Here is a 113,156-nt window from a genome sequence, read left to right on the forward strand (position 1 = left end):
GCCGACCGGCAGGGTCCGGGTGTACTCCCTGAGCCACTCGCACAGCTCGGGCCCGAGGTCCTCGCGCTCCGAGGCCAGGATGATGTTGGCCTTGAGGTAGCTGAGCTTGTCGCCGGTGTCGTAGCGACGGCCCTTGAAGACCACCCCGTACACCCCGCCGCCCTCGCCCTCGCGCTGGGCGAGGGTCTGCAGCGCGTCGGTGAGCTGGATCTCGTTGCCGCGCCCGGGGGCGGTGTTCTCCAGCACCTCGAACACCTCCGGCACCAGCACGTAGCGCCCGATCACGGCCAGGTTGGACGGAGCGTCCTCCGGGGCCGGCTTCTCCACCAGCCCGTTGATCCGCACGTAGTCCTCCCCCTCCACCGCGGTGACGTCCGCGCAGCCGTAGGCGCTGATCTGCTCGGCCGGGACCTCCATCAGCGCGACCACGGAGCCGCCGGTGCGCTCCTGCACGGCGATCATCTCGGTGAGCAGCTCGTCCCGGGCGTCGATCAGGTCGTCGCCCAGCAGCACCGCGAAGGGCTCGTCACCGATGTGGATCTTCGCCCGCAGCACCGCGTGCCCCAGTCCCTTGGGGTCCGCCTGGCGCAGGTAGTGGATCTCGCCGAGCTCGGAGGCGTGCTCCACCGCCCGCAGCAGATCGGTCTTGCCCGACTCCTCGAGCTGGTGCTCCAGGGCCGGGACCCGGTCGAAGTGGTCCTCCAGCGCCCGCTTCGAGCGCCCGGTGATCATCAGGACGTCCTGGAGGCCGGCGTCGACCGCCTCCTGGACCACGTACTGGATGGCCGGCCGGTCCACGACCGGCAGCATCTCCTTGGGCATGGCCTTCGTCGCGGGGAGGAACCGGGTGCCGAGCCCGGCGGCAGGAATGACGGCCTTCCGGACCGTCCGGGGGTTGCTGTTTCCACTCATGCGCTCAGGCTAACGGATCGGGGGCTCCCACCAGCGGATTCCCGCCCGGGCACGCTTGCCCGCCGCGGTGGTGCGCGGCTAGCCTCGCACCACCGGCCCGCCAGGGCCGGCGCGTCCGGGCGCCTCCCGGGCCGAGCGTCGGACGAGGAGCGGACACGACGATGACCGACCCCCGCGGTCCCGCCGAGGCCAAGACCCGGTTGCGCCGGCAGCTCGTGGCGGCCCGCGCGCGGCGCTCCCGGGCCGCCCGCGAGCACGCCGCCGTGGCCTTCGACCGGCACCTGACCGAGCTGCTGGCCGACCGCCCGCACCTCGACGTCGCCGCGTACCTGCCGCTGGCCACAGAGCCGCCCCTCGAGCCCGCTCTCGTCACGGCTCACCACCGCGGCCACCGGATCTGGGTGCCCGTGTGCGAGCCCGGGCGCCGGCTCTCGTGGGCGCGGTGGACGCCGGACACCCCCGAGCGGTCCGGCGGCGCGGGCGGACTGCGCGAGCCCGTGGGCGCCCGCCACGGCGCGGAGGTGATGCACGCGGTGGGTCTGCTGCTGGTGCCCGCGCTCGCCGTGGCGCCCGGCGGCGCGCGGCTGGGCTTCGGCGGCGGCTACTACGACCGCTTCCTCGCCACGCTGCCGCGCACGGCGCACCCGGAGCTGCGCACCGTGGTGTGCGTCTTCGCCGACGAGGTCCTCCCGGCCGGGTCCGTGCCGGTCGAGGAGCTCGACGCCCCCGTGCCGCTGGCCCTCACGGAGAACGGGACCGTGCGGCTGGAGGGGCCCGCCGGTCCGGCGCGGGGAACACGGTAGAATCGGCAGTCGACCCCTTCGAGTGCCAACGAGCGCGCTCGTCGACCCTTCCCAGGAGGACCCATGCCCGTCTACGCCTACGCCTGCAAGGACTGCGGCCACGCGTTCGACATCCGCCAGTCGTTCAGCGAGGACGCCCTGACCGTCTGCCCGGAGTGCGACGGGGGCCTGCGCAAGAAGTTCAACACGGTGGGCGTGGTGTTCAAGGGCTCCGGCTTCTACCGCAACGACTCGCGCTCCGGCGGCGCGGACTCGGGCGCCTCCACGTCCTCCGCGTCCTCCACCGCCGAGCCGGCGGCGCCGGCGAAGACCGCGACCCCGGCGACCGCCGGCGCGGGCGCGTCGTCCTCGTCCGCCTCCGCGACCGCGGGCGGGTCCTCCGACTGAGCCGGTCCGCGGACGCCGCCCCGGCGTCCGCACTGCACGGGAGGCACCTCCCGGGCGGCGCTGCCCGCCCCTCCCCAGGCGGCCCCGGAACGGCGGGGTCCCGGGCACCCGGCCCGTAGCGTGCCCGGCATGAGCCGCCGCCCCCGGACCGTCCGACGCCGCTACCCGCTGTCCCTGCACCTGCGCTCGGCACTGTCCCGGCGCCGCCGGCTGGTGGCCGCGCTGCTCCTCGGGCTCGCGGCGGCCCTGGTGGTCCTGCGGCTCGGCCCGCCCCAGACCAGGACGGTGCCGGTGGTCACCGCCGCCGAGGCGCTGCCCGCGGGCACGGTGGTCACCCCGGAGCGGCTCGCGGTGGCCGCCTATCCCCACGGGCTGGCGCCGGAGGGTGCCGTGGCCGACCCCGCGGAGCTGTCCGGGCGCGTCCTGGCGGGCGCCGCGGGCCCCGGGCAGCCGCTGACGGAGACCGCGCTCGTGGGCCCGGGACTGCTGACGGGACAGGACGGGGGCGTCACGGCGGTGACGCTGCGCATCGACGACCCCGGTGTGCTGCGGCACGTGCGCGCAGGCGACCACGTGGACGTCGTCCACCTGCCCGACGGCGCCGCGCCGGGCGGGCGTCAGGTCCTGGGCAGGGGCCTGCCCGTGCTGTGGGTCTCCTCCGCGGCCCCCGGTGGGGACGGCGGTCTGCTCGCCGGGCCCGGCACCTCCGAGGAGGAGGGACTGCTGGTGGTGGGGGCCCCGCACGAGGGCGCCGCGCAGCTCGCGGGCGCGGGCGGCACCGGGCGCACCACCGTGGTCCTCGTCCCGGCGCCGGTCAGTCCCAGTGCGGAGGCCGCTGGGCCCTGAGCCAGTCCTCGTGGGCCCGATCGGAGGCCTCGTCCGCCCGGTCCGCGTCCGCCGCGGACGCCCGCCCGTCCAGGCCGGGCAGGTGCGGCTCCGCCCCGGTGGACGTGCCGTCGGTGAACGTGCCCCCGGTGGCACGCCTCGGCCCGCGCCGGCGGGGGCGCGGGGCGGCGGGCACGTCCCGCCGGGGGGCGCGGTCCGGCTCGGCGGGCCCGGGGTCCCCGCCGGACGCCGGGCCCGGCTCAGCCGGCACGGTCACCCCGCTGCGGGGCGGCGGGCAGGCCGAGATAGCGCCGGATCAGCTCGGCGACGGTGTCCGGGTCGGTGAAGACCTCGATGGTCCACAGCGTGAGGTAGTTCCAGCCGGTGCGCTCGAGCTGCTGGGGCCGCAGCCGCGAGCGCTCCCGCACGGACAGGGCGGCGTTCTCCGGCGAGCCGTCGGACTGCCCGGCCACGGGGATCCGCAGCGGCCGGCCCTCGGCACGGGTGCGGCCAGGGACCACGGCCCCCGCGGACAGCGACTCCGTGCCGGCCCAGGCGACCAGGTCGAGGACGCCCGCGTAGTCCAGCCGCACCGAGGCACCGCGCTCCACCAGCCGGCGGGCGAGGTCGACCACCAGGGCGTCGTCGTGGGTGTCCCGGGCCTCCTCCTCCCCCGGCGACAGGCCGCCGAGGTGCGCGGCGAGCACACGGGCGAAGTCCCGCGCGCCGTGCTGGAGGCCCTTTCCCTCCATCTCCCCCGGGTGCAGGGAGGTCACGATGCGGGTGCTGTGGCGGGCCCGGGTCATGCCGAGAACGAAGTGCTGGCGGCCGTGCCGCTCCGACAGCGCCCCGAGGTACGGCACGGTGCGCCCGTTGGCCGTCTTGCCGAAGCCCAGCGAGAAGATGACGGTGTCCCGCACGATGCCCGCCGCCCGGTGCAGGTCGACCACCCGGAAGGACTCGGGGCCCGGGGCGAAGAAGGCCGCGGCGGCGGGCTCCTCGCGCATCCGCTGCCGGACGGCCTGCGCGATCCGCGCGGCGTGCACCGCGCTGGCCGTGACCACGGCCAGGGACCGGCGCGGGTGGCGCGCGGCGTGCTCGAAGACGAGCTCCACGACGCGCCGCACCTCGGCGGCGGGCGCCTGGATGCCCTCGATCCCGGCGGTCAGGGCGCCCACGCCGTCCGGGACGTACTCGACGTCGAGGACGGGGGTGGCCCCGGTGACGGACTCACCGTGCGGGAGCCTGCTCAGGCGCCCGCCGTAGAACTGCTCGTTGAGGTGGCGGAAGACCTGCTCGTCCATGGACCGGTACACGGTCCGCAGCGTCCGTTCCGGCACCACGCGGGAGAGGGCGTCGAAGGCGCTGTCCACCTCGACCACCGGCTGGGCGCCCGGGGCGGGCACCGCGGTGGGCGCCACCGTGAACGGCTGAGGGCGGCCCAGGTGCGGGTCCCCGAACGCGATGACCTGCCCGCACCGGGTCAGCGCCGGCAGCACCGCCGCGAGCGGGGAGCTCTCGGCGTCCAGCACCACCACGGCGTCGAAGTCGTGGTCGTCGGGCAGCGCCGCGGAGAGCACCAGGGGGCTGGCCGTCCAGACGGGCACCAGCGAGCCGATCAGCTCGCCCGCCGAGGCGCTGACCTCCTCGAGCGGGGCGGCCCCCGCCCGGAGCATGCGGCGCAGGGCGGCCGCCGCGCGCGGGGAGCGCCGGACGGTGCGCTGCCAGCGATCGGCGAGCTCCCAGAGGAGCCGGCCGGCCCCGGAGGCCACGTGCGCCGCGTCGGCGCGGCGGAACACGGACTCCACCTTGCGCAGGGTGTGCCCCTCCGGCATCGCCAGGAAGTCGTCGCCGGTGATCATGGCCTCGAGCGTGGACTGCCACCACGCGAGGTCGAACTCCCCGGAGACCTCAGCGCGGGGCACGGTGCGCCGCACGAGGTCGTCCACGAGCTCGCCGAGGCCCTGGCCGCGCAGCTCGTCGAGCAGGACGGTGCGCTCGGGCAGCACGGCGAGGTTCTCCTCGTCGTTGATGAGCCCGTCCAGGGTCTCGCGCAGCCGGTCGATCGGCAGCCCCAGGAGGTCGGCGCCGGTGGACGAGCCCTCGAGGGCGATGGCCAGGCCCTCGAGGTCTTCCACGAAGCGGGCCTGCACGGCCGCGAGCTCCTCGACCCGCTCGGAGACGACCGGGTGCGTGGACGAGGTGGCCCACTCCCGCCACCGCTCCCGCTCCGACTGCACGCGCAGCAGGGCGGCGTGCAGGTCCGAGAGGTGCACCCCGTGCCGGATGTACTCCTTCGCGGCCTTGCGCAGCCGTGAGCGCTGCAGCCCGGTCATCTCGATCCCGTGCTCCCGCCGCCAGCCCGACCCGGCGGTCGCGGCGACCAGGTCCGTCACGGGCCGGTCGTAGATGTCGGGCGTGAAGCGGGTCAGGGAGTCCTGGACCTCCTGCAGCAGCCGCAGCTGCCGGCCCCACTCGGGCACGGTCGTGCCGCCGCGCAGCCCGCTGGTGGCCAGGACGTGCCGCATCCCGGTCTCGAGGGTGGTGAGCTCCAGGAGCAGGGACTGGGCCAGCCGGTGCGCCTGCCGGGCCTCGTCCTCGTTGACCAGGCGCGCCCCGGTCCAGGGCCCGGCCAGGGTCCCGGCGTCGAAGGCCCCGAGCTCGGCGGCGCGCTCGAGCCGGGCGACGGCGTCGCCGCGCTCCGTGACCGCGTCGAGCACGGAGCGCGGGAACCGCACGGCCGTGGCGGGCGCCGGCCGGCGGGAGGTCAGCTCGGCGAGCGCCTGCACGGCCCGGTACGGGGAGACGGACCACCGGGGCCGCACGGTGTGCAGGGACCGCACGTGCTCGGCGAGCTGGTCCCGGCTGGTGCGCAGCGTCTCGTGCAGCTCGGCGAGGTCCGGTCGCTCGGCGCGCTCGTTGCGGGCCACCGCCCGGACGAGCTGCTGGGCCACGTCGGCGTCGCTGAGCTGGGAGGACAGCGGCAGGACGGCGGTGCCCAGGCCCAGCCCGTCCATCCGCCGCCCGAACGCGGCGAGCGTGGTGCGCCGCTCGCCCAGGACCAGGACGGTCCGGCCGGCGGCCACGAGGGTGCCCACCGTGTTGACGGCGGTGTCGAGCTGCCCGGTGCCGGGGGCCGCGGTCACCACGAAGGAGTGGCCCTGGGCGGCGAGGTCGAGGACCTCCTGCTGGGGGCCGTCGGCGTCGAGCAGGAGGAGCTCGTCGGCGGGGTCGCGCTGGTCCAGCGGGGGCGCGTCGTCCGTGATCTCCTCGACCTGGGGGATCCGTCCGACCGCGGAGTCCTTGAGCCGGGCGAGGTCCCGGACCACCGCGGTGCGGGCCACGACCGACAGGTCGGCGGGCCGGTCGTGCAGATCGGCGAACGTGGAGACGAGCAGCTTGTGCTCGACGTGCATCCCGGGCACCGCCCCGGCGAGGGTGCGCAGGGTCTCGAGGGCGGGGGCCGGGTCGAGCCGGCGGGTGCCGTAGGCGAGGCGGGCGAGCTCGCCGGAGGTCAGGTCCACGCCGTGGTCCGCGGCCAGCCGGCGGACCATGGCGGGGTTGAGCCGGGCGGGGCCGACGAGCTGGAGCTCGAAGTCGTCGAGGTCCGGGCGCGGCTTCAGGGCGAGGGGCGCGAGCAGGACGGGGGCGATCCAGCGGCGCTGTCCGGCGCCGGTCGGGTCGGAGCCCCGGGGCCGGGCGAGCCAGGACGCGGTGCCGGCGGCGAGGTACGCGGCGTCCAGCCCGTGGTTGACCGACAGCTCGTGGGTCTTGGTGCGCAGGGACCGGGCCGCGCGCACGGCGTGCCCGTAGGCCTCGGGGTCGTGCACGATCGTGGACAGGCGGGTGGGGCGGCCCATGAGCAGCTGGGCCTGCCCCGAGGAGTTCGCCTCGGTGAGGTCGATGCAGACGTTGTCGACCTGGTTGAAGTCCAGCAGCGTGTCCGGGCCGGTGTAGGCGTCCATCTGGCGGGTCCAGGGCTGCAGCGAGACGCGCGGGGGCTGCGCCCGGGAGGTGTCCGACTCCTGGGGGGTGCGGTCGGCTCCGATCGACATGGTTCTCCTCCTGCGCCTCGGCCCGGGGGCCGGGCACCGCTCACGCACGGGTCGAGCGGTCCGTGCGGACCGCTCGACCCCGGCTGCTCGTGTACCGCCCGTGCGGGGCGGGCCCTGGGCCCGCCCCCGGGCCTACTCCCACTCGATGGTGCTCGGGGGCTTGGACGTGACGTCCAGGACCACCCGGTTGACCTCTTCGACCTCGTTGGTGATGCGGTTGGAGACGCGGGCCAGCAGGTCGTAGGGCAGGCGCGACCAGTCGGCGGTCATCGCGTCCTCGCTGGACACGGGACGCAGCACGATGGGGTGCCCGTACGTGCGGCCGTCGCCCTGCACGCCCACCGAGCGCACGTCCGCCAGGAGCACGACCGGCATCTGCCACACCTCGTCGTCGAGCCCGGCGCGGGTCAGCTCCTCGCGGGCGATGGCGTCGGCGCGGCGCAGGACCGCGAGGTTGGCCTCCGTGATCTCCCCGATGATGCGGATGCCCAGCCCGGGGCCGGGGAACGGCTGGCGGCCCACGATCTCGTGGGGCAGGCCGAGCTCGCGCCCCACGGCGCGGACCTCGTCCTTGAACAGCGTGCGCAGCGGCTCCACGAGCTCGAACTGCAGGTCCTCGGGCAGCCCGCCCACGTTGTGGTGGCTCTTGATGTTGGCGGCGCCCTCCCCGCCGCCGGACTCCACCACGTCGGGGTAGAGGGTGCCCTGGACGAGGAAGCGCACGGGCTCGCCCTCCTGGGCGGCGGTCTTGGCGACCTCCTCCGCGGCGGCCTCGAAGGAGCGGATGAACTCCCGGCCGATGATCTTGCGCTTCTGCTCGGGGTCGGTGACGCCGGCGAGCGCGGTGAGGAAGCGCTCCTTCTCCTCGGCCACGTAGAGGTTGACGCCGGTCGCGGCCACGAAGTCCTGCTCGACCTGCTCGGCCTCGCCCTCGCGCAGCAGCCCGTGGTCCACGAACACGCAGGTGAGCTGGTCGCCCACGGCCCGCTGGACCAGGGCGGCGGCCACGGCGGAGTCCACGCCGCCGGAGAGACCGCAGATCACGGACGCAGAGCCGACCTGCGCGCGGATCCGCTGGACGTGCTCCTCGATGATGTTGCCGGTCGACCAGGTGGGCTCGACCCGGGCGCCGTCGAAGAGGAAGTGCTCGAGCACCTGCTGCCCGTGCACGGAGTGCTTGACCTCCGGGTGCCACTGCACGCCGTAGAGCCGGCGGGCGTCGTCGGCGAACGCGGCCACCGGGGTGGTCTCCGTGGAGGCGAGCACCTCGAAGCCGGCGGGGGCCTCGACGACCGAGTCGCCGTGGCTCATCCACACGGTCTGGGTGCCCGGGGAGCCCTCCAGGATGGAGGCCGTGGGGCCGCCGACGGCGGTGGCGGTGGTGGCCCCGTACTCGCGGGCGCCGGTGTGCGCGACGGTCCCGCCGAGGGCCTGCGCCATGGCCTGGAAGCCGTAGCAGATGCCCAGGACGGGCACCCCGGCCTCGAAGAGCGCCGCGTCCTGCTGCGGTGCGTCCTCGGCGTAGACGGAGGAGGGGCCGCCCGAGAGGATGATCGCCGCCGGGTTCTTGGCGAGGATCTGCTCGGTCGACCAGGTGTGGGGGACGATCTCGGAATAGACACTGGCCTCGCGGACCCGGCGGGCGATCAGCTGCGCGTACTGCGCGCCGTAGTCGACCACCAGGACCGGGCGCTGCTCCAGATCGGTGCGGGTCTCAGCTGTTTCGGTCACGCCCTCCATCCTAGGCCAGGCGCGGGGAGGGCTCAGTACCGCTTCGCGGCCTTCGGGTTGGCGCGCAGCTCGGCGGTGGTGGAGGCGTGGATCTTGCGCTCCACCACGAAGGACAGGAACGGCACCACGCCGCCCAGGGCCATCACCACGAGCTGCGGGAAGGGCCAGCGCATGAGCGTCCAGATCCGGAAGCAGGAGATGAGGTAGACCACGTAGAACCAGCCGTGCACGATGAGGATCCACGTGGAGATGTTGACCCCGCCCGCGAGGTTCTCGAGCTCGAGGTCCTGCCAGCCGAGGGCCACGGTCTCCCCCGTGGCCCGGTCGGTGCCGCCCGCGACGAGGTCGTAGCCCAGTCCGTAGCGGGTGATCATCTCGGCCACGAGCAGGAGCAGGAAGGTCCCGGAGATCCACGCACAGACCATGTAGAAGCCCAGGGCCCCGCGGATCTGGGCCTCGGTGCCCCCGAAGCGGCGGCGCGGCTGCAGGGCGGCCGCCCGGCGCGGGACGCGGCCCGGGGACGCCGCCTCCGCGGGGCGGGCGTCCGGCGGGAGGGAGACCCGCACCCCGTCGGTGCGGTCCTTCGGGGCGGGGGTCGGCTGCGTGGGTTCAGTCATGGTGGGCTCCGGTCCTGTCCTGGGTCCTGTCGTGGGTGCTGGGCTCGCCCGCCCGGGCGCCGGGCTGGTCGTCGAACCAGTAGTACTCCCCCGCCTCGGGGTCGTAGTAGTAGTAGCGCCCGGCCGCCTCGTCGTAGTAGTACTCGCCCTCGAAGTAGAAGTACTCCTCGGGGTTCTGCTCGCGCTGCCACTCGTCGCGCACGAACCGCCACCAGATGTAGAGGGCGAACCCGGCGAAGACCACCCACTCGACCGCGTAGAAGAGGTTGAGCAGGTTCACGGACTCGTCCGTGGGCTGCTGGTCGATGTCGAGCCGGGACAGCCCCGGGCTCAGCAGCGCGGCGTCCGGGGCGAGGGTCCCATCCCCGGCGAGCTGGAAGGGCGCGGACGCGGGGTTCTCGGCGAAGGCGGCCAGGTACCCGGACCACAGCGGGGCGTCCCAGCGGTTGGTGAGCTGCGCCGGGGACACCGTGCCCACCTGCCCCGCGGGCAGGTCGGCGCCGGGCACCGGGCCCTCGGCGGGCAGGTACCGGCCGACGACGTCGACGGCGCCCGCCGGCTCCTCCGGCACGGCGGCGGGATCGGCGGTCCAGCCGCGGGCCACCGCGAGGGTGAGCTCCCCGCCGGCGTCCGGCCACAGCTGCCCGGTGTCCGGGACGTCGAGGGCGGTGACGGCCCACCAGCCCTCCGTCCCGTCCTGCAGCCGGCCCGGGACCAGGACGGTGGACCCGTCCCGGTAGTCGCCGGTGACGGTGACGAGCTGGTCGGCCTGCGCGGCGGTCACGGGGGCGCCGGCCTCAGCGGCCTCGGTGAGCGGGACGGCCACGTCCTTCGCGGGGTCCGCGACCGTGCGGGACTGCTCGCTGGACTCCAGCTGCCACTGGCTCAGCAGCACGAAGCCCACGGCCAGCCCGAGGCTCACGATCATGGCGAGGATCGAGCGGGGGCGCAGGGCGGTCGTGAGCACCCGTCAAGGCTAGTGCGCCTTCCTGGGCGTTCGCCAGTTGCGGCGGGGGCCCGTGCCGGGCCGGCGGGGCGCGGCACTGGCCCCCGCGGGGCGGTCGCGGGTCAGCCGCGGATGACCACCTCGGCGCGCTGGAACTCCTTGAGCTCCAGGTACCCGGTGGTGGCCATCGAGCGGCGCAGCGCGCCCACGAGGTTGGAGGTGCCGTCCACGTGGCGGGACGGCCCGAAGAGCACCTCCTCGAGGGGGCCCACGGTGCCCACGCGGGTGCGGAGCCCGCGCGGCAGCTGCCCGTGGTGGGCCTCCGCGCCCCAGTGCCAGCCCTGCCCGGGCGCCTCCTCCGTGCGGGCCAGCGCGGTGCCGAGCATCACGGCGTCCGCGCCCATGGCGAGCGCCTTCACGATGTCCCCGGAGACCCCCACGCCGCCGTCGGCGATGACGTGGACGTAGCGCCCGCCGGACTCGTCGAGGTAGTCCCGGCGGGCGGCCGCGACGTCGGAGATCGCCGTGGCCATGGCCGCGTGGATCCCCAGGGTGTTCTGGATGCGCATGGACGCGCCGCCGCCGAAGCCCACGAGCACGCCGGCCGCGCCCGTGCGCATGAGGTGCAGCGCCGGCGTGTAGCCCGCGGCGCCGCCCACGATGACCGGGACGTCGAGGTCGTAGATGAACTTCTTGAGGTCCAGCGGCTCCTGGTTGCGGGAGACGTGCTCCGCGGAGACCGTGGTCCCGCGGATCACGAAGACGTCCACGCCGGCGTCCAGGACGGTGCGGTAGTGCTCCACCGTGCGCTGCGGCGTCAGGGACCCGGCGACGATGACGCCCGCCTCGCGGATCTGCGCCAGCCGGGCCGTGATCAGCTCCGGCTGGACGGGCGCCTCGTAGAGCTCCTGCATCCGGCGCGTGGACGCCGGGGCGTCCTCGCCGGAGAGCGCCGCGATCTCGTCGAGCACCGGCTGCGGGTCCTCGTAGCGGGTCCACAGCCCCTCGAGGTCCAGCACGCCCAGTCCCCCGGCGCGGCCGAGGGCGATGGCCGTCTCCGGGGACGTCGCCGAGTCCATCGGGGCGCCCAGGAACGGGATGGAGAACCGGTAGGCGTCGATCTGCCAGTCCGTGGACACGTCCCGGGGGTCGCGGGTGCGGCGGGAAGGGACGAGGGCGATCTCGTCCAGGGAGAAGGTGCGGCGGGCGCGTTTGGAGCGGCCGATCTCGATGTCGTAGCTCATGGTGTCCTTTCCGAACGGTGCTGCGGACGGTCGCTCAGCGCTGGTAGTTGGGGGCCTCGACGGTCATCGTGATGTCGTGCGGGTGGGACTCCTTGAGCCCGGCCGGCGTGATCCGCACGAACCGGCCCTCGTGCTTGAGCTCCTCGACGGTGTGGGCGCCCACGTAGAACATCGTCTGGCGCAGGCCGCCGTCGAGCTGGTGGACCACGGCCGAGAGCGGGCCGCGGTACGGGACCTGGCCCTCGATGCCCTCGGGGATGAGCTTCTCGTCACTGGCGACGTCTGCCTGGAAGTAGCGGTCCTTGGAGTAGGAGGTGTTCTTGCCGCGGGACTGCATGGCCCCCAGCGAGCCCATCCCCCGGTAGGTCTTGAACTGCTTGCCGTTGACGAAGATCAGCTCGCCCGGGGACTCGTCGCAGCCCGCGAGCAGGGACCCGACCATCACGGAGTCCGCGCCGGCCACGAGCGCCTTGCCGATGTCGCCGGAGTACTGCAGGCCGCCGTCGGCGATCAGGGGCACGCCCGCCGGGATCGCCGCCTTCGCCGCCTCGTTGACGGCGGTGATCTGGGGGACGCCCACGCCGGCGATGATGCGGGTGGTGCAGATCGAGCCGGGGCCCACGCCCACCTTCACGGCGTCCGCCCCGGCGTCCACGATGGCCTGCGCGCCGTGGCGGGTGGCCGCCTGCCCGCCGATGACGTCCACGTGCGCGGCGGCGGTCTCCGCCTTGAGCCGGGCGATCATGTCCAGCACGCCCTGGGAGTGCCCGTTGGCGGTGTCGATGAACAGGGCGTCCACGCCGGCCTCGACGAGGGTCATGGCCCGTTCGAAGCCGTCGCCGAAGAAGCCGACGGCGGCGCCGACGCGCAGCCGGCCCTCGTCGTCCTTGGTGGCGTGGGGGTACTGCTCGGCCTTGGTGAAGTCCTTGATCGTGATCAGGCCGGTGAGCCGGCCGGCGTCGTCGACGAGCGGCAGCTTCTCGATCTTGTTGGTCGCCAGGAGCCGGTGCGCGTCGTCCTTCGCCATCCCGACCTTGCCGGTGATCAGCGGCATGGGCGTCATGATCTCGTGCACCCGGCGCCGCGGGAACTCACTCTCCGGCAGGTACCGGGTGTCGCGGTTGGTGATGATCCCCAGCAGCTTCTGCTCGGCGTCCACGACGGGCAGCCCGGAGACCCGGTAGTAGCCGCAGAGCCGGTCCAGCTCCTCGAGGGTCGCCGCCGGGGAGATGGTGACGGGGTCGGTGATCATCCCGGACTCGCTGCGCTTCACCCGGTCCACGTGCTCGGCCTGGTCCTGGATCGAGAGGTTGCGGTGGATCACGCCGATGCCGCCCTGGCGGGCCATCGCGATCGCCATCGAGGACTCGGTGACGGTGTCCATGGCGGCGGACAGCAGCGGCACCTCCAGGTCGATTCGCCGGGACAGGCGGGTGCGCGTCGACGCCTCGGACGGGATGACGTCCGTGTTGCCGGGCAGCAGCAGCACGTCGTCGTAGGTCAGCCCGGTGAACCCGAACGGGTCCTCGGACAGGGCGGTGGGGACGGCGGTATCCGACACGGTGGGGCCTTTCAGCTTCGAGGGAGTCGCGATCATTCTACGGGCCGGGTCCCGGCCGGCGGACGGCTGTGGCCGCGCTCACGACCCCGCGGGGAACCCGGCCCCGTCCGCGCGCAGGGCCTCCTCGACGCGCTCCGCGAACAGGGGCGCCAGGCTCCGCACGTACTCGACGGTGAGGTGGTTGTTGTCCCAGTACGTGAACACGTTGCCGATGACCGGGACGCAGGTGCCGTCCGGGCAGATGAGGTCCCCCATGTCGACCATCGTGACCCGCGGCAGCTCGGCCACCGGGGCCAGCGGGCTGTCCGGGCCCAGGATGACGTGGGAGGCGGCGCACTCGGGGGCGTCGGCCCCGTGGTCCGCGGCGCAGCGCGCGGGGACGAAGTCGAACCGGGCGTTGTCGCGCAGGCCGAGGACCTGGATGCCGCGCTCCGCCAGCCCGCGGATGCGCTGCTCCATCCCGTGGGTGAACTGCTCCTGGTCCTCGTCCGTGCTGCGGGTGCCCTGCACCAGCACCAGGTCCGGGTCCACGGCCTCCACCACGGGGTCGGCGCCCTCGAGCCAGCGCGCGCACGCCTCGTGGTCGGCCACCTGCTCCTCGGGCAGGGCGTACAGGCAGTTGCCGCGGATGTAGGTGACCACCCGCCAGTCGTTGCGCTCGGCCAGGAGCTCGACGGCGGGGATCCACTGGTGCACGTGGCTGTTGCCGATCACCAGCATCGTGGCGGCGGGCTCGGGGTTCGGGACGGTGTCGAAGCACCACTGCCGGAAGCGCTCGCCGACCCCCGTGCCGGGCGGGCAGGGCTCGCCGAGCGACGGCTTGGCGTACGGCTCCCCGGTGATCACGGGGACGGTCTCGGCGTCCGGGTCGCCCTCGTACCGGAAGCCCGGCAGCAGGGCCGCCGCCCCGGGGTTGTTGCGGTCGGCCGACGCCGCGATCTCCACCGCCCGCCGCTCCTCGGCCACCCGGGCCGCGGTCACCGGGACCGCGACCGCCGCCAGGCACACCACGATCACCGCGGCCAGCCGCAGCCGGGACCGCTCGGGCCAGGCCCAGCGCTTGAGCGGGTCCTCGACCAGCCGGGTGGCCAGCACCGCGAGCACCAGGCAGACCAGCACGATCGCGACCCCCGACCGCGGCCCGGCCATGGGCCGGTCCCGCAGCACGAGGTAGGTGACCAGCACGGGCCAGTGGATCAGGTAGAGCGCGTAGGCGGAGTCCCCCAGCCGCACCAGCGGCGCCGAGGCGAGGATCCGGTCCAGCCCGAAGCGCGACCCGGACTGCCCGGCCACGATGATCGCCGCGGCCGAGAGCAGCGGCCACAGCGCGATCCACCCGGGGAACGCCCCCTGCACGTCGACCAGCACCCCCACCGAGACCATGCTCACCAGACCGGCCCAGCCCAGGACCACGCGCGCCCTGCGGCCGGGCCGCAGCCAGGGCACCGCGAGGGCCAGCAGGGACCCGAGGGCGAACTCCCACAGCCGGGTGCGGGTGTCGAAGTAGGCGAACTCCTGCTGGACGGCCGTGCTGTGCACCGACCACGCCAGGGAGGCCGCGAAGACCACCCCGAAGACGACCGCCAGCACCGGCACGGGGCTCCACCGGGTCCGCCGGGAGATCAGCCAGGCCGCGGCGAAGACCAGCGGCCACAGCAGGAACACCTGTCCCTGCACCGACAGGGACCAGAAGTGCTGGAACGGCGAGGCGGTCGAGTGGTCGGCGGCGTAGTAGTCCACCGCGTTGAGCGCCAGCGCCCAGTTCTCCGCGTAGAACACCGAGGCCAGCGCCTCGGCGCGCCACTGCCCGGCGTCGTAGCCCGGGTAGAACAGCTCCACCAGCACCAGGGCGCCCAGGATCGTGAGCACCGCCAGCGGCAGCAGCCGCTTGAACACGTGCAGCCAGTACCGCCCCAGCGCCAGCGGCCTCCCCGCCTCGAGCTTGCGCACGAAGGACAGGGTCAGGAAGAAGGCGGAGATCAGCAGGAAGATGTCCACTCCCCCGGAGACCCGCCCGAGGAACACGTGGTAGACCACCACGAGCAGCACCGCCACCGCGCGCAGGCCCTGCACCTCGGGGCGGAAGCCCGAGTACCGTCCTGCCCGCCGCCGGGCCGCGTCCCCACGGTCGGCGGTCCCGGCGGACGGTTGCGGGGCGGCGGCGTGCACGGTGGCCACGGGGGCACCTCCAGGAGGGAGCGTCCCGGACGCGGCCGCGGAGCGGCGCCGGGAGGGGGAGCGGGGGGATGCGGAGCGAGGGGGCGGGGCCGGGGGCGCCCGTCGCGACCCTATCGCACGACCGGCGCCGCGCGGGGCACCCGGCGCTCCGTCACCGGGCGGCGCCGGGGGCCGGCGGCCGGGGACGGGCGGTCGTCAGGGGCGGAGGCCGTCGGTGGCGAGGGCCTCCCGGAACCGCTCGCCGAAGACCGGGGCGGCGCTCTCGGAGTAGACCCGGCTGAGGTGGTCGTCGTCCCAGTACACGTAGACGTTGCCGACGACCGGCGGGCACCGCCCGTCCGGGCAGATCAGGTCGGTGAGGTCCAGGGTCGAGTAGAGCGGCAGCTCGCGGGCGAGCGGGAGCGCGGGATCGGGCGTGCCCACCATGGGGTGCGCGAAGGTGCACCGGGGGTCGTCCTCCCCGTTCGCCACCGCGCACTCGGCCGGCGCCTCCGGGAAGCGGGGGGTGTCGCGGATCCCGACCACGGGGATCCCGCGGTCGGTGAGCTCGCGGACCCGCTGCTCCAGTCCGGGCCGGAGGACCTCCCCCTCCAGGTCGGTGAAGGTCGACTGGACGACGACGAGGTCGGGGTCGGCGGTGCCGATCATCTGCTCGGCGCCCTCGAACCACGCCCGGCAGCTCTCCGAGCCCGGCTGGTCCTCGGCGGCGGCGTAGAAGCAGCCCGGCTGGATCCAGGTCAGCACCCGCCACCGCTCGGCCTCCGCCAGGGGCCGCAGCGCGGGGAGCCAGTGCTGCAGGTGGCTGTTGCCGAGCACGAGCACCGTCCGTTCGGGGGCCTCCTGCGCCACGCTCTCGTGGCAGAAGCGGAGGAGCTCCTCCGGCAGGTCGAGGTCCTCGGGGCAGGCCTCGCCGAGGGAGGCCGGTTGCCTCGGCAGGTCCTCCGGCAGGGGCAGGGTCGGGGCGTCCGGGTCGCCGCGGAACTCGAAGCCGGGCTCGAGGACGGCGGCCCCGGGGTTGTTCCGGACGGCCTCGGCCTGGATCCGCTCGGCACGCCGGTCCTCGACCTGTTGCCAGGCGAGCACGGGGGCGGTGACCAGGGCGAGGCAGAGCACCACGACCCCGGCGAGGCGCCGCTTGTTCTGCTCGGGCCAGGCCCACTTCTTGAACCGGTCCTCGACCAGCCGGGTGGCCAGCACGGCGAGCACCAGGGAGACGACGATGATCACCACCCCCGACCGCGGCCCGGCCATGGGCCGGTCCCGCAGCACGAGGTAGGTGATCAGCACGGGCCAGTGGATCAGGTACAGCGCGTAGGCGGAGTCCCCCAGCCGCACCAGGGGCCGCGAGGCGAGGATCCGGTCCAGTCCGAACGGGGACCCGGAGCGGCCGGCCACGATGATCGCGGCCGCCGAGAGCAGCGGCCACAGGGCGATCCACCCGGGGAACGCCCCCTGCACGTCGACCAGCACCCCCACCGAGACCATGCTGAGCAGCCCGGCCCAGCCCAGGGCCACGCGCGCGGTCCGCGGCGGCTTCAGGTAGGGCAGGGCGAGGGCGAGCAGCGACCCGAGGGCGAACTCCCACAGCCGGGTGCGGGTGTCGAAGTAGGCGAACTCCTGCTGGACGGCGGTGCTGTGCACCGACCACGCCAGGGAGGCCAGGAACACGGTGCCGAACATCGCGACCAGGACGGGGACCGGCCGGAGGCTCCCCCGCCGCGTGAGCAGCCAGGCGGCGGCGAAGATCAACGGCCACAGCAGGAACACCTGCCCCTGGACCGACAGGGACCAGAAGTGCTGGAACGGCGAGGCGGTGGAGTGGTCGGCGGCGTAGTAGTCGACGGAGCTCAGCGCGAGCGCCCAGTTCTCCGCGTAGAACACCGAGGCCAGCGCCTCGGTGCGCCACTGCCCGGCGTCGGAGCCGGGGTAGACGGCGGCCACCAGGACGAGGGTGCCGAGGATGGTGAGCACCGCCAGCGGCAGCAGCCGCTTGAACACGTGCAGCCAGTACCGTCCCAGGGCCAGGGGCCTTCCCGCCTCGAGCTTGCGCACGAAGGACAGGGTCAGGAAGAACGCGGAGATCAGCAGGAACACGTCCACGCCCCCGGAGACCCGGCCGAGGAACACGTGGTAGACCACCACGAGCAGCACCGCGACGAAGCGCAGCCCCTGCACCTCGGGGCGGAACCCGGAGTACCGGGCCACCCGCCGGGCCGTGTCCGGCTCGACGCCCCCGGGGGCCGCCCGGGGAGGCGGCCCCCGGGTCCGGGCGCGGGGCGCCGGCCTGCACCGTGCTCACGAGGACACCTCCTGGAGGAGCGTGCCGGGGAGCCGGGTCTCGAGGGCCGGCGCCATCGTCCGCGCGTAGGTCCACGTGAGGTGGTGCGGGTCGAAGAAGACGTGCACGTTGCCCACCACGGGACGGCACAGCCCCTCCGGGCAGATGAGGTCGGTGAGGTCGAGCGAGGCGAAGCCGTTCCGGTCCCGGAGGGCGTCGGCCGGGTTGACGGGCGCCAGGACCTGCTCGACGGGCACGCGGCACCGGTCGGCGTCCTGGCCGTGGCGCACGGCGCACTCGTAGGGGTTGAAGTCGAACCGGGGGTTGTCCCGGAAGCCGACGACGTCGATGCCCTGGCCCGTGAGGCGGTCGACCAGCTCCGGGAACCCCCCGACGAGGGCCTCGGCGGGACCGTCCATCCGGGCGGCGTAGGTCGAGGTCGTCATGACCGCGTCCGGGGCGAGCCGCTCCACGTACTCGATCGCCGCGTCGTTGCCCTCGTGGCACGCGTCCCCCTCCGGGCGCACCGCGAAGGCGCAGCCCGGCTGCAGCACAGCGACGAGCTGCCAGTTGCGCTCCTCCGCGAGGGGGATCACCGCGCCCATGAACTGCTCCATGTGGGAGTTGCCGACCACCGCGATCGTCCGCTCGGGGTCCGGCAGGGCCGGGGTCTGGCGGCAGTACTGCTCGAGGACCTCCTGCTCGGGGGCGAACGCCCCGGAGCAGGGCTCGGGCAGCCCGACCCACTCGTCGCCCAGCGCGGAGGCGAGGGGCAGGGTGGGGGCGTCCGGGTCGCCCCGGAACTCGAAGCCCGGGTCCAGCACCGCGGCCCCGGGGTTGTTGCGGGCGGCGTCCTCCGCCAGCGCGGCCGCCCGCCGTGCGTCGGCCTGCTGCCACACCAGCACCGGCACCGCCACGAGCGCCAGGCTCACCGCCACCGACGCGGCCAGCCGCCGCTTGTCCCGCTCCGGCCACGCCCACCGCTGGAACGGGCGCTCCACCAGCTTCGTGGCGGCCACCGCCAGCAGCAGGGAGACCAGGATGATCGCGACCCCCGACCGCGGCCCGGCCACGGGCCGGTCCCGCAGCACCAGGTAGGTGATCAGCAGCGGCCAGTGTACCAGGTACAGCGCGTAGGAGGCGTCCCCGAGCCGCACCAGGGGCCGGGAGGCGAGGATCCGGTCCAGGCCGAGGGGCGAGCCGGACTGCCCGGCCACGATGATCGCCGCCGCCGAGAGCAGCGGCCACAGGGCGATCCAGCCGGGGAAGGCGCCCTGCACGTCGATCAGCACCCCGACCGAGACCATGCTGAGCATCCCGGCCCAGCCCAGCACCACCCGCGCCGCCCGCGGCGGGTGCAGGTACGGCACCGCGAGGGCCAGCAGGGACCCGAGGGCGAACTCCCACAGCCGGGCCCGGGTGTCGAAGTAGGCGAACGCCTGGTCCGTGGCGGTCGTGTGCACCGACCAGGCGAGGGAGACCGCGAGGACCAACCCGAAGAGCACCGCCAGCACCGGCACCGGCCGCCGCCGCCCGCCCCGGCACACGAGCCACGCCGCCCCGAACACCAGCGGCCACAGCAGGAACACCTGGCCCTGCACCGACAGGGACCAGAAGTGCTGGAACGGGGACGCCGTGGAGTCGTCGGCGGCGTAGTAGTCCACCTCGGCCAGCGCCAGCGCCCAGTTCTCCACGTAGAGAACCGAGGCCAGCGCCTCCGTGCGCACCCGGTCGATCCGCGCCTCCGGGAAGAACCACCACGCCAGCACCAGGGTGCCCAGGATGGTGAGCACCGCCAGCGGCAGCAGCCGCTTGAACACGTGCAGCCAGTACCGCCCCAGCGCCAGCGGCCTCCCCGCCTCGAGCTTGCGCACGAAGGACAGGGTCAGGAAGAACGCCGAAATCAGCAGGAAGATGTCCACTCCCCCGGACACCCGGTCCAGGAACACGTGGTAGACCACCACGAGCAGCACCGCGACGAAGCGCAGCCCCTGCACCTCCGGGCGGAACCCGGCGTAGCGGGCCACCCGCCGGGCCGTGTCCGGCTCGACGCCGGTGGGCGTGCTCTGCGCGCCGAGGGTCGTCATGGGCATCTCCTGGGAACACCGTGCCGCCGGGGGCGCGGCAGTGGTCGTGCGGACCCCCGCACTCTACCGGAGGCGCCGGGGCGGCCCCCGGAGACGGCGACGGACCCGCCCCACCGGTGGTGGGACGGGTCCGCGGGGCGGGCCGGCTCGGCGCCGGCCGTCAGTGCCGGCCGTCAGTGCTGGTGGCCGTGGCCGTGCCCCTCGTCCTCGGCGGGCTTGTCCGTCACGAGCGTCTCGGTGGTCAGCACGAGCGCCGCGATGGACGCGGCGTTCTGCAGCGCCGAGCGGGTGACCTTGACGGGGTCGATGATGCCGGCGCCGACCATCTCGACGTACTCGCCGGTGGCGGCGTCGTAGCCGTGCCCGGCCTCGAGCTCGGCGACGCGGGAGGCGACCACGGCCCCGTCCTGACCGGCGTTCTGGGCGATCCAGTACAGCGGCTGCCGCAGCGCGCGGCGGACGATGCCGAGCGCGGTCGCGGCGTCCCCGGTGAGCCCGAGGTCGGACTCGTCGAGGACCTTCGCGGCCTGCACGAGGGCGGTGCCGCCGCCGGCGACGATGCCCTCCTCGAGGGCCGCGCGGGTCGCGGAGACGGCGTCCTCGATGCGGTGCTTGCGCTCCTTGGCCTCGACCTCGGTGGCGGCGCCGACCTTGATCACGGAGACCCCGCCGGCCAGGCGGGCGAGCCGCTCCTGGAGCTTCTCGCGGTCCCACTCGGAGTCGGTGCGCTCCACCTCGGCGCGGATCGTGGCGACCCGGTCCTGGATCTCGGCCGGGGTGCCCCCGCCGTCGACCAGGGTGGTGGTGTTCTTGGTGACCGTGACGCGCCGGGCGGTGCCCAGCTGCTCCAGGGTGACCTGGTCGAGGCTGATGCCCAGCTCGCTGGTGATGAGCTGGCCGCCGGTGAGGACGGCGAGGTCCTGCATGATCGCCTTGCGGCGGTCGCCGAAGCCGGGGGCCTTGAGGGCCACGACGTCGAGGGTGCCGCGCAGCCGGTTGACCACGAGGGTGGACAGGGCCTCGCCCTCGACGTCCTCCGCGATGATGGTCAGCGGCTTCTTGGCCTGGAGGACCTTCTCCAGCACGGGCATGAGCTCGGGCACCGAGGAGATCTTGCCCTGGTACAGCAGCACCAGGGAGTTCTCCATGACCGCTTCCTGGCGCTCGGCGTCGGTCACGAAGGACGGGGACAGGTAGCCCTTGTCGAACTGCATGCCCTCGGTGACGTCGAGCTCCACCTCGGTGCTCGAGCCGTCCTCGATCGTGATGACGCCGTCCTTGCCGACGGTCTCGAAGGCCCGGGCGATGAGCTCGCCGATCGCCGGGTCCTGCGCGGAGATGGTCGCCACGTGGGCGACGTTGGTGCCCTCCACCGGGCGGGCGTTCTCGAGCAGGCGCTCGGAGACGGCCTCGACGGCCTTCTCGATGCCGCGCTTGAGGCTCAGCGGGTCGGCGCCGGCGGCCACGTTGCGCAGGCCCTCCTTGACGAGCGCCTGGGCGAGCACGGTGGCGGTGGTGGTGCCGTCGCCGGCGACGTCGTTGGTCTTGGTCGCCACCTCCTTGGCGAGCTGGGCACCGAGGTTCTCGTACGGGTCGTCGAGCTCGACCTCGCGGGCGATGGTCACGCCGTCGTTGGTGATCGTGGGGGCGCCCCACTTCTTGTCGAGCACCACGTTGCGCCCGCGCGGGCCGAGGGTGACCTTGACGGTGTCGGCGAGCTTGTTGACGCCGTTCTCGAGGGACTTGCGGGCGGCGTCGTCGAACGCCAGCTGCTTGGCCATGGGCGAAGAGCTCCTTCTGGGGTGGCTGGGGTCGCCAGCGGGTTTCGGGGTCTGGATCGGCGAAGGGTGCCCGCTGCGGGCCCGCCGGAACAGCGGGGCGTGCGGCGGGCACCCTTCGTCAGGACTGCGCGGTCTGCGCCGGGTCGGTGCGGCCCGGTCTACTTGACGACGACGGCGAGCACGTCGCGGGCCGGGAGGACCAGGTACTCCTCGCCGTTGTACTTGACCTCGGTGCCGCCGTACTTCGAGAAGATCACGACGTCGCCCTCCTGGACGTCGACCGGGATGCGGTTGCCGGAGTCGTCGACACGACCGGGGCCGACCGCCAGGACCTTGCCCTCCTGGGGCTTCTCCTTGGCGGTGTCCGGGATGACGAGACCGGATGCGGTGGTCTGCTCAGCGGCGAGCGGCTGGACGACGATGCGATCCTCGAGAGGCTTGATGGAGACCGACACGATCTCTCCTTGTCTGTAGGGGTGGAAAACGGTGGGCGACCGCGGGCGGAGCCCGCCGTCGAGCTTCGGGCCGATCGGCGCACCGACCGTCGTCGCGGTGCCGGTCGATCGCCTGGCCCTTAGCACCCTCACCCGGAGAGTGCCAAGGCCAACTGTAGGAGCGGGCTGGCAGTCGGTCAAGGCGAGTGCCAGCGCGCCGACCCCCGCGGGCACGTCCGGCAGGAATTAGGTCACGCCCGTGTTCGCCAATGATTTGCCTCACGCCCGCCCGACCCTCTAGGTTGAGCGGTAAGGCAACCCTTACCTCGGCCGAGCAGCGGTGCCCTCCTCGACGTCCCGGCGCATCCGTGCGCAGATTCGTCGCGCCCATCGGATCCCGCCGGCGTCCTCCACCCCGGAGCACGCCGGCGTCCTCTGCACGAAGGAAGACCATGAACCGCACCCAGCACCCGGCTGCCCTCCTGGCCGTCGCCGGTGTCCTCGCCCTCACCGCCTGCGGCACGGCCCAGGGCGACGAGGCCGCCTCCGCGGAGTCGTCCGCCCCCTCCGCCGCCACGGTCGAGGTCGAGGACAACTACGGCACGCAGACGGTCGAGGCCCCGCCGGCGTCCGTCGTCGCCACCGACAACCGCACCTTCGAGACGCTCGCCGAGTGGGGCGTCGAACTGGCGGCGGCCCCGCGCGCCCTCATGCCGGACACCATCGCCTACGCCGACGACGAGTCCGTCGTCGACCTCGGCAACCACCGCGAGCCCGACCTCGAGGCCGTCGTCGCCGCGGACCCCGACCTCATCGTCAACGGCCAGCGCTTCGCCGACTACCGCGAGGACTTCGCCGACCTGGTGCCGGAGGCCACCATCGTCGAGCTCGACCCGCGGGAGGACGAGCCCTTCGACGAGGAGCTGAAGCGGCAGACCTCCGTCCTGGGCCAGGTCTTCGACCGCGAGGACGAGGCCGAGCAGATCAACGGCGACTTCGACGCGGCGATGCAGCGCGTCGTCGACGGCTACCGGCCCGGCGACACGGTCATGGCCGTCACCGTCTCCGGCGGCGAGATCGGCTTCATCGCCCCGGGCAACGGACGCACCCTGGGCCCGCTGTTCGAGATCTTCGACTTCGCACCGGCCCTCGAGGTCGAGGGCGCCAGCGACGACCACCAGGGCGACGACATCTCCGTGGAGGCGATCGCCGACTCGAACCCCGACTGGATCCTCGTGCTGGACCGCGACGCCGCGATCTCCGCCGAGGACCCGGAGTACACCCCGGCGCAGGAGGTCATCGAGAACGCCGCGGCCCTGCAGAACGTCACCGCGGTGCAGGAGGGCCAGGTCGTCTACATGCCCCGGGACACCTACACCAACGAGGGCATCCAGACCTACACCGAGTTCTTCGACACCCTGGCCGACGCCATGGGCGCGCAGGACTGACCCATCGTCCGGACGGCGGTGGCGGGGTCCGCCCCACCACCGCCGTCCGCCGGGCACGAGGCCGGAGGAAGGACTGACCCCATGTCGACGATCGTGTCGAGACCCCCCGCGGCGAGCAAGGGCTCGCTGTTCGACTGGAAGCTGCTGCTCGGTGCGCTCGGCGTCCTCGCGCTGCTGGCCGCGTCCCTCCTCACGGGGGTCTACGACGTCTTCGGCGCCGAGGACGGCGACGAGATGTTCGCGATCACGCGGATCCCCCGCACCATCGCCCTGGTGCTCGCCGGCGCCGCCATGTCCATGTCCGGCCTGGTGATGCAGCTACTCACGCAGAACCGCTTCGTGGAGCCCACCACCACGGGCACCACCGAGTGGGCGGGGCTCGGGCTGCTGCTCGTCATGCTCCTGGTGCCGACCGCCACTGTCCTCACCCGGATGCTCGGCGCCGTGACCGCGGCCTTCATCGGGACCATGGTGTTCTTCCTCTTCCTGCGCCGCGTCTCCCTGCGCTCCTCCCTCATCGTGCCCATCGTCGGCATCATGCTGGGCGCGGTGGTCGGGTCCGTCTCGACGTTCCTGGCGCTGCAGACGGACATGCTGCAGAACCTCGGGGTCTGGTTCGCCGGCAGCTTCACCTCGGTGCTGCGCGGTCAGTACGAGGTGCTGTGGATCGTGCTCCTGGTCGGGATCGCGGTGTTCCTCGTGGCGGACCGGCTCACCGTCGCCGGGCTCGGCGAGGACGTCGCCACCAACGTCGGGCTGAACTACCACCGCACCGTCCTGCTCGGGACCGGGCTGATCGCGGTGGCCACCGGCGTCGTCACCGTCGTCGTCGGCAACCTGCCCTTCCTGGGCCTCATCGTGCCGAACATCGTCTCGATGGTCCGCGGCGACGACCTGCGCAGCAACCTGCCGTGGGTGTGCCTGCTCGGCATCGCCATCGTGACGCTGTGCGACCTCATCGGAAGGATCATCATCATGCCGTTCGAGATCCCCGTGTCCGTGATCCTCGGGATCGTCGGCGCCGTGGTGTTCGTCTGCCTGCTCCTGAGGCAGCGTCGTCGTGTCTGAGGCCGTGCTCAGCACTCCCGCACCCGCACCGGCCGCGGCGCCGGCGGCCCCCGCCGCACGGGGCCGCGCCGGGGCGTTCCCCACCCCGCGGGCCCGGCGGCGGTACTGGACGGTCGTCGCCGTGCTGGCCCTCGCCTCCGCGGGCTTCGCCTTCGGCCTGCTGGCCTGGGACAACCCGATGCCGGTCGGCTCGGACGGCTTCTGGCGGATCGCGGACCGCCGGGTGACGAGCGTGGTCATCATGGCGGTCGTGGCCTTCTGCCAGGCGATCGCGACCGTGAGCTTCCAGACGGCCACGAACAACCGGATCATCACCCCGTCGATCATGGGCTTCGAGTCCCTCTACGTGGCGATCCAGACGTCCACGGTGTACTTCCTGGGCGCCGCGGGGATCCTCGTCCTGCAGGGCGTGCCGCAGTTCCTGCTGCAGGTCGCCCTCATGGTCGCGCTCTCCCTCGCGCTCTACGGCTGGCTGCTCTCCGGCCGGTACGGGAACCTGCAGGTGATGCTGCTCGTGGGCATCATCATCGGCGGGGGCCTCGGCTCCGTCTCGACCTTCATGCAGCGCCTGCTGTCCCCCAGCGAGTTCGACGTGCTCTCCGCCCGGCTGTTCGGCTCCGTGACGAACGCCCAGGCCGACTACCTGCCGGTGGCCGTCCCGCTGTGCCTGCTGGCCGGGGGCGCCCTGTGGCTGAGGTCCTCGCGCCTGAACGTGGTCGCCCTCGGACGGGACGTGAGCCTGAACCTCGGCCTGCGGCACCGCGCCGAGATCATGGGCACCCTCTTCCTCGTCTCCGTCCTGATGGCCGTCTCCACCGCCCTGGTGGGCCCCATGACGTTCCTCGGCTTCCTGGTGGCGACGCTCGCCTACCAGTTCGCCGACACGTACGACCACCGCCACCTCTTCCCCGTGGCGGTCCTCACCGGGTTCCTCGTCCTGACGGGCGCCTACTTCGTCCTGAACCACGTGTTCTACGCCCAGGGCGTCGTCTCGATCATCATCGAGCTCGTCGGCGGCTCCGTCTTCCTCTACGTCATCCTCCGAAAGGGCCGGCTGTGATCACCCTGACCAACGTGCGCAAGGACTACGGCGGGGAGGTCACGGTCGGGCCCGTCGACCTCGAGATCCCGTCGGCCGGGATGACCGCCCTGGTCGGCCCCAACGGGGCGGGCAAGTCCACGCTGCTGACGATGATCGGGCGCCTGCTCGGCCTCGACGACGGCAGCATCGACATCGCCGGCTACGACGTGGCCCGGACCCGGTCCAAGGACCTCGCCCGGATCGTCTCCGTCCTGCGCCAGGAGAACCACTACATCACCCGGCTCACCGTGCGGCAGCTGGTGGGCTTCGGCCGCTTCCCCCACAGCCGCGGCCGGCTCACCGCCGTGGACGACGAGATCATCGGCAGGTACATCGACTTCCTCGGCCTGGCGCCGCTGGAGCACCGCTATCTCGACCAGCTGTCGGGCGGCCAGCGCCAGCGCGCGTACGTCGCCATGGTCCTCGCCCAGGAGACCGACCACGTGCTGCTGGACGAGCCCCTCAACAACCTCGACATGCGGCACGCCGTGTCGATGATGCAGCACCTGCGGCGGGCCTGCGACGAGATGGGGCGCACCATCGTCATCGTGCTCCACGACATCAACTTCGCCAGCCACTACGCGGACCGGATCTGCGCCGTCAAGGACGGCCGGGTCGCCGAGTTCGGCGAGCCGCACGAGATCATGGACGGCGCGGTCCTCACCCGGGTCTTCGAGACCCCGGTGACCGTCATCGACGGCCCCCGGGGCCGTCTCGCCGCGTTCTACTGACCGGTGCCCGCCCGGACGGGCGGGGGCGGATAGGGTGGACCGATGCAGAACGAGGCGACCGACATCGCACCCCTGCTCACCGCCGAGGGGAGTCGCCTGCTGGAGGCCGTGGGCCCCTACGACGCCGACGACGCCCTGGGGGCCGCGACCCGCCTGCGCGCCGCGGGGCACGATCCCCGGCTCGTCTCCGCGGTGCTCACCCAGGCCCGGCTCCGCGCCAGGGCGCGGGAGAAGTTCGGCGACTTCGCCGACCGCATGCTCTTCACCCGGGCCGGCCTCGAGCAGGCCACCCGGCTGCGGGTGGCCGCCCTGCACGCCCGGCGCTTCGCCGACGCGGACCTGGTGCACGTGGCCGACCTCGGCTGCGGCATCGGCGCGGACGCGCTCGCGCTGGCCTCCCTGGACCGCCGGGTCACCGCCGTGGAGCTCGACGAGACCACGGCCGCGGTGGCCACGCTCAACCTCCTCCCCTTCCCCGAGGCCACGGTGCTGCAGGCCGACGTCGAGCAGCTGGACCTCACTACCCTGCCCGGCGGACCGCCGGACGGGGTGTGGCTGGACCCGGCCCGGCGCACCACGTCGTCGTCGGGCACCCGCCGGATCTTCGACCCCGAGGCGTTCTCCCCGCCCCTGTCCTTCGTCGAGGCGCTGGCCGGGCGCGGCCTGCCCGTCGGGGTGAAGCTGGGGCCGGGCATCCCGCACGAGGCGATCCCCGCCGGGTGCGAGGCGCAGTGGGTCTCCGACCGGGGCGACGTGGTCGAGGCCGTGCTGTGGTTCAACGCGGTGGCCCGCCCCGGCGTGCGGCGGGCGGCGCTCGTGCTCTCCGAGCACGGGTCCGCGGAGCTCGCCAGCCCCGAGGACCACGACCCCGCCCACGCCGACGCCGTGGTCGGCCCCGTGGGCGCGTACCTCTACGAACCGGACGGCGCGGTGATCCGGGCGGGGCTCGTCACGGACCTCGCCCGGCAGCTGGGCGCGCGGCTGATCCACCCCCGGATCGCCTACCTCACCTCCGACGAGCTCGTGCGCACCCCGCTGGCCCGGGCGTACCGCGTCCGGGAGGTGCTGCCGCACACCGTCAAGGTGCTCAAGCGGTGGGTCCGGGAGCACGAGGTCGGCACGCTCGAGATCAAGAAGCGCGGCACGGACGTCACCCCGGAGGAGCTGCGCCGCCGGCTCGCGCCGAAGGGCCCCGGACGGGCCACGCTCGTGGTCACCCGGACGGCCCCGGGCCCCGGCCCGGGAGGCCCGGGGCGGGGCGGCGCGGGCCCCGCGGAGCAGCGCGTCGTGATCGTCGTGGAAACCGTAGACTGATGGCTCCGCGGGCCGACCGGCCCGCCCCCAGAGCACGGAGGACCTGCCGCGTGGAGATCTCGTTCGCCCGCTCCCACCAGTCGACGCTGGGCGTCGAGTGGGAGATCGCCCTCGTGGACGGCACCACCGGGGATCTCGTCCCCCGGGGCCGGGAGACGTTCGAGGCCGTCCTGGACGCCCACCCCGCCTGGGGCACGGACGGCGACCACCCGCACCTGACCGGGGAGTTCCTGCTCAACACCGTCGAGCTGGTCACCGGGGTGTGCCGGGACGTCGCCCACTCCACCGAGCAGCTGTCCACCATGCTGGACGAGATCCGCAAGGTCACCGACCCGCAGGGCCTCGAGGTCTTCGCCGCCGGCACCCACCCGTTCGCCCGCTGGCAGGACCAGCAGGTCACCGACAAGCAGCGCTACCACAAGCTCGTGGACCGCACCCAGTACTGGGGCCGGCAGATGGTCATCTACGGGGTGCACGTGCACGTGGGCCTCGACTCCCGGGCGAAGGCGCTGCCCGTGCTGGACGGGCTGCTGACCTACTACCCGCACCTGCTGGCGCTGTCCGCGAACTCGCCCTTCTGGGCGGGCGAGGACACCGGCTACGCGTCCCAGCGCTCCATGATCTTCCAGCAGCTGTCCACGGCGGGGCTGCCGTACCACTTCCCGTCCTGGGACGCCTACGAGCAGTGCATCACGGACATGATCGCCACCGGCATCATCGAGGAGATGAGCGAGGCCCGCTGGGACGTGCGCCCCGTGCCCCGGCTGGGCACCGACGAGGTGCGCTTCTGCGACGGGCTCTCGACCCTGTGGGAGGTCGGGGCGCTCACGGCGCTCACCCAGTGCCTCGCGGAGTCCATCTCCCGGGACGTGGAGGCGGGCCGGCCCCCCGCCCGCCTGAAGCCGTGGCACATCCAGGAGAACAAGTGGCGCGCCGCCCGCTACGGCCTCGACGCCGAGGTCATCACCGACCCGCGCAACGTCGAGCGGGACCTGCGCACGGACCTGACCGCGCTGCTCGACCGGCTGGAGCCCGTGGCCGCGCAGCTGGGCTGCTCCCGGGAGCTCGCCGACGTGGAGCGGATCCTGGAGCAGGGCGCCGGCTACCAGCGCCAGCGCGCGGTCGCCCGGGCCCACGACGGGGACCTGCACGCCGTCGCCCTCGACATCGTCCGCCGCACCCGGGAGAACGACTGACCCGCCCGCCCGGCACGCCCCGCTGGACGCGGGGACCTGTTCGTCCCTAGGTTGCAGGCATGACGAACACGACCGGCACCGGCCCGGACCCCTCCGCCCGCCACGCCCCGCAGGACCACGGGGTGCTGCAGCTCGGCGCCCTGCACCCCCTGCTGGAGGAGGCGCTGGCCGCCGAGTTCTCCGCCCTGCGCCTGCCCGAGGACCCCGCCGAGCAGGACCGCTTCCTCGAGCGGCACGCCGGCGACGTCAGGGTGGCGGTCGGCTCCGGGCGCACCGGCGTGGGCGCGGACCTGATGCGGCGGCTGCCCCGGCTCGAGGCCGTCGTCCACTTCGGCGTGGGCTACGACGGCACGGACGCCGCCGGGGCCGCCGCGCGCGGCATCGTGATGAGCAACACCCCCGACGTCCTGACCGACGCCGTGGCGGACACCGCGCTGGCCCTCTACCTGGACGTGCTGCGCCGCTTCTCCGCGGCGGACCGCTACGTCCGGCGCGGGCAGTGGGAGAGCACGGGGAACTTCCCGCTGGGCCGGCACGCCTCCGGACGACGGGTGGGCGTGCTGGGCCTCGGCAGGATCGGCCGGGCGGTCGCCGTCCGGCTGGAGGCGCTGGGCTGCGAGATCCACTACCACAACCGGCGCCCGGCCACCGGCAGCGGGTACGCCTACCACGGGTCCGCGGCGGAGCTGGCGGCCGCCGTCGACGTGCTCGTGGTCGCCGTCCCCGGCGGCCCGGACTCCGCCGGGACGGTCGGCGCGGAGGTGCTGGACGCCCTCGGCCCGGACGGGTTCCTCGTCAACGTCGCCCGCGGCTCGGTCGTCGACGAGCGGGCCCTGGTGGCGGCGCTGCAGGAGGGCCGGCTCGGCGGGGCCGGCCTGGACGTCTTCGCCGACGAGCCCCGGGTGCCGGCCGCCCTGCGCGAGCTCGACACGGTGGTGCTCCTGCCGCACGTGGGCAGCGCGACCGTGGAGACCCGGCGGGAGATGGCCGAGCTCACCCTGCGCAACCTCCGCAGCTGGCTGGCCGACGGCACCCTGGTCACCCCCGTGCCGTGAGCGGCCCCGGCCGGCTCAGACGGAGACGGTGGTGACCGGCAGCGACGAGTCGGCAGCGAAGTCCAGCCCGGAGGGCGCACGGCCCTCGGCCACGACCCGGGCGGCCAGCGCGGCGACCATCGCCCCGTTGTCCGTGCACAGCGGCAGCCGGGGGATCACCAGCTCGATCCCGTGCGCGGCGCAGCGCTCGGCGGTGAGCTCGCGCAGCCGGGAGTTCGCGGCCACTCCCCCGCCGAGCAGCAGCGTCCCGAGCCCCTGCTCCGTGCACGCGAGCACGGCCTTGCGGGTGACCACGTCGGCCACCGACTCCTGGAAGGACGCCGCGACGTCGGCGACCGGCACCGGCTCGCCCCGCGCCTCGTAGCCCTCGACGACCCGGGCCACGGCGGTCTTGAGCCCGGAGAAGGAGAAGTCGTAGCGGTGCGGGCCGGGCCGCTCGGCGGAGCCCACGTACTTGCCCGCGCTCAGCCCGCGGGGCAGGCGGAAGGCGGTGGGGTCCCCGTCCCGGGCGGCGGCGTCGATGGCCGGGCCGCCGGGGTAGTCGAGGCCCAGGACGCGGGCCACCTTGTCGTAGGCCTCACCGGCCGCATCGTCGATCGTGGCCCCGAGCAGGCGCACGTCCCGGGAGAGGTCCTCGACGGCGAGGATCTCGGTGTGCCCCCCGGAGACCAGCAGCGCCCCGAGGCCGGGCGGCAGCCCGTCGTCGAAGTCGCCCTGGAAGCCCTCGACCCCGGAGTCCTCGAGCAGGCCCACGCTGACGTGCGCCACGAGGTGGTTGATCGCGTAGAGGGGCTTGCCCGTGGCCACGGCGAGGGCCTTCGCGGCGGCCGTGCCCACCATCAGGGCCCCGGCCAGGCCGGGCCCGGAGGTCACCGCGAGCGCGTCGAGGTCCGCCAGGCCCACGCCCGCCCGGTCCAGGGCCTCGCGCAGGGCGGGGACGATCGCGTCGAGGTGGGCGCGGGAGGCGATCTCGGGGATCACGCCGCCGAAGCGCACGTGCTCGTCCATCGAGGAGGACACCACGTTGGCGAGCAGGGAGCGTCCCCGGACGATGCCCACGCCGGTCTCGTCGCACGAGGACTCGATGCCCAGCACGAGGGGTCCGTCGGTCATGGGGTCTCCTCCGTCGGGGCGGCCGGGGTGTCGGTGGCGGCCGGGGTGTCGGTTCCGGTGAGGTCGAGGCGCATGATCAGCGCGTCGGCGCCGTCCCGGTAGTAGCGGGGGCGGGTGTGGATCTGCTCGTAGCCGAAGCGGCGGTAGAGCTGCTGGGCGCGCGGGTTGTCGGCGCGGACCTCGAGCAGCACCTCGGTGGCCCCGAGCTCCCGGGCCTGCGCGTGCAGGGTGCGCAGCAGGGCGGAGCCGATCCCGCGTCCCTCGTGCTCGGGGACCACCGCGATGGTCTGCACGTCGCCCACGGGACGGAGGCACATGAGCCCCGCGTAGCCGACGATCACGCCGTCCTGCTCGGCGACCCAGTACCAGCACACGGGCTGGGCGAGCTCGGCGAAGAACATCTCGAGCGGCCAGGCGTCGACCGGGAAGAGCCGCCGCTCGAGCGCGTGCACCGCCGCGACGTCCGCGGGGTCCATCCGGCGCAGCGTCCAGGAGCCGGGGGCGGGGCTCACGCGCCCGCCCGCTTCCGGGGGCCGGGGACCTTCGCGTCGGACTCGCGCAGGTACAGCGGGGTCGTGTCCCGGGACAGCGCCTCCCCGCGGGCCGTGCGGCGCGCGGCGGCGAGGCCCAGGGACGACGCCGTGGGCTGCGCCGCGGCGAACTCCGGCACGGGCCGGGCCAGCCGGTCCGCGTAGATCCCCGCCCCGCGGCCGTAGGCGGGCAGCTCCGGGAGCTGCTCGGCGGCGGCCACGCCCGGGCCCCCGGTACGCCGCGGGCCGTCCTCGGTCGCGGCGAACCGGGCCCAGTAGACCTCCCGGCGCCGGGCGTCGGTGAGCACGAGGAACTCCTCGTGACCGGCCGCCCGGGCGGGCCCGGCCGCGTCCTGGGCGAGGGCCTCGAGGCTCATGAGACCGTGCAGCGGCACGTCCCACGCGAAGGCGAGCGCCCGCGCCGTCGCGATCCCCGCGCGCAGGCCGGTGAAGGGCCCGGGGCCGGTGCCGACGAGGACCCCGTCGAGGTCGGCGCCGGTGACGCCGCGGCCGGCCAGCAGGTCGCGGACCGCGGGGGCCAGGACCTCGGCGTGGGAGCGGGTGTCCGGGCTCGCGTAGGAGCCGAGGACCTCGCCCGCACCGGTGACGAGGGCGGCGGAGGCGACGGCGGAGGAGTCCAGGCACAGGAGGAGCACCCGACCAGTGTAGTGCCCGCCCCCGGGGGCGCCTCCCGGCTCAGTCGAGCCGCGGGGGCCCGTCCGCCCAGCGCGGGCCGATCCCCGTGAGGGTGATGCGGCGGGGCTCGTCGTCCTCGTCCGGGTCCTCGTCCCCGGCCGCGCCGGGGACGAGGGGGTCGGCGCCCACGGCGCGCTCCAGCACGATCTCGAGGCGGGAGTCGGCCAGGTGCTCGACCTTCCCGGCCCCCCACTCGACCACGGTGACGGCGGTGTCGGCCGTGTCCTCCAGGTCGATGTCGTCGACCTCCGCCGCGGAGCCCAGCCGGTAGGCGTCGACGTGCACCAGGTCCGGGCCGCCGGGCCGGGGACCGTCCGGGACGTTGGGGTGCCGGCGGACCAGCACGAACGTGGGCGAGATGATCCCCGCGCGCACCCCCAGGCCCCGGCCCAGCCCCTGGGTGAACGTGGTCTTGCCCGCGCCGAGCTCGCCGGTGAGGACCAGCAGGTCCCCGGCGCGCAGCTGGGCGCCCAGCCGCTCGGCCAGGGCCTGGGTGCGCCCGGGCCCGTCCACGGTCACGGTCCGGGTCCACTCGCTCATGCCTGCTCCTCCGCCGCGCCCGCCGGGTCCTCCGCGGCGTGCAGGTGCACCCGGGGCACGCGGGGCGAGACGCGGGTGACGATCTCGTAGTTGATGGTGCCGGCGGCGTCCGCCCAGGCGCTCGCCGAGGGGTTCTCCCCCGCCCCGAACAGCACGGCCTCCGCCCCGAGCAGCCCGTGCTCGGGGGCGGAGCGTCCCGGCGCGCCGAGGTCGACCACGATCTGGTCCATCGCGACCCGGCCGACCTCCGGGTAGGTGCGGCCCTGGATCCGCACGGGGCCGCCGGTGCCGGAGCGCGGGACGCCGTCCGCGTAGCCGAGCGGGACGAGCGCCAGGGTGGTGGGGCGGTCCGTGACGTAGCCCAGCCCGTAGGAGACGCCCTGGCCCGCCGGCACCTCCTTGACCGCGCTGACCGTGCTCCGCAGGGTCATGGCGGGCACGAGACCGAGCTGCTCCGGGGTGCGGTCCGCGAACGGGGAGAGCCCGTAGAGGGACACCCCCACCCGGACCATGTCCAGGAGCATGTCCCCGGGGCGCTCGAGCCCGGCGGCGGAGAGGAGACCGGGCGAGTTCGCCGCGTGCCGCAGCCCGGGCCGGAGCCCGGCGGCCCGCGCCGTGGCCACGGCCGCGCGGAAGCGCTCGAGCTGCTCCCGGGTCTCGGGCCGGGACGGCTCGTCGGCGACGGCGAGGTGGGTGAAGACGCCGACCACCCGCACGAGCCCCTCGGTCTCGGCCTGCGCGGCGGCCCGCACGAGCTCGGGCCAGAGGGCCTCCGGCGCGCCGTTGCGGCCCAGGCCGGTGTCGATCTTGAGGTGGATCCGGGCGGTGGTCCCGAGCGCGCGGGCGGCCGCGGTGATCGGGGCGAGCTCCCAGCCGCTGACGCCCAGCTCGACGTCGGCGGCGAGCGCCGCCCGGAAGTCGGTGTCGACGGTGTGCAGCCACGCGAGCACGGGCGCCCCGATCCCCGCGGCGCGCAGGGCGAGGGCCTCGCCGACGTGGGCGACGCCCAGGGCGTGGGCGCCGGCCTCGAGGGCCGCCCGGGCCACGGGCACCGCACCGTGGCCGTAGGCGTCGGCCTTGACCACGGCCATGAGCCGGGCGGGGGCGGCGAGGTCACGGAGCCGGCGCACGTTGGCGCGGACGGCGGCGAGGTCGACCACGGCGCTGCGCTCGCACCGGGGCGGAGGGGGGAGGGCGGATCCGGACGGGGCGGCCGGGACGGGGTCTGGACGGTTCACGGCTCCCATTGTGGCACCGCCGCCCCCGGGCCCGGACCGGGGCCCCGGGCCCGGCGGCTAGAGTTGAGCCGTGTCCGCCGCGCCCCGCCACGTCCTGCTGATCAGCCTGCACACCTGTCCCCTCGAGCAACCGGGGTCGGGGGATGCGGGCGGGATGAACGTCTACGTGCGCCACCTCGCCGAGGCCCTCGTGGACGCCGGCCACACCGTGGACATGGCCACCCTCGACCGGGGCCGCGGCGCCCCGGCCGTCGCCGGCGTGCGGCGCACCCGCATCCGCGAGGGGCTGCGGCTGCTCACCGTCTCGCTGCCGGGTGCCGCCGGGGCGAGCAAGGAGGACCTGCCCGGGTTCACCGCGGCCTTCGCGGAGGTGCTCCGCGCGGAGGCCGACCGGCCCGACGTCGTGCACGCCCACTACTGGCTCTCCGGTGCCGCGGGCCGGGAGCTCGCCGACGGCTGGGGCGTCCCCCTCGTCCTGACCCTGCACACCACGGCGCTCGGGAAGAACCTGCGCGCCCGGACCGGGGAGGGCCTCGAGCCGGCCTCCCGCGCCGAGGCCGAGGCCGGGCTGATCGCCCGGGCCGAGGCCACGGTGGTGAACACCCGGACCGAGGCGCTGCAGATGATCGAGCTCTACGACGCCGACGCGGGGCGCCTGACCGTGATCACCCCCGGAGTCGACCTCTCGGCCTTCTCCCCGGACCCCGCCCCCGGCGAGCCGCGCCGCGCCGACGAGCCGCCCCCCGGCTCACCGGGGCGCCCGCTGCGGATCCTGTTCGCCGGGCGCCTGCAGGCGCTCAAGGGCCCGCACGTCCTCGTCGACGCGCTCGCGCGGATCCGGCGGACCGACCCGGGCCTGCCCGTGGAGCTGGACGTCGTGGGGGTCGGCACCCGGGGCTTCACGGCCGCGCTCCGGGAGCGCGTGCGGGAGCTGGGGCTGGAGGACGTCGTGCGCTTCGGGCCCGCCCTGCCGGCCCCGCAGCTCGCCGCCCGGATGCGCCGGGCCGACGTCGTGGCCGTCCCCTCCTCCTCCGAGACGTTCGGCCTCGTGGCCCTGGAGGCGCAGGCCTGCGGCACGCCGGTGCTCGCCACGGACGTGGACGGGCTGCGCACCGCGGTGCTCGACGGGCTCACCGGCCGGCTCGTGCCCGACCGCGACCCCGGCTCGTGGGCGCGGGCCGTGGTCGAGCTCGCCGGCGACCCGGCCGCCCTGGAGCGCATGGGCCGGGCCGCCGCCCGGCGCGCCGAGGGCCACTCCTGGGACCGCACCGCCCTGGCCACCGCGGAGGTCTACGCCCGGGTCCGCGCCCGGGCGGGGATACGCGACGGTAGCGGCCGGCGCCTGAATACACTCGAACGGTGACGACCTCCCCCCTCTCCCCCGCAGACCTCGCCCGCCACCTCGACGACCACCGCATCACCGGAGCGGTGGCGACCTCCCGGGAGGCGAACCTGCGCAACATCCAGGGCTTCCTCGACGGCGACCAGCACCAGCACATGGGCGTGGTGCGCACCCGGGAGTGGAGCTTCGACGACGTGTTCGCGCTGATGCGCGACCGCGTCGGCATCTCCCCCGACCGGGCCCACGCCGAGGGCCAGGACACGATCTCCGCAGAGCTGGCCGTCGCCGGGCTGGAACGCTACGCGCGGGTCCTCGGCGAGGTGGTCGCCGCCGGCGGGCGCGTGCTCTTCGCCACCGGCCACCCGGCCGGCCTGTTCCCGGTCTACGCGCAGCTGGCCCGGGTGGCCCGCCGCGCCGGGGCGCACGTGGTGCAGGTCCCGGACGGCTTCCCGTTCGAGGACGGCGACGTCCGGCAGATCGAGAGCGTCGTGATGGTCGAGCAGTACGGCGGGCTGCGGCACACCCACTTCCCCGGGCCGATGTCCCTGACCCTGGAGAAGCTGCGCCGGGACGGGCAGAACCCGCCCGACCTCGTGGTCGCCGACCACGGCCTCGCCGGGGCGGCCGGGTCCCGGGGGCTGCGGACCATCGCGGTCGCCGACTGCAACGACCCGGGCGTGTTCGTGGCGGAGGCGCAGGGCCAGGTCGAGGTCGCCGTGCCGCTCGACGACAACCTCCCGCCGCGCGTCTACGAACCGGTCACGGCGTTCGTGCTCCACCGCGCCGGCCTGGCCGACTACCTCTGAGCCCCCGGAGCACGGGACCCCCGCACCGGCAACGGTGCGGGGGTCCCGTGCTCCGAGGGCGGCGGGCTCAGCGCTCGCGGTCGCCGCGGATGAAGGCCTCCAGGTCCGCCCTGGCCACGTCGTCGGGCAGCTGCTCGGCCGGGGACTTCATGAAGTACGCCGACGCGGAGGTGAGCGGGCCCCCGATCCCGCGGTCCGCCCCGATCTTCGCGGCCCGGATCGCGTCGATGATCACCCCGGCCGAGTTCGGGGAGTCCCACACCTCCAGCTTGTACTCCAGGGAGATCGGGGCGTTGCCGAAGCCGTGGCCCTCCAGGCGCACGAAGGCGAACTTGCGGTCCTCCAGCCACGGCACGTGGTCCGAGGGCCCGATGTGCACGTCGCGCGTGCCGAACTCCCGCTGGACGTTGGAGGTCACCGCCTGGGTCTTGGAGATCTTCTTGGACTCCAGCCGGGTGCGCTCGAGCATGTTCATGAAGTCCATGTTCCCGCCCACGTTGAGCTGATACGTCCGGTCCAGCACGTAGCCACGGTCCTCGAACAGCTTCGCCAGCACCCGGTGGGTGATCGTCGCCCCGATCTGGGACTTGATGTCGTCGCCCACGATCGGCACTCCGGCGTCGGTGAACTTCTGTGCCCACTCGTCGGTGGAGGCGATGAACACGGGCAGCGCGTTGACGAAGGCCACCCCGGCGTCGATCGCGGCCTGGGCGTAGAACCGGTCGGCCTGCTCCGAGCCCACGGGCAGGTAGGACACCAGCACGTCCACCTGCGCGTCCTTCAGCGCCTGCACCACGTCCACGGGCTCGGCGGCCGACTCCTGGACCACCTCCCGGTAGTAGGACCCGAGTCCGTCCAGGGTGGGCCCGCGCTGGACGGTGACCCCGGTGTGCGGGACGTCGGCGAAGACCAGGGTGTTGTTCTCCCCGGCGCCGATCGCCTCGGAGAGGTCGTACCCGACCTTGGCGGCGTCGACGTCGAAGGCGGCCACGAACTCGATGTCGGACACGTGGTAGTCGCCGAAGACCACGTGCATCAGCCCCGGCACGGTGGCGGCCGGGTCGGCGTCGGCGTAGAAGTGCACGCCCTGGATCAGTGAGGAGGCGCAGTTGCCGACACCGGCGACGGCCACGCGAATGGGATGGTGGGACACGGGACTCCTTTGTCTGGTCGTCTGGGTCCCGTCCCCGGCGCCCGGCCGGGCAGGACCCAGCGCTCCAGTCTAGTGCCCGCCGCGGGCGGGTTCGGCCCCGGGGCCGGCCGGCGGGCTCACAGCGCACTGAGCAGCAGGCCGAGGGCCAGCACGAGGAACAGCACGCCGGCGGCGAGCTCCACGGCCGCCCCGTGCCGCCGGAAGCCCGCGGCCAGCCGCTCGACCGAGCCGACCCACGCGACGGCGGTGAACCAGGCGAGGCCCACGGCCACGAGCAGCGCGAAGACCAGGGCCGCCTCCCACCACAGCGCGCCCACGGGGACCACGTTGGCGAACAGCGCCACGAAGAAGATGATGGCCTTCGCGTTCGAGAGGTTCGTCACGAGTCCGAGCACGAAGGCCCGGCCGGGGGTGACGGAGCGCCCCGGCGGGGCCTGCGGCTCCCCCGGGACGCTGCCGGGCCCTCCGCCCGCCGCGCTCGGCACCCGGTCCGGCACGGCCCGGGCGGCGAGACCCGCCCGGATCCCGCTCACGCCCAGCCAGCCGAGGAACAGCGCCCCGGCCACCTGGATCAGTCGCTGGAGCGTGTCCGCCTGGCCGATCAGGACGGTCACCCCGGTGAGGGAGAGCGTGATCCACACGAGGTTGCCGGTCATCACCCCCACCGCGGTGAGCACGCCGGCCGCCCGGGAGCCCAGCGACGCGTTGCGCAGGATCACCAGGACGTCCGGGCCGGGGGCGACGATCCCTGCGATCCACAGCCCGAGCAGGGCGAGGTACTGCGAGGCCTCCACGGCTACCGGGCCCCGCCGCTCACGCGGTCTTGGAGTCGCGGGCGCCCGCCCAGATGTTGATGTCGGAGTCCGTGGCCAGCCGGTCGATCGACTCCAGCTCCTCCGGGGTGAAGGAGAGGTGGTGCACGGCGCCCACGCTGTCCTCGAGCTGCTGCGGCGAGGACGCGCCGACGAGCGCGGTGGTGACCTGGCCGTCCGCCTGCTCGCGCAGCACCCACGCGATCGCCATCTGGGCCAGGCTCTGCCCGCGGGCGGCGGCGATCTCGTGCAGACCGCGGACCTTCTCCAGGGTCGTGCCGGTCAGCCACTCCGGGTTCAGGGACTTCTCCGCGGCGGCCCGGGAGCCCTCCGGGACGCCGTCCAGGTACCGGTCCGTGAGCATGCCCTGGGCCAGGGGGGAGAACACGATCGAGCCCATCCCCGTCTCCGTCAGGGCGCCCAGCAGGGAGGTCCCCGACGGTCCGGGAGACTCGATCCACCGGTTGAGCATCGAGTAGGACGGCTGGTGGATCAGCAGCGGCGTGCCCAGCTCCCGCATGATCTGCTGGGCGCGCAGGGTCAGCTCGGCGTTGTAGGAGGAGATCCCCACGTACAGGGCCCGCCCGGAGCGCACGATGTGGTCGAGGGCCCGCATCGTCTCCTCGAGCGGGGTGTCCGGGTCCGGGCGGTGGTGGTAGAAGATGTCCACGTGGTCCAGGCCCATCCGCTGCAGGGACTGGTCCAGGGAGGACACGAGGTACTTCCGGGAGCCGCCGAAGTGGTACGGGCCCGGGCCCATGGTCCAGCCGGCCTTGGAGGAGATCACGAGCTCGTCCCGGTACGGCGCGAGGTCCTGCGCCAGGATCCGCCCGAAGTTCAGCTCCGCGGCGCCGGCCGGCGGGCCGTAGTTGTTGGCGAGGTCGAAGTGGGTCACGCCGAGGTCGAAGGCCCGGCGCAGCGTGGCGCGCTGGGTGGCGAGCGGCTTGTCGTCGCCGAAGTTGTGCCACAGCCCGAGCGAGATCACGGGCAGCTTCAGCCCGGAGTCGCCCACGCGGCGGAAGGGCATGGTCTCGTAGCGGTCGTCGGCCGGGAGGTAGGGGACGTCGGGTCCGTAGGTGCGCACGGGGGCCTTTCGAGGGTCGGGGAGGTCGTTCGGTGGACGGCGGAGAGGGCTCAGTAGCGCACCACGGCGGCGCCGTGGGCGGGCAGCGCGGCGACGCCGCCGCCGCCGGAGCCCGCGGTCAGCGACACGTCGCCGGAGCGGTAGAGCACCTCGGCGTCCGGGCGGCCGGGGAAGGGCACCTGCGCGGGCCCGGCGCCGAAGTTCAGCAGCACCGCGACCCCGTGGTCGGAGCCCGGGGCCGTGGCACGGCGCAGCACGAACCAGCGGGCGTCCTCGTCGAGGTCGGTGCCGATCGTGTCGAAGCGCGGGTCGGTGAGCTCGGGCACGGCGCGGCGCAGGGCGATGAGCTCGCGGTAGGCGCTCAGCACCCGGGCGTGGTCGTCCCGACCGAGCTCGTCCCAGTCGAGCTTCGAGTTCGTGAACGTGCTGGGGTCCTGGGGGTCCGGGACCGTGTCCTCGTCCCAGCCCATGGACGCGAACTCCGCCTTGCGTCCCTTGGCCACGGCCTCCCCGAGCTCGGGCTCGGGGTGGGCGGTGAAGAACTGCCACGGCGTGGACGCGCCCCACTCCTCCCCCATGAACAGCATGGGGGTGAACGGCTGGGTGAGGAGCAGTGCGGCGCCCAGCACGAGCTGGTCCGGCGTGAGGCTCGCGCTGATCCGGTCCCCCGCGGCGCGGTTGCCGATCTGGTCGTGGTTCTGGATGCACGTGACGAACTGCCACGGGCGCACCCGCTGCTTGTCGACCGGCCGCCCGTGGTGGCGGCCGCGGAACACCGACATGGTGCCGTCGTGGTAGAACGCGTCCCGCATCACCTTGTCGAGGGTGCCGAGGGCGGCGAAGTCGGCGTAGTAGCCCTGCGTCTCCCCGGTGAGGGCGACGTGCGCGGCGTGGTGGAAGTCGTCGAGCCACTGCCCGGTCATGCCGAGGCCGTGGGCCGTGGTCGGCGTGATCATCCGGTGGTCGTTGAGGTCGGACTCCGCGACGGTGAACAGGGGCTTGCCGGTCTCCACGCCCACGCGCTCCACGAGCTCGGCGATCTCCTCGAGGATGTGCACGGCCCGGTGGTCCTGCAGGGCGTGCACCGCGTCGAGGCGGAACCCGTCCACGTGGTAGTCGCGCAGCCACATCTCGACGTTGTCGAGGATGTAGTCCCGCACGCCGTCCGAGCCCCAGCCGTCGAGGTTGATGAGGTCGCCCCAGGTGCTGGAGCCGGGCTTGAAGTAGTCGGCGAACAGGGGCAGGTAGTTCCCGGACGGGCCCAGGTGGTTGTAGACGACGTCCTGGATCACGCCGATCCCGCGCTGGTGGCACGCGTCCACGAAGCGCTGGTAGGCCGCGGGCCCGCCGTAGGACTCGTCCACGGTGTACCAGAGGACACCGTCGTAGCCCCAGTTGTGCTCGCCGTTGAAGCCGTTGACGGGCAGCAGCTCCACGAAGTCCACGCCGAGCTCCACGAGGTGGTCGAGCCGCTCGACCGCCGAGTCGAGGGTGCCCTCCGGGGTGAACGTGCCGGGGTGCAGCTCGTAGACGACGGACCCGGCCAGGGTCCGCCCGGTCCACGCGGCGTCCCCCCACCGGTGCGCGGAGGGCTCGAACGTGCAGGAGAGGTCGTGCACGCCCTGCGGCTGGCGGCGGGAGCGCGGGTCCGGCAGGACCTCGGAGACCTGCGAGCGCTCCTGCGCCGTGCCCTCGTCGAAGGTCTTGCCCAGGAGGTAGCCGTAGCGCACGGTGCCCTCGGGGACGTCCGCGCCGTCGGGCAGGGTCCACCAGCCGTCGCGGCGTGCCGCCGTGCCCGCCGGGGAGTCCTCGGGCAGGTCCGCGGCGGGGATCATGTCGTGGTCGTCGCCCTCGATCCGCACGGTCACCGTCCTGGCGTGCGGGGCCCAGACGTCGAAGCGGTTCAGGTGCTCGCGGGTGTTCATGGGGCTCAGGAGTCCTTCCGGCGCAGCAGCGCCACGGGGTAGTCGGCGAGCAGCCGGGACAGCGCCACGGTGCCCGAGTGCGTGCGGCGGGTCAGCAGGTCCTCGAACCCGCCCGCGGGCAGCTCGAGGGTCTCGCCGTCGAAGCCGCCCGCGGCGGCGAGGCCGAGGGGCAGGCGGGTGGCCACGGTCACGGCGCCGCCGCGGTCGAACGCGAACACGTGCCCGGCCAGCGGGCCGGACGCGGTCAGCGGGGTGTAGCCGGTGAACAGCTCGGGGTGGTCCCGGCGCAGCCGCAGGGCGCGGCTGGTGACGAGCAGCTTGGCCGCGCCGTCCGGTCCCACGGCGGGGATCCCGTCGGCGGTGCCGCCCACGGGGGTGTCCAGCCGGGCGAGCCCGGCGGCCCGGGCCCCGAAGTCGACGGGACGGCGGTTGTCCGGGTCCACGAGGGACTCCGCCCACAGCTCGGAGCCCTGGTAGACGTCCGGGACGCCGGGCATCGTGAGCTGGACGAGCTTGGCGGCGAGCCCGTTCGCCCAGCCGGCCGCGGTGACGTGCTCGGCGAAGCCCTCGACGACGGCCCGCATCTGCGGGTCGTGGTGGACGAGCTCGACGAACCGGGTGAGCCGCTGCTCGAACCCGGCGTCCCCGTCGACCCAGGCGGTGGAGTTGCCGGCCTCGCGAGCGGCCTTGAGGGCGTAGTCCAGCACGCGCTCCTGCGAGATGGGCCAGGCGCCCACCACGGCCTGGAGCACGAGGTTCACGAGCGGGCCGTCGCCCACGAGGGCCCCGGCCTGCTCGGCGAGCTTCTTGACGGTGCCGACCACGCCGGCCCACTGCTCCCCCGCCTCGGCGAGCACGGTGATCCGTGCCCGCACCGCCTCGGAGCGCTTGGTGTCGTGCGTGGACAGCGTCGTCATGGCGAGGGGCTCCTCGGCGGCCCGGCGGGCGAGCTCGGCGTGCGCCTCCTCGGGGGTCACGGCGAAGTGCGACGGGTCGCCGCCCACCTCGGTCAGCGAGGTCAGGCGGGGGAAGCGGTAGAACGCGGTGTCCTCGACGCCCTTGGCCATCACCATCCCGGAGGTCTGCTGGAAGCGGCGGGCGAGCTCCCCGAGCCCGGCCTCGTCCGTGGCGTCGACCCCGAGCAGCCCGCCCAGGGTCCCGATCGCGCCGGCGAGGTCCGGGCGCTGCTCCCGGGCGGCGTCGAGGGCAGCCCGCAGGTGCTCGGCGCCCTCGGGCAGGTAGCTGCGGTAGACGGGGAAGTTCGCGAGGATCTCCGCCAGGGCGTCCTCGGCGACGGCCCGGTCCAGGCCGGCGTCCTCGGGCACGAGGCGGGCCAGGCGCCGGACCTCGGCCAGCAGCGCGCCGTCGGCCATGGCGCGCTTGGTGCCGTGGATCATCTCGTCCCAGTGCACGGGCTCTCCGCCCCGCAGCCGGGCGTCCAGGCTGGTGAGCGCGTACTCCCCGGCCGGGTCGGTGAGCAGCCGGTCGATCACGCCGAGGGCGTCGTAGCCGGTGGTGCCCGCGGTGGCCCAGTCGCGGGGCAGCCGCTCGCCGGGCTCGAGGATCTTCTCGACGACGACGTAGGCGCCGCCCGTGAGCTCCTTCAGCTGCTCGAGGTACTGCCGCGGGTCGCGCAGCCCGTCGGGGTGGTCGATGCGCAGGCCGTCGACGAGGCCCTCGTCGATCCACCGCTTGATCTCCGCGTGGGACTCCTCGAAGACCTCCGGGTCCTCGACGCGCACGCCCGCGAGCGTGGCGACGGTGAAGAACCGGCGGTAGTTGAGCTCGGCGTCGCCGCGGCGCCAGTTCACCAGCTCGTAGTGCTGCCGGTCGTGGACGTCCTGCGGGTCGTCGCCCTCCGCCCAGGTGCCCTCGGCCAGCGGGTAGACGTTGTCGTAGTAGCGCAGCGTGCCGTCCTCGACCCGCAGCTGCGCGAGCTCGTCGTCGCCGTCGCCCAGCACGGGGATCAGCACCCGGCCGCCGCCGGACGCCCACTCGACGTCGAAGGCCTTCGCGTACGGCGAGGCCTGGCCCTGCGCGAGCAGCGACCACCACCAGGGGTTCTGCTCCGGGGCGGCGACGCCCTGGTGGTTGGGGACGATGTCCACCAGCACGCCCATGCCGCGGGCGTGGGCGGCGTCGGCGAGCGCCTTGAGCCCGGCGGCGCCGCCCCGGACGGGGTCCACCTCGGCGGGGGACGCGACGTCGTAGCCGTGGTCGGAGCCGTCGACGGCCCGGAGGATCGGCGACAGGTAGACCCAGTCCGCGCCGAGGTCGTGGAGGTAGTCCACGAGCCCCGCGGCGCGGTCGAGCGTCAGGTCGGAGGTGATCTGGAGTCGGTAGGTCGAGATAGGTGTGCGCACCGCACCAGTCTGTCGGCCCGGCCCCGGAAACGCCAGCAGGCTGTCGACCCGTGTCCGGGTCGACAGCCTGCCGGGGCCGTCAGCTCACTGGTCCTGCGGCGTCTTCGCGTACGCGGCCACGGAGGCGGCGACCGACGCGTCGGGCTCCTCCTCGGGGGCCTCGTAGGCGCGCAGCACGACCATGGACTTGCCGTCCAGGGTGATCGAGGTGCGGGCCTTGCGGATCTGGCCGTCGGCGTACTTGCCCGCGGTGTCGATGACCTCCTCCCACTGCCGGCCGTAGCGCACCGGCGGGAGCTTGACCTTCACGGGCTCCGGGTTGGAGTTGAAGTACACGATGAAGTTCACGTCCGTGATGGGCCGCCCGCGCATGTCCACGCCGGCGATGCCGTTGCCGTTGAGCCACATCCCGAAGGAGCGGGACAGGGGCTCGTCCCAGTCGGCGGGCTTCAGCGGCGCGCCGTCCGTGGTCAGCCACGCGATGTCGGGCATCGGGCGGCCGGTGTCGTCCGCGTCCATCTCGACGGGACGGCCGTCGAAGAACTCCGAGCGCCGGAAGGACGGGTGGTCGTGGCGCAGGTGGGTCACGGCGGCGACGAACTCGGTGAGCGGGCCGTCCATGGTGTCCCAGTTGATCCACGACAGCTCGTTGTCCTGGCAGTACGTGTTGTTGTTGCCGTCCTGCGTGCGGCCCAGCTCGTCGCCGTGCAGCACCATGGGCGTGCCCTGGGACAGCAGCAGCGTCGCGAGGTAGTTGCGCTGCTGGCGGGAGCGCAGGGCCAGCACCTCGGGATCGTCGGTGGGGCCCTCCACGCCGCAGTTCCAGGAGCGGTTGTGGGACTCGCCGTCGTTGTTGCCCTCGCCGTTGGCCTCGTTGTGCTTCTCGTTGTAGGAGACCAGGTCCCGCAGCGTGAAGCCGTCGTGGGCGGTGACGAAGTTGATCGAGGCGAACGGCCGGCGGCCGCTGTGCTCGTAGAGGTCCGCCGAGCCGGTGATCCGGGAGGCGAACTCGCCGAGGGTCGCGGGCTCCCCGCGCCAGAAGTCGCGCACGGTGTCCCGGTACTTCCCGTTCCACTCCGTCCACTGGGGCGGGAAGTTGCCCACCTGGTAGCCGCCGGGGCCCACGTCCCACGGCTCGGCGATGAGCTTCACCTGGGACACGACCGGGTCCTGCTGGACGAGCTCGAAGAACGTGGCCAGCTTGTCCACGTCGTAGAACTCGCGGGCCAGGGCGGAGGCGAGGTCGAAGCGGAAGCCGTCCACGTGCATCTCGGTCACCCAGTAGCGCAGGGAGTCCATGATGAGCTGCAGCGAGTGGGGGTGGCGGACGTTGAGGGTGTTGCCGGTGCCCGTGTAGTCCATGTAGAACTTCTGGTCGCCCTCCACCGTCCGGTAGTAGGCCTGGTTGTCGATGCCCTTCATGGACAGCGTGGGGCCCATGTGGTTGCCCTCGGCCGTGTGGTTGTACACCACGTCGAGGATCACCTCGATGTCGGCCTGGTGCAGGGCGCGCACCATGGCCTTGAACTCCTGGACCTGGCCGCCGAGGTCGTTGGTGGAGTGGTACTCGTTGTGCGGGGCGAAGAACCCGATGGTGTTGTAGCCCCAGTAGTTGCGCAGCCCCTGGTCGAGCAGGGTGCTGTCCTGCACGAACTGGTGCACGGGCATGAGCTCGATGGCGGTGACGCCGAGCTTTTTCAGGTGCGCGATCACCGCGGGGTGGGCCACGCCGGCGTAGGTGCCGCGCTGGTCCTCCGGCACCTCGGGGTGCTGCTGGGTGAGGCCCTTGACGTGGGCCTCGTAGATCACGGACTTGTGGTACGGCGTGCGGGGGGTGCGGTCGCCCTCCCAGTTGAAGAACGGGTTGATCACCACGCCCATCATCATGTGGGGGGCGGAGTCCTCGTCGTTGAACGAGTCCTCGTCGCCGAAGTCGTAGGAGAACAGCGCCTGGTCCCAGTCGATCTGGCCGGAGACGGCCTTGGCGTAGGGGTCGAGCAGCAGCTTGGCGGAGTTGAAGCGCTGGCCCTCGGCGGGGTTCCACGGTCCGTGCACGCGGTAGCCGTAGCGCTGCCCGGGCTGGACGGTCGGGAGGTAGCAGTGCCAGACGTAGCTGTCCTGGGCCGCGACGTCGATGCGGGTCTCGGTGCCGAGCTCGTCGAACAAGCACAGCTCGACCTTCTCGGCGCCCTCGCTGAAAAGGGCGAAGTTCGTGCCGGTCCCGTCGAAGGTGGCTCCGAGGGGATAGGGCTGACCTGGCCAGACTTCCATGGGGGATCTCCTGTCGTACCGCCGGGCAGGGGTCACCGTCAGCGGGCTGGGTGTTGGGGCAAGTGGGATCGATCTTAGCCCGGACCGGAGGCGCCCGTGTCCCCGGGGCGGTCCGCCGGGGCCGGGACCGCCGGCTCAGCGGTCCCGGCGCAGAACCGTGCGCACGTTCGCGGACAGCGCCGTGGGGGGCACGGGGCCGAGGCCCTCCAGCCGGGAGGCGTAGCCGTGCACGGCCACGGCGAGGGCGGCGGCCACCGCGCGGCGGGTGTCCCCGCGGGCCCAGTCCCCCGCGGCGGCGAACGCGTCCGGGTCCTCGGCGCTGCCGGCGAGCGCTGCGCCCATGATGCCCGCGAGGGTGTCCCCGCTGCCGGCGGTCGCCAGCCACGGGCTGCCGTCGGCCTGGGAGAACAGCGTCCCGTCGGGGGACGCCACCAGGGTGGTGGCGCCCTTGAGGACGACGACGGTGCCGGTCGCCTCCGCGGCCGCGCGCGCCCACCGGGCGGGCTCGGCCTCGATCGCCGCCCGGTCCGGCGCCTGCCCGCCGCCGCCGAGGGCGGCGAGCCAGGCGAGCACCTGCTCGAGCTCCCCGGCGTGCGGGGTGAGGACCTTGCCGGGGCCGAGGGCGCCGTCGGCGGCCGCTCGGGCCGCCGCGTCGAGGGCGCCGGCGTCGACGACGGCGGGGATCGGGCCCGCGAGCACGGCGCCGATCCGGGACTCCTGGGCCGCGTCGCCCACCGCGCCGGGGCCCACGACCCACGCCTGGACGTGGACGTCGTCGGGGTGGTCCTCGGAGGCGACCACTTCGGGGCTGGTCAGGCACACCAGGGAGCGGGTGGCGGCGTCGCCGAGGTGGCGGACCATGCCGGCGCCGGCGTCCACGGCGGCGCGCGTGCACATCAGCGCCGCCCCAGGGTAGGTCGGGGAGCCGGCCACGACGCCCACCACGCCCCGGGAGTACTTGTGGGAGGCCGCCCCCGGCCGCGGCCACAGCGCCGCGACGTCGTCGGGCTCCAGGCGCCGCAGCGCGGGGGCGGGCAGGGCGTGCTCGATCCCGAGGGGCACGGTCCGCACCTCGCCGCACCACCGGTCCCCCGGCGGCAGGAACAGCCCGGCCTTGGCCCCGCCGAACGTCACGGTGACGTCCGCGGCCAGGACCGGCCCGGCCACCGCGCCCGTGTCCGCCGAGACGCCCGAGGGGACGTCGCACGCCACGACCGCGGGGCCCCCGTCCGGGGACCACCGGTCCAGGACCGCGCGGACGAGCTCCGCCGCCGGCCCGCGCAGCCCGCCCCGGGCGCCGGTGCCCAGCACGGCGTCGAGCACGAGGTCGGCGCGGAGCACGTGCTCGGCCGCCTCCTCGAGGGCTGGCCCGCCGTCCCCGGCGCGCAGCACCCGTCCCCCCGCGGCCTCGAGGGCGGCCCCGCCCTCGGGGTGCAGCCGGTCGCCGAGCGCCACGGCGAGCACGGAGGCGCCGCGGCCCGCCAGCTCCGCCCCCGCCCACAGCCCGTCCCCGCCGTTGTTGCCGGTGCCGGCGAGAACGACCACGCGCGCTCCGGCGACCCGCCCCCGGCGTCCGCGCAGGCGCTGCGCGCCGACGAGGGCCAGGCCGTGGGCGGCGCGCCGCATCAGCGCGGGGCCCTCCCCGCGCTCGAGGAAGGGCGTCTCGGCCGCGCGCACCTGCGCCCCGGTCCAGGCGGCGATCACGCCTGCCCCCCGTCCCCGGTGCGCTCGGCGATGACCATGGCCATGGCGATCCCGCCGTCGTGCGTCATGGTGAGGTGCCACCGGTCGATGCCCTGCCGGCGCGCCTCCTCCGCCACCGTTCCCTCGGTGCACAGCAGCGGGGCACCGGAGGGGTCCTTCTCGATCCAGCAGTGCTGCCAGATCATCCCGGGCGGCGCCTTGAGCGCCTTCGCCGCCGCCTCCTTGGCGGCGAAGCGCGCGGCGAGCGAGCGCACGTGCAGGTCCCGCTCGAGCGGGGTGAACAGCCGGGCCACGAGGCCGGGGGTGCGGGCGATCTGCTCCTCGAAGCGGGCGATGTCCACCACGTCGATGCCGGTGCCGATGATCATGGTCCCCAGCCTAACGACCGCCGGCCCGCCGCCCGGGAGGAACCGGGGCGGCGGGCCGGCGCAGCGGCGGGCGCGGACTACTCGACGGTGACGGACTTCGCGAGGTTGCGGGGCTGGTCGACGTCGTAGCCCTTCGCCGTGGCCAGCTCGCACGCGAAGATCTGCAGCGGGACCGTGGTCAGCAGCGGCTGGAGCAGCACCGGGGACTGCGGCACGCGGAAGATGTGGTTCGCGTAGTCGGCGACGGCCTCGTCCCCCTCCTCCGCGATGACGATGGTCACGGCCCCGCGGGCACGGATCTCCTGGATGTTGGAGACCACCTTCGCGTGCAGCGAGTCCCGTCCGCGCGGGGAGGGGACGATGACGAACACCGGCTGGCCCTCCTCGATGAGGGCGATCGGCCCGTGCTTGAGCTCGCCGGCGGCGAAGCCCTCGGCGTGGATGTAGGCGATCTCCTTGAGCTTGAGCGCGCCCTCGAGGGCCACCGGGAAGCCGACGTGGCGGCCCAGGAAGAGCACGGACGAGGCGTCCTTCATGGACTGCGCGAGATCCTTGACCGCGGCCTGCGCGTCGATGACCTGCTGGATCTTGGCCGGCATGGCTTCCAGCTCGGCGAGGATCTCCCCGATCTCGTCCTTGTACTTGTTGCCGCGCAGCTGGGCCAGGTAGAGGCCCAGGAGGTAGGCGGCGGTGATCTGGGCCAGGAACGCCTTGGTCGAGGCGACGGCGATCTCGGGTCCGGCGTGCGTGTAGAGCGCGGCGTCGGCCTCGCGCGGGATCGTGGAGCCGTTGGTGTTGCAGATCGCCACGACCTTGGCCCCCTGCTCCTGGGCGTGCCGGACCGCCATGAGGGTGTCCATGGTCTCGCCGGACTGGGACAGGGCGACCACCAGGGTCCGCTCGTTGACGATCGGGTCCCGGTAGCGGAACTCGTGGGCGAGCTCGACCTCGGTGGGGATCCGGCACCAGTGCTCGATCGCGTACCGGGCGACCTGCCCCGCGTAGGCGGCGGTGCCGCAGGCCACGACGACGATCTTGTCCACGGCGCGGAGCACCGCCTCGTCGATCCTGAGCTCGTCGAGGACCAGGTTCCCGTCCGGGTCGGTGCGGCCCATGAGGGTCTGCTCCACGGCGGCGGGCTGCTCGTTGATCTCTTTCTCCATGAAGGACGGGAAGCCGCCCTTCTCGGCGGCGGCCGCGTCCCACAGCACCTGGAAGGGCTTGCCGTCCGCGTGGTTGCCGTGGAAGTCGGTGATCTCGTAGTCGTCGGCCGTGATGGACACGACCTGGTCCTGCCCCAGCTCCACGGCGCTGCGGGTGTAGTCGATGAACCCGGAGACGTCGGAGCCGAGGAAGTTCTCGCCCTCGCCCAGCCCGAGCACCAGCGGCGAGTTGCGGCGGGCGGCGACCACGCGGCCGGGGTGGTCCACGTGCACGGCGAGGAGCGTGAACGCGCCCTCGAGCCGGCGGCACGCGACCTGCATGGCCGCGGTCAGGTCCTGGTCGCCGAGGTCGTTGTAGGTGTCGGCCAGGAGCACGGCGGCGACCTCGGTGTCGGTCTCCGAGCGGAACTCGTGGCCCTTCTCGATCAGCTCGCGCTTGAGCTCGGCGAAGTTCTCGATGATGCCGTTGTGGATCACGGCGAGCCGGCCGCCGTCGACGACGTGCGGGTGGGCGTTGACGTCCGACGGTCCGCCGTGGGTGGCCCAGCGGGTGTGCCCGATGCCGGTGGTGGAGCGGGGCAGCGGGCTGTCGCGCAGCTCCTGCTCGAGGTTGAGCAGCTTGCCGGCCTTCTTGCGGAAGCCGACGGTGCCGTCCGCGACGACGGCCACGCCCGCGGAGTCGTAGCCGCGGTACTCGAGGCGCCGGAGGCCCTCGACGAGGACGTCAAGGGCGTCGTGCCCGGAGCCGGGCACGTCCGAGCGCTGGGAGGAGGGGCCCACATATCCAACAATTCCACACATGCGCTTCACAGTACCGCATGGATCTCGCCCGGCCGGGCGCACCGGACCCGGCGGGCCGGGCCGTGTTTCCGCCTCTTCTGGGGACACGGCCCGTCCCGCCTGTGGGCCCTTCCGTGGGGTCCGGTCAGCCCCGGCGCTCCCGGACGGCGTCGGCCACCAGCGCCTCGAGCGGCGGGAAGAGCGGGTGCCCGGCGTCCAGCCCCGTGATCTCCCGGACGGCGTCGGCCGGCTCCAGCGTGTCGAGGAGCTCGCCCAGCCGGACGGCCTCCGGGTCGTCGGCCGGGTCGAAGCGCAGGGCGGCCCCCACGGCCGCCTGCAGCCCGTCGGTGCCGAGGCCCCGTTCGGCCAGCTCGGCCGCCGGGCCCACGAACCGCTCGTGCCGGCCGAGCTTGCGCAGCGGGGCACGGCCCACGCGCTCCACGGTGTCGGGGAGGTGCTCGTTGGCGAAGCGGTCGAGGATCTTCGCGACGTAGCGTCCGTGCTCCAGCTCGTCGAACCCGTGCTTCGCCACGAGCAGCGCCTGCGTCTCCGCGAGCGCTGCCGCGACCCGCTCCCGGATCCCGGGGTCGGCGATCGCCTCCGCGATGCGGTGCCGGCCGGCCCGGTAGCCGAAGTACGCGCACGCGGCGTGGCCGGTGTTGACCGTGAACAGCTTGCGCTCGATGTAGGGCACGAGGTCGTCGACGTAGGTCGCCCCCTCGATGGCCGGCTCGCCCCCCGCGAACGGGGTGCGGTCGATGACCCACTCGTGGAACTGCTCCACGACCACGTCGAGCCCGCCGCCGTCCTGCTGGGGCACGATCCGGTCGACGGCGGTGTTGGCGAACACCGCCCGGCGGTCGAGGTCCTCGCCGCCGTACTCGGCGCGGACGGCCTCGGCGAGCAGGTCCGTGGCGGACAGGGCGTTCTCGCACGCCATGACCGCCACGGGGGATGCGCCGTCCGGGCGCGCGGCGATGCCGCGCGCCACGAGCGGCGCCACGAACTTGAGGATGTGCGCGCCCACGGCCGTGGTGACCACGTCCGCCGTGGCGATCTCGGCGACCACGGACTCCGGGGCGTCCGCCGAGTTGAGCGCCCGGTACCCCTCGACGACCGTGTCGCGGGAGCCGGCGCCGACCTCGTGGACGGTGTAGCTGGGGGTCGACGCCAGCGCGTCGATCAGCGGGGCCGCCACGTCGGCGAACACGACCTCGTAGCCCGAGCGGTGCATGAGCAGGCCGACGAAGCCGCGGCCGATGTTGCCCGCCCCGAAGTGGACGCACTTCATCAGTCGTTCACCTTCCCCAGTAGGTCGAGCACTTCGTCGGCGGTCCTCGCCTCGTCCAGCTGGCGCACCTTCTCCTTGTTGCCGAAGATCTTCGCGACCCGGGAGAGGATCGCGAGGTGCTCGTTGTCCTTGCCGGCGATGCCGATCACCCAGGTGACGGGCTTGCCGTTCCAGTCCAGGCCCTCGGGGTAGCGCACGACCGACAGGGCCGAGGAGCGGATGCTGTCCTTCGCCTGGTTGGTGCCGTGCGGGATGGCCAGGCCGTTGCCCATGAAGGTGGACACCGACTCCTCGCGCTCGTGCATGGAGGCCACGTACGCGTCGGTCACGGCACCGGCCGCCACCAGCAGGCCGCCGGCCTCGTCGATGGCCTGCGCGGCGTTGCGCGCGCCGCCGTCCATGACGATCCGGTCCCTGGTGAGGATGGTGGCGTCCCCGGACGTCCCGGCGCCCTCGCCCGGGTCCGCGGCCACGGTGTCGCCGCCGGAGGCCGCTCCCCCGCCGCCGGCCGTGGCCGCCGCCGCGCCGCCGCCCGCCGGGACGGCGGCGCCGTTGCGCTGCTGCACGGCCTCGACGATCTCGTCGTAGCGGGGGCTGCCCATGAAGTTGTCGACGGTCACCACCGCGGCGCTGGGCACCTTCGGCCGGGCCCGCGTGGCCAGGTCCTGGTGGGTGACCACGATGTCGAAGTCGTCGGTGAGGTTGGCGATCGCCGCGTTGGTGACCTTGACGTCGGCGAACCCGGCCGCCTTGACCTTGTTCCGCAGCACGGAGGCGCCCATCGCGGAGGAGCCCATGCCGGCGTCGCACGCGAACACGATGCGCTGCACCGGTCCGCCGTCGGCCAGCTCACGGGCGGGGGTCCCGCCGGTGTCCGCGCCGCCGCTGGTGCCGACGATCGCGGAGGACACGGAGCTCTTCTTGCCCTTCATCCCCTCCATCCGGGAGGTGGCCTCGGTGAGGTCTCCCTCGCCCTTGTCCTTGGAGGCCTTGAGGATGATCGAGGCCACGAAGAAGGACACGGCGGTGGCGGCCGTCACCGCGAGGGCCACGCCCACGTAGCTGTCGGTGGTGGCCTGGGCGAAGATCGCGATGATCGAGCCCGGGGCGGCCGGGGCGCGCAGGCCCGCGTCGAAGAGGGTCAGCGTGAAGATGCCCGTCATGCCTCCCGCGATCGCCGCCAGGATCAGCGCCGGCTTCATCAGCACGTACGGGAAGTAGATCTCGTGGATGCCGCCCACGAAGTGGATCAGGGCCGCGCCGGGGGCCGAGGCGCGCGCGGCGCCGCGGCCGAAGACCGTGTAGGCCAGCAGGATGCCCAGACCGGGGCCGGGGTTGGCCTCGAGCAGGAAGAGGATCGACTTGCCCTCCTCCAGGGCCTGGGCGGTGCCCAGGGGGGTGAGGATGCCGTGGTTGATCGCGTTGTTGAGGAACAGCACCTTCGCGGGCTCGATGAGGATCGAGGTCAGCGGCAGCAGCCCCCGGGTGACCAGGAAGTCCACCGCCGAGGCGGCCGCGTTGGAGAAGGCCAGCACGGCGGGGCCGATCAGGAAGAAGCCGAAGATGGCCATGGCCGCGGCCAGGATGCCGGCGGAGAAGTTGTTCACGAGCATCTCGAAGCCGGGCTTGATCTTCCCGTCCCAGATGGCGTCGACCTTCTTCATCACCCACGCGGTCAGCGGGCCCATGAGCATCGCCCCGATGAACATGGGGATGTCGGTGCCCACGATCACGCCCATCGTGGCGATCGCCCCGACCACGCCGCCGCGGACGTCGTAGACCATCCGCCCGCCCGTGTAGGCGATCAGCAGCGGCAGGAGGTAGGTGATCATCGGGCCGACCAGGCCCGTGTACGGCTCGCCCTCGGCGTTCTCGCCGAACCCGCCCAGCGGGCCGAAGGGGGTGAAGCCCGCCTCGATGAAGAACGCGGTGATCAGCCCCCAGGCGATGAACGCCCCGATGTTGGGCATGATCATCCCCGAGAGGAACGTGCCGAAGCGCTGCACGTGCGCGCGGGCCGCCGTCGACCGCCCTCCCGCCGGTGCTGTGGTCTCTGAGGTCGTTGCCGTCGCCATGGTCCTGTCCTGACTCTCGAGCGGGGTGGTCCTCCACCGGCGGAGCGCACGCGCCGTGCACTGCTGTGAGTTCTCTCACGGCGAATACCGGATCGAGACCAAATCTACACCCGGGTACGGGGCCTGTCTCCGGTACACCTCGGGCGCCGGGGTGCGGTCTAGACTGTGGTCGATGACCGCATCTACGCTGAGCGAACGCGCCTCGCCCTTCGTGGAGCTCGACCGGCAGACCTGGTCGAGACTCTCCCACGAGATCGACGTTCCCCTCACCTCTCGGGAGATCGAGAACCTGCGCGGCCTCGGCGACCGGCTCGACGTCGCGGAGGTCCGCGAGGTGTACCTCCCCATCTCGCGGCTGCTGACCCTCTACGACGAGTCGTCGAACCGGCTCAACGCCTCGACCAACGCGTTCCTCGGCGAGGAGCACGCCCGGACCCCGTTCGTGATCGGCATCGCCGGCTCCGTGGCCGCCGGCAAGTCCACCACGGCCCGCCTCCTGCGCGAGCTGCTGTCCCGGTGGCCGTCCACCCCCCACGTGCAGCTCATCACCACGGACGGGTTCCTGTACCCCAACGCCGAGCTGCAGCGCCGCGGGCTCATGGACCGCAAGGGCTTCCCGGAGTCCTACGACCGCCGCGCCCTGCTGCGCTTCGTCGCCAAGATCAAGTCGGGCGCCCCCGAGGTGCGGGCGCCCAAGTACTCGCACCACAGCTACGACATCCTGCCCGGCGAGGAGGTCGTGGTGACCCGCCCGGACGTGGTCATCATCGAGGGGCTCAACGTGCTCGCCCCCGCCAAGGTGGGCCCCGGGGACCGGGCCGCCCTCGCCCTGAGCGACTTCTTCGACTTCTCGATCTACGTGGACGCCCGGCCCGCGGACATCGAGCGCTGGTACGTGGAGCGGTTCCAGGCCCTGCGCTCCTCCGCGTTCGCCGACCCCGGCTCCTACTTCCACCGCTACGCCGACCTCTCCGACGAGAAGGCCGTGGCCACCGCCACCGGCATCTGGCGGCGGATCAACGAGCCCAACCTGATCGAGAACGTGCAGCCGACGCGCGGCCGCGCCCGGCTGATCCTCTCCAAGGACTCCGACCACTCGATCCGGCGCGTGCTGCTGCGCAAGAACTGATGGACGCCCTGCGCGCCGGCGCCCTCCTGCTCACCGCCGCGGTGCTCGTGGCCGGGTGCGCACCTGATCCCGGGGCCGCTCCCCCGGCCCCGCCGGAACCCTCCGGCACCACCGCGGCACCGGCCGCGCCCGCCCCGCCCGGGTCCGGTCCTGCGTCCGTGCCGGCTCCGGCGTCCCCGTCCGGGCCGGCGTCCGCCTCCGGCACGGCGTCGCCGGCACCGGCGCCCACCACCGGCCGGGGGCCGGGACCGCGTCCGGAGCTGGACGACCCCGCCTCGCTCGCCGTGGTGGTCAACAAGCGTCGGCCCCTGGACCCGCAGGACTGGGCACCCGCCGCCCTCGAGGACCTCGAGGGGCACCTGCTGCGCCCCGAGGCGGCCGCCGCGGCGCGCACGCTGCTGGCCGCGGCCCGGGCGGACGGCGTGCCGGTCCGGATCGTGTCGGGCTACCGCTCCTTCACCGAGCAGTCCCGCACGTACGCCGGGTGGGTGGCGCAGAAGGGCCCGGAGGCCGCCGACACGGCGTCCGCCCGCCCGGGTCACTCGGAGCACCAGACCGGGCTGGCGGTGGACGTCGGCGAGGGCTCCGGGTGCGACCTGCGCGTGTGCTTCGACGGGACGGCCACCGCCGCGTGGGTGGCCGAGCACGGGCCGGAGCACGGCTTCGTGGTCCGCTACCCCTGGGGCGAGCACGGCACCACCGGCTACTGGTACGAGCCGTGGCACCTGCGCTACCTCGGGACGGAGCGGGCCCAGGAGCTCGCGTGCTCGGGCGCCGCGACGCTCGAGGAGTTCTCCGGCCTGCCGCCGGCCCCGGACTACGGACCACCCGCGCCCGGCTAGTCTGTGGCCATGCTCAAGGGATTCCGGGAATTCATCATGAAGGGCAACGTGCTCGACCTGGCCGTCGCCGTGATCATCGGCGCGGCGTTCGCCCAGGTCGTCAACGCCATGGTCGAGGCGGTGCTCATGCCGCTCATCTCCGCGCTGGTCGGCTCGCCCAACTTCGACTCGTTCGCGGTGCTCACCGTCAACGGCAACGACATCAGGTTCGGCGTGCTGCTCACCGCGCTCGTCAACTTCCTGCTCGTGGCCGCCGCCGTGTACTTCGCCATCGTGCTGCCGATGAACAAGATGATCGAGGCCCGCAACCGCCGGCTCGGCATCGATCCCACCCAGGAGGAGGCCGACGCTCAGGTGCAGCTGCTCACCGAGATCCGCGACGCCCTGCGCCGACGCACCTGATCCCGGTCCCGCCGGTCCCGCCGGACGCCGGAGGCCCGCACCGTGCGCACGGTGCGGGCCTCCGGCGCCCGGCGGGACCGGCTCAGACGGTGAGGGCCAGCTCGCGCTCCACGACGGACGCGAGGAACTCCGTCTCGGCCCGGGCGATCTCCTCGGAGGCCGCCTCGACCATCACGCGGACCACCGGCTCGGTCCCCGAGGGGCGCAGCAGCACGCGGCCCGTCTCGCCGAGGCGCTGCTCGACCTCCGCGACGGCCGCCTGCACCCCGGGGTTGGAGCCCACCGCGGTGCGGTCCACCCCGCGCACGTTGAGCAGCACCTGCGGCAGCCGCGTCATCACGCGGGCCAGCTCCGCGAGCGGTGCGCGGGTCTGGGCCACGCGCGAGGCCAGCATCAGCCCGGTCAGCAGCCCGTCGCCGGTGGTGGCGTAGTCGGACATGATCACGTGGCCGGACTGCTCGCCGCCCAGGTTGTACCCGTGCTCGGTCATCGTCTCGAGGACGTAGCGGTCCCCCACGGCGGTCTCCCGAACGTCGATGCCCGCGTCCCGCAGGGCCAGCTTGAGGCCGAGGTTGCTCATCACGGTGGCCACGAGCGTGTCCTCGACGAGCCGGCCCGCGTCCTTGAGCGCCAGGGCGAGGATCGCCATGATCTGGTCCCCGTCGACCTCGCGGCCGGTGGCGTCCACGGCGAGGCAGCGGTCGGCGTCGCCGTCGTGGGCGATCCCGAGGTCGGCCCCGAGCTCGACGACGGCCCGCTGGAGGGGCTCCAGGTGGGTCGAGCCGCAGCCGTCGTTGATGTTCAGGCCGTCGGGCTCCGCGCCGATGACGTGCACCTCGGCGCCCGCGCCGCGGAAGGCGTCCGGCGAGACCCCGCTGGCGGCGCCGTTGGCGCAGTCCAGGACCACGCGCATCCCCTCGAGCCGGTGCGGGATGGCCCCCACCAGGTGCAGGACGTAGCGGTCCTCGGCGTCCGTGAGCAGGTGGATGCGCCCGACCCCGGCGCCGGTGGGGCGCCGGAAGTCGCCGGACTCGAAGACCTGCTGGATCTCGTCCTCCACCCGGTCCGGGAGCTTCCGCCCGCCGTGGGCCAGGAACTTGATCCCGTTGTCGGGGGCCGGGTTGTGCGAGGCGGAGATCATCACGCCGAAGTCGGCGTCGAGGTCCGCCACCAGGTAGGCCAGCGCGGGGGTCGGCAGGACCCCGGCGTCGTGGACGTCCACGCCCGAGCCGGCGAGACCCGCGGTCACGGCGGCGCTGAGGAACTCCCCGCTGGCCCGCCCGTCCCGGGCGACGACCGCCGTGGGGCGCCGCCCCTCGCGTGCGTGGCCGTGGCCGAGCACGATCGCGGCGGCCTGGGCCAGGTCCAGGGTCATGTTGGCTGTGAGGAGGTCGTTCGCGAGCCCGCGCACGCCGTCCGTTCCGAATAATCTAGACATCGCCCCCATCCTACGTTCCCCGCGGCCCGGACACCGGCAGGCGGGCAGAAACGAAGGGACCCCGTCCGACACCGGTGTGCACCGGGTCGGACGGGGTCCGTGACGCTGGGGCGGGCCGGGAGGCCCTCCGATCAGCGCTTCGAGTACTGCGGAGCCTTGCGGGCCTTCTTGAGACCGGCCTTCTTGCGCTCGATGACGCGCGGGTCGCGGGTCAGGAAGCCGGCCTTCTTGAGGGTCGGGCGGTTGTTCTCGAGGTCGATCTCGTTCAGGGCACGCGCCACGCCGTGGCGCAGGGCACCGGCCTGGCCGGAGGGGCCACCGCCGTGGATGCGGGCGATGACGTCGTAGGCGCCCTCGAGCTCCAGCACCTTGAAGGGGTCGTTGACCTCCTGCTGGTGCAGCTTGTTCGGGAAGTAGTTCTCCAGGGTGCGGCCGTTGACGGTCCACTGGCCGGAGCCGGGGACGACGCGCACGCGGGCGACGGCCTCCTTGCGGCGGCCGACGGCCTGGCCGGAGACGGTGAGGGCCGGGCGCTCGGCGGCGGCCTCGGTCTCCTCCGCGGGGGAGGACTCGGAGGTGTAGCTGCTCAGCTGCTCCTCGCCGTCCACGATGTTCTGCTCTTCAGTATTCTGAGCCACGATTTTCCTCGCTCGTTTCTGTCGTAGGCCCGGTTACTGGGCGACCTGGGTGAACTCGAAGGTCTGCGGCTGCTGGGCACCGTGGGGGTGCTCCGGGCCGGCGTAGACCTTGAGCTTGGACATCTGCTGGGCGGCCAGCTTGTTCTTCGGGAGCATGCCACGGATGGCCTTCTCCACGGCGCGGACCGGGTGCTTCTCCAGCAGCTCGGCGTAGGAGCTGGACTTGAGCCCGCCCGGGTAGCCGGAGTGGCGGTAGGCCCGCTTCTTCTCGAGCTTGGAGCCGGTCAGGGCCACCTTCTCGGCGTTGATGATGATGACGAAATCACCGGCGTCCACGTGGGGAGCAAAGGTCGGCTTGTGCTTTCCGCGCAGCAGCGTTGCGGTCTGGCTGGCAAGGCGACCCAGGACGACGTCGGTGGCATCGATGACGTGCCACTGGCGCTGGATGTCACCGGGCTTCGGGGTGTACGTACGCACGTTAGTTTGCCTTCGTTCGGGTTATCTCGGTGGCGCTAGTTGGGATCACGCCGTTTCTCGGTGTGCCGTCCGGGGCTCGGGTGAGGGCCGAGCTGCATCCGGTGCCCGAGACCCCGGTGCACCGGACCGCCAGGCGTCCTGCAACGGGACAGCGGATCCGGGTACACGTGAACCGAGGCGGGACACGCACAACAGCACCCCACGGTACCGGATGGAGCGGCCAAAGACCACTCGGGCCATACACCCGGAGGGTGCGGCGGTCAATCTCCCCGCGGGCGCCCGGGCCCGCGGAGGCTCACGCTCCGCCGTGCCGGGGCGTCCCGGGAGCGTCGCGGGGATCTCCTCGGAGCTACTCGCGGGCGGGGTCGCCGAGCGGGGCGCGCCGCGCCCGGGTGCGCTCGGCCCGCTCCCCCAGGGCGGCGTCCCCGGGATAGCGGACCTCCTCGAGCACGAGGGCGTGCGGCGGGGCCATCAGCGCCTTGGCGTCCCGGACCCGCTCCGCGAGCCGGCGGCCGAGCCAGTCGGGGTCCTCGCGGCCCGCGCCCACGCGGGCGGCCGCGCCCACGACCGAGCGGACCATGTGGTGGCAGAAGGCGTCCGCCTCGATGCCCAGCAGCACGAGCCCGTCCCGGTCCCGCTCGACGGACACGTCCAGGACCTCCCGCACCGTCGTGGCGCCCTCCCGGGGGCGGCAGAAGGACAGGAAGTCGTGCAGCCCCACCAGCTCCTGCGCCGCCCGGGCCATGACGGGGACGTCGAGCACGTCCTTCGACCACCACGTCAGGTGCCGGGTCAGCGGGTCCCGGCCCGCCGCGCCGTCGTCGATCCGGTAGCTGTAGCGCCGGGAGACGGCGGAGAAGCGGGCGTCGAAGCCGGCGGGGGCGGCGCCCGCGCGGCGGACCACCACCGCGCCCGGGCACTCGGGCAGGCCCTGCGCGCGGCGGCCGCGGCCCAGGACGTGGGCCAGGGCCCCGGTGAGGCGGCGTTCGAGCGCCCGTCCCGGGTCTTCGTCCCGGCCGCGGGCGAGACCGGTCCACTCCGCGGGGGCCAGGTCCAGGTGCGCCACCTGGCCGCGGGCGTGCACCCCGGTGTCCGTCCGGCCGGCCACCGCGACCCGCACGTCCCGGCGGACCAGCACGGCGAGGGCGTCCTCCACGGCCCCCTGCACGGTCGGCAGGCCCGGCTGACGGGCCCACCCGGCGAACGGCGCGCCGTCGTAGGCCAGGTCGATCCGCACGCGCACGGGGGAATCGGACGGGCTCATGGTCAGCTCCTGGGAGGGGGTGGTGGGGGGTGCGGCGGGCACGACGACGCCGCCGGGGACCAGGTCCCCGGCGGCGTCGCGGTGTCCGTCCGTGCGTCGTCCGGTCAGCGCAGCTTCTGCGCGGCGGCGCCGCCGGCCGGCTGGAAGCCGGCGGCCTCGGCGTTGGCCGGCGAGTCGAACCAGATCTCGGCGGTGGTGCCCGCGTACCAGCGCGAGCCGGGCACGTGGTACTTCATCGAGTTCTTGTTGCCCTTGACCTCGAAGCCCTCGGGGGCCTCGCCGGACTCGAGCGGGGCGTGCGAACCGGGGAACTCGGCGTCGGAGTTCTCGGCGGCGACCTCGGCGGCCTGCTCGGAGCCGACCTCGGGGGCCTGCTCGTCGGCGGGGATCTCCTCGGCGGCGACCTCACCGGCGGTGGTGTCCGCCGGGGTGTCGACCGGGGCGGCGGGGGCCGGGGCGGCCTTCTCGGTAGCGCGCTCGGCCTCGGCCACGGTGGCCTTGGTCGCGACGGGCTCCATCACGAGCTCGATGACGGCCATGGGGGCGTTGTCGCCCTTGCGGTTGCCGATCTTGGTGATGCGGGTGTAGCCGCCGTTGCGGTCCTCCATCGCCGAGGCGATGGTGGTGAACAGCTCGTGCACCACGGACTTGTCGGTCAGCTGCGCCAGCACGCGACGGCGGGCGGCCAGGTCACCGCGCTTGGCGAAGGTGATCAGGCGCTCGGCGTAGGGACGCATCCGCTTCGCCTTGGTCACGGTGGTGGTGATGCGCTTGTGCTCGAACAGCTGCTGCGACAGGTTCGCCAGCATCAGGCGCTCGTGCGCGGGTCCGCCTCCGAGGCGGGGTCCCTTGGTGGGAGTAGGCATGGTTGTTGATCTCCTGGAAGTGTGTCCCGGCCCGGGCGGGCACCCGTCGGGACGTCAGCGGGAAGGACTAGTGGTCGTCGTCGTCGAACGGGTTCTCGTCGTCGATCGCGGCGGCGCGAGCGGCGAGGTCGAAACCGGGGGGCGAGTCCTTGAGGGACAGCCCGAGGTCGACGAGCTTGGCCTTGACCTCGTCGATCGACTTGGCGCCGAAGTTGCGGATGTCCATCAGGTCCGCCTCGGAACGGCCCACGAGCTCACCCACGGTGTGGATGCCCTCGCGCTTGAGGCAGTTGTAGGACCGCACGGTGAGCTCGAGGTCCTCGATGGGCAGCGCCATGTCGGCGGCCATCGCGGCGTCCGTCGGCGAGGGCCCGATCTCGATGCCCTCGGCGGCCGTGTTGAGCTCCCGGGCGAGACCGAACAGCTCGACCAGGGTGGTGCCGGCGGAGGCCACGGCGTCACGCGGGGTGATGGCCTCCTTGGTCTCCACGTCCAGGACCAGCTTGTCGAAGTCGGTGCGCTGCTCCACACGGGTGGCCTCCACACGGAAGGTCACCTTCAGGACGGGCGAGTAGATCGAGTCGACCGGGATGCGGCCGATCTCCGCGTCCCCGGCCTTGTTCTGGGCGGCGGAGACGTACCCGCGCCCGCGCTCGATGGTCAGCTCGAGCTCGAGCTGGCCCTTCGCGTTGAGGGTCGCGATGTGCAGGTCCGGGTTGTGGATCTCCACACCGGCCGGGGCCGTGATGTCCGCGGCGGTGACGACGCCGGGGCCCTGCTTGCGCAGGTAGGCGACGACGGGCTCGTCCTGCTCCGAGGAGACGGCGAGCTTCTTGATGTTGAGAATGACCTCGGAGACGTCCTCCTTCACGCCCTCCACGGTGGAGAACTCGTGGAGCACCCCGTCGAGCCGGATGCTGGTCACGGCGGCACCGGGGATCGAGGACAGGAGGGTGCGGCGGAGGGAGTTGCCGAGGGTGTAGCCGAAGCCGGGCTCGAGCGGTTCGATCACGAAGCGGGACCGGTTGTCGGCCACGACCTCTTCAGAGAGGGTGGGGCGCTGTGCGATGAGCACTGATGTTTCCTTTCAGCGGGCATCCGCTATATGACGCGCGCAAATGGTGGAAAACAGTTGATGGGTGCGGACCGGTGCCCGGTCCGTTGTCGGCATGCGCACCGGGACCCCGCAGGGTCCCGGTGGGCGTGCTCACATCAGACGCGGCGGCGCTTCGGCGGGCGGCAACCGTTGTGCGCGCTCGGGGTGACGTCCGAGATGGAGCCGACCTCGAGGCCGGTGGCCTGCAGGGAGCGGATGGCGGTCTCGCGCCCGGAGCCGGGGCCCTTGACGAATACGTCGACCTTGCGCATGCCGTGCTCCTGCGCGCGCTTCGCGGCGGCCTCGGCGGCCATCTGGGCCGCGAAGGGGGTGGACTTGCGAGAGCCCTTGAAACCCATCTCTCCGGCGGACGACCAGGAGAGGACGGCGCCGGAGGGGTCGGTGATGGTGACGATGGTGTTGTTGAACGTCGACTTGATGTGGGCCTGGCCCTGGGTGACGTTCTTCTTGTCCTTGCGGCGGGGCTTGCGGGCAGCCGCTGCGCGAGTCTTCGGGGGCATGGAGATCTCCTACAAAGTTCGGGAAGAGTGGTGGTGGGCCGCTCGGGGGACCGCGGGGTCCTGGCGCACGAGCGGCAGCGGGCTACTTCTTCTTGCCGGCGACCGTGCGCTTCGGACCCTTGCGGGTGCGGGCGTTGGTCTTGGTGCGCTGACCGTGCACGGGCAGGCCGCGGCGGTGCCGGATGCCCTGGTAGCTGCCGATCTCGACCTTGCGGCGGATGTCGGCGGCCACCTCGCGGCGGAGGTCACCCTCGACCTTGTAGTTGTCCTCGATGTAGTCGCGCAGCTCCACGAGCTGGGCATCGGTGAGTTCGCGCACGCGCAGGTCGCCCGAGATGCCGGTGGCGTCCAGGGTGGCGAGCGCGCGGGTGCGACCCACGCCGTAGATGTAGGTGAGCGCAATTTCCAGCCGCTTTTCGCGGGGAAGGTCGACGCCTGCGAGACGAGCCATATCGGCGGTTCTCCTTGTGGTGTTCCAGAGGTCTGGAGCATCGCTGTCCGGTCGGGGACGTCATGTCCCCTCCGGTCCCCGGCCTCTGTACCGGGGGCGCCCGCCTGGATCTCTCCGGTCGGGAGCGGTGCCTTTGTGGATCCACTTGCGTGGGCAGCTCGGGGCGGGTCAGCCCTGACGCTGTTTGTGGCGCGGGTTCTCGCAGATCACCATGACCCGCCCGTTGCGGCGGATCACCTTGCACTTGTCGCAGATCGGCTTCACGCTCGGTTGGACCTTCATCGCATTCCTTCGCGTCGTTCTCTCGAGTGGTGTGCGGCCCGGACGGCCGCCGGTCCTACTTGTAGCGGTAGACGATACGACCGCGGGTGAGGTCGTACGGGCTCAGCTCCACCACCACGCGGTCCTCGGGGAGGATCCGGATGTAGTGCTGTCGCATCTTCCCGGAGATGTGGGCGAGGACCAGGTGACCGTTGTTCAGCTCAACGCGGAACATCGCGTTGGGCAGAGCCTCGACCACAGTGCCTTCGATCTCGATGACTCCGTCTTTCTTGGCCATATCCTCCGCTAACTTCAGGTGCCCCCCGCCGGGGCGGCGAGCAGGGTTTCGGGTGTACATCGTCGTTAAACGCCGCAGCGGACCTGTACGCGCGCACCATCACCGTTCGTGGTGCACGGTGAGGGTCGGCGTGGTCCGAAGTGTGCGGAATCGCTGGAGCACAGACAACCAACAGGACACTCTACGGGATCGGGGGCGCCTCCCGCAACGCGGGAGGCGCCCCCGGGGAACGGTGCCGGAGAACGGTGCCGGGGACGACGGCGCTCAGACGGTCGCGGCCAGCTGCCCGCAGGCCCCGTCGATGTCGGAGCCGCGGGTGTCCCGCACGGTGGTGGGGATGCCGTGGGCCCGGAGCCGCTCCACGAAGTTCTGCTCCACGCCGGGCCGGGACGCGGTCCACTTGGAGCCGGGGGTCGGGTTGAGCGGGATGGGGTTCACGTGCACCCATCCCCCGCCGCGGGCGTTGAGCTTCTCGCCGAGGAGGTCGGCCCGCCACCCGTGGTCGTTGATGTCGCGGATCAGGGCGTACTCGATCGAGACCCGCCGGCCGGTGGCCTGGTAGTAGTCGTAGGCGGCGTCGAGGGCCTCGTCGACCTTCCAGCGGGTGTTGATCGGGATGAGCTCGTCGCGCAGCTCGTCGTCCGGGGCGTGCAGGGACAGCGCCAGGGTGACCGGCAGCTTCTCCTGCGTGAACTTCCGGATCCCGGGCACCAGGCCCACCGTGGACATGGTGATGCCGCGGGCCGAGATGCCGAGGCCCTCCGGGGAGGGGTCGATGAGGCGGTGGATCGCCCCGATCGAGGCCTTGTAGTTGGCGAGGGCCTCCCCCATGCCCATGAACACGATGTTGGAGATGCGCAGCGGCTCCTGCTCGGCCCGGCCGACCCTGCCGCCGCGCAGCATCCGCGCGCCCTGCACGACCTGTTCGACCATCTCCGCGGTGGAGAGGTTGCGGGTCAGGCCCGCCTGGCCGGTCGCGCAGAAGGGGCAGTTCATCCCGCAGCCGGCCTGGGAGGAGATGCACATGGTCACCCGGTGGGTGTAGCGCATGAGCACGGACTCCACGGTGGCGCCGTCGAAGCACCGGTGCACGTTCTTGACGGTGTCCCCCTGGTCGGCCTCGAGGCTGCGCACGGTGGTCAGCAGCGTCGGCAGGGCCTGGGAGACGAGCTCCTCCCGGCCCGCCGCGGGCAGATCGGTCATGTCCTCGGGGGCCGTGGCGAACCGGTCGAAGTAGTGGCGGGAGAGCTGGCCCGCCCGGAAGGGCTGGTGCCCCAGCTCGGCGAGGAACTCCCGGCGGCCCGCCATGTCGAAGTCGGCGAGGTGGCGTGGGGGCTTGCCGCGCCGCGGCGCGGCGAAGGTCAGCTGACCGGGCCGGGGCTTCACGGTGAGCTCGACGGGTGTGCTGGTGGTGCTCTGCTGCGGCTGCTGGGCCACGGTGTTCTCCTCGCGGTGTCGCGGGTCCGGGGTGGTGGAGAGCCGGCCGGTCACGGCAGGTCCTCCGGGATCGGGACGGGGCGCACGCCGAGGGGCTCGAGCTCGGAGGCCCCGCCGTCCTCGGCGGTGAGCACCCAGACGCCGTCGGCGTGCAGGGCCACGGAGTGCTCCCACTGGCTGGAGCGGGCGCCGTCGGTGGTGACCACGGTCCACTCGTCGTCGAGCACGCGGGTGCCGATCCCGCCGCGGACGAGCATCGGCTCGATGGCCAGCGCCATGCCGGCGCGCAGGCGGGGCCCGCGGTCGGTGCTGCGGAAGTTGAGCACGTCGGGGGCCATGTGCATCTTGGACCCGATGCCGTGGCCCACGTACTCCTCGAGGATCCCGAAGCGGTGCCCGGAGGCCTTGCGCACGTAGTCCTCCACGGCCGCGCCGATGTCGCCGACGTGCGTGCCGGTGGCCGCCGCCGCGATGCCGTGCCACATGGCGTTGCGGGTGACGTCGGAGAGCTCGGCGTCCGCGGGGTCCGGGCGGCCCAGGAGCACGGTGCGCGCGGAGTCCCCGTGCCAGCCCTCGACCACGGCCCCGCCGTCCACGGAGAGGATGTCCCCCTCCTGCAGCACCTGGTCCCCCGGGATGCCGTGGACGACCACCTCGTTGACGGACACGCACACCGCGGCGGGGTAGCCGAAGTAGCCGAGGAAGTTGGAGCTCGCCCCGTGCGCGTCGAGGACGGAACGGAAGACGTCGTCGAGGGACGCGGTGGTCACGCCGGGCACGGCGGCCGCCACGGCGGCGTCGAGGGCGCGGGAGGTCACCACCCCGGCGCGCTGCATGGTGCGCAGCTGGGCGTGGGTCTTGTACTCGATCCGGCGGCGGCCGAACATGCGGTCTTCCTTCCGAGCCGCTCCCCCGGTCGGGGAGCTCGCGGCTATCGTGGGTTAAACGTGAGACCCCCGGGGGTGTCCGGGGGTGTCACGGCGTTCGCGGTGCGGGACGGTGCGTCAGGACAGCGCTGTCATGATCCGCTGGGAGACCTCGTCGACGGTCCCGAGCCCGTCGACCTCGCGGACGATGCCGCGCCGGTCGTAGACGTCGACGACCACGGCGGTCTCGGCGTCGTACACGTCGAGGCGGTGCCGGATGACCGCCTCCGTGTCGTCGGTGCGCCCCTCCTTCTGGGCCCGCCCGAGGAGCCGCTGGACGAGCTCGTCGCGGTCGGCGGTCAGCTTCAGCACCACGTCGAGCTCCTGCCCCAGCTCGTCGAGGATGGCGTCGAGCTCGTCCACCTGCGCGGCGTTGCGCGGGTAGCCGTCGAGCAGGAAGCCGTCGGCGGTGTCCGTCTCGGCGAGGCGGTCGCGGACCATCCGGTTGGTCACGGAGTCCGGGACGAGGTCGCCGGCGTCGATGTAGCTCTTGGCCTCCTGCCCCAGAGGGGTCCGGCCCTTGATGTTGGCCCGGAAGATGTCACCGGTGGAGATCGCCGGGATGCCGAGCCGCTCCGAGATGCGCACGGCCTGCGTGCCCTTGCCTGCGCCGGGGGGTCCGATGATGAGCATGCGGGTCATGAAGTCTCCTTGCGGTCGGTGGTGGCTGCGGTCACAGTCTACCGGGGCGTGCCCGCCGTCCCCGGCGGGGGACGGCGGGGTGGGGTCAGCGCAGCAGGCCCTCGTAGTTGCGCTGCTGCAGCTGGGCCTCGATCTGCTTCACCGTGTCCAGGCCCACGCCCACCATGATCAGCAGCGACGGACCGCCGAAGGGGAAGTTCTGGTTCGCGTCGATCAGCACGAGCGCCACGAGGGGGATCATGGACACGATGCCCAGGTAGAGGGCGCCCGGGAACGTGATCCGGCTGAGCACGTAGGCGAGGTACTTCTCGGTGGGCCGGCCCGCGCGGATCCCCGGGATGAAGCCGCCGTAGCGCTTCATGTTGTTGGAGACCTCCTCCGGGTTGAAGGTGATCGACACGTAGAAGTACGTGAAGAACACGATCATCAGGAAGTACATCGCCATGTACACGGGGTGGTCGCCGGTGACGAGGTAGGTGTTGATCCAGTTGACCCAGCCGGGGATGTCCGTGCCGTCGTCCGGCATGCCGAACTGGGCGAGCATGCCGGGGAGCATCAGCATCGAGGACGCGAAGATGATGGGGATGACACCGGCCATGTTGACCTTGAGCGGGATGTAGGTGGTGGTCCCGCCGATCGTGCGCCGGCCCACCATCCGCTTGGCGTACTGCACGGGCACACGGCGCTGGGACTGCTCCACGAACACCACGCACGTGATCACCACGAGCCCCACGGCCAGCACGGAGAGGAACACGCCCCAGCCCCGGGTGCGGAGGATCTCGCCCAGCGCGGAGGGGAAGGTCGCGGCGATGGACGTGAAGATGAGCAGCGACATGCCGTTGCCCACGCCCTTCTCCGTGATCCGCTCCCCCAGCCACATGATGATCGCCGTGCCGGCGGTCATCGTGATGATGATGATCAGCACGGTCAGCCAGGTGTCGTTGGGGATGATCGGCAGGGGGCAGTCCCCCAGCAGGGCGCCGGACCGGGCGAGCGAGACCACCGTGGTGGCGTTGAGCAGCGCGAGGCCGATGGTGAGGTAGCGGGTGTACTGGGTCAGCTGCGTCTGCCCCTGCGCCCCCTCCTCGTGCAGCTCCTGGAAGCGCGGGATGACCACGCGCAGCAGCTGCACGATGATGCTCGCGGTGATGTAGGGCATGACGCCCAGGGCGAAGACCGACAGCTGCAGCAGCGCGCCGCCGCTGAAGAGGTTCACCATGTCGTACACGCCGCCCGTGGTGGTCCCGAGGGCCAGGCACTGCTGCACGTTGCCGTAGTCGACGCCCGGCGCCGGGATGAACGTGCCCAGGCGGTAGAGCACGATGAGGGCGAGGGTGAACCCCAGCTTGCGTCGCAGGTCGGGGGTTCGCAACGCCCGTCCGAAAGCGCTGAGCACATGTCCTCCTAGAGACTGGGTCCGACCGGCATCCGGTGGCGGGGGGTGTGGTGGTGCGGGAGCTCGGTCCGGGGTCCCCGCGCCCGGTGGGCGCGGGCGACTCCGGCAAGTCTAGCGAACGCGGCCCGCCCGGGACTCACCGGGGGCGCGCGCCGACGGGGCGGGCTCGTGCCCGCCGACGGATCAGGCCCCGCCCACGCTGGCGTGGACGGGGCCTGATCCGTGGGTGCCGCGGGGCCGGGCGTGCGCCCGGCCCCGCGGCCCGCGCTCACAGCGCGGTGGTGCTGCCGCCGGCGGCGGCGATCTTCTCCGCGGCGGAGCCCGAGAAGGCGTGCGCCTTCACGTCGACCGCGACCGCGATGTCGCCGGAGCCCAGGACCTTGACGGGCTGGTTCTTGCGCACGGCGCCGCGGGCCACGAGCGACTCCACGGTCACCTCGCCGCCCTCCGGGAAGAGCTCGGTGAGCTTGTCCAGGTTGACGACCTGGTACTCCACGCGGAACGGGTTCTTGAACCCGCGCAGCTTGGGCAGGCGCATGTGCAGCGGAAGCTGCCCGCCCGCGAAGCCCGCCTTGACCTGGTACCGGGCACTGGTGCCCTTGGTGCCGCGGCCGGCGGTCTTGCCCTTGGAGCCCTCACCGCGACCCACGCGGGTCTTGGCGGTCTTCGCGCCCGGGGCCGGACGCAGGTGGTGCACCTTGAGCGCGTGCACCTTCTCGTTGCTCTGAGCGGTGTTCTCAGCAGTGTTCTCTGCCATGGTTACTTGGCCTCCTCGACCTTGACCAGGTGGGCGACGGTGTTGACCATGCCCGCGGTCACGCCGTCGGCCTTGCGGACCACGACGTTGCCCGGCCGCTTGAGGCCGAGGGACCGCAGGGTGTTGCGCATGTTCTGCTTCTGGCCGACCACCGACCGGACCTGCGTGATGCGCAGCTCCGTGCCGTCGGGCTGGATACGCTTGCCGGACATCAGGCACCTGCCTTCTGGATCGAGCGCAGCAACGGACCGGGGACGACCTCGTCCATCGGGAGCCCACGACGGGCCGCGACGGCCGCCGGCTCCTCGAGCTGGCGGAGCGCCTCGATGGTTGCGTGCACGATGTTGATCTGGTTCGACGAGCCGAGGGACTTCGACAGCACGTCGTGGATGCCGGCGCACTCGAGCACGGCGCGGACCGGACCACCGGCGATCACACCGGTACCCGGGGTCGCCGGGCGCAGCATGACGACGCCTGCGGCGGCCTCGCCCTGCACGCGGTGCGGGATCGTGCGGTCCTCGATGCGCGGGACGCGGAAGAAGTTCTTCTTCGCCTCCTCGACGCCCTTCGAGATCGCCGCCGGCACCTCCTTGGCCTTGCCGTAGCCGACGCCGACCATGCCGTTGCCGTCGCCGACGACGACGAGGGCGGTGAAGCTGAAGCGACGACCACCCTTGACGACCTTGGAGACACGGTTGATGGTCACGACGCGCTCGAGGAACTTGTCCTTCTCCTCGTCGCGGCCGCCGCGGCCACCGCGGCCGCCGCGCTCGCCACGGCCCCCGCGCTCACCGCGGCCGCCGCGCTCGCCGCGGCCCCCGCGGTCGCCGCGGGAGTCCTGGGAGCGGTTGGCCTCGGTGGTCTGCTGGGCCCCGGTCGCCTCCGTGGAGGCAGTGCTGGCTTCGGTCACCTGGGTTTCCTTCTCGTTGTTCTGCTCGCTCACAGTGCCAGACCTCCTTCACGGGCGCCGTCGGCGACAGCCGCCACGCGACCGTGGTACTTGTTGCCGCCGCGGTCGAACACGACGGACTCGACACCGGCGGCCTTGGCGCGCTCGGCCACGAGCTCACCCACGCGCTTGGCCTTGGCGGTCTTGTCCGCGTCGGCGCCGCGCAGGTCGGCCTCCATGGTGGAGGCCGAGGCGACGGTGACACCCTTGGTGTCGTCGACGACCTGGACGAACACGTGGCGGGCGGAGCGGTTGACGACCAGGCGCGGGCGCGCGGCCGTGCCGGCCAGGTGCTTGCGCACCCGGACGTGGCGGCGGCTGCGGGCGGCGGCCTTGGACTTGCCCTTGATCTTCAGAGCCATGGTTACTTACCAGCCTTTCCGGCCTTGCGGCGGATCTGCTCGCCGGCGTACCGCACGCCCTTGCCCTTGTAGGGCTCGGGGGCGCGGAGCTTGCGGATCTTGGCGGCGACCTCGCCGACCTGCTGCTTGTCGATGCCGTTGACCGAGAGCTTGTTGACGCCCTCGACGGCGAACGAGATGCCCTCCGGCGCCTTGAAGGTGATCGGGTGGCTGTAGCCGAGGGCGAACTCGAGGTCCTGGCCCTTGGCCTGCACGCGGTAACCGGTGCCGACGATCTCGATGCCCTTGGTGTAGCCCTGGGTGACGCCCTGGATCATGTTGGCGATCAGGGTGCGGGTGAGACCGTGCAGCGAGCGGGACTCGCGCTCGTCGTCGGGTCGGGTGACGGTGAGCGTGCTGTCGTCGAGCGCGACGGTGATCGGGCTGGCAACGGTGTGCTGCAGCTCGCCCTTGGCGCCCTTGACGGAGACGACGTTGCCGTCGATCTTGATCTCCACACCGGCCGGCACAGAGATGGGGAGACGTCCGATACGTGACATGTTCTCTTCCTTTCTGTTCCGGGTTACCAGACGTACGCGAGGACTTCGCCGCCCACGCCCTTCTTCGCGGCCTGCTTGTCGGTCAGCAGCCCGGAAGAGGTGGACAGGATGGCGATGCCCAGGCCGCCCAGGACCTTGGGGAGGTTGGTGGACTTGGCGTAGACGCGCAAACCCGGCTTGGAGATGCGCCGGACGCCCGCGATGGAGCGCTCCCGGTTGGGGCCGAACTTCAGGGAGAGCGTGAGGGTCTTGCCGACCTCCGCCGCCTCCTCCTTGTAGTCCGCGATGTAGCCCTCGGCCTTGAGGATGTCCGCAACGCGAGCCTTGAGCTTCGAGTACGGCATGCTCACGGAGTCGTGGTAGGCGGAGTTGGCGTTGCGCAGACGCGTCAGCATGTCCGCGACAGGATCTGTCATTGTCATTTTGGGGGCACGTGCCCTTCCTCGTCCCGGTTTCCGCACCTGGCGGCGCCCGTGGGCGCCCGGCCGGACCTGGAACGTAGCGAGATTAGTTGGTCTTGAAGGGGAAGCCGAGCGCCTTCAGCAGCGCGCGGCCCTCGTCGTCGGTCTTCGCGGTGGTGACCACCGTGATGTCCATGCCGCGGACCCGGTCGATGCGGTCCTGGTCGATCTCGTGGAACATGGACTGCTCGGTGAGGCCGAAGGTGTAGTTGCCGTTGCCGTCGAACTGGCGGTCGGACAGACCGCGGAAGTCGCGGATGCGCGGCAGGGCCAGGGTCACCAGGCGGTCGAGGAACTCCCACATGCGGTCGCCGCGCAGCGTGGTGTGCGCGCCGATCGGCATGCCCTCGCGGAGCTTGAACTGCGCGATGGACTTCTTCGCCCGGGTCACGAGCGGCTTCTGGCCCGTGATGGCGGTGAGGTCGCGGACGGCGCCGTCGATGAGCTTCGAGTCCTTCGCGGCGTCACCGACACCCATGTTCACGACGACCTTGACGACGCGCGGGATCTCCATGACGTTGCCGTAGCCGAACTGCTCCTGCAGCGCGGGCACGACGGTCTCCTGGTACTTGTCCTTGAAGCGCGGGGACACGCTGATCTCGGTGGTTTCGGTCATCACAGGTCCTTGCCGGTGCTCTTGGAGACGCGGACGCGGACGGTCTTCTGGCGTCCGTCACGCTCCACGGTCTCGGTGCGGTGGCCGACGCGGGTCGGCTTGTTGGTCTCCGGGTCCACGAGCGCCACGTTGGACACGTGGATCGGCGCCTCGACCTTGTCGATGCCGCCGGCTTCGCCCTGCATGGAGGCCTTGCGGTGGCGGGTGATCACGTTGATGCCCTCCACGACCACGCGGGAGGTCTCGGGGATCACGCGCAGGACCTTGCCCTGCTTGCCCTTGTTGTCCCTGCTGCCGGAGATGACCTGCACCAGGTCGCCGGTCTTGATCTTGAACTTCGCCATGGTCAGAGCACCTCCGGGGCCAGCGAGATGATCTTCATGAACTTCTTGTCGCGCAGCTCACGGCCCACGGGGCCGAAGATGCGGGTACCACGGGGGTCACCGTCGTTCTTCAGGATCACTGCGGCGTTCTCGTCGAACTTGATGTAGGAGCCGTCCGGACGACGGCGCTCCTTCTTGGTACGGACGATCACGGCCTTGACCACGTCGCCCTTCTTCACGTTCCCGCCGGGGATCGCGTCCTTGACGGTGGCGACGATGATGTCGCCGATGCCTGCGTAGCGACGTCCGGATCCACCGAGAACACGGATGGTGAGGATTTCCTTCGCACCCGTGTTGTCGGCGACCTTCAGTCGCGACTCCTGCTGAATCACTGATTACTCCTGTCGTCACGCCGGTTCCAACACCGATCGAGAGCACGGTGCGGGCCTTGCGGAACAGCTTGTCGGATGATGTGCCCTCCCCCGGCGCGCACGCCGGACCGGGCCCAGCCCTCCATGCCAGGAGCATCTGAACCCGCCACCAGGTGGCACGGGGGCGCCCTGCACGCGGTCATTATGCGCTGGCACGAAGAGCTGTGGATTGCACGGACAGAGATTTCCGCCCATACAAGCTCACCAGCCTAGCACAGGCGGGGCGCCGTCCGTGCGGGCGGTGAACGGGCGACGGCCCGCCCCCTCGAGGAGGGGGCGGGCCGTCGGGGCCGTGGCCGGCTCTAGCGAGCTCGGGTCACTTGGCCTTCTCGAGGATCTCCACGATCCGCCACCGCTTGGTCGCGGACAGCGGGCGGGTCTCGGAGATCAGGACGAGGTCGCCGACGCCGGCGGCGTTCTGCTCGTCGTGGGCCTTGACCTTCGAGGAGCGGCGCATGACCTTGCCGTACAGCGAGTGCTTGACGTTGTCCTGCAGCTGCACCACGACGGTCTTGTCCATCTTGTCGGAGACCACGTAGCCACGACGGCTCTTGCGGTCACCGCGCTCGTCGGCCTGCTCGGCCTCGTTGTTGATCTGCTCGGTCACTTGGCGTCCTCCTCGGAGGTGGTCTCGGCGGTGGTCTCGGCGGAGCCCGCCTGGGGCCGGATGCCGAGCTCGCGCTCGCGCAGCACCGTGTAGATGCGCGCGATGTCGCGCTTGACGGCCTTGAGACGGCCGTTGTTCTCGAGCTGACCGGTTGCGGACTGGAAGCGGAGGTTGAACAGCTCCTCCTTGGCCTTGCGCAGCGCCTCACCCAGAGAGTCCTTGTCGAGGGCCGCGAGGTTCTCGATGCTCAGATCCTTGGATCCAACAGCCATTCTCATTCACCACCTTCGCGACGCACGATGCGTGCCTTCATCGGGAGCTTGTGGATCGCCAGGCGCAGGGCCTCGCGGGCGACCTCTTCGGAGACACCGGAGAGCTCGAACATCACGCGCCCGGGCTTGACGTTGGCGACCCACCATTCGGGGGAGCCCTTGCCGGAGCCCATGCGGGTCTCGGCGGGCTTCTTGGTCAGGGGGCGGTCCGGGTAGATGTTGATCCAGACCTTGCCGCCACGCTTGATGTGGCGGGTCATGGCGATACGGGCGGCCTCGATCTGACGGTTCGTCACGTAGGCCGGCGTGAGCGCCTGGATGCCCCACTCGCCGAAGGCGACAGTGGTGCCGCCCTTGGCAGCGCCCGACCGCTTCGGGTGGTGCTGCTTGCGGAACTTCACACGACGTGGGATGAGCATTTACTTACCACCCTCTGCGTTGGTCGCTCCCGCGGCCGGAGCCGGGGAGGCGGCGGAGTCGTTGCGCTCACGGCGTCCGCCACGGTCGTTACGGTCGGGACGACGACGGTCGCCGCCGCCGCCTCCGCGACGCTCGCCCGGACCGCCGCGACGGTCACGGTCGCCGCCGCGGCCGCGCGAGGGAGCGGCGGCCTGCTGGGCCGCCAGTTCCTTGGCGGTGAGGTCGCCCTTGTAGATCCAGACCTTCACGCCGATGCGGCCGAAGGTGGTCTTGGCCTCGAAGAAGCCGTAGTCGATGTTCGCGCGCAGGGTGTGCAGGGGCACACGGCCTTCGCGGTAGAACTCCGAGCGGCTCATCTCGGCGCCGCCGAGGCGGCCGGCGCACTGGATGCGGATGCCCTTCGCGCCGGCGCGCTGCGCCGACTGGATGGCCTTCTTCATGGCGCGGCGGAAGGCCACGCGGGAGGCGAGCTGCTCGGCGACACCCTGGGCGACCAGCTGGGCGTCCACCTCGGGGTTCTTGACCTCGAGGATGTTCAGCTGGATCTGCTTGCCGGTGAGCTTCTCGAGCTCGCCGCGGATGCGGTCGGCCTCGGCGCCGCGGCGGCCGATGACGATGCCGGGGCGGGCGGTGTGGATGTCCACGCGCACGCGGTCCCGGGTCCGCTCGATCTCGACCTTGGAGATGCCGGCCCGCTCCATGCCCGTGGACATGAGCTTGCGGATCTTGATGTCCTCGCGGACGTAGTCCTTGTAGCGCTGGCCCTCCTTGGTGGAGTCCGCGTACCAGTGCGACACGTGGTCGGTGGTGATGCCCAGCCGGAACCCGTGCGGGTTGATCTTCTGTCCCACTTAGCGGACCTCCTCGCTGTCAGGGCTCGCCACGATCACGGTGATGTGGCTCGTGCGCTTGTTGATGCGGTAGGCGCGGCCCTGGGCCCGCGGCTGGAACCGCTTCATGGTCGGACCCTCGTCGACGAAGGCCTCGCTCACGACGAGCTCCTCCTCCTTGAACGGCAGGCCGTCGCGGTCCGCCAGCTGGCGCGCGTTGGCGACCGCCGACTGGAGGACCTTGAACACCGGTTCCGAAGCACCCTGGGGGGCGAACTTCAGAATCGCCAGAGCCTCATTCGCCTGTTGGCCACGAATCAGGTTGACGACGCGCCGGGCCTTCATAGGCGTCACGCGGATGTAGCGCGCAGATGCCTTGGCTTCCATTGCTTTCCTTCTCTCGTCTTCTCGAAGTGCTCACGCTGCGGGATCCCGGAGGATCAGCGGCGCTTGCCCTTCTTGTCGTCCTTCACATGGCCGCGGAAGGTCCGCGTGGGGGCGAACTCGCCGAGCTTGTGCCCGACCATCGACTCGGTGATGAACACGGGGATGTGCTTGCGTCCGTCGTGCACGGCGATCGTGTGCCCGAGCATGTCGGGGACGATCATCGAGCGGCGGGACCACGTCTTGATGACGTTCTTGGTGCCCTTGTCGTTCTCCTTGGCGACCTTCAGGAAAAGGTGCTGATCGACGAAAGGGCCCTTCTTCAGGCTGCGTGGCATGTGTCAGGCTCCTTAGCGCTTGTTCTTGCCGGTGCGACGACGGCGGACGATGAGCTTGTCGCTCTCCTTGTTGGGGCGGCGGGTGCGGCCCTCGGGCTTGCCGTTCGGGTTGACCGGGTGACGGCCACCGGAGGTCTTGCCCTCGCCACCACCGTGCGGGTGGTCGACGGGGTTCATGACCACACCGCGGACGGTCGGGCGGACGCCCTTCCAGCGGTTGCGGCCAGCCTTGCCCCAGTTGATGTTCGACTGCTCGGCGTTGCCGACCTCGCCGACCGTCGCGCGGCAGCGCACGTCGACGTTGCGGATCTCGCCGGAGGGCAGCCGGAGCTGGCCGTACTTGCCCTCCTTGGCGACGAGCTGCACCGACGCGCCGGCGGAGCGGGCGAGCTTGGCGCCGCCGCCCGGACGGAGCTCGACGGCGTGGATCACGGTGCCGACGGGGATGTTGCGCAGCGGCAGGTTGTTGCCGGGCTTGATGTCGGCGCCGGGGCCCGACTCGACGACGTCGCCCTGGGACAGCTTGTTCGGCGCGATGATGTAGCGCTTGGAGCCGTCCACGAAGTGCAGCAGCGCGATGCGCGCCGTGCGGTTCGGGTCGTACTCGATGTGCGCGACCTTGGCGTCGACGCCGTCCTTGTCGTGGCGACGGAAGTCAATGACGCGGTACTGGCGCTTGTGCCCGCCACCCTTGTGCCGGGTGGTGATGCGGCCGGTGTTGTTCCGCCCGCCCTTCTTGGGCAGCGGCCGGACCAGCGACTTCTCGGGGGTCGTGCGCGTGATTTCTGCGAAGTCGGCAACGGAGGAGCCGCGACGGCCCGGGGTTGTCGGCTTGTGCTTACGGATAGCCATGTGTCAGTTCCTCGTTAAAGTGGTCTCCGCTCAGGCGAGCGGACCGCCGAAGATGTCGATGGTGCCTTCCTTGAGGGTCACAACGGCACGCTTGGTGCCCTTGCGCTGACCCCAGCCGAAGCGCGTGCGCTTCCGCTTCCCGGCACGGTTGATGGTGTTCACGGACTCGACCTTGACGCCGAAGATCTGCTCGACGGCGTACTTGATCTGGGTCTTGTTCGAGTCGGGCGCCACGAAGAACGTGTAGCGGCCCTCGTCGATGAGCCCGTAGGACTTCTCGGAGACGACCGGCGCGATGATGACGTCCCGGGGGTCCTTGATGGTGGTCGCGCTCACTTGGCGTCCTCCTGCTTCTTCTTGCTGGCGGCCGCCACGAAGGACTCGAACGCGTCCTTGGTGAAGACCACGTCGTCGGAGACCAGCACGTCGTACGTGTTGAGCTGGTCCGCGTAGAGGGTGTGCACGTCGTCGAGGTTGCGCACCGACAGCGCGGCCACGTCGTCCGAGCGGTGCAGGACGACCAGCAGGTTCTTGCGGTCGGAGAGCCCGCGCAGCGTCGCCTGGGCGGCCTTCGTGTTGGGGACGGTGCCCTCGACGAGTGCCTCCACGACGTGGATGCGGTTGTTGCGCGCCCGGTCCGAGAGGGCTCCGCGCAGGGCGGCGGCCTTCATCTTCTTGGGGGTGCGCTGGCTGTAGTCGCGCGGGGTCGGGCCGTGCACCACGCCGCCGCCGGTCATGTGCGGAGCGCGGATCGAGCCCTGGCGCGCGCGGCCGGTGCCCTTCTGCTTGAAGGGCTTGCGGCCGGCGCCGGAGACCTCGGCGCGGTTCTTGGTCTTGTGCGTGCCCTGGCGGGCCGCGGCCAGCTGAGCGACGACGACCTGGTGCAGCAGGGGCACGTTGGTCTGGACGTCGAAGATCTCGGCGGGCAGGTCGACGTTGACGGTCTGAGTTGCCATGGTCTGATCAGGCTCCCTTCACTGCGGTGCGGACGAGGACGACCGAACCCTTGGGGCCCGGCAGGGCGCCCTTGATGAGCAGCAGGGAGTTCTCGGCGTCCACGGCGTGAACGGTGAGGTTCTGCGTCGTGTGACGGACGGCGCCCATGCGGCCCGCCATGCGCATGCCCTTGAACACGCGAGCGGGGTAGGACGCGCCGCCGATGGATCCCGGCTTGCGGTGGTTCTTGTGGGCACCGTGGGAGGCGCCGACGCCGGAGAAGCCGTGACGCTTCATCACACCGGCCGTGCCCTTGCCCTTGGTCTTGCCGATCACGTCGACCTTCTGGCCGGCCTCGAAGAGCTCGACGGAGAGCTCCTGGCCCAGCTCGTAGGTGTCGGCGTCGGCCGTGCGCAGCTCCACGACGTGGCGGCGCGGCGTGACGCCGGCCTTCTCGAAGTGGCCGGCCAGCGGCTGGGTGACCTTGCGGGGGTCGATCGCACCGAACCCGATCTGGACGGCCGAGTAGCCGTCACGGTCCTGGTTGCGCAGCTGGGTCACGACGTTGGAGTCCGCCTTGACGACGGTCACCGGCACGAACTTCCCGTTCTCGTCCCAGACCTGGGTCATGCCGAGCTTCGTGCCCAGCAGGCCCTTCACCTGGCGTTCGAAAGTGGTAGTCATTGGGATGCGATCCTCTTTACAGCTTGATTTCGATGTTCACGTCAGCCGGCAGGTCGAGGCGCATGAGCGAGTCGACGGCCTTCGGCGTGGGGTCGATGATGTCGATCAGCCGCTTGTGCGTGCGCATCTCGAAGTGCTCACGGCTGTCCTTGTACTTGTGCGGCGAGCGGATGACGCAGTACACGTTCTTCTCCGTGGGCAGCGGCACGGGGCCGACCACCGTGGCGCCTGCGCGCGTCACCGTCTCAACGATCTTCCGGGCCGAGACGTCGATGACCTCGTGGTCATAAGACTTCAGCCGGATGCGGATTTTCTGTCCCGCCATGGCGTCGTGACTCTCTTTCTTGAACGATCTTCCCTGTGACGGAGCCGAGGGCTCCTTGTGCATGGCGCCACCTGGTGGGCGCCCCTCCACGCAGACTGAATCCGGAAGGATCCGGGTTCCTCACCCTGCTGGAGCTCCGACCCCCGAACTCGGGCGTGTCGTACCGTGCTGGCACGGGAGCACACCGATTCCGTTTCTCGGGGCGGGCTGTATGTGGTCCGTGCGTGGCAGCTTCCAGGAGCTGCTGACCCCGGTTCTGCTTCGGAACCCGATGGTGTCCTGGGGTCTGCCGGTTCGAACCGTTGGGAGCACGCGTCGGCGCTTGAACAACGTCCTCCATCCTGCCAGAGATGGCAGACCGGTGCAAACGCACGGCCGGGGGCAGGCCGTGCGCAACCGTGCCGGAACCGTGAGCCGACCGCGACCGGCGCCGGCACCCGCGGTCGTATCCTGGCTTCGTCCGCACCCCGACGTCCCAGGAGATGGGTCCCATGCTGTCCACCGCGAGACTGGTCGCGATCGTCCCCGTCCGGGAGCTCGACCGCGCCCGCCGGTTCTACCAGGAGACGCTGGGGCTCTCCCCCGCCGACGCCCCCGAGCCGGACAGCGTCCTGTTCAGCGAGGACGGGCACACCGGCCTGCAGCTGCTGCTGCGCCCGGACGCGCCGGCGTCCGGGCTGACGCAGGTCAGCTTCGAGGTCCCCGACGTCGAGGCCGCGGTCCGGGAGCTCGAGGGCCGGGGCGTGCGCTTCGAGGACTACGACCTGCCCGGCCTGCGCACCGTCGACCACGTCCTCACCGCCGACGGGATGCGCGCGGCGTGGTTCACCGACTCCGAGGGCAACGTCCTGTGCCTGCACCAGCTCACCGGCTGAACCCCGTCGTGGTTGCCCCGGAACGCACGGAACCCCCCGCCGCTGCAGGAGCGACGGGGGGTTCTGCGCAGATCGGCAGTCCGGGGACTACTTGATGATCTTGGTGACGCGGCCGGAGCCCACGGTGCGGCCACCCTCACGGATGGCGAAGCCGAGGCCCTCCTCCATGGCGATCGGCTGGATCAGCGCGACCGTCATCTCGGTGTTGTCGCCGGGCATGACCATCTCGGTGCCCTCGGGCAGCGTGATGACGCCGGTGACGTCGGTGGTCCGGAAGTAGAACTGCGGACGGTAGTTCGAGTAGAACGGGTTGTGACGCCCGCCCTCCTCCTTGGAGAGGATGTAGACGTTGGCCTCGAAGTCGGTGTGCGGGGTGATGGAACCCGGCTTGCACACGACCTGGCCGCGCTCGACGTCGTCACGCTTGAGACCGCGCAGCAGCAGGCCGCAGTTCTCGCCCGCCATGGCCTCGTCCATCTGCTTGTGGAACATCTCGATGCCGGTGACCGTGGTCTTCTGGACCGGACGGATGCCGACGATCTCGACCTCGGAGTTGATCGGCAGCGTGCCGCGCTCGGCACGGCCGGTCACCACGGTGCCGCGACCGGTGATGGTGAAGACGTCCTCGATGGGCATGAGGAACGGCTTGTCCATCTCACGGATGGGGTCGGGCACGTTCTCGTCGACGGCCTCCATGAGCTCCTCGACCTTGGCGACCCACTCGGGGTCGCCCTCGAGGGCCTTCAGCGCCGAGACGCGGACGACCGGCGCGTTGTCGCCGTCGAAGCCCTGGTCGGAGAGGAGCTCGCGCACCTCCATCTCGACGAGGTCCAGCAGCTCCTCGTCGTCGACCATGTCGGACTTGTTCAGGGCCACCAGCAGGTAGGGCACGCCCACCTGGCGGGCGAGCAGCACGTGCTCACGGGTCTGGGCCATGGGGCCGTCCGTGGCGGCGACCACGAGGATGGCGCCGTCCATCTGCGCCGCACCGGTGATCATGTTCTTGACGTAGTCCGCGTGACCCGGGGCGTCGACGTGCGCGTAGTGGCGCTTCTCCGTCTGGTACTCGATGTGCGCGATGTTAATGGTGATGCCGCGCTGCTTCTCCTCCGGAGCGGAGTCGATGGCACCGAAGTCGCGCTGCTCGTTCAGGTCCGGGTACTTGTCGGCCAGGACCTTGGAGATGGCAGCCGTGAGCGTCGTCTTGCCGTGGTCGACGTGGCCGATGGTGCCGATGTTGACGTGCGGCTTGGTGCGCTCGAACTTGGCCTTCGCCATGGTTGTTCCTCCTAGAACATTTGTCGAAACTTGCTCAGCACTACCCCACCGCGTGTTTCCGGGGGGAGCTTGAGGCGCTCAGCAGTACTGAAACCTCTGCAAGTCTACTTTGGCTGTGCGTGATTGATGAAATTCCCGGCCGGGGCCGAGGGGTGGTGCCTACTCGCCGCGGTTCTTCTGGACGATCTCCTCGGCGACGGCCTTGGGGACCTCCGAGTAGCTGTCGAACCGCATCGAGTACACGGCGCGGCCCTGGGTCTTGGACCGGAGGTCGCCGATGTAGCCGAACATCTCGGACAGCGGGACGAGGGCGTTGACCAGCTTGATGCCGCTCACGTCCTCCATCGACTGGATCTGGCCGCGGCGGGAGTTCAGGTCGCCGATGACCTCGCCCATGTACTCCTCGGGGGTGCGCACCTCGACCGCCATGAGCGGCTCGAGGAGGACGGGCTGCGCCTTGCGGGCACCCTCCTTGAACACCATCGAGCCGGCGATCTTGAACGCCATCTCGGAGGAGTCGACGTCGTGGTAGGCGCCGTCGAGCAGAGTGGCCTTGACGCCCACGACCGGGTACCCGGCGAGGACGCCGAGACGCATGGCGTCCTGGATGCCGGCGTCCACGGAGGGGATGTACTCGCGCGGGACGCGGCCGCCGGTGACCTTGTTGTCGAACTCGTAGAGCTCCTCGGCATCCAGCGGGATCGGCTCGAACGCCATCTGCACCTTGGCGAACTGGCCGGAGCCGCCGGTCTGCTTCTTGTGCGTGTAGTCGATCTTCTCGACGGCCTTCTTGATCGTCTCGCGGTAGGCCACCTGCGGCTTGCCGACGTTCGCCTCGACCTTGAACTCGCGCTTCATGCGGTCCACCAGGATGTCCAGGTGGAGCTCGCCCATGCCGCCGATCTCGGTCTGGCCGGTCTCCTCGTTGAGGGACACGGTGAACGTGGGGTCCTCGGCGGAGAGCTTCTGGATCGCGATGGAGAGCTTCTCCTGGTCGCCCTTGGTCTTCGGCTCGATGGCCACCGAGATGACCGGGGCCGGGAAGGACATGGACTCGAGCACGATCGGCTTCTGCAGGTCGCACAGGGTGTCGCCCGTGGTGGTGTCCTTGAGCCCGATCGCGGCGTAGATGTGCCCGGCCTGGACGGTGTCGACCGGGTTCTCCTTGTTGGAGTGCATCTGGAACAGCTTGCCGATGCGCTCCTTCTTGCCCTTGGTGGAGTTGAGCACCTGGTCGCCGTTGGAGGCCTTGCCGGAGTACACGCGGATGTAGGTGAGCTGCCCGTAGAACGGGTGGTTGGCCACCTTGAAGGCGAGCGCGGAGAACGGCGCGGTCGAGTCGACCGGGCGGGAGAGGATCTCCTCCTCGTTGTTCAGCGCGTGGCCCTCGACGTTCGGGACGTCCAGCGGGGACGGCAGGAAGTCGATGACGGCGTCGAGCATCGGCTGCACGCCGCGGTTCTTGAACGCGGAGCCGCACAGCACGGGGTACGCCTGCGAGGTGATGGTGAGCTTCCGGATGCCGGCCTTGAGCTCCTCGAGGGTGAGCTCCTCGCCGCCCAGGTACTTCTCCATGAGCTCGTCGTCGGCCTCGGCGACCGACTCCACCAGCTGGTTGCGGTACTCCTCGGCCCGCTCCTGCAGGTCGGCGGGGATCTCCTCGATCTCGTACTTGGCGCCGAGGGAGACGTCGCCCTTGGAGTCGCCCGGCCAGACGAAGGCCTTCATGGTGAGCAGGTCGACCACGCCGGTGAACTCGGACTCGGAGCCGATCGGCAGCTGCATGACCAGCGGCTTCGCGCCGAGGCGGTTGATGATGGTGTCGACGGTGAAGTAGAAGTCGGCGCCCAGCTTGTCCATCTTGTTGACGAAGCAGATGCGGGGGACGTCGTACTTGTCGGCCTGGCGCCAGACCGTCTCCGACTGGGGCTCGACGCCCTCCTTGCCGTCGAAGACCGCCACGGCGCCGTCGAGCACGCGCAGGGAGCGCTCGACCTCGACCGTGAAGTCCACGTGGCCCGGGGTGTCGATGATGTTGATCTGGTTGTCGTGCCAGTAGCAGGTCGTCGCGGCGGACGTGATCGTGATGCCGCGCTCCTGCTCCTGCGCCATCCAGTCCATGGTGGAGGCACCATCGTGGGTCTCGCCGATCTTGTGGGAGATACCGGTGTAGAACAGGATGCGTTCGGTGGTGGTGGTCTTCCCGGCATCGATGTGCGCCATGATGCCGATGTTGCGGACCTTCTTGAGGTCGGTAAGCACGTCAAGTGCCACGGTGGTTCCCTTTCGGAGATGGTGCCGGCGGCCTGTCGACCCGGGTGGGGCCGACAGGCCTGGAAGATTCTACCAGCGGTAGTGGGCGAAGGCCTTGTTGGACTCCGCCATCTTGTGGGTGTCCTCCCGGCGCTTCACGGCGGCACCGAGACCGTTGGACGCGTCCAGGATCTCGTTCTGCAGACGCTCGGTCATGGTGTTCTCACGGCGGATCTTCGAGTAGCCGACGAGCCAGCGCAGGGACAGCGCCTGGGCGCGGCCCGGCTTGACCTCGACGGGCACCTGGTAGGTGGCGCCGCCGACGCGGCGGGACTTCACCTCGAGGGCCGGCTTGACGTTCTCCAGGGCCTTCTTGAGGGTGGCGACGGGGTCGGCACCGGACTTGGCGCGGACACCCTCGAGGGCACCGTAGACGATGCGCTCGGCGGTGGACTTCTTGCCGTCCTGGAGGACCTTGTTGATCAGCTGCGTGACGACCGGGGAGCTGTAGACCGGGTCGACGACGAGCGGGCGCTTGGGAGCGGGACCCTTACGAGGCATTACTTCTTCTCCTTCTTGGCGCCGTAACGGGAACGGGCCTGCTGGCGGCCCTTGACACCCTGGGTGTCGAGCGCGCCGCGGACGATCTTGTAGCGGACACCGGGGAGGTCCTTCACGCGACCGCCGCGGACGAGCACGATGGAGTGCTCCTGCAGGTTGTGGCCCTCACCGGGGATGTAGGCCGTGACCTCCACGCCGCCGTTGAGCTTCACGCGGGCGACCTTGCGCAGCGCGGAGTTCGGCTTCTTGGGGGTGGTGGTGTAGACGCGGGTGCACACGCCGCGCTTCATGGGGCTGCCCTTGAGTGCGGGCGCCTTGGTCTTGACGACCTTCGGGGTCCGGCCCTTGCGGACCAGCTGCTGGATTGTAGGCACAGTGTCTCCTGATCGGACGGGACGCGTCAGCGGCCCGCTGGGTGTTCGGCTCCCCCGCGACCGGCCGGGGCCGGGAGCGGGTGCGGCGCCTGTCGTGGGCCCGGCGGGCGGGCACCACGGTCGCCACGCCGAAGGTAGCTGGGCAGACGAAAAGGATGGCATTTCGGTACACAACGCGTACCGGAGGACCGAGTCCGTTCTGCCATGATTTCTTCGGCCTCCAGGGGCGCGGGCGCCGAGGGATGACCGTTCAATTCCTCGACAGCCTATCAGACCCCGGCCGGGGCGGGGAAGCGGGGCCGGGCCGGCCCGCTCAGCGCCCGGTCGCGGCGAGGTCGGCGGAGATCCTCCGGGCGCACTCGAGCAGGGGCGGCACGACGTCGTCCACGGGGTCACCGGCGCTGGCGCCGGGCATCCCCACGCGCATGGAGACGTTCACGGCCGCGACCACGCGCCCGGTGCCGTCGGTGACGGGGGCGGCGACCGAGCGCAGCCCGACCTCGAGCTCCTGGTCGACGAGCGCCCAGCCCTGGGCGCGGACCCGGCGCAGGTCGGCCTCGAGGGCCGCGCGGTCGGTGAGGGTGTGCTCGGTCAGGCGCTCGATCCGCGCCGTGCGGAAGTACTCGTCGAGCTCCTCCGGGTCCAGCCCGGCCAGCAGCACCCGGCCCATGGACGTGGCGTGGGCGGGGAACCGGGTGCCCACGGCGATCGCCACGGTCATGATCCGGTGCGTGGAGACGCGGGCGACGTAGACGATGTCGGCGCCGTCCAGCACCGAGGCGGACGTGGACTCCTCGACCTGCGCCGAGAGGGTCTCGAGGTGCGGGGCGGCCAGGGCGGGCAGCGGCTGCGAGGAGAGGTAGGAGTAGCCGAGCTGGAGGACCACGGGGGTGAGCTCGAAGAGCCGCCCGTCGGTCCGGACGTAGCCCAGCCCCTCGAGCGTGAGCAGGAACCGGCGCGCGGTGGCGCGGGTCAGCCCGGTGCGCCGGGCCACGTCGCTGAGGGTCATCCGGGGGTGCCGGGCGTCGAAGGCCGTGATCACGCCGAGCCCGCGCGCCAGGGACTGCACGAACTGTCCGGGGGTGCCCCGCTCCCCCGCCGGGACGGTCGGGTCCTGCTCGGTCATCGGTGGCCTCCTGCGGGCCTCGTCCGGGGTGCGGCGGCCGGTGCCGGCCCGCCGCGCCCCGTGAGCGGTGCTGGGCTCAGCGGGCGGGCCGCAGCGGGACGTCGACGATCTGCTGGAGCTCCTCGAAGCTCGTGCCGAAGGTCTCGCGCACCGTCACGCCGTCCTCCTCGAGGAGGAACACGGCCTGGTCGGTGTAGATCCGGGAGACGCAGCCGACGCCGGTGAGCGGCATGGTGCACTGCTCCACGAGCTTGGACCGGCCCTTCTTGGTCAGCAGGGACATCATCACGAAGGTCATCTTCGCACCCGTGGCCAGGTCCATGGCCCCGCCCACGGCGGGGATCGCGTCCGGGCTGCCGGTGTGCCAGTTGGCGAGGTTGCCCGTCCGGTCCACCTGGAAGGCGCCGAGCACGCAGTAGTCCAGGTGCCCGCCGCGCATCATGGCGAAGGAGTCCGCGTGGTGGAAGTAGGAGCAGCCCGGCGTCTCGACCACGGGGATCTTGCCGGCGTTGATGAGGTCGGCGTCGACCTCGTCGCCGTGGGCCTCGGGGCCCATGCCGAGCATCCCGTTCTCGGTGTGCAGGGTGACGTCGTCCTCGGCGCTCAGGTAGTTGGAGACCAGGGTGGGCTGGCCGATGCCGAGGTTGACGTAGGAGCCGGCGGGGATGTCGCGGGCCACCACGCGAGCCAGCTCCTCCGGGGCGAGGGGCGTCTCGGAGGTCCTGGGCACGGTGTCCACGGTGTTCTCGCTCATCTCAGATGTCCTCTCGGGGGTCGGTCTGGGCGGGTGCGTCGATCCGCACGACGGTGTCCACGTATATGCCGGGGGTCACGACGGCCTCGGGGTCCAGCCCGCCGCGCTCCACGAGCTCCGCGACCTGCACGATGGAGGTGGCGGCGGCGGCGGCCATGATCGGGCCGAAGTTGCGGGCCGTCTTGCGGTAGACGAGGTTGCCGGCCCGGTCGGCGACGTGCGCCTTGGTCAGCGAGAAGTCGGCCTTGATGGGGTGCTCGAGCACGTAGTGGCGGCCGTCGATCTCGCGGACCTCCTTGCCCTCCGCGAGCAGGGTGCCGTAGCCGGTGGGGGTGAAGAACCCCCCGATGCCGGCGCCGGCGGCGCGGATCCGCTCGGCGAGGTTGCCCTGGGGGACGACCTCGAGCTCGATCTGCCCGGCGCGGTACTTCTCGTCGAAGTGCCAGGAGTCGGACTGGCGCGGGAAGGAGCAGATGATCCTCCGCACGCGGCCGAGCTGGATCAGCCGGGCCAGGCCAACGTCGCCATTGCCGGCGTTGTTGTTCACGACCGTCAGGTCGGTGGCCCCGTGCTCGATGAGCGCGTCGATCAGCTCGACGGGCTGGCCGGCCACGCCGAAGCCGCCGATCATGACGACGGCGCCGTCGTGGATCGGGGCCACGGCCTGCGCGCAGCTCTCTGCGATGTTCAGCATGCGTTGTGCCTTCCTTCGGTGGTCTTCTCCGCCCGGGTCCCGCGCGGGTCTCAGGCGTTCTGGTTCTCGAGCACGACGGCGAGGCCCTGGCCCACGCCGATGCAGATGGCCGCCACGCCCCAGCGGGCCCCGGAGGCCTGCAGGGACTTCGCGAGCGTGCCGAGGATGCGGGTGCCCGACGCCCCGAGGGGGTGGCCGATGGCGATGGCGCCGCCGTGCCGGTTGACGATCGCGGGGTCGATCCCCCACGCGTCGACGCAGGCGAGGGACTGGGCCGCGAAGGCCTCGTTGAGCTCGACGGCGGCGACGTCCTCCCACGTGATCCCGGCGCGGCGCAGCGCCAGGTTCGCGGCCTCGACCGGGGCGAAGCCGAAGAACTGCGGCTCGTTGGCCGCGGCGGCCCGCCCGGCGATGCGGGCGAGGGGCTGCAGGCCGGTCAGCTCGGCGGCCTTCTCGGAGCCCAGCAGCGCCGCGGAGGCGCCGTCGTTGAGGGGCGAGGCGTTGCCGGCGGTGACGGTGCCGCCCTGGTCCGCGGGGCGGAAGACGGTCTTGAGCCCGCCCAGCTTCTCGACCGTCGAGGACGCACGGACGGACTCGTCCCGGGTCAGCTCGGTGCCGGGGACCGGGACGGTGAGGTCGTCGTAGAAGCCCTCGTCCCACGCCTGCTGGGTGAGCTGATGGGAGCGGAACGCGAACTCGTCCATCCGCTCGCGGGTGATGCCGTGGCGCTCGGCGAGCTGCTCGGTGGCCTCGCCCAGGGACACGGTCCACTCCGGGTTCATCGCCGGGTTCACGAGGCGCCAGCCCAGCGTGGTGGAGGCGAGGGTCAGGTCGCCGGCCGGGTAGGGCTTCTCCGTCTTCGGCAGCACCCAAGGGGCCCGGCTCATGGACTCGACGCCGCCGACGAGCATCAGGTCGGCCTCGCCGGCGTTGATCTGCCGGGACGCGATGATCGCGGCGTCCAGGGACGACCCGCACAGGCGGTTGACGGTGGTGCCGGGGAGCTCGACGGGCAGGCCGGCCAGCAGCGTGCCCATGCGGGCGACGTTGCGGTTCTCCTCGCCGGCGCCGTTGGCGTTGCCGAGGATCACCTCGTCGATCGCGGCGGGGTCCAGCGCGGACGCGCGCCGGACCTGCTCGCCGATCACCAGGGCGGCCAGGTCGTCGGGGCGCACGCCCGCCAGGGCGCCGCCGAAGCGGCCGAAGGGGGTCCGCACGGCGTCGTAGATGTAGGCCTCGGTCATGGTGTTCCTCACTTGCGTCGTTGCACGTCGGTCACGGGGTGCCGGAATGGGGTGGTCGGAGGGCCGGCAGGTCAGGGGGCCGGGGGCGCCGCGGAGTCCTCGGCGTCGAGGGCGTCGAGGACCTGCTTGGCGTGCTTGAAGGCGTTGTTGGCGGAGGGCACGGAGAGGTAGATCGCCGACTGGAGCAGGATCTCCTTGATCTCGTCCCGCTCCAGGCCGTTGCGCAGGGCGGCGCGCACGTGCATCTCGAACTCCTCCCAGTGCCCGGCGGCGATCAGCGCGGTCAGGGTCACGGCGCTGCGCATCCGCCGGTCCAGTCCCGGCCGGGTCCAGATCTCGCCCCACGCGTAGCGGGAGATGAAGTCCTGGAACTCGGCGGTGAAGGCGTCCTTGCCGGCCTCGGCGCGGTCCACGTGGGCGTCGGAGAGCACCTCGCGGCGCACGGCCATGCCGTCCGCGTGGGCCTCCTGCTCGGTGCGCCGGGGGTTGCCGCTCATGCTCGTGCTCCTTCGTGGTGGGGTGGGTGGGCGCCGATGTGCTCCTCCAGCAGGCGTGCCACGTCCTGCGGGGCCTCGGCGGGCACGAGGTGGCCCGCGCCCTCGACGACCACGAGGCGGCCGCCGGTCGCCCCGGCCAGCTCCGCCACGGCGTCGGGCGGCGTGGCGGCGTCCTGCGCGCCGACCACGGCGAGCACGGGGACGTCGACGGCGCCGAGGCGCCCGGTCGCGTCGAAGCCCGCGAGGGCCTCGCAGGCCCGGGCGTAGGAGAACCGGTCCGCGTCCTGGAGGGCGTGCAGCAGCCCGGTGGTCGTGACCGCGTCCCGCTCGATGAAGCCCGGGGCGAACCACCGCTGCGCGGAGCCGACGATCTGGGTGGGGGTGCCGGCGGCGGCCACGAGCCGGGCGCGCTCGGACCACGCGGCGGGCTCCCCCACCCGGGCGGCGGTGCCCACCAGCACGGCCGCCGCCGGCCGGTGCGGCGCGTCGAGCAGCAGCTGGAGGCCGACGCAGCCGCCGAGGGAGGTGCCCGCGTAGTAGAACGGACCTCCGGTTTCGAGGCCGGCGGCCTCCTGGTACCGGTCCACGGCGTCGAGCACGCCCCGGGCCAGCTCGGCGGTGCCGAACGGCTCGTCGGCGGGCGCGGAGCCGCCGTGGCCGGGGAGGTCCCAGCCGACCACGCGCAGGTCGGCCTCCAGCAGGTGCGCCGCGGCGGACCACAGCGAGGCGGCGGAGGTGCCGAGCCCCGGGCCCAGCACCAGCAGGGGCGCCCGCGGCGACGGGGCCCGGCGGGTCGAGAACTCGACGAGGGTGAGGACGGGGACGGTCATGCGGATGCTCCTGGGCTGGTCCGGGTGATGGACGGACGGTCGTTCGCGGACCGGCGGTGCTGCGCGAGCACGCGGTCGATCAGCAGGTCGTTGGCCCCGAGGTACCCGGCGGGGTCGAGCAGCCCGGCCACGACGTCCCGGTCCACGGGGGTGCCGTCGGCCAGGGCGGTGCCGGCGGCGAGGCCCACGAGGGCGTCGAGCATGCCCGGTCCGTCGGTCGCGTGCTCGCGCACGACCTCCTGCACGCGCTGCCGCCCCGTGGCGCCGTCGGCGGCGGGCGGCAGCAGGGGCGCGAGCTCCGCGCTGATCCGCTCGGCGAGCACGGCGGGACCCGACGCGTCCAGGTTGGCCCGCATCCGGGCGCTCTGCACGGTGAGCCCGGCCGTGAGCTCGGCCGCGTGCGACGACGCCGCGACGGCGAGCCGGGCGAGCTCCCGCAGTGCCGGCCACTCCGTGTGCCAGGCGCCGTCGGGGCGCTCGTCGACGAACTGGGCGGCGGCGACGTGGAGCTGGGCCACGAGCTGCGGCGCCGTCAGGGCGGTGCGCTTGAGCAGCACGGACAGCACCGGGTTCTGCTTCTGCGGCATCGCCGAGGACACGCCGCGCCCTTCGACGGCCGGTTCCCGCAGCTCGCCGAGCTCGGGGCGGGAGAGCAGCAGGACGTCGTTGGCGATCCGGCCGAGGGCCGCGCAGACCGCCGCGAAGGTCTCGCCGGTGCGCAGCACCGGCCGCCTGGTGGCGTGCCACACGTGCGGCGGCAGGCTCAGGCCGAGCTCGTCGGCCCAGCGGCGGGCGAGCTCGAGGGCCTGCTCGGCGGCGTCGGGGGCGCCCGGGAAGAGCGCGAGGCTGCCGGCGAGGGTGCCGGCGGCGCCGCCGCAGGACACCGGGAGCCGGGCGAGCCCGGCGAGGTCCGCCTCGAGGTCCTGCAGCCCGGCCAGCCAGCCGGCGGCCTTGAGCCCGAAGGTGGTCGGCAGCGCGTGCTGGGTCAGGGTGCGGGCGGCCTGGACGGTGCCGCGGTGGACGTCCGCCAGCCGGGCCAGGGCGTCGGCCGTCTCGGACAGTCGCTCAGCGAGGGGGACGGCGGCGCGCCGGGCCAGCAGCATCATGGCGGTGTCCATGACGTCCTGGCTGGTCAGGCCGCGGTGCACGAAGCGCACGGCGCCGGGGTCGAGCTGCCCCAGCCGGCGCCGGTAGTCGGCGAGGAGCGGGATGACGGGGTTGCCGCCGCCCTCGGCGCGCCGGGCGATGTCCCCGGCGTCGTAGTCGGCGGCGCGGGCGGCCGCACGCGCGGACGCCGCGGCGGCGCGCGGGGCGAGCCCGGCGTCCGCCTGCGCGGCGACCCAGGCGGCCTCGACGTCGAGCAGCGCCTGGAGCACCGCGGTGTCGTCCGTGTGCGCGTCACCCCGGTGGGCTCCGGGGCGGAGCAGCCCGGCGTCGGTCATGCGCGTCCTCCTTCGGTGGTCGTCGGGTCGTCCGTGGCGGGGTGGTGCCGTGCGGGGGCCCCCGGGCGGCCGGGGCCCGCGCACGGAACGGTCACACCTGGAGGTTCGGGTAGGTGAGGAAGACGGTCTCGCCCTCGCCCTGGAGCCGGAGGTCGAAGCGCAGGGAGCCGTCGGCCTCCCGCTCGGCGACCAGGGTGCGGCGGCGGTCCTCGGGCAGGGAGCGCAGCAGCGGGTCGTTCGCGAGGGCCTCGGTGTCCTCCGGCAGGTAGATGCGGGTGAACAGCCGGTTCGTCACGCCCCGGGCGAAGACGGTCAGCGTGATGAACGGCGCCTTGCCGGGCTCGGTCGGCCCCGGGTCAACGGTGGTGAAGGTGTAGTGACCCTCGTTGTCGACGGACGCGCGGCCGAAGCCGGTGAAGGTGTAGCCGTCGCGCACGAGCGAGCCGGTCGCGGTGGGGACGTCGCCGTTGCCGTCGGCCTGCCAGATCTCGAGCATGGCGTCCGGCACGAGGTCGCCGTGGCCGTCGGTCACCGTGCCGTGCAGGCGCACCGCCTGCGGGTGCCCGAGCGGGACGAGCAGCTCGCCCTTGTCGTAGGGCAGCGCGTAGCCGAAGAACGGCCCGATGGTCTGGCCGGGGGTGGCCGGGAGTGCGGGGGTCGCGGGGGTCTCAGACATTGGAGTCGCCTTCCGTCCAGGTGCGGTTCGAGCCGCTGAGCACGATGTCCCAGGTGTAGCCGAGCAGCCACTCGTGCTCGGACGCCTCGTGGTCGTAGTCGGCCACGAGCCGGCGGCGGGCCTCGGGGTCCACGATCGACTGGAAGATCGGGTCCAGCGCGAACAGCGGGTCCGAGGGGAAGTACATCTGGGTGATCATCCGCTGGGTGAAGTCCGTGCCGAACAGGGAGAAGTGCACGTGCGCGGGCCGCCAGGCGTTGTGGTGGTTCTTCCAGGGGTACGGCCCGGGCTTGATGGTGACGAACTCGTAGGATCCGTCGTCGCCGGTCAGGCAGCGCCCCACGCCGGTGAAGTTCGGGTCGATGGGAGCCGGGTGCTGGTCCCGCTTGTGGATGTACCGCCCGGCCGCGTTGGCCTGCCAGATCTCCACGAGCTGGCGGCGCACGGGCCGGCCGTCGCCGTCGAGGACCCGGCCGCGGATCTTGATCCGCTCGCCGATGGGCTCCCCGCCCGACTGGATGGTCAGGTCCGACTCGAGCCGGTGCACGTCCCGCTCGCCGAAGGCGGGCGCGTGCAGCTCGATGGTCTCCGGGTCCGCGTGGTGCAGGTCCTTGGTGGGGTGCCGCAGGATCGAGCTGCGGTAGGGCGCGTAGTCCAGCCGCGGCTGCGTCTCGGTGCGGCCGGACGCGCTGTAGTCGGCGCTGATGCCGGCCATCTCGCGGTCGAGGTCGGCCTGCGTGTCCGCCGCGTCGTCGGGGCCCTTCGGGGTGAGGTGCACGAAGGACTCCTCCGGCCCCTGGTCCTGGTCGGTCATGGTTCAGCTCCTTTGTTGCGAGGTGGCTGCCGCACCGGCGGGCGTGGTGCCCACGGCGAACTCTCCGAGGCTAGCCCATTCGGTGCAGCATTCGCACATGTGTTCACTGTGCGAACTTATTGTGAGGTCACAGTGGAGGACCCCGGCGGGGCCGGGGGTCAGCGGTCGTCGGGCCAGCCGGTGTAGGACTCCGCGAAGTAGGCGGCGCCGCGCTCGGAGCCGGTGATCGCCTTGAACTCGCCGCGCCGGCGCTTCTGGTTGAAGGGGTTCTCCCCCGGCTGGGCGTGCATGAGGTGGGTGGCCCAGTAGGAGAAGTTCTGCGCCTTCCACACCCGCTCCAGCGCCGTGGCCGAGTACCCGGCCAGCCCGGTGCCGTCGCCCGAGCGGAAGAACTCGACGATCGCCGGGGCGAGCACGCGGACGTCGCAGAACGCGAGGTTCAGGCCCTTGGCGCCGGTCGGGGGGACGGTGTGGCCGGCGTCGCCGACGAGGAACAGGTTGCCGTGGCGCAGGGGCTCGCAGACGTAGGAGCGGAACTTCAGCACGGTCTTGTCGAAGATGGGGCCCTCCTGGAGCCGGAGCCCGTCGGGGCCCTCGACCCGGCGCTGGAGCTCGGCCCAGATCCGCTCGTCGTCCCAGTCGTCGACGTCCTCCTCGGGGTCGCACTGGAAGTACATCCGCTGGACCGTCCCGCTGCGCTGGGAGATGAGGGCGAAGCCGTGCTCGGAGTTCGAGTAGATGAGCTCCGGGGCGCTCGGCGGGGCCTCGGCGAGGATGCCGAACCAGGCGAAGGGGTACTCGATGAAGTTGTCGGTGCGCTCCTGCTCCGGGATGGCGCGGCGGCAGATGCTCTGCGAGCCGTCGGCGCCCACGAGGATCTCGCAGCGGATCTCGAAGTCCTCGCCCGCGGCGTCGGTGAAGCGGATGCCGGGCCGGTCGGTGGTCAGGTCGACCACCTCGGTGTCCGTGACGGACCAGCGGACGTCGCCGCCGTCGCGCTCCCGGGCGTCGGCCAGGTCCAGGAACACCTCGTTCTGCGGGTAGAGCCACACGGACTCGCCGACGAGCTCCTTGAAGTCGATCCGGTGGCTCTCCCCCTCGAAGCGCAGCACGGTGCCCTCGTGCTCGTGGCCCTCCGTGAGCACCCGCCCGTCGACGCCGGAGTCGGTCAGCATCCGCACCGTGGGCGCCTCGAGGATGCCCGCCCGGTGGGTGGCGTGGATGGTGTCCTTGTCGCGCTTCTCGACCACGATGCTGTCGATGCCGGCGCGGCCGAGCAGGTGGGCCAGCATCAGCCCGGCGGGGCCGCCGCCCACGATGCCGACCTGCGTGCTGAGAACGGTGCGCTGTGCGCTCATGAGTGCTCCTGGTGATACGACGGGAATCGTGTCCAGTGTCTCAGCGGGCTGTGGGCGGCACCACAGTCGTCCCGTTGAACGGGATGCTGGGGGCGACGGGCGCGGTGTGCCCGGGAGCCGGTGCCGCGGCCCGTCTCAGCGGGGGGCGTCCCGCAGGGTCCGGCGGATGCCGTGCGCCGCGGTGTGCAGCGCCTGGACGATCGCCCCGGCCCGCGCGGCCGGGTCGCCCGCCGGGGTGATGACGCCCAGGCCCGCCACCACCTGGTCGCCGCGCCCCCGCACGGGGACGGCGATCCCCGCCGTGCCGGCCTCGAGATAGCCGGTCTGCAGGGCGTGGCCCGCGCCGCGGATCCGCTCGAGCTCCGCGGCCAGCACCGCGGGTTCGGTCGGCGAGAGCTCGGTGAACGCGGTGAGGGGCCCCTGCAGGTACTCCTCCTGGTAGTCCTGGGGGGCGTGCGCCAGCAGCACGAGGCCCGTGGCCGACAGGTGCAGGGGCAGCCGGCCGGCCACCTCCGACCGGACGGGCACCGCCCGGGGGTGGGAGAGCCGCTCCACGAGCAGCACCTCGCGGCCCTCCACGATGCCGAGCTGCACGTGCTGGCGCAGCACCGCGTGGATGTCGCCCATGAAGGGGCGGGCGGCGCGCGCCAGGCCGAGCTCGCGCGAGGAGCGGTTGACCAGCTCCCACAGCCGGGTGCCGACCACGTAGTGCCCGCCCTCCACCCGCTCGAGCCAGCCCTGGCGGGCCATGTCCCGGGCGAGCCGGTGCGCGGTGGCGGTGGGCAGCCCGGTGAGGGCCGCGATCCGGCCCCCGGTCAGCCGCGAGTCCTCCGCCGTGAACGCCGCGAGGATCCGGTCCGCCCGCTCGAGCACGGACTCCCCGGTGGGTGAGTTCGCCATGGTGACTCCTGGGGCTCCTTCCTGGTCCGCGGCCCGGCCCCGTGACCGGCCGCGGGACGGGGGCAGCCCCGCCCCGGAAGACGCTACTTCCGGAACGGGGCTGCCGTGGTGACCACGAGGGTGATCACGTCCTGCGGGGGACGCCGACCTCAGTTGGAGCCGAAGTCGTAGTCCTCCAGCGGGATCGCCTGGAACTCGGCGGGCGAGGAGTTCTCCTCCGCGTAGCTGAAGTCCGAGAACGAGCCCGGCTCCGTGAACAGCGAGGCCTTCGCCTCGTCCGTCGGCTCCACGTCGATGTTGTTGTACCGCGCGAGCCCGGTGCCGGCCGGGATCAGCTTGCCGATGATCACGTTCTCCTTGAGGCCCACCAGCGGGTCGGACTTGCCCTCCATGGCCGCCTGCGTGAGCACGCGGGTGGTCTCCTGGAAGGACGCGGCCGACAGCCACGAGTCGGTGGCCAGCGAGGCCTTGGTGATGCCCATCAGCTCCGGGCGGCCGGCGGCCGGCCGGCTGCTCTCGGCCACGGCCTTGCGGTTGGCCTCCAGGAAGCGCACGTTCTCGACGAGCTCGCCCGGCAGCAGGTCCGTCTCGCCCGACTCGATGATCGTCACGCGGCGCAGCATCTGCCGCACGATGACCTCGACGTGCTTGTCGTGGATGCCCACGCCCTGGGAGCGGTACACGCGCTGCACCTCGTCCACGAGGTGCTTCTGCGCCTGCCGCGGACCGCGGATGCGCAGCACCTCCTTGGGGTCGACGGCGCCCGAGACCAGCTGCTGGCCGACCTCGACGTGGTCGCCCTCGGTCACGAGCAGCTTGGCGCGGCGCAGCACCGGGTACCCGATCGCCTCGTCCCCGTTGTCCGGGGTCACGACGAGCTTCAGGGCCTTCTCGGTGTCCTCGATGCTGACCCGCCCGGCGACCTCCGAGATCGGCGCGACGCCCTTGGGCGTGCGGGCCTCGAAGAGCTCCTGGATACGGGGCAGACCCTGGGTGATGTCGCCGTCCGAGGACGCCACACCACCGGTGTGGAAGGTGCGCATCGTGAGCTGCGTGCCCGGCTCGCCGATGGACTGCGCGGCGATGATGCCGACGGCCTCGCCGATGTCCACCAGCTGGTTGGACGCCAGCGAGCGGCCGTAGCAGGCCGCGCAGACGCCCACCGCGGACTCGCAGGTCAGCACGGAGCGCACGCGCACCGTGTCGGCCCCGCCCGCGAAGAGGGCGCTGATGAGCCCGTCGGAGAGGTCCGTGCCGGCCTCGGCCAGGATCTCGCCGTTGGCGTCCACGACGTCCACCGCGAGCACCCGGCCGTGCACCGTGTTCTCGATGTCCTCGTGCAGCACGCGGGACCCGCTCTCCTGCACGTCGGCGAGCGGCAGGTTCAGGCCGCGCTCCGTCATGCAGTCCGCCTCCCGCACGATGACGTCCTGGGAGACGTCGACGAGACGACGGGTCAGGTAGCCCGAGTTCGCCGTGCGCAGCGCGGTGTCGGCCAGGCCCTTGCGGGCACCGTGGGTCGCGATGAAGTACTCCAGCACCGACAGACCCTCGCGGTACGAGGACTTGATCGGGCGGGGCATGATCTCGCCCTTGGGGTTGGACACGAGCCCGCGGATGCCGGCGATCTGGCGGACCTGCATCCAGTTGCCTCGGGCGCCGGAGGACACCATGCGGTTGATGGTGTTCAGCGGCGACAGGTTCGCCTGCATGGCCTGGGCGACCTCGTCCGTGGCCTTGGTCCAGATGTCGATGAGCTCCGAGCGGCGCTCGTCGTCGTCGATCAGACCACGGTCGTACTGGCCCTGGATCTTCGCGGCCTGCGCCTCGTAGCCCTCCATGATGGCGGGCTTCTCCGGCGGGGTCGCGATGTCCGAGATCGCCACGGTCACGCCCGAGCGGGCCGCCCAGTGGAACCCGGCGTCCTTGAGCTCGTCCAGCGTGTGCGCCACGGTGACCATCGGGTACCGCTCCGCGAGATCGTTGACCAGCGCGGACAGGTGCTTCTTGTCCGCGACGGCCTCGTCCCAGGGGTAGTCCTCGGGCAGCGTCTCGTTGAACAGCACGCGGCCCAGCGTGGTCTGCACCAGCACCGGCTGACCCGGCTCCCAGCCCTCGGGGGCCTCCCAGCCCTCGAACGGCACGAAGTCGTCCAGCTCGATCCGGCACAGCGCGTTGAGGTGCAGCCGGCCGGCGTCGTGGGCCATGATCGCCTCGGCCACGGAGGAGAACGAGCGGCCCTCCCCCTCCTCGCCCTCGCGGACGGTGGTGAGGTGGTACAGCCCGATGATCATGTCCTGCGAGGGCAGTGCGATCGGCTTGCCGTCCGAGGGCTTCAGGATGTTGTTCGAGGACAGCATCAGGATGCGCGCTTCGGCCTGGGCCTCCGGGGACAGGGGCAGGTGCACGGCCATCTGGTCGCCGTCGAAGTCGGCGTTGAACGCGCCGCACACGAGCGGGTGGAGCTGGATGGCCTTGCCCTCGACGAGCTGCGGCTCGAACGCCTGGATGCCCAGACGGTGCAGGGTGGGGGCACGGTTGAGCAGCACGGGGTGCTCGGTGATGACCTCCTCGAGCACGTCCCACACCTGGGGGCGGTAGCGCTCGACCATGCGCTTGGCCGACTTGATGTTCTGCGCGTGGTTGAGGTCCACCAGCCGCTTCATCACGAACGGCTTGAACAGCTCCAGCGCCATTTGCTTCGGCAGACCGCACTGGTGCAGCTTCAGCTGCGGGCCGACCACGATGACCGAGCGGCCGGAGTAGTCGACGCGCTTGCCGAGCAGGTTCTGCCGGAACCGGCCCTGCTTGCCCTTGAGCATGTCGGACAGCGACTTCAGCGCACGGTTGCCCGGCCCGGTGACCGGGCGGCCGCGGCGGCCGTTGTCGAACAGCGAGTCCACGGCCTCCTGCAGCATCCGCTTCTCGTTGTTGACGATGATCTCCGGGGCGCCCAGGTCCAGCAGGCGCTTGAGCCGGTTGTTGCGGTTGATCACGCGCCGGTAGAGGTCGTTGAGGTCCGATGTGGCGAAGCGGCCGCCGTCGAGCTGGACCATCGGGCGCAGCTCCGGCGGGATCACCGGGACGGCGTCCAGGACCATGCCCAGCGGCGAGTTGTCCGTGGTCAGGAACGCGTTGACGACCTTGAGCCGCTTCAGGGCGCGGGTCTTGCGCTGACCCTTGCCGGTGGCGATGGTCTCCCGCAGGGACTCGGCCTCCGCCTCGAGATCGAAGGTCTCGAGGCGCTTCTTGATCGCCTCGGCGCCCATCGAGCCCTCGAAGTACATGCCGTAGCGGTCCACCATGACGCGGTAGAGCGCCTCGTCTCCCTCGAGGTCGTTGACCTTGAGGTTCTTGAAGCGGTCCCAGACCTGCTCGAGGCGGTCGATCTCCAGGTTGGCGCGCTTGCGCACGTTGGCCATCTGGCGGTCGGCGGAGTCGCGGAGCTTGCGCTTCTCCGCGGCCTTGCCGCCCTCCTCCTCAACCCGGCCGAGCTCGGTCTCGAGGTCGCGGGCGATCGCGGCGATGTCGGAGTCGCGGGTGGACTCCATCTGCGCCTTCTCCCGGTCCACGGCGGCCTGCAGGTTCGGCAGGTCGTCGTGGCGGGCGTCCTCGTCCACCGACGTGATCATGTACGCCGCGAAGTAGATGACCTTCTCCAGGTCCTTCGGGGCGAGGTCCAGCAGGTAGCCGAGCCGCGAGGGCACGCCCTTGAAGTACCAGATGTGGGTCACGGGAGCGGCGAGCTCGATGTGGCCCATGCGCTCACGGCGCACCTTGGCGCGGGTGACCTCCACGCCGCAGCGCTCGCAGATGATGCCCTTGTAGCGCACGCGCTTGTACTTGCCGCAGTAGCACTCCCAGTCCCGGGTGGGACCGAAGATCTTCTCGCAGAACAGGCCGTCCTTCTCGGGCTTGAGCGTGCGGTAGTTGATGGTCTCCGGCTTCTTGACCTCGCCGTAGGACCAGGTCCGGATGTCCTCCGCGGTCGCAAGACCGATCCGCATGAGGCCTAGTGAAGATTCGTTGGACATGAGGGTCCTTTATCTCTTTCTCTGGAAAAGTTGACGTCTCGTCGGGGTGGACCGAGCGGGATCAGACCTCTTCGACCGAGCTGGGCTCGGAGTGCGAGAGATCGATGCCCAGTTCCTCGGCCGCCCGGAAGACCTCGTCATCCGAATCGCGCATCTCGATGGTGTTGCCGTCCGCCGAGAGCACCTCGACGTTCAGGCACAGCGACTGCATCTCTTTGATGAGGACCTTGAAGGACTCGGGGACACCCGGCTCGGGGATGTTCTCGCCCTTCACGATGGCCTCGTAGACCTTCACGCGCCCGTGCACGTCGTCGGACTTGACCGTCAGCAGCTCCTGCAGCGTGTAGGCGGCGCCGTACGCCTCGAGCGCCCAGACCTCCATCTCGCCGAAGCGCTGGCCGCCGAACTGCGCCTTACCGCCCAGCGGCTGCTGGGTGATCATGGAGTACGGGCCGGTGGAGCGCGCGTGGATCTTGTCGTCCACCAGGTGGTGCAGCTTCAGGATGTACTGGTAGCCCACCGACACCGGGTCCGGGAACGGCTCGCCGGAGCGGCCGTCGAACAGCCGGGCCTTGCCGGACCGGTCGATCAGCCGCACGCCGTCGCGCGTCGGGTTGGTGTGGTCGAGGAGGTCGAAGATCTCCTCCTCGCGCGCGCCGTCGAACACCGGGGTGGCCACGTTCGTGGGGCCGGACTGCTTCGGGAAGTTCGGCAGCCGGTCGAGCCACTCGGGGTCGCCCTCGATGTTCCAGCCCTGCTTCGCGAGCCAGCCGGTGTGCACCTCGAGGACCTGCCCCAGGTTCATGCGGCCGGGCACGCCCAGCGGGTTGAGGATGATGTCCACGGGGGTCCCGTCCTCGAGGAACGGCATGTCCTCCAGGGGCAGGATCTTCGAGATGACGCCCTTGTTGCCGTGGCGGCCGGCGAGCTTGTCGCCGTCCGTGATCTTGCGCTTCTGCGCCACGTACACCCGGACCACCTGGTTGACGCCCGCGGGCAGGTCGTCGTCCTCGTCGTCGCGGTCGAAGACGCGCACGCCGATGACGGTGCCGGACTCGCCGTGGGGCACCTTCAGGGACGTGTCGCGCACCTCGCGGGACTTCTCGCCGAAGATCGCCCGCAGCAGGCGCTCCTCCGGGGTCAGCTCGGTCTCGCCCTTCGGGGTGACCTTGCCCACGAGGATGTCGCCGGCCTGGACCTCCGCGCCGATGTGGATGATGCCGCGCTCGTCGAGGGCGGACAGCACCTCCTCGGACACGTTCGGGATGTCCCGGGTGATCTCCTCGGCGCCCAGCTTCGTGTCGCGGGCGTCGATCTCGTGCTCCTCGATGTGGATCGAGGTGAGCACGTCCTCCGAGACCATGCGCTGGGAGAGGATGATCGCGTCCTCGTAGTTGAGGCCCTCCCAGGACATGTAGGCGACCAGCAGGTTCTTGCCCAGGGCCAGCTCGCCCTGGTCCGTGGAGGGGCCGTCGGCGATGACCGAGCGCTCCTCGACGCGATCGCCCTCGGAGACGATGACGCGCTGGTTGTAGGTGTTGCCCGGGTTGGAGCGCGTGAACTTGTTGATCGGGTAGACCGTGGTCGTCCCGTCGTCGTTGAGCACGCGCACGAGGTTCGCCGAGACCTCCTCGACCACGCCGGCCTTGCGGGCCAGCACGGAGTCCCCGGCGTCCAGGGCCGCGTAGCGCTCCATGCCGGTGCCCACGAGCGGGGCCTCGGACTCGAGCAGCGGCACGGCCTGGCGCTGCATGTTGGCGCCCATGAGCGCGCGGTTGGCGTCGTCGTGCTCCAGGTACGGGATGAGCGCGGTCGCCACGGACACCATCTGGCGCGGGGAGACGTCCATGAACTGCACGGCGGTCGGGTCGACCAGCACGGCCTCGCCCGAGCCGTCGGCGGCGCGCGCGAGGACGGCGTCCTCGGCGAACCGGTTGTCCGGGCCCAGCGGGGCGTTGGCCTGGGCGATCGTCACGCCGCGCTCGTCGTCGGCGGTGAGGTACTCGACCTCGTCGGTGACGAGGCCGCCGACGACCTTGCGGTACGGGGTCTCGATGAAGCCGAACGGGTTGATCCGCCCGTAGGTCGCCAGCGAGCCGATGAGGCCGATGTTGGAGCCCTCGGGGGTCTCGATCGGGCACATGCGGCCGTAGTGCGACGGGTGGACGTCACGGACCTCCATGCCGGCGCGGTCGCGGGAGAGACCGCCCGGGCCGAGCGCGGACAGGCGGCGCTTGTGGGTCAGGCCCGCGAGCGGGTTGTTCTGGTCCATGAACTGCGACAGCTGCGAGGTGCCGAAGAACTCCTTGATCGCCGCCACGACGGGACGGATGTTGATCAGGGTCTGCGGGGTGATCGCCTCGACGTCCTGGGTGGTCATGCGCTCACGCACCACGCGCTCCATGCGGGACAGGCCCGTGCGGATCTGGTTCTCGATCAGCTCGCCCACGGCGCGGATGCGGCGGTTGCCGAAGTGGTCGATGTCGTCGACGTCCACGACGACCTCGCGGGGTTCGCCGTCGCGCACGCCCTTCATGGTGCCGCCGCCGGCGTGCAGGGTGACGAGGTAGCGGATCATCGCGACGATGTCGTCGACCGACAGCACGGAGGCGTCCTCGTCCTCGAACGCCTTGTCGAGGCCCAGCTTCCGGTTGATCTTGTACCGGCCGACCTTCGCGAGGTCGTAGCGCTTGGAGTTGAAGTACATGTTGTCGAGCAGCGCCTGCGCGGCGTCGACCGTGGGCGGCTCCCCCGGGCGCAGCTTGCGGTAGATGTCCAGCAGCGCGTCCTCGCGGGACTCGACGGTGTCCTTCTCGAGGGTCGCCCGGATGGAGTCGAACTCCCCGAACTCCTCGAGGATGCGGGACTCGCTCCAGCCGAGGGCCTTGAGCAGCACGGTGACCGACTGCTTGCGCTTGCGGTCGAGGCGCACGCCCACCTGGTCGCGCTTGTCGATCTCGAGCTCGAACCACGCGCCGCGCGAGGGGATGATCTTCGCGGAGTAGATGTCCTTGTCCGAGGTGCGGTCCTGGCCGCGCTCGAAGTAGGCGCCCGGCGAGCGGACGAGCTGGGACACGACGACACGCTCGGTGCCGTTGATGACGAAGGTGCCCTTCTCGGTCATCAGCGGGAAGTCGCCCATGAACACGGTCTGCTGCTTGATCTCGCCCGTGTTGTTGTTCATGAACTCGGCCTTGACGTACAGGGGCGCCGAGTACGTGGCGTCCCGGTCCTTGCACTCGTCCATGGTGTACTTCGGGTCGTAGAACTCCGGCTCCGAGAAGGACAGGGACATGGTGCCCTGGAAGTCCTCGATCGGGGAGATCTCCTCGAAGATGTCGGACAGCCCGGAGGTGCGGGCGATGCCCTGCTCCCCGGTCTCGATGGCCTGCTGGACGCGGGCCTGCCACCGCTCGTTGCCCACGAGACGGTCGAAGCTGTCCGTCTGGAGGGCCAGCAGGTTCGGCACGTCCAGCGGTTCATGGATCTTGGCGAAGGAGATGCGGCGCGGGATGTTCCCGTCGGCCGGTCGGTTAGCGGTTACGTTCGAATCGGTGCTCGAGGCGACCAAGATGGATTCCTTCCACAGACCTGCAGTTGAATCGCGCAGTACCCGAATCGGGGATACGGGTGTGCGAGGGCCAGCGGACTCGAGATGCTGGTTCGCTCCCCGGGGGCGCCCACCGCTATATGAAGGCACGCAGAATGAGGGACAACGCAAAGATCCAGCATAGACGCGATGTGCGGCTCTGTCCACACGACCGGTGGACGCGGGCGTCCACCGGTCGTAGGATGGGAAATTTCGTGCTCCGGGTCTCACCGGCACCGGGGGCGCCGGGCCCGCGGGTCAGCCCGCGGCCGCGAACGCCTCGACCGGCGGGCAGCTGCAGACGAGGTTGCGGTCCCCGGCGGCGTTCTCCACCCGGCCCACGGGCGGCCAGTACTTGGCCCGGCGCAGCTCGGGCAGCGGGTAGGCGGCCCGGGACCGGGGGTAGGCACGGTCCCACTCGTCGGCCGTGAGCACCTCCGCGGTGTGCGGCGCGCGGCGCAGGACCGAGTCCTCGAGTGCGACCTCGCCGTCGGCCACGGCGGTCATCTCCGCGTGGATCGCGCGCATCGCGGCCACGAACCGGTCGAGCTCCGCGAGGTTCTCGGACTCCGTGGGCTCCACCATGAGCGTGCCCGCCACCGGGAACGCGAGGGTGGGGGCGTGGAAGCCGTAGTCGACGAGCCGCTTGCAGACGTCCTCCGCGGTCACCCCGGAGGCCTTCGTGAGCGCGCGCAGGTCGAGGATGCACTCGTGGGCCACGAACCCGCCCGGGCCGGTGTAGAGGGTCGGGAAGACGTCGGCCAGCCGGGCGGAGACGTAGTTCGCGCTGAGGATCGCGGTGCGCGACGACGCGGTGAGCCCCTCCGCGCCGGTCATGGCGATGTACATCCAGGAGATCGGCAGCACCCCGGCCGACCCGTGGCGGGCCTGGGACACGGGGAAGGAGTCCTCCCCGCCGTCCGGGGCCGCGGGGTCCCCGGGCAGGAACGGCACGAGGTGCTCCGCCACGGCCACGGGCCCCACGCCGGGCCCCCCGCCGCCGTGCGGGATGCAGAAGGTCTTGTGCAGGTTCAGGTGGGAGACGTCCCCGCCGAAGCGGCCCGGCCGGGCGAGGCCCATGAGCGCGTTGAGGTTGGCGCCGTCCACGTAGACCTGGCCCCCCGCCGCGTGCACGGCCTCGCACACGGCCGTGATCTGCTCCTCGAACACGCCGTGCGTGGAGGGGTAGGTGACCATGATGCCCGCCAGCTCCTCCCCCACGCTCCCGATCTTCGCGGCGAGGTCGTCCAGGTCCACGGAGCCGTCCCCGGCGGTGGCCACGACCACCACCTTGAGGTCCGCGAGCACCGCGGAGGCGGCGTTGGTGCCGTGGGCCGAGGACGGGATGAGGACGGTGGTGCGCTGCCGGTCGCCCCGGGAGAGGTGGTAGCGCCGGATCGCGAGGAGCCCGGCGAGCTCGCCCTGGGAGCCGGCGTTGGGCTGGACGGAGACCGCGGCGTAGCCGGTGATCTCCGTGAGCCAGGACTCGAGCTGGGCGATGAGCTCGCGCCAGCCGAGGGTCTGGTCCTCGGGGGCGAGCGGGTGGATCGAGGCGAACTCGGGCCAGCTGATGGGCTCCATCTCCGCGGCGGCGTTGAGCTTCATGGTGCAGGAGCCGAGCGGGATCATGGTCCGGTCGAGGGCCAGGTCCTTGTCCGCGAGGGAGCGCAGCCAGCGCATCATCGCGGTCTCGGAGCGGTGCAGCGTGAACACGGGGTGGGTCAGGTAGGAGTCGGTGCGCAGCAGCTCGGCGGGCAGGCCCCACGCCCCGCCCGCGTCGTCCGTAGCCGCGGCGCCGAAGGCCGCGAGCACGGCGTCGACGTCGCGCTCGTCGTGGGGCTCCCCCACCGACACGGAGACGTGGTCCGCGCCGGCCCGGCGGACGTTGATCCCGCGCTCCGCGGCGGCGGCCACGACGGCGTCGGCGCGGCCGGGGACCTCGGCGAGCACGGTGTCGAAGAACCGGTCGTGGACCACGCGCACGCCCGCCGCGGCGAGCCCGGCGGCCAGGCGGGCGGCCAGCCCGTGCACGCGCTCGGCGATGGCGCGGAGCCCGTCCGCGCCGTGGTAGGCGGCGTAGGCGCCGGCCACGACGGCCAGCAGCGCCTGGGCGGTGCAGATGTTCGAGGTGGCCTTCTCGCGGCGGATGTGCTGCTCGCGGGTCTGCAGGGCCAGCCGGTAGGCGGGCCGGCCGGAGGAATCGGTGGAGACGCCCACCAGGCGACCGGGCAGGTTCCGCTCGAGGCCCTTGCGGCAGGCGAGGAACGCGGCGTGGGGCCCGCCGAAGAACAGGGGCACCCCGAAGCGCTGGGCCGAGCCCACGGCGATGTCCGCGCCCTGCTCCCCCGGGGAGCGCAGCAGGGTCAGGGCCAGCAGGTCGGTGGCCACGGCCACGAGCGCCCCCCGCGCGTGCGCCTCCTCGGCGCGCTCGGCGAGGGGGACGACCTCGCCGTCGACGCCCACCTGGGTCAGGACCACCCCGAAGAGCTCGCCCTCGGGCAGCCCCTCGGCGAGGTCGGCGACGACCAGCTCGATGCCCACGGCCCGGCAGCGCCCGCGCAGCACGGCGAGGGTCTGCGGGAGCGTCCGGGCGTCGACGACGACGCGCCGGCTTGTGGCCTTCCGGTTGGCCCGGCGCATCATGAGCACGGCCTCGGCCACCGCGGTGGCCTCGTCCAGGAGGGAGGCGTTCGCCAGGTCCAGGCCGGTGAGGTCCATGACGGCGTTCTGGAACGTGAGCAGGGCCTCGAGGCGGCCCTGCGAGATCTCGGGCTGGTAGGGGGTGTAGGAGGTGTACCAGGCGGGGTTCTCGAGGATGTTGCGGCGCAGCGCGGGCGGGGTGACGGTGTCCGCGTAGCCCTGCCCGATCATCTGGGTCATCACCCGGTTCTTCGCCGCGACCCGGCGCAGCGCCGCGAGGGCCTCGTGCTCGGACATCGGGGCGGGCAGGCCCAGCGGCTCGGAGGAGGCGATGGTCGCGGGGACGGCGCGGGCGACGAGCTCGTCGAGGTCGGCCGCGCCGACGGTCTCGAGCATGATCGCGGTCTCGGCGGCGTCCGGGCCGAGGTGGCGTGGCAGGAAGGACAAGGTGAGCTCCTCGTGGTCCGAGGCCCGGTGGGGCCCGTCCGCCCTCCCCCGCCCGGACTCTCCCGCTGCGCGTGGGCGGCCGATGTGGTCGTGCCCCCAGTCTCCCACAGACCGTCCGGGCCCGGCACGGCACGAGGCCCCGGACGCCGTGCGTCCGGGGCCTCGCAGGAGCGTCCGTGAAGGGACGCGTCCGGGGTCCTACTTGAGGGTGACGGTGGCGCCGGCGCCCTCGAGGGCCTCCTTGGCCTTGTCCGCGGCCTCCTTGGTGGCGCCCTCGAGGACGGCCTTGGGGGCCGAGTCCACGAGGTCCTTGGCCTCCTTGAGGCCGAGGGAGGTCAGCGCGCGGACCTCCTTGATGACCTGGATCTTCTTCTCGCCGGCGGCCTCGAGGACGACGTCGAACTCGGTCTGCTCCTCGGCCTCCTCGGCGGCGGCGGCCGGAGCGGCGGCACCGGCGACGGCCACGGGGGCGGCGGCGGTGACGTCGAAGGTCTCCTCGAAGGCCTTCACGAACTCGGAGAGCTCGATGAGGGAGAGCTCCTTGAACGCGTCGATCAGTTCAGCGGTGGTGAGCTTGGCCATGGTTGTGGCTCCTTTTCGATGGTGTGCCCCGGCCGGGTTCGTCGGCGCGGGACGGTCTGGTTCCGTGGTGAGAATGTGCCTCGCGGCGGGGATGCTGGTCAGGCGTCCTGCTCCTCGACCTTGGCGCGCAGCGCCTCGGCCGTGCGGACGGTCTTCGACAGCGGTGCCTGGAACAGCGCCGCGGCCTGGGACAGGGACGCCTGCGCGGCACCGGCCACCTTGGCCAGCAGCACCTCGCGGGACTCGAGGTCCGCGAGCTGCTTGATCTCCGCGTCGCTCAGGGCCTTGCCCTCGAGGTAACCGCCCTTGACGACGAGCTGCGGGTTCGCCTTGGCGAAGTCACGCAGGCTCTTGGCGGCCTCGACGGGGTCCCCCGAGATGAAGGCGATCGCGCTCGGGCCGGCGAGCTGGCCGTCGAACGCGTCGATCCCCAGCTCCTTGGCCGCGATCGCGGTCAGCGTGTTCTTCACCACGGCGTATTCGGCGTTCTCACCGAGCGAGCGGCGCAGCTCCTTGAGCTGGGCCACGGTGAGGCCGCGGTACTCAGTCAGGACAGCGGCGTCCGAGTTGGAGAACAGTTCCTTCAACTCGGCGACCGCGGCTGCCTTTTCCGGGTTCGCCATGGTACTCCTTCCGGTCTTCGATGCCGGTCGCTGCCGCAAGGGCCCGGGCACAGAAAAAGCCCCGCGCAGATGCCCGGGGCTCGGCGTCGCACCCCGTGCAGGACGGGACGTGCTCGCTGTGCTGGTTCACCTGCGCTGGCGGTTCCTGGCGGAACTCTTACGGCTGTCCTCCCGCTTCGCGCACTCCGAAACGGGGCGCACGGGGCAAGGGGACCACGACCGGCGGTCTTTGGTGTCTCCCAGGCTACCGGAGGCCCCCGCCGCGGCCAAATCGGCTCCGGGGCGGCCCCGGACCCGGCTCAGGCGGAGGGGAAGTCGCGGGCCCACACGCCGCTGCGCCCGGCCACGCGGAAGCCCAGCCGGGCGTTGACCCGGCTCATCCGGTCGTCGCCGCTGTGGCTCCAGGAGTAGACGGTGCGCACGCTCGGGGCCAGCCGCTCGAGCTGCTGCAGGTTGGCCAGCTTCAGCCGGGTGGCGAGCCACCGGCGGCGGTGCTCGCGCAGGACCACGGTCTCGTCCTGCATCCCGATCGGCGGCTCCTCCCCCGCCAGGACGATCTCGGTCATCCCGACGAGGCGTCCGGTGGGCTCGTGCTCGGCGACGGCCACGAGCGAGAGGTTGCCCGCCTCGGCGCGCAGCTGCTCGGTGCGCCGCACGCGCTCGGCGTCCCAGGGCTCTGGCTCGGCGGCGGCCACGGGGGCCAGGAACGAGTCGGTCGCCATGCGCGAGTGCAGGGCGGCGAGCTCGTCGAGCCGGTCCTCGGGGGCCGGGCCGCTCCAGACGTGGATCCGGTACGGCTCCTGCGCCGGCGAGGCCGCGACCTCGTCCAGCAGGGCCGCGACGCGCTCGGGCGGCAGGGGGACGTCCAGCACCCCGAAGTCGCTGACCGACTCGAGCCGGTAGCCGGCGCTGAGGGCGAAGCGGGTCTGCCGGTTGGACACGGGCAGCCGGCCCGAGCCGTCGGCGGCGTCCACCCACTCGACCATCCCTGGCGTGACCAGCGGGAAGACCCCGGTGACGCTGCCGTCGCCCTGGATCTCCTCGGGCCCGGGGTGCTCGGTCTGGATCCGCAGGTGCCGGCGGGACTCGCCCACGGCGAGCTGCTCGGCGGCGGCCAGCAGCTCGCTGCCGGTGCCCTGGGAGGTGACGTCGGGGTCCACGTCGACGGTGATGTGGGCGGAGTCGGTGAGCGTGACCAGGGGCATCCGCACCTCGGCCCGTCCCGCCAGCCGGTCCCCGGCCCACGCCAGCAGGACGACCACGCGCTCGAAGGGGTCCAGCAGGTCCCGGTAGAGCTCCTGGGCGTCACCGGTGAGCTCCGAGATCCCCCACACGTGCTGCCGGGACCGGCGCACGAGCTCCGCGACGCGCCCCAGCAGCTCCTGCGCGGCGTCGTCGAACTCGTCGGGGATGCGCATCTGCTCGATGCGCACCGGGGGGTGCTCGCTCACGTGGGGGGTCTCCGTTCCGTGGGCACCGGCGGACGCCCGCCGGCTGCTGGGTCGTGGGAGGAATGGTCCCGTCGGACGGAAAGGGGCCCGACCGCATCGGCCGGGCCCCCACCCGTCGGAGCCCCGCGGGCTCCGGTGCACGGCGTCAGGCGCCGACGACGACCTCGGTGGCGTTCGGGTCGACCGGGATGCCCGGCCCGAACGTGGTCGAGACGGTCGCCTTCGTGATGTAGCGGCCCTTCGACGCGGAGGGCTTCAGGCGCAGGATCTCCTCGAGGGCGGCGCCGTAGTTCTCCGCCAGCTTCTCGAGCTCGAAGGACGTCTTGCCCACGATGAAGTGCAGGTTCGAGTGCTTGTCGACGCGGAAGTCGATCTTGCCGCCCTTGATGTCGTTGACGGCCTTGGTCACGTCCATGGTGACGGTGCCGGTCTTGGGGTTCGGCATCAGGTTGCGGGGGCCGAGGACCTTGCCCAGCCGGCCGACCTTGCCCATCATGTCCGGGGTGGCCACGGCGGCGTCGAAGTCGGTCCAGCCGCCCTGGATGCGGGCGATCAGGTCGTCGGAGCCGACGTAGTCCGCTCCGGCCTCCTCCGCGGCGGCGGCCTTGTCGCCGGTCGCGAAGACGACGACGCGGGCGGTCTTGCCGGTGCCGTTGGGCAGGTTCACGGTACCGCGGACCATCTGGTCGGCCTTGCGGGGGTCGACACCGAGGCGGAGGACGACCTCCACGGTGGAGTCGGTCTTCGCGGTGTCGAGCTCCTTGGCCAGGGCCACGGCCTCGGCCGGGGCGTACAGCGTGCCCGCGTCGATCTTGGCGGCGGCCGCCTGGTATGCCTTGCTGCGCTTTGCCATCTGCTTCTTCTCCTTGTGCAGTTGTGGTCTGCGGGCCGCGCTCGGCCCTGCCACGTCAATAACGGTGGGTGGTGATCAGCCGAGGCTGGTCACTCGACCTCGATGCCCATGGAGCGGGCGGTGCCGGCGATGATCTTCGCGGCGGCGTCGATGTCGTTGGCGTTGAGGTCTTCCTTCTTGGTCTCGGCGATCTCGCGGACCTGGTCCATGCTGAGCTTGCCGACCTTCTGGGTGTGCGGGACACCCGAGCCCTTGGCGACGCCGGCGGCCTTCTTGATCAGCTGCGCGGCGGGCGGGGTCTTCGTGACGAAGGTGAACGAGCGGTCCTCGTAGACCGTGATCTCCACGGGCACGATGTTGCCGCGCTGGGACTCCGTGGCCGCGTTGTAGGCCTTGCAGAATTCCATGATGTTGACGCCGTGCTGACCGAGGGCCGGACCCACGGGAGGAGCCGGGTTGGCGGCGCCTGCCTGGATCTGCAGCTTGATCAGGCCGGAGACCTTCTTCTTCTTGGGAGCCATGTGCTGGTCCTTCTTCTGCTGGACGTACCGGCGCACAGGAGCGTACGACGGCGGGTGGCCGCCGTGGCGCGGCGGCCGGGCGGCCCGGCGGCGAAGCATGCACCGCGGGGCCGGGAACTGGGGCGGGCCGGAGCGGCCCGCGGGGCTCAGATCTTGGAGACCTGGTTGAAGCCGAGGGTGACGGGGGTCTCGCGCTCGAAGATCGACACGAGGACGACCAGCTGCTGGGACTCCACCTTGATCTCGGAGATCGTGGCGGGGAGGGTCTCGAAGGGGCCCTCCTTGACGATGACGGACTCGCCGACCTCGAAGTCGACGTCGATCTGCGGCTGCGCGCTGGGCTGGGCGGAGGACTCGGCCCCCGCGCCCTGCGGCGCCTCGAAGACCGGGTTGAGCATCTCGAAGACCTCGTCGAGGCGCAGCGGCACCGGGTTGTAGGCGTCCTGGCCGACGAAGCCGGTGACGCCCGGGGTGTGGCGGACCGCGCCCCAGGAGGCGTCGGTGAGGTTCATGCGCACCAGCACGTAGCCCGGGATCCGCACCCGGCGCACGATCTTGCGCTGGGCGTTCTTGATCTCGACGACCTCCTCCATCGGCACCTCGATCTGGAAGATGTCGTCCTCCATGTTGAGGGACTGGATGCGGGTCTCGAGGTTCGTCTTCACGCGGTTCTCATAGCCGGCGTAGGTGTGGATGACGTACCAGTCACCCTCCTGGCGGCGCAGCTTCGACTTGAACTCCTCGACGGGGTCCACGGCGGGCGCCTCGTCCTCGGCCGCGGGGGCCTCCTCGTCGGCCGGGGCCTCCTCGTCGGCCGGGGCCTCCGCCTCGAGCGGGGCCTCCTCGTCGGCGGGCGCGGCGGGAGCCTCGTCGGCGACCGGGGCGTGCTCCGGGTCGTGGGCGGCCGCGAAGTCGTCCTCCTGCACGGAGGTCTCGGCCTCCGGCAGCTCCGGAGCCTGCTGGTCGACCTCGGCCGGTGCCTCGGTGCCGTTTTCGAGCTCGTGCTCGGTCACTGGATCTCCCTCAAAGTTCTTTCGTGGATGTCGTGCTCTGCTGGGTCACGGTGGCCGGCCGCGCCGGTCCGTGCGCCGCCCGGATCAGCCGGCGGCGTCCCCCTGCCCGAAGATCCACAGGGCGGCCTGGCCGAACGCCAGGTCCAGGACCGAGATGAGCACCATCATGAACGCGACGAACACGAGGACGACCAGGACGTAGTTGACCAGTTCGCGCCGGGTGGGGGTGACCACCTTCCGGAGCTCGCCGACGACCTGGCGCAGGAACAGGAACAGGCGCCCGAAGACGCCGCGGGGGCTCTCCGCGCCCTGCTCCGGGGGCTGGCCCGACGCGCGGCCGGCGGTGGTCTGCGACATCGGCTCTCCCTGTGTGGACTCGTGCGTGCCGCGCAGTGCTGCCGGCCCGCCGTCGCCGCGGCGGCTCCCGGCACCCCGTGGGGGTGCCGGGGACCACCCCGGACTGGAGCAGGGCAGACAGGACTCGAACCTGCAACCTGCGGTTTTGGAGACCGCTGCGCTACCAATTGCGCCACTGCCCTACGTGCCTCGCGGCCTCGGCCGGCGTGGGGACGCCGGTCTCGATCGCTCGGACCCGGTCACCGACTCTACCATCCGGTCCCGCCGTGACGGCGCGGCCGAGCAGGCGCCGATGACACCAGTCGTCCATCCTAGGCGACCCGGGCGGCGGGGTGCAATCCGGGCGGGCGCGGCCGCCGGGGCGCCGGGCCCGCGGTGCGGACGCCCGAGTAGCATGGGGGCGTCCGCACCGCCGTCCCCGCACCCGGCGGAGACCGCCCGTTCCCCTCCAGGAGGCCCCCGGTCATGACCACGTCCCGCATCTCCCGGCGCGTCGGCGCCATCGCAGAGTCCGCGACGCTCGCCGTGGACGCGAAGGCGAAGGCCCTCAAGGCCGCCGGCCGGCCCGTGATCGGCTTCGGCGCCGGGGAGCCCGACTTCCCGACCCCCCAGTACATCGTGGACGCCGCCGCGGCCGCCCTCCAGGACCCGGCGAACTTCCGGTACACGCCGGCCGCGGGCCTGCCCGAGCTGCGCAGGGCGGTGGCCGAGCAGACCGCCCGGGACGACGGCTACGCGGTGGAGCCCGCCCAGGTGCTCATCACCAACGGCGGCAAGCAGGCCGTGTTCCAGGCCTTCGCGACGGTCGTGGACGAGGGCGACGACGTCCTGCTGCCCGCCCCGTACTGGACCACCTACCCCGAGGCCATCAAGCTCGCCGGGGGCAACCCGGTCGAGGTCTTCGCCGGGCCGGAGCTCGGCTACAAGGTCACCCCCGAGCTGCTCGAGGCGGCGTGGACCGAGCGCACCAAGGCCCTGCTGTTCTGCTCGCCGTCGAACCCCACGGGCGCCGTGTACTCCCCCGAGGAGACCGCGGCCGTGGGCCGCTGGGCGGCGGAGAAGGGGATCTTCGTGCTGACCGACGAGATCTACCAGCACCTCACCTACGACGGCGTGCCGTTCACCTCGATCGCCGCCGCGGTGCCGGAGCTGGGCGAGAACGTGGTCGTCCTCAACGGCGTGGCCAAGACGTACGCGATGACCGGCTGGCGGGTGGGCTGGATGATCGGTGCCCCCGACGTGATCAAGGCGGCCACGAACCTGCAGTCCCACCTGACCTCCAACGTCAACAACGTGGCCCAGCGGGCGGCGCTGGCGGCCGTGTCCGGCCCGCTCGACGAGGCCCACCGGATGCGGGAGGCCTTCGACCGCCGCCGCCGGGTCATGGTCGAGGCCCTCAACGCCATCGACGGCGTGCAGTGCCCCACCCCGACCGGCGCGTTCTACGCCTACGCGGACGTGCGGGGCCTGCTCGGCCGGCGCTTCGGCGACGCGACGCCGCAGACCTCCGCCGAGCTGGCCGAGCTGATCCTGGAGCAGGCGGAGGTGGCCGTGGTGCCCGGCGAGGCGTTCGGCCCCTCCGGCTTCCTGCGCCTGTCCTACGCCCTCGGCGACGACGACCTCGCGGAGGGCCTGCGCCGGCTCCAGGAGTACCTGGGCGGCGCCGCGTGAGCGCCGCGACGGACGCCCGGGACACCGCCGTGGCCGCGGCGGAGCAGGTGCCCGCGGCGGCGCTCGTGAGCGCCGGTCTGATCGGCGGGTACGCCACCGCCCGGGCGACCGGCGTCCGCCCCCTGGGCGGGGCGGTGCTGGCCGCGGCCGGCGCGGCGGCCGCCCACACGTGGTGGCACCGCGGCGGGCCGGGCACCACGGCGGCGCTCGGCGCGCTCTACGTCCTGGGCTTCGGGCTCTCCCACCCGCTGGCCCGGCGGATCGGGGCCTGGCCGTCGGTCGTGGCCGTGACCGCCGTCAACGCCGCCGCCAACACCGTCCTGGTGGACCGCCCCGGCCGCTGAGCCGCGACCGCCGCGCACCGGCGCCGCCCGCCCCCGGAAGGGGACGGGCGGCGCCGTCGTCGTCCCGCGTCCCCGGGCCGCACCTCAGTCGCCGACGGCCTCCAGGCCGCGGCGCACGATCAGCGGGTCGGGGGGATAGACCACGTCCGGGTCCTTGTCCTCGTAGTCGAACTGGTCCAGGAAGAAGCGCATCGCGTTGAGCCGGGCGCGCTTCTTGTCGTTGGACTTCACCGTGATCCACGGGGCGTGGTCGGTGTCCGTGCGCAGGAACATCTCCTCCTTCGCCTCGGTGTAGTCCTCCCACCGGTCCAGGGACGCCAGGTCCATGGGCGAGAGCTTCCACCGGCGCACGGGGTCGATCTGGCGGATCGCGAACCGGGTGCGCTGCTCGTGCTGGGTCACGGAGAACCAGAACTTGGTGAGGTGGATGCCGGAGTCCACGAGCATCTTCTCGAAGACGGGCGCCTGGGCCATGAACTGCTCGTACTGCGGGTCCGTGCAGAAGCCCATGACGCGCTCGACGTTGGCGCGGTTGTACCAGGAGCGGTCGAACATCACGATCTCCCCCGCCGTGGGCAGGTGCTGGATGTAGCGCTGGAAGTACCACTGGCCCCGCTCCCGATCCGAGGGCTTCGTCAGGGCCACCACCCGGGCGGCGCGCGGGTTGAGGTGCTCGGTGAACCGCTTGATCGTCCCGCCCTTGCCGGCGGCGTCCCGGCCCTCGAACACGATGACGTGCTGGAGGTCGTGGTCCTGGCCCCAGTACTGGAACTTCAGCAGCTCGATCTGCAGCTGGTACTTCTCGAGCTCGTACTCCTCGCGCGACAGCCGCTCGTCGTACGGGTAGTCCTCCCGCCAGGTCTCCACGGCCGATCCCCCGGGATCGATGAGATCCGGGTCCGGGGACTGCCCGTCCCGCACCGTGTACCCCTGGTCGACCAGCTTGTCGATGAACTCCCGCAGGTTCTCCCGGGCCGGTTCCTTGTCCGTGTTCAACGCCACCCCTCCTTCCGGGCCCGTCGGGGCCCCCTTCCGGGAAGTCTAGGCCGCAGGCCGGCGGGCGGCGCCGGGGGCCAACACGGCCGGGCCCGGCCCTGCCGCCCGGGCCCGGACTCACTAGACTGGGCGTGCCGGCGCACGTCCGGCCGCCACGCACGCCCCGCCCACCCGGAGGAGACTGTACGGATGAAGATCGGACTGCTGACCAGCGGCGGGGACTGCCCCGGACTCAACGCGGTGATCCGCGGCGCCGTGCTGCACGGGATCAAGACCTACGGCCACGAGTTCGTGGGCTTCCGCGACGGCTGGCGCGGGGTGCTCGAGGGCGACATCATGGACCTGCCCCGCACCCGGGTCCGCGGCCTCGCCCGGGAGGGCGGGACCATCCTCGGCACCTCCCGCACGAACCCCTACTCCGGGCCCGGCGGCGGGCCGGAGAACATCGGGGTGATGCTCGAGCGCCACGCGGTGGACGCGATCGTGGCCATCGGCGGGGAGGGCACCCTGGCCGGCGCCAAGCGCCTGGCCGACGCCGGGCTGCCCGTGGTGGGGGTGCCCAAGACCATCGACAACGACTTGCAGGCCACGGACTACACCTTCGGCTTCGACACGGCCGTGTCCATCGCCACCGACGCCATGGACCGGCTGCGCACCACCGGGGAGTCCCACCACCGGTGCATGGTCGCCGAGGTCATGGGCCGCCACGTCGGGTGGATCGCGCTGCACTCGGGCATGTCCGCCGGCGCGCACGCGGTGCTGATCCCGGAGCAGAAGGTCTCCATGGACCAGGTCTGCGCGTGGGTGCAGGAGGTCTACGACCGCGGCCGCTCCCCGCTGGTGGTCGTCGCGGAGGGGTTCATCCCCGAGGACCGGGAGGACGTGCTCGCCGGGAAGGGCACCGAGGCCGACGGCCGTCCGCGCCTGGGCGGGATCGGGGAGTACGTCACGCAGGAGATCGAGCGCCTCACCGGCATCGAGACCCGCAACACCACGCTCGGGCACATCCAGCGCGGGGGCGCCCCCACGGGCTTCGACCGCGTGCTCGCCACCCGCTTCGGGATGTCCGTGGTCGACCTCGTGCACGAGAAGCAGTGGGGGCGGATGGTCGCCATCCGCGGCACCGACATGGTCCGCGTCGACTTCGCCGAGGCCCTCGAGGGGCTCAAGACCGTTCCCCAGGACCGCTGGGACGAGGCCCGC

108 protein-coding genes and 1 tRNA gene (1 of these 109 running past the window's edge) are annotated in these 113,156 nt (G+C 72.3%); 19 read left to right on the forward strand and 90 right to left on the reverse strand.

Translation table 11 applies throughout. From position 1 onward, the window contains the following. A partial coding sequence (gene galU / locus CK505_RS06200) for a UTP--glucose-1-phosphate uridylyltransferase GalU (RefSeq protein ID WP_031282980.1) occupies positions 1–912 on the reverse strand: 912 nt, incomplete at its 3' end. 161 nt (positions 913–1,073) lie between these two features. On the opposite strand from galU, the gene CK505_RS06205 reads away from it, so the two are divergent. From CK505_RS06205 to CK505_RS06215, 3 genes are all read left to right on the forward strand, one after another. Beyond that, entirely contained in the window at positions 1,074–1,715 is a 642-nt protein-coding gene (locus CK505_RS06205) for a 5-formyltetrahydrofolate cyclo-ligase (protein ID WP_035924766.1), read from the forward strand. A 63-nt stretch (positions 1,716–1,778) separates the two neighbouring features. Continuing rightward, positions 1,779–2,102: an FmdB family zinc ribbon protein gene (locus CK505_RS06210; protein WP_095650559.1), complete on the forward strand. Its 324-nt coding sequence runs from the start codon at positions 1,779–1,781 to the stop codon at positions 2,100–2,102. A 129-nt stretch (positions 2,103–2,231) separates the two neighbouring features. Next, entirely contained in the window at positions 2,232–2,948 is a 717-nt protein-coding gene (locus tag CK505_RS06215; protein WP_095650600.1) for an SAF domain-containing protein, read from the forward strand. Here the strand turns inward: CK505_RS06215 and CK505_RS06220 are convergent. The 12 genes from CK505_RS06220 to groES form a co-directional block, all read right to left on the reverse strand. Continuing rightward, a complete protein-coding gene (locus tag CK505_RS06220) occupies positions 2,917–3,198 on the reverse strand; it encodes a hypothetical protein (protein WP_095650560.1) in 282 nt (93 codons plus the stop codon). The two genes, CK505_RS06215 and CK505_RS06220, sit on opposite strands and share 32 nt — an antisense overlap. Then, positions 3,188–6,982, reverse strand: a complete 3,795-nt coding sequence (locus tag CK505_RS06225; protein WP_095650561.1) for a hypothetical protein — start codon at positions 6,980–6,982, stop codon at positions 3,188–3,190. Before CK505_RS06225 ends, CK505_RS06220 begins: the two co-directional genes overlap by 11 nt. A 132-nt stretch (positions 6,983–7,114) precedes the next feature. Next, positions 7,115–8,722 (reverse strand): glutamine-hydrolyzing GMP synthase, encoded by a 1,608-nt coding sequence (guaA, locus tag CK505_RS06230; RefSeq protein WP_095650562.1) that lies wholly within the window; start codon positions 8,720–8,722, stop codon positions 7,115–7,117. A 23-nt stretch (positions 8,723–8,745) separates the two neighbouring features. Then, positions 8,746–9,330 carry a DUF3817 domain-containing protein gene (locus CK505_RS06235; RefSeq protein WP_017833355.1) on the reverse strand — a complete coding sequence of 195 codons (585 nt, stop codon included), beginning with the start codon at positions 9,328–9,330 and terminating at the stop codon, positions 8,746–8,748. Continuing rightward, complete coding sequence (locus tag CK505_RS06240) at positions 9,323–10,297, reverse strand: SURF1 family protein (RefSeq protein WP_095650563.1); 975 nt, start codon at positions 10,295–10,297, stop codon at positions 9,323–9,325. The genes CK505_RS06235 and CK505_RS06240 overlap by 8 nt, the downstream gene beginning before the upstream one ends. A gap of 101 nt (positions 10,298–10,398) precedes the next feature. Then, on the reverse strand, positions 10,399–11,520 hold the full coding sequence (locus CK505_RS06245; RefSeq protein WP_017833353.1) for a GuaB3 family IMP dehydrogenase-related protein: 1,122 nt from the start codon (positions 11,518–11,520) through the stop codon (positions 10,399–10,401). A gap of 34 nt (positions 11,521–11,554) precedes the next feature. Then, entirely contained in the window at positions 11,555–13,081 is a 1,527-nt protein-coding gene (gene guaB, locus CK505_RS06250; RefSeq protein WP_255250898.1) for an IMP dehydrogenase, read from the reverse strand. Between the two features lie 78 nt (positions 13,082–13,159). After that, the gene (locus CK505_RS06255; protein WP_255250899.1) at positions 13,160–15,259 is read right to left on the reverse strand and encodes an acyltransferase family protein; all 2,100 of its coding nucleotides are present in this window, start codon (positions 15,257–15,259) and stop codon (positions 13,160–13,162) included. A gap of 195 nt (positions 15,260–15,454) precedes the next feature. Continuing rightward, positions 15,455–17,464: an acyltransferase family protein gene (locus CK505_RS06260; RefSeq protein WP_095650565.1), complete on the reverse strand. Its 2,010-nt coding sequence runs from the start codon at positions 17,462–17,464 to the stop codon at positions 15,455–15,457. 90 nt (positions 17,465–17,554) lie between these two features. Next, positions 17,555–19,624: an acyltransferase family protein gene (locus CK505_RS06265; protein WP_095650566.1), complete on the reverse strand. Its 2,070-nt coding sequence runs from the start codon at positions 19,622–19,624 to the stop codon at positions 17,555–17,557. A gap of 173 nt (positions 19,625–19,797) precedes the next feature. Beyond that, positions 19,798–21,405 (reverse strand): chaperonin GroEL, encoded by a 1,608-nt coding sequence (groL, locus tag CK505_RS06270; RefSeq protein WP_035924783.1) that lies wholly within the window; start codon positions 21,403–21,405, stop codon positions 19,798–19,800. Between the two features lie 158 nt (positions 21,406–21,563). Continuing rightward, positions 21,564–21,860, reverse strand: a complete 297-nt coding sequence (gene groES, locus CK505_RS06275) for a co-chaperone GroES (protein ID WP_017834525.1) — start codon at positions 21,858–21,860, stop codon at positions 21,564–21,566. Between the two features lie 431 nt (positions 21,861–22,291). Between groES and CK505_RS06280 the strand changes: the two genes are divergently transcribed. From CK505_RS06280 to CK505_RS06310, 7 genes are all read left to right on the forward strand, one after another. After that, on the forward strand, positions 22,292–23,287 hold the full coding sequence (locus tag CK505_RS06280; RefSeq protein WP_095650567.1) for a siderophore ABC transporter substrate-binding protein: 996 nt from the start codon (positions 22,292–22,294) through the stop codon (positions 23,285–23,287). Positions 23,288–23,368: 81 nt separating this feature from the next. After that, positions 23,369–24,355, forward strand: coding sequence for an ABC transporter permease (locus tag CK505_RS06285; RefSeq protein WP_017834523.1), 987 nt, complete (start codon positions 23,369–23,371; stop codon positions 24,353–24,355). Next, positions 24,348–25,415 carry an iron chelate uptake ABC transporter family permease subunit gene (locus CK505_RS06290; RefSeq protein ID WP_017834522.1) on the forward strand — a complete coding sequence of 356 codons (1,068 nt, stop codon included), beginning with the start codon at positions 24,348–24,350 and terminating at the stop codon, positions 25,413–25,415. Before CK505_RS06285 ends, CK505_RS06290 begins: the two co-directional genes overlap by 8 nt. Continuing rightward, positions 25,412–26,167: an ABC transporter ATP-binding protein gene (locus tag CK505_RS06295; RefSeq protein WP_017834521.1), complete on the forward strand. Its 756-nt coding sequence runs from the start codon at positions 25,412–25,414 to the stop codon at positions 26,165–26,167. The genes CK505_RS06290 and CK505_RS06295 overlap by 4 nt, the downstream gene beginning before the upstream one ends. 42 nt (positions 26,168–26,209) lie before the next feature. Next, positions 26,210–27,481: a class I SAM-dependent methyltransferase gene (locus CK505_RS06300; RefSeq protein WP_141246787.1), complete on the forward strand. Its 1,272-nt coding sequence runs from the start codon at positions 26,210–26,212 to the stop codon at positions 27,479–27,481. A gap of 50 nt (positions 27,482–27,531) precedes the next feature. Continuing rightward, positions 27,532–28,677 carry a glutamate--cysteine ligase gene (locus tag CK505_RS06305; RefSeq protein ID WP_035924797.1) on the forward strand — a complete coding sequence of 382 codons (1,146 nt, stop codon included), beginning with the start codon at positions 27,532–27,534 and terminating at the stop codon, positions 28,675–28,677. A gap of 59 nt (positions 28,678–28,736) precedes the next feature. Continuing rightward, the gene (locus CK505_RS06310) at positions 28,737–29,732 is read left to right on the forward strand and encodes a 2-hydroxyacid dehydrogenase (protein WP_095650568.1); all 996 of its coding nucleotides are present in this window, start codon (positions 28,737–28,739) and stop codon (positions 29,730–29,732) included. A 15-nt stretch (positions 29,733–29,747) separates the two neighbouring features. Here the strand turns inward: CK505_RS06310 and tsaD are convergent, their stop codons facing one another. The 5 genes from tsaD to alr are packed head-to-tail and all read right to left on the reverse strand — an operon-like array spanning position 29,748 to position 33,849. Further along, positions 29,748–30,845, reverse strand: coding sequence for a tRNA (adenosine(37)-N6)-threonylcarbamoyltransferase complex transferase subunit TsaD (gene tsaD, locus CK505_RS06315; RefSeq protein ID WP_095650569.1), 1,098 nt, complete (start codon positions 30,843–30,845; stop codon positions 29,748–29,750). Further along, positions 30,842–31,321 (reverse strand): ribosomal protein S18-alanine N-acetyltransferase, encoded by a 480-nt coding sequence (gene rimI / locus CK505_RS06320; RefSeq protein ID WP_095650602.1) that lies wholly within the window; start codon positions 31,319–31,321, stop codon positions 30,842–30,844. The genes tsaD and rimI overlap by 4 nt, the downstream gene beginning before the upstream one ends. 32 nt (positions 31,322–31,353) lie before the next feature. Further along, positions 31,354–32,031 carry a tRNA (adenosine(37)-N6)-threonylcarbamoyltransferase complex dimerization subunit type 1 TsaB gene (gene tsaB / locus CK505_RS06325; protein ID WP_095650570.1) on the reverse strand — a complete coding sequence of 226 codons (678 nt, stop codon included), beginning with the start codon at positions 32,029–32,031 and terminating at the stop codon, positions 31,354–31,356. Between the two features lie 40 nt (positions 32,032–32,071). Then, entirely contained in the window at positions 32,072–32,611 is a 540-nt protein-coding gene (tsaE, locus tag CK505_RS06330; RefSeq protein WP_095650571.1) for a tRNA (adenosine(37)-N6)-threonylcarbamoyltransferase complex ATPase subunit type 1 TsaE, read from the reverse strand. Then, entirely contained in the window at positions 32,608–33,849 is a 1,242-nt protein-coding gene (gene alr, locus CK505_RS06335; protein ID WP_255250900.1) for an alanine racemase, read from the reverse strand. The genes tsaE and alr overlap by 4 nt, the downstream gene beginning before the upstream one ends. A 70-nt stretch (positions 33,850–33,919) precedes the next feature. Between alr and CK505_RS06340 the strand changes: the two genes are divergently transcribed. Continuing rightward, entirely contained in the window at positions 33,920–35,212 is a 1,293-nt protein-coding gene (locus CK505_RS06340; RefSeq protein WP_249033743.1) for a glycosyltransferase, read from the forward strand. After that, on the forward strand, positions 35,209–35,997 hold the full coding sequence (locus CK505_RS06345; protein ID WP_095650574.1) for a phosphatase: 789 nt from the start codon (positions 35,209–35,211) through the stop codon (positions 35,995–35,997). The genes CK505_RS06340 and CK505_RS06345 overlap by 4 nt, the downstream gene beginning before the upstream one ends. A gap of 67 nt (positions 35,998–36,064) precedes the next feature. Here CK505_RS06345 and CK505_RS06350 read toward each other — a convergent pair whose 3' ends face one another. From CK505_RS06350 to CK505_RS06400, 11 genes are all read right to left on the reverse strand, one after another. Next, complete coding sequence (locus CK505_RS06350; RefSeq protein ID WP_095650575.1) at positions 36,065–37,150, reverse strand: inositol-3-phosphate synthase; 1,086 nt, start codon at positions 37,148–37,150, stop codon at positions 36,065–36,067. Between the two features lie 116 nt (positions 37,151–37,266). Next, positions 37,267–37,944 carry a LysE family translocator gene (locus CK505_RS06355; protein WP_095650576.1) on the reverse strand — a complete coding sequence of 226 codons (678 nt, stop codon included), beginning with the start codon at positions 37,942–37,944 and terminating at the stop codon, positions 37,267–37,269. Positions 37,945–37,963: 19 nt separating this feature from the next. Beyond that, positions 37,964–38,989: an aldo/keto reductase gene (locus tag CK505_RS06360; RefSeq protein WP_051063761.1), complete on the reverse strand. Its 1,026-nt coding sequence runs from the start codon at positions 38,987–38,989 to the stop codon at positions 37,964–37,966. Positions 38,990–39,096: 107 nt separating this feature from the next. Next, entirely contained in the window at positions 39,097–40,971 is a 1,875-nt protein-coding gene (gene treZ / locus CK505_RS06365; protein WP_095650577.1) for a malto-oligosyltrehalose trehalohydrolase, read from the reverse strand. 5 nt (positions 40,972–40,976) lie between these two features. Then, the gene (gene treY, locus CK505_RS06370; protein WP_095650578.1) at positions 40,977–43,334 is read right to left on the reverse strand and encodes a malto-oligosyltrehalose synthase; all 2,358 of its coding nucleotides are present in this window, start codon (positions 43,332–43,334) and stop codon (positions 40,977–40,979) included. 84 nt (positions 43,335–43,418) lie between these two features. Then, positions 43,419–45,605 (reverse strand): glycogen debranching protein GlgX, encoded by a 2,187-nt coding sequence (glgX, locus tag CK505_RS06375; RefSeq protein ID WP_017833337.1) that lies wholly within the window; start codon positions 45,603–45,605, stop codon positions 43,419–43,421. A gap of 135 nt (positions 45,606–45,740) precedes the next feature. Then, entirely contained in the window at positions 45,741–47,309 is a 1,569-nt protein-coding gene (locus CK505_RS06380) for an NAD(P)H-hydrate epimerase (protein WP_095650579.1), read from the reverse strand. Beyond that, complete coding sequence (locus CK505_RS06385; RefSeq protein WP_035924832.1) at positions 47,306–47,677, reverse strand: holo-ACP synthase; 372 nt, start codon at positions 47,675–47,677, stop codon at positions 47,306–47,308. The genes CK505_RS06380 and CK505_RS06385 overlap by 4 nt, the downstream gene beginning before the upstream one ends. Before the next feature lie 77 nt (positions 47,678–47,754). Further along, positions 47,755–49,641, reverse strand: a complete 1,887-nt coding sequence (gene glmS, locus CK505_RS06390) for a glutamine--fructose-6-phosphate transaminase (isomerizing) (RefSeq protein WP_095650580.1) — start codon at positions 49,639–49,641, stop codon at positions 47,755–47,757. A 124-nt stretch (positions 49,642–49,765) separates the two neighbouring features. Further along, positions 49,766–50,911, reverse strand: coding sequence for a mannitol-1-phosphate 5-dehydrogenase (locus CK505_RS06395; RefSeq protein WP_095650581.1), 1,146 nt, complete (start codon positions 50,909–50,911; stop codon positions 49,766–49,768). Further along, positions 50,911–52,986 (reverse strand): PTS mannitol transporter subunit IICBA, encoded by a 2,076-nt coding sequence (locus CK505_RS06400; RefSeq protein ID WP_031282963.1) that lies wholly within the window; start codon positions 52,984–52,986, stop codon positions 50,911–50,913. Before CK505_RS06400 ends, CK505_RS06395 begins: the two co-directional genes overlap by 1 nt. A 172-nt stretch (positions 52,987–53,158) precedes the next feature. On the opposite strand from CK505_RS06400, the gene coaA reads away from it, so the two are divergent. From coaA to mscL, 3 genes are read left to right on the forward strand one after another with little or no spacing between them, the layout of a single operon-like run. Continuing rightward, positions 53,159–54,115: a type I pantothenate kinase gene (gene coaA / locus CK505_RS06405; protein ID WP_031282962.1), complete on the forward strand. Its 957-nt coding sequence runs from the start codon at positions 53,159–53,161 to the stop codon at positions 54,113–54,115. After that, the gene (locus tag CK505_RS06410; protein ID WP_017833330.1) at positions 54,115–54,957 is read left to right on the forward strand and encodes a M15 family metallopeptidase; all 843 of its coding nucleotides are present in this window, start codon (positions 54,115–54,117) and stop codon (positions 54,955–54,957) included. Before coaA ends, CK505_RS06410 begins: the two co-directional genes overlap by 1 nt. Positions 54,958–54,966: 9 nt before the next feature. Then, positions 54,967–55,359: a large conductance mechanosensitive channel protein MscL gene (gene mscL / locus CK505_RS06415; RefSeq protein WP_031282960.1), complete on the forward strand. Its 393-nt coding sequence runs from the start codon at positions 54,967–54,969 to the stop codon at positions 55,357–55,359. A gap of 82 nt (positions 55,360–55,441) precedes the next feature. Here mscL and glmM read toward each other — a convergent pair whose 3' ends face one another. The 34 genes from glmM to rpsJ all read right to left on the reverse strand — a co-directional run bounded on the left by glmM (position 55,442) and on the right by rpsJ (position 77,156). After that, complete coding sequence (gene glmM / locus CK505_RS06420; protein ID WP_031282958.1) at positions 55,442–56,797, reverse strand: phosphoglucosamine mutase; 1,356 nt, start codon at positions 56,795–56,797, stop codon at positions 55,442–55,444. Between the two features lie 131 nt (positions 56,798–56,928). After that, the gene (gene rpsI / locus CK505_RS06425) at positions 56,929–57,435 is read right to left on the reverse strand and encodes a 30S ribosomal protein S9 (RefSeq protein ID WP_031282957.1); all 507 of its coding nucleotides are present in this window, start codon (positions 57,433–57,435) and stop codon (positions 56,929–56,931) included. A gap of 33 nt (positions 57,436–57,468) precedes the next feature. After that, positions 57,469–57,912 carry a 50S ribosomal protein L13 gene (rplM, locus tag CK505_RS06430; RefSeq protein ID WP_017833326.1) on the reverse strand — a complete coding sequence of 148 codons (444 nt, stop codon included), beginning with the start codon at positions 57,910–57,912 and terminating at the stop codon, positions 57,469–57,471. Between the two features lie 349 nt (positions 57,913–58,261). Next, complete coding sequence (locus CK505_RS06435) at positions 58,262–59,176, reverse strand: tRNA pseudouridine(38-40) synthase TruA (protein ID WP_095650582.1); 915 nt, start codon at positions 59,174–59,176, stop codon at positions 58,262–58,264. A 104-nt stretch (positions 59,177–59,280) separates the two neighbouring features. Next, positions 59,281–60,042, reverse strand: coding sequence for a 50S ribosomal protein L17 (rplQ, locus tag CK505_RS06440; protein WP_035924856.1), 762 nt, complete (start codon positions 60,040–60,042; stop codon positions 59,281–59,283). A 67-nt stretch (positions 60,043–60,109) separates the two neighbouring features. Beyond that, positions 60,110–61,117: a DNA-directed RNA polymerase subunit alpha gene (locus CK505_RS06445; RefSeq protein ID WP_017833323.1), complete on the reverse strand. Its 1,008-nt coding sequence runs from the start codon at positions 61,115–61,117 to the stop codon at positions 60,110–60,112. A gap of 137 nt (positions 61,118–61,254) precedes the next feature. After that, positions 61,255–61,659, reverse strand: a complete 405-nt coding sequence (gene rpsK, locus CK505_RS06450) for a 30S ribosomal protein S11 (RefSeq protein ID WP_017833322.1) — start codon at positions 61,657–61,659, stop codon at positions 61,255–61,257. 82 nt (positions 61,660–61,741) lie between these two features. Continuing rightward, positions 61,742–62,110 (reverse strand): 30S ribosomal protein S13, encoded by a 369-nt coding sequence (gene rpsM / locus CK505_RS06455; RefSeq protein ID WP_017833321.1) that lies wholly within the window; start codon positions 62,108–62,110, stop codon positions 61,742–61,744. Between the two features lie 168 nt (positions 62,111–62,278). Next, complete coding sequence (gene rpmJ, locus CK505_RS06460; RefSeq protein ID WP_017833320.1) at positions 62,279–62,392, reverse strand: 50S ribosomal protein L36; 114 nt, start codon at positions 62,390–62,392, stop codon at positions 62,279–62,281. Positions 62,393–62,447: 55 nt separating this feature from the next. Beyond that, entirely contained in the window at positions 62,448–62,669 is a 222-nt protein-coding gene (infA, locus tag CK505_RS06465; RefSeq protein ID WP_017833319.1) for a translation initiation factor IF-1, read from the reverse strand. Positions 62,670–62,933: 264 nt separating this feature from the next. Beyond that, positions 62,934–64,106, reverse strand: a complete 1,173-nt coding sequence (rlmN, locus tag CK505_RS06470) for a 23S rRNA (adenine(2503)-C(2))-methyltransferase RlmN (RefSeq protein WP_031282953.1) — start codon at positions 64,104–64,106, stop codon at positions 62,934–62,936. Between the two features lie 50 nt (positions 64,107–64,156). Next, positions 64,157–64,993 carry a type I methionyl aminopeptidase gene (gene map / locus CK505_RS06475; RefSeq protein ID WP_017833317.1) on the reverse strand — a complete coding sequence of 279 codons (837 nt, stop codon included), beginning with the start codon at positions 64,991–64,993 and terminating at the stop codon, positions 64,157–64,159. A gap of 117 nt (positions 64,994–65,110) precedes the next feature. Continuing rightward, positions 65,111–65,674, reverse strand: a complete 564-nt coding sequence (locus CK505_RS06480; protein ID WP_017833316.1) for an adenylate kinase — start codon at positions 65,672–65,674, stop codon at positions 65,111–65,113. Between the two features lie 85 nt (positions 65,675–65,759). Next, positions 65,760–67,070 carry a preprotein translocase subunit SecY gene (secY, locus tag CK505_RS06485; protein WP_031282952.1) on the reverse strand — a complete coding sequence of 437 codons (1,311 nt, stop codon included), beginning with the start codon at positions 67,068–67,070 and terminating at the stop codon, positions 65,760–65,762. Between the two features lie 268 nt (positions 67,071–67,338). Next, the gene (rplO, locus tag CK505_RS06490; RefSeq protein WP_017833314.1) at positions 67,339–67,827 is read right to left on the reverse strand and encodes a 50S ribosomal protein L15; all 489 of its coding nucleotides are present in this window, start codon (positions 67,825–67,827) and stop codon (positions 67,339–67,341) included. Positions 67,828–67,829: 2 nt separating this feature from the next. Beyond that, a complete protein-coding gene (rpmD, locus tag CK505_RS06495; RefSeq protein ID WP_017833313.1) occupies positions 67,830–68,039 on the reverse strand; it encodes a 50S ribosomal protein L30 in 210 nt (69 codons plus the stop codon). Further along, positions 68,039–68,770 (reverse strand): 30S ribosomal protein S5, encoded by a 732-nt coding sequence (gene rpsE / locus CK505_RS06500; protein WP_017833312.1) that lies wholly within the window; start codon positions 68,768–68,770, stop codon positions 68,039–68,041. Before rpsE ends, rpmD begins: the two co-directional genes overlap by 1 nt. Further along, positions 68,767–69,138 carry a 50S ribosomal protein L18 gene (gene rplR, locus CK505_RS06505; RefSeq protein WP_017833311.1) on the reverse strand — a complete coding sequence of 124 codons (372 nt, stop codon included), beginning with the start codon at positions 69,136–69,138 and terminating at the stop codon, positions 68,767–68,769. Before rplR ends, rpsE begins: the two co-directional genes overlap by 4 nt. A 2-nt stretch (positions 69,139–69,140) precedes the next feature. Further along, on the reverse strand, positions 69,141–69,677 hold the full coding sequence (gene rplF / locus CK505_RS06510) for a 50S ribosomal protein L6 (protein WP_031282950.1): 537 nt from the start codon (positions 69,675–69,677) through the stop codon (positions 69,141–69,143). Between the two features lie 23 nt (positions 69,678–69,700). Next, positions 69,701–70,099, reverse strand: a complete 399-nt coding sequence (gene rpsH, locus CK505_RS06515; protein ID WP_017833309.1) for a 30S ribosomal protein S8 — start codon at positions 70,097–70,099, stop codon at positions 69,701–69,703. Positions 70,100–70,184: 85 nt separating this feature from the next. Then, complete coding sequence (rplE, locus tag CK505_RS06520; protein ID WP_017833308.1) at positions 70,185–70,754, reverse strand: 50S ribosomal protein L5; 570 nt, start codon at positions 70,752–70,754, stop codon at positions 70,185–70,187. Next, the gene (gene rplX / locus CK505_RS06525) at positions 70,754–71,098 is read right to left on the reverse strand and encodes a 50S ribosomal protein L24 (RefSeq protein ID WP_017833307.1); all 345 of its coding nucleotides are present in this window, start codon (positions 71,096–71,098) and stop codon (positions 70,754–70,756) included. The genes rplE and rplX overlap by 1 nt, the downstream gene beginning before the upstream one ends. A 2-nt stretch (positions 71,099–71,100) precedes the next feature. After that, on the reverse strand, positions 71,101–71,469 hold the full coding sequence (gene rplN / locus CK505_RS06530; RefSeq protein WP_017833306.1) for a 50S ribosomal protein L14: 369 nt from the start codon (positions 71,467–71,469) through the stop codon (positions 71,101–71,103). A 355-nt stretch (positions 71,470–71,824) separates the two neighbouring features. Further along, positions 71,825–72,115 (reverse strand): 30S ribosomal protein S17, encoded by a 291-nt coding sequence (rpsQ, locus tag CK505_RS06535; RefSeq protein ID WP_017833305.1) that lies wholly within the window; start codon positions 72,113–72,115, stop codon positions 71,825–71,827. After that, positions 72,112–72,387, reverse strand: coding sequence for a 50S ribosomal protein L29 (gene rpmC, locus CK505_RS06540; protein ID WP_017833304.1), 276 nt, complete (start codon positions 72,385–72,387; stop codon positions 72,112–72,114). Before rpmC ends, rpsQ begins: the two co-directional genes overlap by 4 nt. Before the next feature lie 2 nt (positions 72,388–72,389). Then, positions 72,390–72,806: a 50S ribosomal protein L16 gene (gene rplP, locus CK505_RS06545; protein ID WP_017833303.1), complete on the reverse strand. Its 417-nt coding sequence runs from the start codon at positions 72,804–72,806 to the stop codon at positions 72,390–72,392. Next, on the reverse strand, positions 72,807–73,658 hold the full coding sequence (gene rpsC, locus CK505_RS06550; RefSeq protein WP_017833302.1) for a 30S ribosomal protein S3: 852 nt from the start codon (positions 73,656–73,658) through the stop codon (positions 72,807–72,809). Beyond that, positions 73,659–74,024: a 50S ribosomal protein L22 gene (gene rplV / locus CK505_RS06555; protein WP_017833301.1), complete on the reverse strand. Its 366-nt coding sequence runs from the start codon at positions 74,022–74,024 to the stop codon at positions 73,659–73,661. 53 nt (positions 74,025–74,077) lie between these two features. Beyond that, positions 74,078–74,359 carry a 30S ribosomal protein S19 gene (gene rpsS / locus CK505_RS06560; protein ID WP_017833300.1) on the reverse strand — a complete coding sequence of 94 codons (282 nt, stop codon included), beginning with the start codon at positions 74,357–74,359 and terminating at the stop codon, positions 74,078–74,080. Positions 74,360–74,371: 12 nt separating this feature from the next. Then, positions 74,372–75,211 (reverse strand): 50S ribosomal protein L2, encoded by an 840-nt coding sequence (gene rplB, locus CK505_RS06565; protein ID WP_017833299.1) that lies wholly within the window; start codon positions 75,209–75,211, stop codon positions 74,372–74,374. A 30-nt stretch (positions 75,212–75,241) separates the two neighbouring features. After that, on the reverse strand, positions 75,242–75,547 hold the full coding sequence (rplW, locus tag CK505_RS06570) for a 50S ribosomal protein L23 (RefSeq protein WP_017833298.1): 306 nt from the start codon (positions 75,545–75,547) through the stop codon (positions 75,242–75,244). Then, positions 75,544–76,167: a 50S ribosomal protein L4 gene (gene rplD, locus CK505_RS06575; RefSeq protein WP_017833297.1), complete on the reverse strand. Its 624-nt coding sequence runs from the start codon at positions 76,165–76,167 to the stop codon at positions 75,544–75,546. The genes rplW and rplD overlap by 4 nt, the downstream gene beginning before the upstream one ends. A 7-nt stretch (positions 76,168–76,174) precedes the next feature. Further along, positions 76,175–76,831, reverse strand: a complete 657-nt coding sequence (gene rplC / locus CK505_RS06580; protein ID WP_017833296.1) for a 50S ribosomal protein L3 — start codon at positions 76,829–76,831, stop codon at positions 76,175–76,177. A 16-nt stretch (positions 76,832–76,847) separates the two neighbouring features. Beyond that, the gene (gene rpsJ, locus CK505_RS06585) at positions 76,848–77,156 is read right to left on the reverse strand and encodes a 30S ribosomal protein S10 (RefSeq protein WP_003803825.1); all 309 of its coding nucleotides are present in this window, start codon (positions 77,154–77,156) and stop codon (positions 76,848–76,850) included. Between the two features lie 491 nt (positions 77,157–77,647). Between rpsJ and CK505_RS06590 the strand changes: the two genes are divergently transcribed. Continuing rightward, positions 77,648–78,031, forward strand: a complete 384-nt coding sequence (locus CK505_RS06590) for a VOC family protein (RefSeq protein WP_095650583.1) — start codon at positions 77,648–77,650, stop codon at positions 78,029–78,031. An 87-nt stretch (positions 78,032–78,118) separates the two neighbouring features. On the opposite strand, the gene tuf is transcribed toward CK505_RS06590, so the two are convergent. From tuf to CK505_RS06720, 26 genes are all read right to left on the reverse strand, one after another. Further along, entirely contained in the window at positions 78,119–79,309 is a 1,191-nt protein-coding gene (gene tuf / locus CK505_RS06595; protein ID WP_017833294.1) for an elongation factor Tu, read from the reverse strand. 159 nt (positions 79,310–79,468) lie between these two features. Then, positions 79,469–81,583 (reverse strand): elongation factor G, encoded by a 2,115-nt coding sequence (gene fusA / locus CK505_RS06600; RefSeq protein ID WP_031282946.1) that lies wholly within the window; start codon positions 81,581–81,583, stop codon positions 79,469–79,471. Between the two features lie 69 nt (positions 81,584–81,652). Then, positions 81,653–82,123 carry a 30S ribosomal protein S7 gene (gene rpsG / locus CK505_RS06605; RefSeq protein WP_017833292.1) on the reverse strand — a complete coding sequence of 157 codons (471 nt, stop codon included), beginning with the start codon at positions 82,121–82,123 and terminating at the stop codon, positions 81,653–81,655. Next, positions 82,123–82,497, reverse strand: coding sequence for a 30S ribosomal protein S12 (gene rpsL, locus CK505_RS06610; protein ID WP_017833291.1), 375 nt, complete (start codon positions 82,495–82,497; stop codon positions 82,123–82,125). The genes rpsG and rpsL overlap by 1 nt, the downstream gene beginning before the upstream one ends. Before the next feature lie 313 nt (positions 82,498–82,810). Next, positions 82,811–83,623 (reverse strand): IclR family transcriptional regulator C-terminal domain-containing protein, encoded by an 813-nt coding sequence (locus CK505_RS06615; RefSeq protein WP_095650584.1) that lies wholly within the window; start codon positions 83,621–83,623, stop codon positions 82,811–82,813. 76 nt (positions 83,624–83,699) lie between these two features. After that, positions 83,700–84,377: a 3-oxoacid CoA-transferase subunit B gene (locus CK505_RS06620; protein ID WP_095650585.1), complete on the reverse strand. Its 678-nt coding sequence runs from the start codon at positions 84,375–84,377 to the stop codon at positions 83,700–83,702. Position 84,378: 1 nt separating this feature from the next. Continuing rightward, the gene (locus CK505_RS06625) at positions 84,379–85,071 is read right to left on the reverse strand and encodes a 3-oxoacid CoA-transferase subunit A (RefSeq protein WP_017833288.1); all 693 of its coding nucleotides are present in this window, start codon (positions 85,069–85,071) and stop codon (positions 84,379–84,381) included. 50 nt (positions 85,072–85,121) lie between these two features. Further along, entirely contained in the window at positions 85,122–86,315 is a 1,194-nt protein-coding gene (locus CK505_RS06630) for a thiolase family protein (RefSeq protein ID WP_017833287.1), read from the reverse strand. A 71-nt stretch (positions 86,316–86,386) separates the two neighbouring features. Then, a complete protein-coding gene (gene pcaC / locus CK505_RS06635) occupies positions 86,387–86,812 on the reverse strand; it encodes a 4-carboxymuconolactone decarboxylase (RefSeq protein WP_035924888.1) in 426 nt (141 codons plus the stop codon). After that, positions 86,809–87,642, reverse strand: a complete 834-nt coding sequence (locus CK505_RS06640) for an alpha/beta fold hydrolase (protein WP_052132801.1) — start codon at positions 87,640–87,642, stop codon at positions 86,809–86,811. Before CK505_RS06640 ends, pcaC begins: the two co-directional genes overlap by 4 nt. Continuing rightward, positions 87,639–89,084 (reverse strand): lyase family protein, encoded by a 1,446-nt coding sequence (locus tag CK505_RS06645; protein WP_035924890.1) that lies wholly within the window; start codon positions 89,082–89,084, stop codon positions 87,639–87,641. Before CK505_RS06645 ends, CK505_RS06640 begins: the two co-directional genes overlap by 4 nt. Before the next feature lie 91 nt (positions 89,085–89,175). Next, positions 89,176–89,760, reverse strand: a complete 585-nt coding sequence (gene pcaG, locus CK505_RS06650) for a protocatechuate 3,4-dioxygenase subunit alpha (protein ID WP_095650586.1) — start codon at positions 89,758–89,760, stop codon at positions 89,176–89,178. Next, on the reverse strand, positions 89,753–90,475 hold the full coding sequence (pcaH, locus tag CK505_RS06655; RefSeq protein ID WP_109222055.1) for a protocatechuate 3,4-dioxygenase subunit beta: 723 nt from the start codon (positions 90,473–90,475) through the stop codon (positions 89,753–89,755). Before pcaH ends, pcaG begins: the two co-directional genes overlap by 8 nt. A gap of 257 nt (positions 90,476–90,732) precedes the next feature. Then, positions 90,733–91,932 carry a 4-hydroxybenzoate 3-monooxygenase gene (locus tag CK505_RS06660; RefSeq protein WP_095650587.1) on the reverse strand — a complete coding sequence of 400 codons (1,200 nt, stop codon included), beginning with the start codon at positions 91,930–91,932 and terminating at the stop codon, positions 90,733–90,735. A 135-nt stretch (positions 91,933–92,067) separates the two neighbouring features. Further along, a complete protein-coding gene (locus tag CK505_RS06665) occupies positions 92,068–92,832 on the reverse strand; it encodes an IclR family transcriptional regulator (RefSeq protein WP_017833280.1) in 765 nt (254 codons plus the stop codon). Positions 92,833–92,981: 149 nt separating this feature from the next. After that, entirely contained in the window at positions 92,982–96,866 is a 3,885-nt protein-coding gene (locus CK505_RS06670; protein WP_031282944.1) for a DNA-directed RNA polymerase subunit beta', read from the reverse strand. A 61-nt stretch (positions 96,867–96,927) separates the two neighbouring features. After that, complete coding sequence (gene rpoB / locus CK505_RS06675) at positions 96,928–100,437, reverse strand: DNA-directed RNA polymerase subunit beta (protein ID WP_017833278.1); 3,510 nt, start codon at positions 100,435–100,437, stop codon at positions 96,928–96,930. 276 nt (positions 100,438–100,713) lie between these two features. Further along, positions 100,714–103,542 (reverse strand): aminomethyl-transferring glycine dehydrogenase, encoded by a 2,829-nt coding sequence (gene gcvP, locus CK505_RS06680; RefSeq protein WP_095650588.1) that lies wholly within the window; start codon positions 103,540–103,542, stop codon positions 100,714–100,716. A 198-nt stretch (positions 103,543–103,740) separates the two neighbouring features. Further along, a complete protein-coding gene (rplL, locus tag CK505_RS06685) occupies positions 103,741–104,124 on the reverse strand; it encodes a 50S ribosomal protein L7/L12 (protein WP_017833276.1) in 384 nt (127 codons plus the stop codon). Positions 104,125–104,222: 98 nt separating this feature from the next. Further along, on the reverse strand, positions 104,223–104,747 hold the full coding sequence (rplJ, locus tag CK505_RS06690) for a 50S ribosomal protein L10 (protein ID WP_017833275.1): 525 nt from the start codon (positions 104,745–104,747) through the stop codon (positions 104,223–104,225). A 299-nt stretch (positions 104,748–105,046) separates the two neighbouring features. Further along, complete coding sequence (locus tag CK505_RS06695) at positions 105,047–106,198, reverse strand: GNAT family N-acetyltransferase (RefSeq protein ID WP_095650589.1); 1,152 nt, start codon at positions 106,196–106,198, stop codon at positions 105,047–105,049. A gap of 145 nt (positions 106,199–106,343) precedes the next feature. After that, positions 106,344–107,051, reverse strand: coding sequence for a 50S ribosomal protein L1 (rplA, locus tag CK505_RS06700; protein ID WP_017833273.1), 708 nt, complete (start codon positions 107,049–107,051; stop codon positions 106,344–106,346). A gap of 89 nt (positions 107,052–107,140) precedes the next feature. After that, entirely contained in the window at positions 107,141–107,572 is a 432-nt protein-coding gene (gene rplK, locus CK505_RS06705; RefSeq protein ID WP_017833272.1) for a 50S ribosomal protein L11, read from the reverse strand. 146 nt (positions 107,573–107,718) lie between these two features. After that, positions 107,719–108,585 carry a transcription termination/antitermination protein NusG gene (nusG, locus tag CK505_RS06710; RefSeq protein WP_095650590.1) on the reverse strand — a complete coding sequence of 289 codons (867 nt, stop codon included), beginning with the start codon at positions 108,583–108,585 and terminating at the stop codon, positions 107,719–107,721. An 84-nt stretch (positions 108,586–108,669) separates the two neighbouring features. After that, on the reverse strand, positions 108,670–108,942 hold the full coding sequence (gene secE, locus CK505_RS06715; RefSeq protein ID WP_017833270.1) for a preprotein translocase subunit SecE: 273 nt from the start codon (positions 108,940–108,942) through the stop codon (positions 108,670–108,672). 109 nt (positions 108,943–109,051) lie between these two features. Continuing rightward, a tRNA-Trp gene (locus CK505_RS06720) sits at positions 109,052–109,124 on the reverse strand. A gap of 283 nt (positions 109,125–109,407) precedes the next feature. On the opposite strand from CK505_RS06720, the gene CK505_RS06725 reads away from it, so the two are divergent. Together CK505_RS06725 and CK505_RS06730 are read left to right on the forward strand one after the other, a co-directional pair. After that, a complete protein-coding gene (locus CK505_RS06725) occupies positions 109,408–110,613 on the forward strand; it encodes a pyridoxal phosphate-dependent aminotransferase (protein ID WP_095650591.1) in 1,206 nt (401 codons plus the stop codon). After that, positions 110,610–110,957: a hypothetical protein gene (locus tag CK505_RS06730; protein WP_095650592.1), complete on the forward strand. Its 348-nt coding sequence runs from the start codon at positions 110,610–110,612 to the stop codon at positions 110,955–110,957. The genes CK505_RS06725 and CK505_RS06730 overlap by 4 nt, the downstream gene beginning before the upstream one ends. 84 nt (positions 110,958–111,041) lie before the next feature. Here the strand turns inward: CK505_RS06730 and ppk2 are convergent, their stop codons facing one another. Next, positions 111,042–111,953 (reverse strand): polyphosphate kinase 2, encoded by a 912-nt coding sequence (gene ppk2 / locus CK505_RS06735; RefSeq protein ID WP_035924909.1) that lies wholly within the window; start codon positions 111,951–111,953, stop codon positions 111,042–111,044. A 189-nt stretch (positions 111,954–112,142) separates the two neighbouring features. Between ppk2 and CK505_RS06740 the strand changes: the two genes are divergently transcribed. After that, on the forward strand, positions 112,143–113,156 hold the 5' portion of the coding sequence (locus CK505_RS06740; RefSeq protein WP_017834233.1) for a 6-phosphofructokinase. The gene runs 18 nt beyond the window's last position; the window shows 1,014 of its 1,032 coding nt (coding positions 1–1,014); it begins with the start codon at positions 112,143–112,145; its stop codon lies off the right edge, out of view.

Origin of the sequence: Kocuria sp. WN036 (assembly GCF_002287015.1) — a bacterium.
Lineage (GTDB): Bacteria > Actinomycetota > Actinomycetes > Actinomycetales > Micrococcaceae > Kocuria > Kocuria rosea.

What these genes read in the sequence shown, in the direction of transcription:
- CK505_RS06225 (WP_095650561.1), bottom strand. Translation starts at nt 6,982, where the DNA reads ATGTCGATCGGAGCCGACCGCACCCCCCAGGAGTCGGACACCTCCCGG.
- CK505_RS06215 (WP_095650600.1), top strand. Translation starts at nt 2,232, where the DNA reads ATGAGCCGCCGCCCCCGGACCGTCCGACGCCGCTACCCGCTGTCCCTG.
- mscL (WP_031282960.1), top strand. Translation starts at nt 54,967, where the DNA reads ATGCTCAAGGGATTCCGGGAATTCATCATGAAGGGCAACGTGCTCGAC.
- glmM (WP_031282958.1), bottom strand. Translation starts at nt 56,797, where the DNA reads ATGTCTAGATTATTCGGAACGGACGGCGTGCGCGGGCTCGCGAACGAC.
- CK505_RS06615 (WP_095650584.1), bottom strand. Translation starts at nt 83,623, where the DNA reads ATGACCGAGCAGGACCCGACCGTCCCGGCGGGGGAGCGGGGCACCCCC.
- rplK (WP_017833272.1), bottom strand. Translation starts at nt 107,572, where the DNA reads ATGGCTCCCAAGAAGAAGAAGGTCTCCGGCCTGATCAAGCTGCAGATC.
- infA (WP_017833319.1), bottom strand. Translation starts at nt 62,669, where the DNA reads ATGGCCAAGAAAGACGGAGTCATCGAGATCGAAGGCACTGTGGTCGAG.
- pcaC (WP_035924888.1), bottom strand. Translation starts at nt 86,812, where the DNA reads ATGAGCGGCAACCCCCGGCGCACCGAGCAGGAGGCCCACGCGGACGGC.
- treZ (WP_095650577.1), bottom strand. Translation starts at nt 40,971, where the DNA reads ATGAACACCCGCGAGCACCTGAACCGCTTCGACGTCTGGGCCCCGCAC.
- rpsH (WP_017833309.1), bottom strand. Translation starts at nt 70,099, where the DNA reads ATGACAATGACAGATCCTGTCGCGGACATGCTGACGCGTCTGCGCAAC.
- CK505_RS06435 (WP_095650582.1), bottom strand. Translation starts at nt 59,176, where the DNA reads ATGAGCCCGTCCGATTCCCCCGTGCGCGTGCGGATCGACCTGGCCTAC.
- CK505_RS06670 (WP_031282944.1), bottom strand. Translation starts at nt 96,866, where the DNA reads ATGTCCAACGAATCTTCACTAGGCCTCATGCGGATCGGTCTTGCGACC.
- pcaH (WP_109222055.1), bottom strand. Translation starts at nt 90,475, where the DNA reads ATGGCCGGCATCAGCGCCGACTACAGCGCGTCCGGCCGCACCGAGACG.
- CK505_RS06410 (WP_017833330.1), top strand. Translation starts at nt 54,115, where the DNA reads ATGGACGCCCTGCGCGCCGGCGCCCTCCTGCTCACCGCCGCGGTGCTC.
- tsaD (WP_095650569.1), bottom strand. Translation starts at nt 30,845, where the DNA reads ATGACCGACGGACCCCTCGTGCTGGGCATCGAGTCCTCGTGCGACGAG.
- guaA (WP_095650562.1), bottom strand. Translation starts at nt 8,722, where the DNA reads ATGGAGGGCGTGACCGAAACAGCTGAGACCCGCACCGATCTGGAGCAG.
- coaA (WP_031282962.1), top strand. Translation starts at nt 53,159, where the DNA reads ATGACCGCATCTACGCTGAGCGAACGCGCCTCGCCCTTCGTGGAGCTC.
- rpmJ (WP_017833320.1), bottom strand. Translation starts at nt 62,392, where the DNA reads ATGAAGGTCCAACCGAGCGTGAAGCCGATCTGCGACAAGTGCAAGGTG.
- CK505_RS06360 (WP_051063761.1), bottom strand. Translation starts at nt 38,989, where the DNA reads ATGCCCTTCCGCCGCGTGGGCGACTCCGGGCTGAAGCTGCCCGTGATC.
- rplQ (WP_035924856.1), bottom strand. Translation starts at nt 60,042, where the DNA reads ATGCCTACTCCCACCAAGGGACCCCGCCTCGGAGGCGGACCCGCGCAC.
- rplL (WP_017833276.1), bottom strand. Translation starts at nt 104,124, where the DNA reads ATGGCCAAGCTCACCACCGCTGAACTGATCGACGCGTTCAAGGAGCTC.
- glgX (WP_017833337.1), bottom strand. Translation starts at nt 45,605, where the DNA reads ATGGAAGTCTGGCCAGGTCAGCCCTATCCCCTCGGAGCCACCTTCGAC.
- rplB (WP_017833299.1), bottom strand. Translation starts at nt 75,211, where the DNA reads ATGGCTATCCGTAAGCACAAGCCGACAACCCCGGGCCGTCGCGGCTCC.
- rpsM (WP_017833321.1), bottom strand. Translation starts at nt 62,110, where the DNA reads ATGGCTCGTCTCGCAGGCGTCGACCTTCCCCGCGAAAAGCGGCTGGAA.
- rplF (WP_031282950.1), bottom strand. Translation starts at nt 69,677, where the DNA reads ATGTCACGTATCGGACGTCTCCCCATCTCTGTGCCGGCCGGTGTGGAG.
- rplV (WP_017833301.1), bottom strand. Translation starts at nt 74,024, where the DNA reads ATGGAAGCCAAGGCATCTGCGCGCTACATCCGCGTGACGCCTATGAAG.
- tsaE (WP_095650571.1), bottom strand. Translation starts at nt 32,611, where the DNA reads ATGAGCGAGTGGACCCGGACCGTGACCGTGGACGGGCCCGGGCGCACC.
- CK505_RS06640 (WP_052132801.1), bottom strand. Translation starts at nt 87,642, where the DNA reads ATGACCGTCCCCGTCCTCACCCTCGTCGAGTTCTCGACCCGCCGGGCC.
- rplR (WP_017833311.1), bottom strand. Translation starts at nt 69,138, where the DNA reads ATGGCTCTGAAGATCAAGGGCAAGTCCAAGGCCGCCGCCCGCAGCCGC.
- groL (WP_035924783.1), bottom strand. Translation starts at nt 21,405, where the DNA reads ATGGCCAAGCAGCTGGCGTTCGACGACGCCGCCCGCAAGTCCCTCGAG.
- rpsG (WP_017833292.1), bottom strand. Translation starts at nt 82,123, where the DNA reads ATGCCTCGTAAGGGTCCCGCTCCCAAGCGCCCGCTCGTCGTCGACCCG.
- rpsK (WP_017833322.1), bottom strand. Translation starts at nt 61,659, where the DNA reads ATGCCCCCGAAGACTCGCGCAGCGGCTGCCCGCAAGCCCCGCCGCAAG.
- tuf (WP_017833294.1), bottom strand. Translation starts at nt 79,309, where the DNA reads ATGGCGAAGGCCAAGTTCGAGCGCACCAAGCCGCACGTCAACATCGGC.
- rplP (WP_017833303.1), bottom strand. Translation starts at nt 72,806, where the DNA reads ATGCTCATCCCACGTCGTGTGAAGTTCCGCAAGCAGCACCACCCGAAG.
- CK505_RS06205 (WP_035924766.1), top strand. Translation starts at nt 1,074, where the DNA reads ATGACCGACCCCCGCGGTCCCGCCGAGGCCAAGACCCGGTTGCGCCGG.
- CK505_RS06630 (WP_017833287.1), bottom strand. Translation starts at nt 86,315, where the DNA reads ATGACCGAGGCCTACATCTACGACGCCGTGCGGACCCCCTTCGGCCGC.
- CK505_RS06665 (WP_017833280.1), bottom strand. Translation starts at nt 92,832, where the DNA reads ATGGCGAACTCACCCACCGGGGAGTCCGTGCTCGAGCGGGCGGACCGG.
- secE (WP_017833270.1), bottom strand. Translation starts at nt 108,942, where the DNA reads ATGTCGCAGACCACCGCCGGCCGCGCGTCGGGCCAGCCCCCGGAGCAG.
- rpsS (WP_017833300.1), bottom strand. Translation starts at nt 74,359, where the DNA reads ATGCCACGCAGCCTGAAGAAGGGCCCTTTCGTCGATCAGCACCTTTTC.
- CK505_RS06590 (WP_095650583.1), top strand. Translation starts at nt 77,648, where the DNA reads ATGCTGTCCACCGCGAGACTGGTCGCGATCGTCCCCGTCCGGGAGCTC.
- rplE (WP_017833308.1), bottom strand. Translation starts at nt 70,754, where the DNA reads ATGACCGAAACCACCGAGATCAGCGTGTCCCCGCGCTTCAAGGACAAG.
- CK505_RS06210 (WP_095650559.1), top strand. Translation starts at nt 1,779, where the DNA reads ATGCCCGTCTACGCCTACGCCTGCAAGGACTGCGGCCACGCGTTCGAC.
- CK505_RS06280 (WP_095650567.1), top strand. Translation starts at nt 22,292, where the DNA reads ATGAACCGCACCCAGCACCCGGCTGCCCTCCTGGCCGTCGCCGGTGTC.
- CK505_RS06385 (WP_035924832.1), bottom strand. Translation starts at nt 47,677, where the DNA reads ATGATCATCGGCACCGGCATCGACGTGGTGGACATCGCCCGCTTCGAG.
- CK505_RS06310 (WP_095650568.1), top strand. Translation starts at nt 28,737, where the DNA reads ATGACGAACACGACCGGCACCGGCCCGGACCCCTCCGCCCGCCACGCC.
- rplA (WP_017833273.1), bottom strand. Translation starts at nt 107,051, where the DNA reads ATGGCAAAGCGCAGCAAGGCATACCAGGCGGCCGCCGCCAAGATCGAC.
- rplJ (WP_017833275.1), bottom strand. Translation starts at nt 104,747, where the DNA reads ATGGCGAACCCGGAAAAGGCAGCCGCGGTCGCCGAGTTGAAGGAACTG.
- CK505_RS06725 (WP_095650591.1), top strand. Translation starts at nt 109,408, where the DNA reads ATGACCACGTCCCGCATCTCCCGGCGCGTCGGCGCCATCGCAGAGTCC.
- rplD (WP_017833297.1), bottom strand. Translation starts at nt 76,167, where the DNA reads ATGGCAACTCAGACCGTCAACGTCGACCTGCCCGCCGAGATCTTCGAC.
- CK505_RS06400 (WP_031282963.1), bottom strand. Translation starts at nt 52,986, where the DNA reads ATGGCGACGGCAACGACCTCAGAGACCACAGCACCGGCGGGAGGGCGG.
- rpmD (WP_017833313.1), bottom strand. Translation starts at nt 68,039, where the DNA reads ATGTCCGGCAAGCGTATCCAGCCCGACGGCACGGAGCTGCGCATCACG.
- CK505_RS06480 (WP_017833316.1), bottom strand. Translation starts at nt 65,674, where the DNA reads ATGACCCGCATGCTCATCATCGGACCCCCCGGCGCAGGCAAGGGCACG.
- CK505_RS06300 (WP_141246787.1), top strand. Translation starts at nt 26,210, where the DNA reads ATGCAGAACGAGGCGACCGACATCGCACCCCTGCTCACCGCCGAGGGG.
- map (WP_017833317.1), bottom strand. Translation starts at nt 64,993, where the DNA reads ATGTTCGGCCGCCGCCGGATCGAGTACAAGACCCACGCCCAGCTGCGC.
- rpmC (WP_017833304.1), bottom strand. Translation starts at nt 72,387, where the DNA reads ATGGCTGTTGGATCCAAGGATCTGAGCATCGAGAACCTCGCGGCCCTC.
- rplO (WP_017833314.1), bottom strand. Translation starts at nt 67,827, where the DNA reads ATGGCAGAGAACACTGCTGAGAACACCGCTCAGAGCAACGAGAAGGTG.
- CK505_RS06625 (WP_017833288.1), bottom strand. Translation starts at nt 85,071, where the DNA reads ATGCTGAACATCGCAGAGAGCTGCGCGCAGGCCGTGGCCCCGATCCAC.
- CK505_RS06395 (WP_095650581.1), bottom strand. Translation starts at nt 50,911, where the DNA reads ATGAAGTGCGTCCACTTCGGGGCGGGCAACATCGGCCGCGGCTTCGTC.
- CK505_RS06245 (WP_017833353.1), bottom strand. Translation starts at nt 11,520, where the DNA reads ATGAGCTACGACATCGAGATCGGCCGCTCCAAACGCGCCCGCCGCACC.
- rpsJ (WP_003803825.1), bottom strand. Translation starts at nt 77,156, where the DNA reads ATGGCGGGACAGAAAATCCGCATCCGGCTGAAGTCTTATGACCACGAG.
- CK505_RS06645 (WP_035924890.1), bottom strand. Translation starts at nt 89,084, where the DNA reads ATGACCGACGCCGGGCTGCTCCGCCCCGGAGCCCACCGGGGTGACGCG.
- CK505_RS06235 (WP_017833355.1), bottom strand. Translation starts at nt 9,330, where the DNA reads ATGACTGAACCCACGCAGCCGACCCCCGCCCCGAAGGACCGCACCGAC.
- CK505_RS06620 (WP_095650585.1), bottom strand. Translation starts at nt 84,377, where the DNA reads ATGAGCGAGAACACCGTGGACACCGTGCCCAGGACCTCCGAGACGCCC.
- CK505_RS06660 (WP_095650587.1), bottom strand. Translation starts at nt 91,932, where the DNA reads ATGAGCGCACAGCGCACCGTTCTCAGCACGCAGGTCGGCATCGTGGGC.
- pcaG (WP_095650586.1), bottom strand. Translation starts at nt 89,760, where the DNA reads ATGTCTGAGACCCCCGCGACCCCCGCACTCCCGGCCACCCCCGGCCAG.
- glmS (WP_095650580.1), bottom strand. Translation starts at nt 49,641, where the DNA reads ATGTGTGGAATTGTTGGATATGTGGGCCCCTCCTCCCAGCGCTCGGAC.
- CK505_RS06265 (WP_095650566.1), bottom strand. Translation starts at nt 19,624, where the DNA reads ATGACGACCCTCGGCGCGCAGAGCACGCCCACCGGCGTCGAGCCGGAC.
- rplX (WP_017833307.1), bottom strand. Translation starts at nt 71,098, where the DNA reads ATGGCGAAGTTCAAGATCAAGACCGGCGACCTGGTGCAGGTCATCTCC.
- rimI (WP_095650602.1), bottom strand. Translation starts at nt 31,321, where the DNA reads ATGGACCCCGCGGACGTCGCGGCGGTGCACGCGCTCGAGCGGCGGCTC.
- rplC (WP_017833296.1), bottom strand. Translation starts at nt 76,831, where the DNA reads ATGACTACCACTTTCGAACGCCAGGTGAAGGGCCTGCTGGGCACGAAG.
- CK505_RS06285 (WP_017834523.1), top strand. Translation starts at nt 23,369, where the DNA reads ATGTCGACGATCGTGTCGAGACCCCCCGCGGCGAGCAAGGGCTCGCTG.